The sequence below is a fragment of the Mannheimia indoligenes genome, assembly GCF_036880405.1.
GTDB lineage: Bacteria > Pseudomonadota > Gammaproteobacteria > Enterobacterales > Pasteurellaceae > Mannheimia > Mannheimia indoligenes.
Map to the genome: position 1 here is coordinate 1 of NZ_JBAJJM010000004.1, position 115,343 is coordinate 115,343.

Here is a 115,343-nt window from a genome sequence, read left to right on the forward strand (position 1 = left end):
GTAAAAAATAACCGCTTGTCGTTAAGAAGAGTTAATTATCCCATTTTGCCAATTCGGCATATTCCGTCAATTTTGGGAAGTGTTTTAGCCATTTATGCCACTGTACTTCGTTCACTTCAATTTGCACAATTCGCTCGCCGAAATCATTGAAATTTTCGGCTTTAATGCAATTTTCTGCTTTAAACTGGGCGTAAATTGCACCGGCAGTAACAGGGAGCAAGAGTGTTTCACGCACTAAATTGCTTCGTAGTCTTTCTTGTATGGCTTGGAATAAGAGCTCAATGCCTTGATTTTTTTGAGCTGAGAGATAAACCGCAATCGCTGTGCCATCATCATTACGTTCGATATGTGGCTCAATTCCCTCTAACTTATCTATTTTATTAAAGACTAACAGTGTTGGAATGTCCAATGCTTCAATTTCATCAAGCACTTGATTTACCGCATCAATATTTTCATTTTTGCGATCGTCTGAACCATCAATAACGTGTAGGAGCAATGTCGCTTCTGTGGTTTCTTGTAAGGTAGATTTGAACGCAGAGACTAAATCGTGTGGCAGAAAACGAATAAAACCCACCGTATCGGCGAGAATTGTTGTGCCAACATCTTGTACTTGAATGCGGCGTAAGGTCGGATCAAGTGTCGCAAACAGTTGATCGGCGGCATAAACACCCGCTTGGGTAATGGCATTAAATAGGGTAGATTTGCCTGCGTTGGTATAGCCAACAAGAGAGACAGTTGGAATATCCGCTTTTTGACGCGTTTTCCGATTTTGATTTCGTTGCTTGCTGACTTTTTCCAAACGGCTTAAAAGTTGCTGAATTCGCACTTTGATCAAACGGCGATCCGTTTCCAGCTGAGTTTCACCCGGACCTCGTAGCCCGACAGAACCACCTTTTTGTTGATCTTGATTGGTTACACGGCGAACCAGGCGAGTTGATAAATGGCGAAGCTGTGCTAGTTCTACCTGTAGTTTCCCCTCGTGCGATCTGGCTCGCTGGGCGAAAATATCGAGGATCAAACCTGTTCTATCTACCACTCGGCAGCCGCATAATGATTGTAAATTTCGGGTTTGTGCAGGGCTTAGCTGATGATTGACTAATACCACGGTTGCCTCTAATTGCTCTACGGCTTCAGCAATTTCTTCCGCTTTGCCTTGCCCGACATAATATTTGATATGTGGGCTTTGACGAGTTGTAGTTAGGGTCGCCAGCACTTCAACACCAGCAGACTCTGCCAATGTTTGAAACTCAAGTAGATTTTCGACATCTTTATGTTGTCCAAGATAGAGATGGACAAGAATTGCTTTGTCTCGGTTGTTTTCTATGGGGTCTTTAATTTCTGAAATTGGGTTTGCTTCAGATAAAGCAAAGCCAAACGCAGAATATTCTTCTGAGTTTGGCAATGATTCGTTTAACATTTTTTGATTGATAATGTGATTATTCCGTTTGTTCAGCCGCTTCTGTTGCAGCTTGAGTGTGCTGGTTTTGGTTGTTATTGTTGTTATGCGATAACGCACGAGCAGGCACAACCGTTGAAATGGCGTGCTTATACACCATTTGGCTTACTGTATTTTTAAGTAAAATCACGAATTGATCAAAAGACTCAATTTGACCTTGTAATTTAATGCCGTTAACTAAATAAATTGAAACAGGAATACGCTCACGACGAAGTGCATTCAAATATGGATCTTGTAAAGATTGACCTTTTGCCATTTTATCTTTCCTTTTTATTGTTGTGTGTTGATGTTAGGACAGCAAATTATGATATAAGTTCTAAGGTGTGTGCAGATACTTCAAATTGAGTGAAAACTTATTTAAGTTTAGGCACGCCACGAACTAAATATTATCACAATTATTTAAATAATGATCGATCTTTTCAACCATTTTTGTTTTGGAGCTGGTCGGATCTAGACTATCTAACCACGTTAGCTCACCTTGCCAGCCTCGAAGCCAAGTAATTTGTCGCTTCGCCAGTTGGCGTGTGGCACAAATGCCTTTGAAAATCGCTTCATCAAGAGAGATATCGCCTTGTAAATATTCCCACATTTGGCGATAGCCTACGCAACGAATTGACGGCAGATTAATATGCAAATCTTCACGTAAAAATAACCGCTTGACCTCCTCTTCAAAGCCCAAGTCAATCATTTTGTGGAAACGTTGCTCAATACGTTGGTGTAACACTGCCCGATCTTCAGGAGCAATTGCAAATTGCAGAATGTTATACGGCAACGCTTCGCCTTGTTGAGCGGTGAGTTCTGTCATTGTTTTACCGGTGATGTAAAACACCTCTAGGGCGCGGTTAATACGTTGGCTGTCATTTGGATTAATTCTTGCCCCCGCAATAGGGTCGATTTTTACTAATTCTTGGTGCAGAACCGCCCAGCCTTGTTGTTCTGCTCTCGCTTCAATTTCGGCACGAATAGTTGGATCAGCAGACGGCAACGGCGAAAGCCCTTCCAGCAACGCTTTGTAGTAAAGCATTGTGCCACCCACCAAGAGCGGAATTTTACCCTGTGCAGTAATATCTGCCATTTCACGTAATGCATCACTATGAAAATTCATTGCCGAATAACTTTCTGCAGGGTCTAAAATATCAATTAAACGATGTGGGGCAAGAGCCAGTTCTGCTTTGCTTGGTTTTGCCGTACCAATATCCATTCCTTTGTAAATCAAGGCAGAATCCACACTAATTACCTCAACAGGTAATTCCTGTCTGAGAGCGATGGCTAAATCTGTTTTGCCTGAGGCAGTCGGACCCATTAAAAAAAGGGAGAGGGGTTTTTGAGTCATTTTATTATTAAGCTGAATAGTTAATTCTTTTAAATCAGTATAGCACATTTAAGCCTAAGTTTAGGCTCAGCCACATAGTTATAAAATTAAACTATTCATTGAACTAATTTTTATAAATGCTATCATATTGTATATCATTTGATATACAAAAAGAGGTTTTCTATGGCAAATAGTGCATTAGTTAGTGTAAGAATTAGCCCTGAAATTAAAGAGCAGGCAAGCGAAGTTTTAGCCGGAATTGGTTTAACGGTTTCTGATGTTATGCGAATGACATTAGCAAAAATTGCGACGGAAAAACGTTTTCAGTTTGACTATCAACCTAACGTGGAAACAGCAGAAGTATTAAAAGCGGTTAGAAATGGAGATGAAAAATTAAATCCGGCTAAAAACATTGCTGATTTAATGGAGCAACTTAATGCGAGAGATTGAGTATAGTAACGCTTTTAAACGAGACTATAAAAAGTGTGCCGTTGATACGTTATCTTATTCGCTGATTGAAGCACTCTATTTTCTCATCAACGATAAGCCATTACCTGAGAAATATTGCGATCACGCATTAACAGGCGAATGGAAAGGTTTTCGGGATTGCCATATTCAGCCTGATTTAGTGCTGATTTATCGAAAGATTGATGATAAATTAGAATTGTTGAGAATAGGTAGTCATTCCAATTTATTTGGGTAAAGGGCGAGAGTTGCCCTTTAGTCTTTATAAATATTTAGAAAAATCCACCTCTTTCCTAATTGCTTCAATCTCTTTCTTTCCATTGGCGTAAAGCTCGATTTCAGAAAGTTGAGCAACCACATCACTCAGCGTGCAAGCGGTCGGAATTTCGCATTTTTTTGCAAAAAATTCGGCTAAATTGACCGCTTGTGTTTGGTTGAATAATGCAAAGAGTAGCTGTTGCAGATTTTGCTCTCTCACTGCTTGAGGTACGGAAAGAAGCGTTAGCCTTGTTTGCTCCTGCCAATGTTTTTCCGTAATCGAAAAACCAAGTTCTGATAATCCTTCCCTATATTGTTGCCAGCGTTCCGTTTGTGGTTCATCTAAAGTGAGGTTAAGAGGAATGAGCAAGGCTTGGGCTTGTCCTTTACCGAGTTGATAAGTAAATTTTAGCTCGGCAAGTTTTGCCAATGGAATGAGATAAAAATCTTCCCCTTCTTTCATTAATACCGCTTGGTTTTTCACAATAGCTAAGGCTTGAGAATGGTTGGTTGCAAGCGGTGTAATTTGCTCCATTTTTTGCAAAACAGGTTCGGGTTTTGTTTCCATTTTTGGTTCAAATGTTGGCATTTGAACAGCGGTTCTTTCTACTTTTTCCGCTCGAATATCTGAACCACTCAGGAGTTCGTTATACCATTTTTGAGCTGATTGAGAGCTACTACTTCGCTCAAATTTCGGCGTAAAAGGCGAGTGAGTAGAGCGATTTGCATTTTGTTGTGAAAATTCGCCCGCTTGTATTGGCTCTTTGGGCTGTGTAAATACATTTTGCCCTGCTGCTTGGCGGTTGGTGTCTTTCGCATAAGCCGGCATTGGTTCATTGAGTTCGTTCCGTAGTTCAAGTGTGGGCTGTGTTTGTTGTAGACTATTGCTGACACCTTGTAAAATAAAATCGTGTACCAGCCTTCCTTGATGGAAACGTACTTCGTGTTTAGCCGGGTGGACGTTTACATCCACCATTGTAGGATCTAAATCTAAGAAAATCACAAACGCAGGGTAGTTTCCTGTTGCAATGCTCTCTCCATAGGCTTGGCGGATTGCGTGATTGATGGTTTTGTCTCGCATCATTCGCCCGTTTACATAGCTATAGCAAAGATCGTTTTGTGGACGAGCAAGCATCGGTGAGCCAACCCAGCCGTGTAAGTGCAAATCGCCGTGTTGCCAGTCAATATAATTGGCGTTTTGGATAAATTCCTCGCCGCAAATCGCTGCCACCCGTTTTTGTTTTTGCTCTACTGATTGATCGGCAACTTTGCGATATTGGCGGACGATTTTGCCATTGTGGCTTAAGGTAAAACTCACGTTCGGTTTAGCCAGGGCGATGCGTCGGATAACTTCGTCAATATGGGCAAACTCGGTTTTATCGGTGCGTAAAAATTTACGGCGTGCCGGTGTGTTGAAAAACAGATTAGCGACTTCAATTGTTGTGCCGATAGGGTGCGAAGCCGGTTGAATTTCCACTGCCATTTCTCGCCCTTGTGCGTAAGCCTGCCACGCTTCACTTTGCTCTGCGGTGCGAGAGGTGAGAGTTAAACGTGAAACCGAGCTGATACTCGCCAATGCCTCACCCCTAAAGCCTAGACTTAAAATGGCTTCCAAATCTTCCAAACTGCTGATTTTGCTCGTGGCGTGGCGAGCGAGTGCGAGTGGCAGATCTTGCTTATTGATGCCGCAGCCGTTATCTCGAATGCGGATTAGCTGTGATCCACCTTTCTCAATATCAATTTGAATATTATTCGCTCCTGCATCAAGGCTGTTTTCAACCAGTTCTTTCACCACAGACGCAGGGCGTTCTACAACCTCGCCTGCAGCAATTTGGTTTGCCAGCTGTGGAGGCAGAATGTGGATTAGCTGTTTAGGGGGAGTGTTTGTCATTTTCGTGCCTAATCATTTGAAATTAGCCCATTTTATCTAATTTTCTTCACTTTTGCATATTTCTTCATACAAAAGAACGTGTTAGATTATGGCAATATTAACAAAATGAGAACAAATTTATGCAGATGATAGAACTTGCTCAACAAGCCAAGCAAGCCAGCGTTGAATTGGCACAATTTGGTAACCGTCAGAAAAATGAGGCTTTACTTACTATTGCAGACAGCCTTGAACAGCGTGCTACCGAAATTTTATATGCGAATGTAAAAGACATTGAATTTGCTCAATCACAAGGTATTTCATTGGCGATTATCGACCGCTTGTTACTCAATGAAGATCGCTTAAAAGGGATCGCAAATGATGTGCGAAACGTAGCGAAATTAGCCGATCCAGTCGGGCAGGTGATAGATGGCGGCGTGTTAGACAGTGGTTTAAAAATTGAACGCCAACGTGTGCCGCTGGGTGTGATTTTAACCATTTATGAAGCTCGCCCGAACGTAACTATTGATGTCGCTTCGCTCTGCTTGAAAACGGGCAATGCGGTGATTTTACGTGGCGGTAAAGAGACCAAATTTACCAATGCGGTATTAGTTGATGTAGTGCAAGATGCGTTAGGAAAAGCCGGCTTGCCGAAATTGGCAGTGCAAGCGGTAACTGATCCGGATCGTGGTTTATTGTTAGAGTTGCTGAAATTAGATCGCTACATTGATATGGTTATTCCTCGAGGTGGTGCAGGTTTACATCAATTCTGCAAAGAAAATTCAACCATTCCTGTGATTGTAGGCGGCATCGGGGTTTGTCATCTGTTTGTAGAGAAAACGGCAGATCAAGAAAAATCGTTAGAGGTTATCGCAAATGCGAAAACCCAACGCCCAAGTACGTGCAATACATTAGAAACCTTGTTGGTGGAGAAATCTATCGCTGTGGAATTTTTACCGAAATTAGTCGCTAAAATGCAGCAGCTCGGCGTAACCATTCATAGTAATGATTTGCAAAAAATTGATGGAATTGAACCGCTTGATCAAGCAAAACTCAGTCAAGAGTGGTTATCCCTTGATCTTAACGTGGTCGTGGTAAACGATTTACAACAAGCAGTGGAGCATATTCGCCATTATGGCTCACAACATTCGGAAAGTATTTTAACCTCTGATTACCAAATTGCTCGCCGGTTCGTACAACAAGTTGATGCAGCAGCAGTTTATATTAACGCCAGCACTCGTTTTACCGATGGTGGCGAGTTCGGCTTAGGGGCAGAAGTCGCTGTGAGTACGCAGAAATTACACGCACGAGGTCCAATGGGGCTTGAAGCATTAACCACTTATAAATGGGTGTGCGAAGGCGATTATTTAGTTAGAGGATAATATGTTGAAATGGATTTTAGAATTTCTTAAATTGCTCGCTAAGCGTTATACGGAAAATAACATTGCAATTTCAGCGGGCTATCTTACTTACAGTACAATGCTTGCCATTGTGCCATCAATCATTGTGTTGTTTTCGATTTTTACGTTTTTCCCTGTGTTTTATGAAGCCAGTGAAATGCTAAAAGCCTTTATTTATGACAATTTTGCCCCTAATGCGAGTGAGATGGTATCAGAGTACCTTGAATTATTTGTAGGTAATGCAAAAAAAATGGGGCTCGTCAGTATTATCGGTTTATTTGTGGTTGCTCTGATGCTGATTAAAAGCATTGATGAAGCCCTTAACACCATTTGGCATAATAATAAGAGCAGACCGATGTGGTTTTCTTTCTTGCTCTATTTCTTAATTTTAATATTTGGACCATTACTCGCCGGAGCAAGTATTGCTATTACGACCTACATCACATCTCTGGCAGTTTTTAATGGCTCAGGGGCATTGTCGTTAGGGCAACATTTATTAGAATTAATGCCGTTTTTATTGATTTGGTTGTTGTTTACATTGGTGTATAAATTTATCCCGGTTACTAAGGTGAAATTTAAGCACGCAGCAATTGGAGCATTGTTAGCGGCTTTTTTCTTTACTTTGGGTAAACAAGCCTTTATTTGGTATATCACGGCGTTCCCATCTTACCAAGCGATTTATGGAGCATTGGCGGTGTTACCTATTATGCTATTGTGGATTCAATTAAGCTGGCAAGTTGTATTATTAGGTGGGCAGTTCGCTGCAATATTAAAAGAGATGAAAGAAAACAGGGATATTTATGATCGGATTAATTCAGCGGGTTAAATGGGCAAAGGTTGAGGTTGAAGGGCAAACCGTTGGCGAAATTCAGCACGGTTTATTGGTTCTGCTTGGCGTTGAAAAAGATGACGATGAAGCCAAAGCCGATAAATTATTAGAAAAAGTGCTGAATTACCGAGTGTTTTCTGATGAGCAAGACAAGATGAATTTAAATGTTCAGCAAGCTGGCGGTAGCCTACTCGTGGTTTCGCAGTTCACCCTTGCGGCAGATACGAACAAAGGTTTACGTCCAAGTTTTTCAAAGGGAGCTGCTCCAATTGATGCTGAGCGTTTATATGACTATTTTCATCAACAAGCAGCAACTAAAATCCATACCCAGACAGGGCAGTTTGCTGCAGATATGCAAGTTAGCTTACAAAATGACGGACCTGTTACGTTTTGGTTGCAGGTGTAATTTTTACCCTTAGGCGATTTTTAGGGTATCAATTACCGCTCGTAGTGCAGGTGAAACATTACGATGCGGATAGTACAGATAAAGAGGTGGCAGGGTGATGCAACTTTGGTTAAAAATAGAAATTAATTGACCGCTTGCCAGCTCTGTTTCTATTAAATGTTCAGGCAAATATGCTAAGCCTAAATGCAAAAGAGCTGCATCTTTGGCAGACTGTGAACTGTTGAAAATCCAGCGGCAATTTGGGGTAAGCTTAATTTTTTCGCCATTATCCTCAAACTCCCAAGAAAAAAGTTCTCTATTGCTTAGGCGATATCCAATACATTGATATTGTGCTAACTCTTGAAGATCTTTTGGAAAGCCGTGCATTGTGAAATAGTTTGGGGTCGCAGCTAACGTCATTTTAATAGGCTCTGTGATTTTGACTGCGATCATCTCTTCAGCAACATAACTTCCTAATCGAACTCCTGCATCAAAGCCTTCTTGAATAATATCGATAAAATGATTTGCTCCGATTAATTCAATCTGAATTTCAGGATATTTTTCTTTAAAATGAGCCAATTTAGGCAGCAATAGCTGTTGAACTGTGTGTAAATCAGCATTAATTCTCACTAAACCGCTAGGTGCTTCACGGTAATGAGCCAGTGAATCTAATTCTTGGTCGAGCTTAGTAAAACTTTTTTCAGCGGTACGAAAAAGTTGTTGCCCGGCTTGGGTAAGTGTAACCTGCCTTGTTGTTCTAACAAATAGTTGCAAACCGAGCCGTTTTTCTAATAAACGAATTGTTTTGCTGAGTGCAGGAGATGAAACCCCCAATTTGCTTGCTGCTCTGCTAAAGTTTTTTTCATTGGCGACTAATAGAAACGCATAGAGATCATTATAATTTTCACGTTTTGGCATAGTTTTCCTTAATTAATAACTTAAGGTTAATAGTCTATCAACTTTTTTGTGTATTATCATTTTATTTTTAACCTCTATAATGCTCCACATCAACGACAAGATGTCGTTTGACTTAACAAATAGATAATATATAGAGGATTTTTTTAAATGAAATTAAATACATTAATCAGCACAATTTTACTTGGTACAGCTTTAACTACAACAGCAAATGCAGCAACTATTCAACGATATGTAGATATTGAAGGAAAAACATATAAATTAACTGAAGTAAAAAAAGATAATTATGATTATTATGCTGACCAACTAAAAAGTCGTTTAGCTGATTTACAAACAGAGCAAAATCTTGCAAATTTTAAAACGTTAGTGAATGAAGCAGCTGAATTCGCACAAAATGCAAAAAGAACAGTACAAGAGAGCTTTGTAGATCAATATGATGCTCAAGATAATGCTCGTGAAAGAGATATGGTGTCTGCTCGTTCAACCCAAATCAGTAAATTAATTACTTCGTTAGATACTGCGGCTCATCAAAATGAGTTAAGTGCAGCTAAACAAGCCGTATTATTTAACGTAGCAAGTTATCTTTAATCCTAAATAATTTTTTTCATAGTTCCTTAGTAGTAAGCGGTCATATTTGTAAGTTTTTTTGCAAATATGACCTTTTTTATATTAGCGATTAATCAAAATCACTTAGGCAATTTCTGACATTTCGGACAGAAGTAAGTGTTACGTTGCCCAATCACTTTGGTTTCAATGGGTTTTCCGCAATCATTACAGGCTTCCCCTTTTCGTCCGTATACTTGTAGCACTTGAGCAAAATAGCCGGGTTTGCCGTCAGGTTGGACAAAATCTTTGAGCGTTGTGCCACCTTGAATAATGGCTTTAGTTAGCACTTCTTTGATGGTTTTCACTAAACGCTCGCATTGCTTTTTAGTCAGATTTTGTGCTGCAAGCTCAGGGTGAATACCAGCCATAAATAAACTTTCGCACGCATAGATATTTCCAACGCCCACAACTACTTCATTTGTCATAATAAAGGTTTTACAAGCGGTCGTTTTTTTACGACTTTTTGCAAATAAATAATCGGGTGTGAAATCGTCTGAAAGCGGTTCAGGTCCAAGTTTACGTAGTAGTTCGTGATTTTCAGCCTTTTCTGCCCATAGCCAGCAGCCGAATTTGCGAGGATCGTTATAGCGTAAAACAGTGCCGTTTTGGGTAATAAGATCGACGTGGTCGTGCTTGCCAATTTCTTTTTGTTGGTTTTCTTGCAAAATGCCAAGTGAGCCGGACATTCCTAGATGAACTAAAATATCGCCTTTGTCGGTGCAGATAATAAGATATTTCGCTCGTCTTTCTACTGCTTCGATTTTTGCATTTTGCATTGCGGAAAGCTCATCGCTCACTGCCCAGCGTAGTTTAGGTTGGCGGACCATTATTTGCTTAATTGTTTGCCCTTTTAAATAAGGCTCGATGCCTCGTACGCTGGTTTCAACTTCGGGTAATTCAGGCATTTTTATTCCTTATAGTAAAAAGGTGCGTTTATAAACGCACCCTGGATGTTGTTAATTAGGCTTTTTTACCAAATAGATAACCAATTACTGTACCTGCAATCGCAAACGGAATCCACTCCATTGAAATAGATTTCAACGGCAGAGCGTTTATCACTTCCACACCGGCAACGGATAAAATGGACACAATAGTAACCAGTGCTAATGGCAAGCGTTGAGCCAGTAATGGCAGTCTAATAAAGATGTTAATAAACATTAGGAAGATAACCGTCATCGCAATCGGATATAGCACTAACAACACCGGCACTGATTTTGAGATAACAAAATCTAAGCCTTGATTAGCGATGCCAAAGCTAATAAGCGTAAAAATTAATACATACACTTTATAGGAAATTTTCGGGAATACTTCATTGAAATATTCGCTTGTGGTTACGATTAACCCAATTGAAGTGGTTAAACAGGCAAGCGTTACAATTACGCCCAGTAGCGTACGACCAAACTCACCGAAGGTATCAGTTGCGACACTATTAAGAATAAATGTACCGATGTTTTGACCTTTTGCATTCAGCTCTGCGAGAGTTTCTGCACTAATTGGATAGTGATTACCAATCCACGCAAGAGAAATGTAAATTGCTGCTAATGCAATAGCTGCAATTACCCCAGCCATTGAAGTCTGCTTGATTAAGTCCTTACCACCGATACCTTTCGCCTTAATTGCACTGATCACAATCACAGAGAAAGTAATCGAGGCTAGAGCATCCATTGTTAAATAACCTTCAACAATACCTGTAAAGAGAGGGGTTTCGGGATCCGCTTTGGTTGCCACCGCAGGTAATTCATTTCCGCCTAATAAGATAACCGCTTTAACTACTAATGCTAAAATTGCAACCAATAATACAGGGGTTAAGATTGCTCCAATTCTATCTACTACCGTTGATGGGTTTAAGCTGAACCATACCGCAATTAAGTAATAAGCGAGTGTAAATATCAATAAAGAAAGCGTGCTACTTTCACCAATAAACGGTACAACCGCCATTTGGTAAGCCGTTGCCCCTGTACGAGGAATTGCAAAGAATGGTCCGATAGTTAAATAAATTGCCATTAAAAATAGCAGAGAAAAATAAGGGTGAACATTTTTGCTCAACGCTTCTTTGTAACCACCTTGATAGTAACCGCTCACGGCAATTCCGAGCAGTGGCAAACCCACACCGGTAATCACAAAGCCAATAATAGAAGGCAGAAAATCAACGCCACTATCTAAACCGAGTTTTGGCGGAAAAATTAAGTTACCCGCCCCAAAGAAAATCGCAAAGAGCATAAAGCCCACGATGAAGGTATTTTTAGTCATAATAATTACTACTTAAAAATTAAAAGGAAAGACATTAAAAAAATAAGGGGAGAATTGTGCCATATTTGCCAACTTCTTGCAAAAAAAGACCGCTTGATATTATGGAAAAATGCGTTTTTAGAAAAGAAAAGTCGGCAAATTGCCGACTTTTAACAAAATAGAAAGGAAATATTAACCCATATATAACCCACCATTCACGTGAATGGTTTCTCCGTTGATATAACGTGCATCATCTGAGGCTAAGAATGCTACTGCTTTTGCAATATCTTGTGGAGAGCCAAGTTCGCCAGCCGGAATTTGACTTAAGATTGCATTGCGTTGATCTTCGTTTAGTTCATCGGTCATATCTGTTGCGATAAAGCCCGGTGCAACGACGTTTACCGTAATGCCACGGCTTGCGACTTCTTTCGCAAGTGATTTAGAGAAACCGACTAAGCCTGCTTTTGCCGCACAATAGTTAGTTTGCCCCGGATTACCCATTGAGCCAACTACAGAACCAATGCTGATGATACGACCGCCTTTTTTCATCATTGGGCGTAAAACAGCTTTAGACAAACGATAAACTGATGTAAGGTTAGTTTGAATGATGTCGAACCAATCATCATCTTTCATACGCATTAATAAACCATCACGGGTGATGCCTGCGTTATTCACTAATACATCCACATCACCAAAGGTTTCTTTAATCTGTTTTAACACAGAATCAATAGATTCTGCATCTGCCACGTTTAGCACTAAACCTTTACCATTTTCGCCTAAGTAAGCAGAAATAGACTCCGCACCTTTTTCAGAGGTTGCTGTACCAACGACGGTATAGCCTTTTGCGACTAATTCTTCGGCAATTGCTTTGCCGATACCACGAGTTGCACCTGTAACTAATGCGATTTTGCTCATACATTCTCCTATAAAAGACGATTAAAGCGTTAAAATATAAAAAATAAAAAGAATAATAAAGTAGTTTATCACAGTGGTTGAACCACCGAATAACGCATATTTAACTGCTGAACCTTGCTGTGGATAAATCCAACGTGGGCGAGCAAACGCCCATATTGTTGAGACTATCAATAATCCTAAACTACTTAATAAATAAATTTGAAATAAAACGACCGCACCTTTTGGATCACCTTTGCTTAACAGCACGCCATAAATAGCCCACGCTTGAATGGCGGCGGTAGTAAGTGCGGCTCCGCCAATAAACGCTCGGCGAATTTTCGGATTGATAGCCAAAAAGTAAGCTAAAAATGAGCAGGCAGCGGCAACCGAAAGCATACCAAATTGTTTAAATATGGAACTACTTCCAAGCGGATCGACATTACTAAACATATAGCTGGCAGGCACTATGACTAAGGCAATCAATACACTGAACAGCATAAATAAAGTTTCTTTGCTCATTTTATCGCTGATTGAAATTAGGCTTGAACTGCCTCAAGGCTGGCAACATCGTTTACCGCTTGTGCTGATAACTCTTTCACAATACGGCTTGTTAAACCGGTTAATACTTTGTTTGGACCGATTTCATAAAGCGTTGTGATGCCATCTTGTGCCATTTTTTCAACGGTTTCTGTCCAACGCACAGGGCTATAAAGCTGACGAACAAGTGCGTTGCGGATGGTATCTGCATCGCTTTCAACTGCCACATCCACGTTGTTAATAACAGGTACAAGCGGTTGATTTAGCGTGATATTTTGCAATGCTGCGGCTAATTTTTCCGCAGCCGGTTTCATTAACGCACAGTGTGAAGGCACGCTCACTGCTAATGGTAACGCACGTTTTGCCCCAGAAGCTTTGCATAATTCACCTGCTTTTTCTGCTGCCGCTTTTGTACCGGCAATTACTACTTGCCCCGGTGAGTTAAAGTTTACTGCTGAAACAATTTCACCTGTTTCAGTTGCTGCTTGTTCGCACGCCTTGATAATCGCTTCATTGTCTAAACCGATAATCGCATACATTGCTCCGCTACCTGCCGGCACGGCTTCTTGCATTGCGTTACCACGCAATTCAACTAATTTGATGGCATCTTGGAAGTTTAACACGCCGGCACAAACTAGGGCAGAGTACTCACCTAAACTATGACCTGCCATCACAGAGGGTTTTAATTCAGGGTATTTTTCTTGCCATACACGGAAAATCGCCACCGATGCGGCTAATAAAGCAGGTTGAGTGCGTTGAGTTTGCCCTAATTCTTCCGCTGTGCCATTTTGAACTAAATCCCATAAATCATAGCTAAGCACATCACTTGCTTGTTTGAAGGTTTCTTCTACGATTGGATATTGTGTAGCAAGGTCTGCAAGCATTCCGATAGCTTGTGAGCCTTGACCGGGAAAAACCATAGCGAATTTTGACATTTTTTATTCCTCTTTTAAATTGTAACCTGTAGGGGAAAATTGCAATTTGCCCCTACGATGTAACCTTGCAAATTTTTGGTGAAATCTGACCGCTTGTAGTAGATTAATCTGGCGAATAATACAGTTTACCGATCTCAATTCGCTCACGCCCAGTTTCCAATCGCCATTTGTTGCTATCACGCAGGGAATAAACGCAACCGCAATATTCCTGCTGATAGAAGCGTTCACGCTTACTGATTTCGATCATACGCTGAGAACCACCGCCTTTTCGCCAGTTGTAATCCCAGTAAACCACATCATCAAATTTAGCGGCGGCACGGTGTCCGCAGTCGTTGATTTGGTTCATATCTTTCCAGCGAGAAATACCTAAGCAACTGGTAAAGACCGGGAAGCCGTTGTTGTGGGCGTATTCCGCCGCTTTTTCAAAACGCATATCGAAACACATTGTGCAGCGAATGCCTCGTTCAGGTTCCCATTCCATACCTTTGGCTTTTTTGAACCACTCTTTGCGGTCGTTTTCGTAGTCGTCATCTAAATCGATAAACGGAATACCCCACTTTTCAGCAAAGCGGATATTCTCTTCCTTGCGAATGAGATACTCCTTGAGTGGGTGAATGTTCGGGTTATAGAAATAGATGGTAAATTCAATGCCGGAGGCGTGAATTGCTTCCATCACTTCGCCCGAACACGGAGCACAGCAAGAGTGCAACAGCAACTTATTGTGTCCGTTCGGAAGAGTTAATTTCTCACGCACAAACGGGGCGTTTGGGTCTTTTTTTTGATTTTGAGCTCTGCGTCTAGCACGCACGCTTTCAATATGTTCTTGAGGTTGTTGGTTTTGTTCTGTCATTGTTATGTAGGGGCAAATAACATTTGCCCAAAAGAATTATAGGTTATGGAGCAAATATCATTTGCCCCTACAAGCGGTTAAATTTATCTGATTTTTTGCAAATTAATAGGATCTATCCACCGACAAATATGCCAATGAAATCAATGCCTGTTTATATTCGCTCTCAGGCAATACCGCTAACGCATCGACCGCTTTTTGGGCTTCTTCACGGGCTTTTTGCATTGCGTAGTCGAGAGATTTGTGTTCCGTCATAATGGCTAAAACGTCTGGAATTTGCTCCAATTCACCACCGTTTTCAATTGCATTGCGGATCAGCTCCACTTGAGCGGTTTTGCTTGCTTTTTCCGCTGCGTGCATTGCGTGTAAGAGCGGAAGCGTTGGTTTGCCTTCTACAAAGTCATCACCTACATTTTTGCCTAAACTTTCACTTTGGGCGGAGTAGTCTAAAATATCATCAACAAGTTGGAATGCCGTGCCTAAATAACAACCGTAATCTTTTAAGCCGTTTTCGATTTCTTCGCTTGCTTGTGCGGCAATTGCCACACATTGAGTCGCAGCTTCAAACAAACGTGCGGTTTTGTTGTAAATCACACGCATATAGTTTGCTTCTGTGGTGTTTGGGTCGTTCACATTCATTAATTGCTGAACTTCACCTTCTGCCAACGCATTGGTTGCCGAAGACATTACTTTTAATACACGAAGCGAGTCTAAATCCGTCATCATTTGAAAAGAACGAGTGTAGATATAATCGCCCACTAACACGCTTGCTGCATTGCCAAACACCGCATTTGCAGTATCTCGCCCACGACGTTTGTCGGATTCGTCCACCACATCATCGTGTAAAAGTGTTGCCGTATGTACAAACTCAATAAAAGCCGCCGCTGTAATATGTTTTTTACCTTGATAACCTAACGCACGGGCTGCAAGCACTGAAATTAATGGGCGAATGCGTTTGCCTCCGCCTGCGATAATGTAATGCCCAAGCTGGTTAATCAATAAGACTTCCGAATTAAGTTGAGCCAAAATTTCTGCGTTTACCGCTTGCATATCTTCATTTGCAAGGGCTTGAATTTGTTCGAGAGTTAATTGCGTAGCCATTTGTTTCCATCTGATTAGGTAAAATTTGCTCTACATTCTACCCTAAATCAGCCGTCTTCAAAAAGAATAATTTCAGAAAGCATTTGCATATCGGGCTAAATTTTCTTAGACTTGAGCTAATTTTAGTCGGGGTGCTGTTTTCAGCTGAGATGATACCCGTGAACCTGATTCAGTTAATACTGCCGTAGGAAACTAATGATGCCAAACTCAATCCCTATCTCTATTCTTTCGTCTTTTTCACGCGTTTCTTGCCTTACTCTAAATCGTTGATTTGGAGGCATTATGCACATTGAAATCCGCAATCTTTGCTTAACATTTGGCGAGCAAGTGCTATTTCAACATTTCAATTTTCAACTTAAAAAAGGAAGTTGGACCAGTCTATTAGGAGCAAGTGGTGTCGGAAAGTCAACACTTTTACGTATTATTGCAGGATTAGAAAGCGAAGCGATACAATCGGGTGAAATTTCTTTTGATCCCAACACTTGCATTGCGTGGTTAGCTCAAACCGACTCGCTTTATCCGTGGTTATCAATAATTGACAACGTTCAGTTACAGGCTTATTTAAGTGGTCAAAAATCAGCAGAAAGTCAAGAAAAAGCGATAAGCCTACTTGAGCAAGTCGGGCTAGGTGAGCATTTGCATAAGCGTTGTTATCAACTTTCGGGCGGTCAGCGGCAACGAGTGGCGTTAGCTCGCACGTTAATGCAAGAGGCAAATCTCATTTTAATGGATGAGCCATTCTCCGCCCTTGATGCAGTAACTCGCCATCAATTACAAGCCCTTGCCGTTGAGCTGTTGCGAGATAAAACGGTGTTGTTGATTACGCACGATCCGCAAGAAGCAATTCGTGTAAGCGATGAAATTCGCATTTTACGTCATCAACCTGCTGAAATTGCTCTAACTATTGCCCTAGAAGGCGACAGACCACGAGAACTTAACAATCACCGGCAATGGGTATTACAGCAACAATTATTTAATGAATTAACCGGCGGAGGAGAGTAATGCGTTCCTTTTTGCAAAAAATGCCACTTTTTCGACCGCTTGTGATTGCATTTAGCTTGTTTTTATTGTGGCAAGGGGCGGTTAGTTTTGGTGGAATGCCTGCTTATATGTTGCCTTCACCGCTTACGGTTTGGCAAAAGTTAATTGAAAATGCTCCGCTTCTTGCCACTCACGCTCAAATCACGTTATTGGAAATTGCATTAGGGTTGTTGCTAGGCTTTTTATTTGGGCTAGGCTCTGCATTATTACTAATTCGCTATCGCAGGTTGTCTAAATTCTTGCTGCCTTTACTTGTTATTTCTCAAGCTATTCCTGTGTTTGCTATAGCCCCACTTCTCGTACTGTGGTTTGGCTATGGGCTTGCTTCCAAAATTGTGATGACGGTGCTGATTATTTACTTCCCTGTAACTGCTGCCTGTTTTGATGGGTTACGCAATACACCAAAAACTTGGTTGGATTTGGCAAAAACCTTAGAGATTTCACCTATTGCAATGTTATTTAAAGTTCAGCTCCCTGCTGCGTTGCCATCACTGGCTTCAGGTTTACGCATTGCAGTGTCCGTTGCCCCTATTGGAGCTATTGTGGGGGAATGGGTAGGTTCATCACAAGGTTTAGGCTACTTAATGCTCCACGCTAACGCTCGTATGCAGACAGACTTGATGTTTGCCGCTCTTTTTATTTTGATTGTGATTGCATTATTACTCTACTTTGTTACCGATAAATTACTTAAACGCCTTGTACCTTGGGCTACACATTTACATTAATAAGAAGGAGAATTTATGTCTATTATTCAACAACTTACCGAAAAAGCAGGGCAATATTGGCTTGATTATATCGATCACGATTTTGTGAAACAACTTGCTAATGGCACGTTACCCAAACAGTGTTTTCAACACTATTTAAAGCAAGATTATCGTTTTTTGTTTCAATATAGCCGAGCAATTTCACTCGGTATTTTCAAGGCTGAACGGTTTGAAGATATTCATTTCGCCCAAAAAATGAATGAAGGATTACTGAGCGAAATTCAATTACACATTGATTATTGCAAGCAATGGGGCATTAAAGAGGAAGAACTTTTTGCAACGGAAGAATCGCCCGCTTGTGTTGCCTACACTCGTTATGTTTTAGATTGCGGAATGAAAGGCGGATTAGCAGAGCTTTATACCGCTCTTGCTCCTTGTACGATTGGCTATGCTGAAATTGCTCGCCGCATTGCTCCTTATTCTGGGGCGAATAATCCTTATCAAAGTTGGATTGATACTTACGCATCAAGTGGGTTTCAGCAAGACAGCCAAGCCTTTGCTGATTATTTGGCTAAACTCTATGAACCTTTAAATGAAACACAAAAAGCTGAATTACAACAAATTTTCAATACTGCCAGTCGTATGGAAGCTGCATTTTGGCAAATGGGGCTGGATTTAAGCTAACTAAAAAGGAGACATTTATGAAACTTCATCATACTTTATTTGCTGTTGCTGCACTGCTTTCAGCAAATAGCCTAATGGCAAAAGAAAAAATCAGCGTAATGTTAGATTGGTTTGTAAACCCGGACCACGCTGCTATTATCGTGGCACAACAAAAAGGTTATTTTGCCGAACAAGGTTTGGAGGTTGAAATTATTGAACCGGCTGATCCTTCTGTGCCACCCAAATTAGTCGCCGCAGGTAAGGCAGATTTAGCGGTGGATTATCAGCCGCAACTTCAACAACAAGTGGCACAAGGTTTGCCTCTAAGCCGTATAGGCACATTGGTTGCCACTCCTCTGAATAGTCTTGTTGTGCTGGATAACGGCAAGATCAATACCATTGCCGATCTGAAAGGTAAGAAGATTGGCTATTCCGTTAGCGGATTTGAAGATGCGTTACTTAAAGCAATGCTCTCTTCTGTTGATTTGAAAGAAAATGATGTTGAGCTGATTGATGTGAACTGGTCGCTATCGCCCTCATTACTTTCAGGGCAAGTTGATGCGGTAATTGGGGCTTTTCGTAATTTCGAGCTAAATCAACTTGCATTAGAACATCAAAAAGGGAAAGCCTTCTTCCCTGAAGAACACGGTGTGCCGGCTTATGATGAATTGATTTTAGTTGCTCATAAAGACAAAGCACAAGATGCAAAAATTTCTGCTTTTTTGACCGCTTTAGAGAAAGCTACCATCTACACGCTCAATCATCCACAAACTGCGTGGGAAGAGTTTGTCAGTTATAAACCACAAGAACTAAATAATGAATTAAATCTCCGAGCGTGGGCTGATACTTTACCACGTCTTGCACATCGCCCTAGAGCATTAGATGCTCATCGTTACACTAGAATGGCAGAATTTTTAAAATCGCAAGGCTTAGTCAAAGAAATGCCAAAACTGGAAGAATATGCGGTTGAACTAAAATAACGGTCTTTGGGGTTGTGAAATCGGAAAAAAGATCAAAATAGCCAGTCTAAAAAGTAGGAACATAAATTTTTAAAGATTTTATTAAAATCCTGCTTGCTCTTTTTAATGTTTTTCCGTAGAATTGCAACCCTATTTTTATGAATTAATTTAGTGCCTAAACGCAAAAGCAGATGGCACATAGCGGAGTAAATATGTACGCAGTTTTCCAAAGTGGCGGCAAACAACACCGTGTAAGCGAAGGTCAAGTAGTTCGTTTAGAAAAACTTGAAATCGCAACTGGTGAGAAAGTTGAATTCGATTCAGTTTTAATGGTCGTTAATGGCGAAGATGTTAAAATCGGTGCACCGGTAGTTGCTGGTGCAAAAGTAGTGGCTGAAGTTGTAGCACAAGGTCGTGGCGAGAAAGTTAAAATCGTTAAGTTCCGTCGTCGTAAACACAGCCGTAAACAACAAGGTCATCGTCAGTGGTTCACAGAAGTGAAAATCACTGGGATTCAAGCATAATTTCAGAGGAGATCTAGAAGATGGCAACTAAAAAAGCTGGTGGTTCAACTCGCAACGGTCGTGATTCTGAAGCTAAACGCCTTGGTGTTAAACGTTTCGGTGGTGAATCTGTATTAGCAGGTAGCATCATTGTTCGTCAACGTGGTACTAAATTCCACGCGGGTTCAAATGTAGGTATGGGTAAAGACCACACTTTATTTGCAACTGCAGACGGTAAAGTTAAATTTGAAGTGAAAGGCGAGAAAAGCCGTAAATATGTAAGCATCATTGCTGACTAATCATTTCAAAATCAATAAGAGACCTCGCCAATGGCGGGGTTTTTTTATATCACCATATTTCCAGAATATAGAAAACATAGAATAGAAAAAGGAATTTCAACAATGAAACAACGACCTTTACTTGGTTTTTCTCTGGCATTAATTGCAGCGATGACGTGGGGAACCCTACCAATTGCTGCACAGCAAGTTCTGAAAGTTATGGATGCACAAACGTTAGTGTGGGTGAGATTTGTCGTTGCTTCAGCCGGATTATTACTGATTTTGGGATTTGCAAAACGTTTACCAAAATTGACCGCTTGTAGCAAAAAAGAATTCAGCTTAATATTGTTAGGCGTATGCGGTTTAGCGGCTAATTTCTTCCTATTTGCAGAAGCCTTGCACTACGTTTCGCCTGTTACTAACCAAGTCTTGTGGCAGTTAGCCCCATTTTCAATGATTCTATTAGGTGTCTTGCTATTTAAGGAAAAGTTCGGTTTTTTCCAAAAGCTTGGCTTTATGTTATTGATTGCCGGTCTTATTGCTTTTTTTAACGATAAATTTGCTGAAATTTTGCAATTTAATACCTATGCTCTCGGAGTATTGCTGAGTGCCGGAGCCAGCTTGATTTGGGTATTATATGGTGTGGCTCAAAAGTTATTATTAGCGAAATTCAACTCCCAGCAGGTGCTATTTATTATTTACATTGGTTGTTCATTACTGATGTTGCCTTTTGCTACACCGGCACAATTAGGCGAGCTTGAAGGTGGATTTTTATGGGGATGTTTTATCTATTGTTGCTTGAATACCTTGATTGGCTATGGTTCTTACGGTGAGGCGTTAAATCATTGGGATACCTCAAAAGTGAGTATTGTAACTACAATGCTCCCAATTTTTACGATGATATTTTCCAACATTAGCCATTATTTTTATCCTCATATTTTTGCCGAACTAGATATGAATTGGATAAGCTATCTTGGAGCATTCGTGGTAGTGGGAGGAGCAATTTTAGCAATTGCTGGTGATAAGTTATTTAAACGAGGGTGAGTATACAAGCGGTTGTAAATTGATAAAAATTTACAACCGCTTTTTGTTTAAATGACGTGTAGTGTTTCTAATGCGTATAAAATACCGTCTTCTTCAATCGGTTTTGTAATGAAATCTGCCACAGCCTTCAGCTCAGGTTCGCCATTGCCCATAGCCACACCGAAGCCGACAGTCGGTAACATTTCCATATCATTAAAGCCATCTCCAAATGCCATTGAGCTTTCAATATCAATCCCCAATTTTGCCAGCACATCTTGAATACCACGAGCTTTGGAGTTCTCTTTTCTTAGAATATCCACCGCATTGGGGTGCCAGCGAGCCTCTTTTAAATCATTTGCAAAAATTCCGCTATTTTCGACCGCTTGTTGTTGCTCTTTGGTATAAAACAGCAGCATTTGCACAATATGCTCTTTTTCGTGGTAGTGCGGATCAATCAAATAATTCGGCGTAATCGGTAAAACCGCTTCGTGAACGATAGGATTAGTTTCAGAAACCGCAATCGTCATCGGTGTTACGAAGGCATAAATAATGCCTAATTCATTAGCTTTGCGAATAATTCGCTCGATTTGCTCACGGCTGAGGGAATAATCGCTAATAAGCTGATCTTTATAGAAATTATATTGCCCATTAATCGTAACGAATAATTCAAAGCCTGTTTCGGGATTTAAATAGGGTTTCAAGGCTTCAGGGAAACAACCGTGATTTCTGCCTGTGGCGATAGCAGGAATAATCCCTTTTGCTTTTAGGCGAGGTAAAACTTGCTCGGTAACAGAAGTAGGAATGTAGGCTTTATGCTTTACATACAAGGTTTCATCAATATCGAAAAAAACAATTTTAATTGGTTTTTGAGGTGTGTTCATCTGCTTTTCCTTTATATTGCCAATAGTAAGATTTTACTCTTTTTTCGAGAAAGATCACAAAAATAGTCCGAAAAAAGCGACTTAAGTTTGATAATCTGCAAAGAAAAGGAGGAAAGATGAATGTATTCGGCTTTCGTTGTTTTCACTGTGATAAATCATTGGCAGTTGGTATTCACGGATTTTGCAGCATTTGCCAAAAGCAAATGAAAAAGCAACCTTACTGCACTCATTGTGGAATGAGTTCTTTAGCATACCGTGATTATTGCGGCTATTGTTTAAAAAATGAACCCAAGTGGCAAAAATTAGTGCGAGTGGGGGAGTATAAACCGCCGCTTTCTCATTGGATACATCGCTTTAAATTTCAGCAACAATATTGGCTTGATCAAGCCCTTGCTCGACAATTGCTTTTAGCTATAAAACAAGCTCAACGGGAGCAAGGTTTGAGATTGCCGGAAGTGATTATGCCCGTGCCGTTATTTTGGCAGCGATATTGGCAGAGAGGTTTCAATCAAAGCGAATTGTTAAGCCATTGGTTAGCTAAATGGCTAAATATTCCGTTGGATAATCAAAGTTTAATAAGGCAGCGGAAAACTATTTCTCAACGAGATCTTAGTGCAGCACAACGCCGTAAAAATTTAAAAAGAGCTTTTAGCTATCAACCTATCAGAGAGTATAAGCGAGTAGCGATTGTTGATGATGTACTTACAACAGGTTCAACGCTGAATGCAATTTGTACCGAGTTATTGAAATGGAATGTTGAAGAAATTCAAGTTTGGGTGTTAGCAAGGGCTTAATATTATTTCTTTATTTGAAATAATATATTTTAAAATTGATGGATTATCAAATAAATGTTTTCCTTTAAAATACGCCCTCAATTGTTTAGTTACTTTTATTTTTTAAGGAAAGCTTATGAACTCAACTTTAAACAACTTACAACCGCTTGCTCTTTTAATTACCCGTATCGTAGCAGGTTATATGTTCTTACTTCACGGCACAGCAAAATTCTTTGAATTCCCAATGTCGATGACCAACGGTAACGGCAGTGTACCACTCTTCTCAATTTACGGTGCGGCAGGCATTTTAGAAATTGTAGGCGGTATCTTCTTTATTTTAGGTTTATTTACACGCCAAACTGCATTTTTGCTTTCAGGTATGATGGCGTATGCGTTTTTCATCGTACACGGTGCACAAGGTAATGTATTATTACCATTATTAAATGGTGGCGAGTTAGCCGGTCTTTATTCAGTATTATTCTTAACCTTTATTTTCATCGGTGCAGGAAAATATTCACTCGATGCGAAATTATTTGGTAAAGCGTAATTCCCATTAGCTAATAATACAAGCGGGCAGATTTGGTAAAAAATTTACAAAATCTGCCCGCTTGTTTTTTGTTTTATGAGTATGTAATTAGATTAACACATTCGCTACTGTAATACCCACAATACAAGCAGTAATCACACCTACTAAACCTGGAGCCATAAAGCTGTGGTTGAAGTAGTATTTACCGATTTTAGTTGTGCCTGTTACGTCAAAGTTCACGGTTGCGATATCTGACGGATAGTTTGGGATAAAGAAGTAAGCATAGGTTGCCGGCATTAAACCCACTAATAACGGAGCCGGTAAGCCCATTGCAATCCCCACCGGTAATAACATTTTTGCAGTTACCGCTTGGCTGTTTACCACCACAGACACCGCAAACATTGCGAAAGCAAATGTCCAAGGTTGGGCTTGAACCATTTCCATTACGCCTGCTTTAAATGCCGGCATTGCGTGCGTAAAGTAGGTATCGCTCATCCACGCAATACCGAAAATTGCAATTGCGGCAACCATACCTGATTTAAATACCACACCATTTGGTACTTTTTTCGGATCGGTTTTAGTTAAGATTAAGATTAAACCACCAAAGGTAAGCATTACAATTTGGATAATTTGATCCATACCGGCTACTTTGCCTGTTGCAGCTACTGTTGGTTTAATGCTTGGAATCATTGCAATAACTACAATAGTCGCAATTGCAGCTAAGAATAGATAAACTGAGTTTTTCGCACTTGCCGGTAATTGTTCATCTAACGAAGTTGCACTGGTTTGTTCAATTTGTTTGCGTAATTCCGGGTCTTGCATACGACGTTGGAATTCAGGATCGTCCTCAAGCTCTTTACCGCGACGTAAGCTATATAAAGACATCGCAATGACACCGCAGAAAGTTGCGGTAATAGTTACTCCTACCACATTTAAAAGCGTAACACCTTCAAAGCCCGGTAATTTAGTAATTTCAGTTAAATAATAAGCAACCGCTGCAGATAACGGGCTACCGGTAATCCCTAATTGAGAGGCAACAGATGCTGCTGCCATTGGGCGTTCCGGTCTGATTTTATTTTTTAAGGCAATATCGCCGATAATCGGCATAATTGAGTAAACAGAATGCCCTGTACCTAACATCAACGTCATCACATAGGTAACAAGCGGACCTAAGAACGTAATACGTTTAGGGTTGTTACGTAAAATGCGTTCTGCAATCTGCAACATAAATTTTAAACCGCCAGCTGCTTCAAGGATAGAAGCACAGGTTACAACGGCTAAAATCACTAACATAACGCTGATTGGCGGAGCGGAAAGTGGCATTCCTAAGAAGAAAACTTCCACGAATAAACCAATACCTGACACAACCCCTAAACCGATACCACCATAACGGCTACCAGCGTATAAAAATGCTAATAAGAGCAAAAATTCTGCATAAAGCATAAGAACCTCAATTTAAAAATAATCACTGGAAATAAGTATACTCGAATTATTTTTTTAAACTTTGAAATAAATCAAAAATTACTAACTCTAAAGAGGTGGGTTGATGAAAATTTAATTTCTTTTTTAGAAAAATAGATTACTAAGCAATTAATAGATAACTCACTTGAAGGCAAACGGTTGCTCTGATAGAATTTGCGGAACAAAAATTTAACCAAAATGAATAATTATTCATTTTAAAAGGTGTTATGAAAAGCTACTTTTACTCATTAATTAATGTTTTCGCACAAAGCCATTTTGGTGGCAATCCAGTTGCGGTATTTTATGAAGCAGATGGATTAGATGACAGCCAAATGCAGCTTATCGCCCGTCAGTTTAATCTTTCCGAAGTCGTTTTTATTCAATCTCCTACCTATTTACAAGCGGTCAAAAAACTCAAAATTTTTACGCCTGATTATGAAATGCCTTTCGCAGGACACCCAACCGTTGGTGCAGCTTTCGTTTTACATTCGCAACTCAATCTGCCTGATGAATACCTTCTTGAAACCAATGCAGGTTTAGTAGAAATTCAACATCAAAATAATGAAGTTATCTTTGCATTAAAAAATGGAGCAAAGTTGGAAAGTACCCCTCTAAGCCGTGCCGAATGTGCCGATATTTTAGGACTTGAGATTAGCGATATCGCTTGTGAACCTTGCTATGTAAACACCGGCGTAGAGCAGTTGTTGATTGAGTTATCGTCCCCACAAGCGGTCGAAAATTGCAAAATAAATGCAAATTTATTTATAGGTAATAGAGCAATTAAAGATAGTCTCTATATTTGGCATAGAATGGGATATAAAGTAAAAGCCCGATTGTTTTTTACTGCACAAGGTGCGGTAGTGGAAGATCCGGGAACAGGCTCAGCTGCGGCAAATTTGGGCGGGTGGCATATTGCAAAAGGGCTAACACCATTGAATGTTACTATTTCTCAAGGTGATGAAATAGATAGACCGAACCGTTTGTCTTTAAGTGTTGATGAGAAGCACACTATCTTCGTTGGCGGTAAAGCAATTTTAGTGGGTAAAGGAGAATTTTATTTACCGTAAAATTTTGGTTGCTGTCAGCTGAATTATTATGCAATAATTTTGCATATTTTTATTTTAATGTTTACAGGGAGAAACAAAATGGCGTTTAACTTAAAAAACAGACATTTATTAAGTTTAGTAAATCACACCGAGCGTGAAATTCGCTTTTTATTAGATTTGGCTCGTGATTTAAAACGTGCGAAATATGCAGGCACAGAACAGCAAAAGTTAAAAGGCAAAAATATTGCGTTAATTTTTGAAAAAACCTCCACCCGTACCCGCTGTGCTTTCGAAGTGGCGGCTTACGATCAGGGGGCTCACGTTACTTATATTGACCCAACCTCTTCACAAATCGGGCATAAAGAATCAATGAAAGATACAGCCCGTGTGTTGGGTAGAATGTATGATGCAATTCAATATCGTGGCTTTAAACAATCGGTGGTGCAAGAGCTTGCCGACTATGCAGGCGTGCCGGTGTTTAATGGTTTAACCGATGAATTCCACCCAACCCAAATGCTTGCCGATGTTTTAACGATGATTGAAAATTGCGAAAAACCGTTAAGCCAAATCAGCTATGTTTATATTGGCGATGCCCGCAATAATATGGGCAATTCTCTATTATTAATCGGGGCGAAATTAGGAATGGACGTTCGTATTTGTGCTCCGAAAGCCTTATTGCCTGAAGAAGCTTTAGTTGAAATGTGCCAAAAATTTGCAGCGGAATCAGGGGCAAGAATTACCGTAACTGAAGACATTGAGAAAGCAGTTAAAGGTGTAGATTTCGTACATACCGATGTTTGGGTTTCAATGGGTGAGCCGTTAGACAGTTGGGGCGAACGTATTGATTTATTAATGCCTTACCGAGTAACGCCTGAATTAATGAAATTGACCGGCAATCCTAAAGTAAAATTTATGCACTGCTTGCCGGCATTCCATAACTGTGAAACCAAAGTTGGTAAAGAGATCGCTGAAAAATATCCTGCATTAGCAAACGGTATTGAAGTAACCGAAGAGGTGTTTGAATCACCCGCGAATGTAGCGTTTGAGCAGGCAGAAAACCGAATGCACACGATTAAAGCGGTGATGGTGGCAAGTTTGGCTTAGTTGAAATTAAAAGCGGATTATTAAAAAATAATCCGCTTTTTCGTTATTTAAACATCAAATATTTCATACTGAAATTATCTACCATATAGCCAATATTATCTTCAAACTGAAGTCGAATATCACTCAATGATAACACCACACTACCTAAATCAATGTTGAGTAGGTCGGATTTTATGTTTTCCAATACTTCATATTGATGCGTTTGCGTAATGTCTAACTTGTGTTTAGCAAAAATTTTTCGTACTTCATCGTCTATATTAAATTGAATTTCCGGCTCAATGCCTTTAAAGGCAATGATAAACTCCGTCGGGGCTTTTATTTCATCACAGGCTTGGGCGGTTTTGGTATAATTATCCGCATTAAATTCATTAGTGGTAAAATCATAACCTTGATAGATTAACGTTTGGCACTGATTTCTATCTTCTTCGGTTCTTCGAGTATAGATATGGGTTGGGCGATAAAACCTTCTCTCAAGAACAATAAACTCTTTTACATTTTCCATATCGGTTTTGGTTAAGCGAATAGGGCTGAGATCAGAGGTTTCAAAGATGCGTGGATTCTCATTATAATCTCTCTCGCTAATCAGTTCATAAGATGACTCAATACCATATTTTTCTTTAAATTTTTCAGAGTGAAATTCTCTTGCAACATAACTTACCATTGAATTAAAACGTTCAATTTCAGCACGGTTATCGTCTAGTGATTGTTTATGTTTAAATACGGCTTCTTTATCGATTTTATTATTCTTATCTAGCAAGTTATGTTCTTTCAAATAGCGATCTAAACGCTGGGTTTGGTCTTTAATCGCCATTTGTTGTGGGTCTAAAACAAATACTGAAATCAAAATGACTGCAATCGAAACCGCAGAGAATAAGCGGTATTGAGCGAAACGTTGTACTAGTAATAATCCATAACAGATGGATAAAGTAATAGCTCCAATCGCTAAATAAATACGGGCTTCAGTTAAGCCATAATTGCTTAGGCGAATGTAAATGGCATACCACACTAAAGCGAGTGGCAATAAGGCTAAATAAACATAGTAACGATAGAACCACTGCCATTTTGCATTTTGTAACAATAATTGCACCGCTTGTATTGCCAAACCAATAGTTAAATAGGGGAATGCAACGTTTGCCACCACGCCATTTGGCATTTCGCCTCTGATAATAATATAAACCACATAAGCATAAATAATGGTGGTATAGATAATTAACGCCGGTGATAAAATCCAGTTTAGTAACATTTCACCGACTCGATTTAAATAGGTGGAGTCATCCGCAGATCTTTGGTGTTCAAGTGTTAGAAATAGAACAGGGAAAGCCCAAACAATAGAAAATATCCAGAACCGCTCGAATAGAGAGTAGTCATAACTATTGAGGTTAAATAGCTTGGTAATGGCAAATGTAATCGCACTTAATGCTGCAAAAATAATCGTTGCTAATACAAAAGCAAAGCCAATATTTACTAATTTATTGACCGTTTCACGGACAAAATATGTATTATTTTTATGCCAATGTTGGCTGATTAAACATAAGAAAGTACAAAGCATTACAGCCCAATAACGGGAATCTTTAATAAGTTCAAGTTTGATTTCAGTAAAAAACAAGGCAATTGCAATCGGCAACAGAAGTAAAAGCCAATAAGCTTTGGTGCTGCGTGCTAAATAAAGCATCATAAAGCAAATTGGAGCAAGGGCAATTAAGTTTTGAAAAGTTTTTAATGAATTATATTCGCCCCCATAAGGCAGCAATATTGATGTTACATAGGTTACGAATAAAATTTCAATCGGGTGCTGAATAATGGCATTTTTTACCATAGTGCCGAAGTGTTTTAATTTATCAAACATAAATATTTCCTAACCAATTGTGAGAGAATAAGAAAGCCTATAGTTTATAAAACTATAGGCTTTCGTTTATAACCAACCTTTACGTTTAAAGTAAAGATACGGTGCTGAGGCGGCGATAATCATCAAACCAATCGCCATTGGGTAACCATATTTAAAGCCCAATTCAGGCATAAATTCAAAGTTCATTCCATAAGTGGAGGCTACTAAGGTTGCCGGCAGGAACATCACCGACACCACCGAGAAGAATTTCATAATGCGGTTCTGCTCAATATTGATATAACCCATTGCCGCTTGCATTAAGAAGTTTACTTTTTGGAATAATGACTCATTATGCGGTTGTAGGGATTCAATATCTCGCATAATATCTCGAGCTTGCTCAAGCTGGTTATTCGGTAAGCGTGTTTTACGCAATAGGAAACTTAAGGCTCGCTGGGTATCCATCAAACATAATCGCACTTTTGAGCTGGCATCTTCAAATTCAGTTAAGCGAGAAAGTGCATCGTTAAAGTTATCTTTTTCTTGTTTACCGTCTAAAATCACACGGCTTAATTTTTCCAAATTCGCATAGACCTCCTCAATTACGTCTGCCAGCTGTTCGATTTTGGTTTCAAATAAGTCGAGCAACAATTCATAAGCGTTACTGTCAATTAATTTTTCACGGCGTGAACGCATACGATACAGGCGAAATGCCGGTAAATCTCGATCACGAAACGTGAATAAACGCCCATCACGAATAGTAAAGGCAACGGTAGCAATATCCGCATAGCCACCATCATCTAAACAATAAAAGAATGAGTGCAAGTGTAAGCCGTCTTCATCTTCAAAAAAGCGGGCAGAAGCTTCTAAGTCTTCTAATTCGTGTTCTTCAGCAAGGGTTTGGTCTAAACGGTTTTCTAACACGCTTCTTTCAGCTTCAGAAGGGTCGATGAGGTCGATCCATATTGCATCATTGAGTAGGGTTGGGTTAGTTTCATCAACGCTGACTAAGCGTGCGTTATCCAGTCCAAAAGCACGGATCATATTAAGCTCCGAATGGTTAGGAGGCTAGGACAAAAAGGAACAAAGATACTAGGCGAGTATTACCGATCTTGTCGGTAATTTGAGGTTAGACAAGATAGGTTAAAGAGTTAAGTATCGACTATGGCTGTCCAAAATGTGTAATCCTCAAGAAAAAATAATGTACGAATGTTACAGAATTTAGGTTTTTTAGTCAAGTAAGCGGAGGTTTGCTTGGAAAATTGACAATGCTACAAGCGGTGATTTTTTTGATGAAATTTGCAAATTATTAAGGAAAAATGACCGCTTTTTTGCTATGGTTACACCTAAATTTTAATGAAAGAGAATGAGCTATGAATAACGTTCAGCAACCAGAACAAATTGAAAAATTAGACCAAGCTACAGAAACCACTCACTTCGGTTTTAAAACTGTTGCTAAAGAAGAAAAACAGCAGCTCGTGGCGAATGTGTTTCACTCGGTGGCAGGTAAATATGACTTAATGAATGATTTGCTCTCATTTGGTATCCATCGTGTGTGGAAGCGTTTTACCATTGATTGCAGTGGCGTTCGCAAAGGGCAAAAAGTGCTGGATTTAGCTGGCGGTACGGGGGATTTTACCGCAAAATTTTCCCGAATTGTGGGTGAAACAGGCGAAGTGATTTTAGCGGATATCAATAGCTCAATGCTTGAAGTCGGGCGGGAAAAACTACGTAATTTAGGTGTGGTCGGCAATGTGAGTTATGTACAGGCAAATGCGGAGTGTTTGCCGTTTGCCGATAACACCTTTGATTGCATTGTGATTAGTTTCGGTTTGCGAAATGTTACCGACAAAGACAAAGCCCTACGTTCAATGTTCCGCGTGCTAAAACCAGGCGGTCGCTTACTTGTATTGGAATTCTCAAAGCCGATTATTGATCCGATCAGCCAACTTTATAATTTCTATTCTTTCAATATTTTGCCGAAAGTGGGTGAAGTGGTGGTAAATGATGCGGAAAGTTACCGCTATTTGGCAGAGTCTATCCGTATGCACCCAAAACAAGATGAGCTGAAAGCAATGATGGAAAACGCCGGCTTTGATAGCGTAAATTACTATAATTTAAGTGCGGGCATTGTGGCGTTACACAGAGGTTATAAATTTTAGCGATGTTAAATGAACTTAAACAACAATTGATGTTTCCTCAATTTGCTTTTGGGTTGATTGAAACGGCATTTAATGCGTTACTTAAACGCTCACCACATATTGAACCTAACCTACGTAAATTAACAGGAAAAGTGCTTAAAATTGAACTAATTTCGCCCAAAATGGATTTTTTTATCCTGTTTGGTGAAAATCGAACAGATTGGCTAGGTAGCTATGAAGGCGAGCCAGATTGTTCTGTACAATTGGCGTTTGAAACACTCCCTAAACTGGCAGATAAACAAAAACTCACCGACTTAATCAATAATAAATCGCTCGTGCTAAATGGCGATATTCAGGTGTTGCAACATTTCACCACGTTACTTGAGCAGTTAGAAAAAGACCCTGCGGAGTTGCTTTCCCCTTTTATTGGTGATGTATTAGCACAAACTTCAACCGATTTTGCGAAAAAGATGGCAGGTAAAATTAAATCTCAGTTCGAGCTAAATAACCAACATTTGGTTGATAATTTAATGCAAGAACGCCCTGTGCTCGTTCATCGCCTGCAAGCAGTGAATTTTTACGACCAAGTTGAAGAACTTGCCCAACAAGCGGTTAAATTAGAGCAAAAATTCGCAAAATTACTAGATAGCTCTAATTCTTAATAGTGAACGCAGTGCGTTCACTATTTTTAATGGGACAAATGAGCTAGAATTGTAGTGAATTAACGACTTTTTCAAAAATCGGCTCAAATTTGCCTTTTTCAGGAGTGTGGTAGGAAAGAGTCAAAAGGACTTTTCTTTGATTCCGTTCATCATAAAAATTATAGATAAAAACAGACCAATTACCTGTTCGGTTGTAACTGATTAAGATCCCAGTTCTAGGCTCTCTGTTTAAAATTCTAACATAGACATTTGATACTGATAATGCAGATGGCATTGTGTTAATTAATACATTCTTGGTTTCGTTTTCAAGCTCTCTACGTTCTTGGGAAGAGAGAGTTTCTAATTTATGATTAATACCAGTATAGGTGTTTTTATCTTTTTTATAAGATAGACGTAAATTTGCTCCTAAGCCGTTATCACCACATCTCATTGATAACAAAACTGTGCTTGTAAAACTAGTATAAGGAATTTTTGGAAATGATGCTTTGGCTTCTTTTCTTACTGATTGTATTTCTTCCTCGCCCAAAATTCGGCAACCAGTTGGGGTTTTTAATGAAATACCTTTTTCTGAAAAAGTGGTAAATTCCGTTGCCCGAGAATACGTTGGAATTAGCAAGATGCACATAAGCATTACATTTTTAAACATAACTACCTCACTATATTTATGGTTAGTTCTAGTAAACTATAATTGAGATTATTTCTTTTTCCGATTATTAAAATAAAACACAATTGAAACAGCTAAAAATGTAATAAATAATATCTTCACTAAGTCCATCACTAATTTAAATGATTCCATCTTTAAGCCTCCTTAATTTCTTCAATTTTAACTAATTCAAATTCAGTTTGGTCACCAAAACGATAATGAAGTAAGTCAGTAATATATTCTTTGGCTTGTAAAATAGCTTTTTCTGTATTTTCAGCCTTCACAAAATGAAAAGAACGATCTGCATGTTGTTCGGTATAGGTATATTCAATTAAATAGACCATAAATTACACTTCCTAGATATAAATAGTTTAAGATAAGATTTACTAGAACTAGTGCTTTCTCTGTCAAGAGAAAGCACACGAAGTGTACACTTCGTGTGTCTTGTCACTGTAAAAATAAATACAAGCCTACGTCTTTAGCTGCTTTTTTGCTAAAATCTTACCAACTTCTATTAGATTAATATTTCAATGAACATCAAAAATCTTAACCGCTTTTACCATATTATCCGCACTTTTCTTCGTTATGGCATTGAGGAAGCTATTCCGAATTTACCGATTACCCGCAAAGTAAAGCTAGGGCGTAAGGCTTTGTTTTGGGTGAAGAATCAACATCCAGACAAACCTTACGGTGTACGTTTACGTTTGGCGTTGCAAGAGCTTGGACCGGTTTGGATCAAACTCGGACAAATGTTAGCCACCAGACGCGATCTGTTTTCCCCCGAGCTTGCCGATCAACTTGCGTTATTACAAGATAATGTTGAGCCTTTTGATGGCAAAATTGCTCGTCAAATTATGGAGCAAGCATTAGGTGGTTCTCTCGAAACGTGGTTTGAAAATTTTGATGAAACGGCGTTGGCATCTGCCTCGATTGCTCAGGTTCACACGGCAAAATTTAATCAAAATCAACCGCTTGCAGGCAAAGATGTGGTGTTGAAAGTGATTCGTCCGGGCATTGAACCTGTTATCAAAGCGGATTTGGAGTTAATGTATAAAATTGCTCAACTGATCCCAAAATTATCAAATGATGGCAAGCGTTTGCGTGCGGTCGAAGTAGTTAGAGAGTACGAAAAAACGATTTTAGACGAGCTGGATTTACGCAAAGAAATGCACAATGCTGTTCGGCTGAGAGCTAATTTTGAAAACAGTGAAATGCTCTATGTGCCGGAAATGTACCAAGATTTCTGCCATAAAAATCTGATTGTGATGGAGCGGATTTACGGTATTCCTGTATCCAATATTGCCGAGCTTGAAGCAAATGGAACAGATATGAAATTACTTGCCGAACGTGGTGTGCAAGTGTTTTTCACCCAAGTGTTTCGTGATAGCTTTTTCCACGCAGATATGCACGCCGGTAATATTTTTGTTAGCCGTGAACATCCGCACAATCCGCAATATATTGGCATTGATTGCGGTATTGTCGGCACGCTAAACCATAACGATAAACGCTATTTGGCGGAAAGTTTTGTGGCGTTTTTTAACCGTGATTACCGCCGTGTGGCGTTAATGCACGTGGAGTCGGGTTGGACGCCGCCGGATACCGATATTGATAAATTTGAACAAGCTTTCCGTGAAGTGTGCGAGCCGATTTTCGCCAAGCCGTTGTCTGAAATTTCATTTGGACACGTTTTGCTGAATCTGTTTAATGTGGCTCGAGAATTTAATATGGAAGTGCAGCCGCAGTTAGTGTTGTTACAAAAAACCTTACTTTATATTGAAGGCTTGGGTAGACAGGTTTATCCACAGCTTGATTTATGGCAAACGGCAAAACCGTTTTTACAAAATTGGCTGAATGAGCAGGTGGGCGTAAAAGCGATGATTCGGGATATTAAGCAGCGTTTGCCGCAATATCGTGAACATTTTGCCGAATTTCCTGAGGCGATGTTTAAAGCCTTGCAGCAACAGAAACAGATCAACTTTAGATTGGCGGAAATTAATGAGAGTTTAAAAGACCAAAATTCAAGCAAAAATAGCCGTTTTATTACGCTGTCGATTTCGCTAATTGTGATCCTCGGCACATTTTGGAAATTTGAATCTTTGCCTCTGTGGCTGAGTGTGTCATTATTAACCATATTTCCGCTGGCGTTGATTTTGAGCCAACGCAAATAAGCGGTCGTTTTTTATAAATTTTTTGCAAAATCCCTTTTTTATATGTCAAAGTAACATATAATGAATGGAGTTTTACTTTATTTATTCCCAATTAAATGAAAGGAGTTTTTATGGGTGGTATTAGTATTTGGCAACTTCTGATTGTGGTTGCAATCATCGTGTTACTTTTCGGTACAAAGAAATTACGTACTTTAGGTTCTGACTTAGGTGAATCAGTAAAAGGCTTCAAAAAAGCAATGTCTGATGAGAAAAAAGACGCAGGATTTGATAACGTTGAAAAAGTTGAAGTGAAAGAAAGAGTTTCAACAGAGCAACAACAAACCGTTGTAAAAGATAAAGAGCAGGTTTAATTCGTGTTTGATGTAGGTTTTTCTGAATTAGTACTGATTATGATTGTGGGCTTAGTGGTGCTAGGTCCAAAACGTATGCCGATTGCGATTAGAACCGTGATGGGCTGGGTGGGTACAATTCGAGGTTTAGCCGCAAACGTGCAAAATGAATTAGCTCAAGAACTTAAATTGCAGGAATTAAAAGACAGCATTAAAAAGGCGGAAGAGCTTAATTTGAGTTCCCTTTCGCCTGAATTGAGTAAAACCGTAGAAGATTTGAAAAACTCGGCGACTCAGTTGCAAGATTCGATTAATTCTGCAAAAAATGAGTTTGATAATAATGCTGCAACATCGGCAACAGTACCAAAACTGAGCGATGAGCAGGTGGCAGAAATTCAACAGAAAATTGAGCAGGAAAGCCAAGAGCTAGAAGCTCAAGAGTTGCAAAAAACAGTAGAAAATCAACCGCTTGCAGTTGATGATTTATCTGAGCAATTACCTGCTTCTAAAGCAGACAGCGAATTATCGCCGGATGAAATTGCAGAATTAGCTGAAATGGAAGAAGCACTGGTGGATATGTCGGCTTACTACCCACCAGATGACGATTTAGCAACTCCGGCTACAGCTACAACGGAAACAGCGAAGAAATCGGAGGCAGAGTATGGCAGAAGTTGATGAATCTCAACCGCTGATTTCGCATTTGATTGAACTCAGAAACCGATTATTACGTTGTTTTATTTGTATTTTAGTCGTTTTTTGTTGCTTAGTTTATTGGGCAAACGATATTTATACCCTATTGGCAACCCCTTTAACAGAGAACCTGCCTGAAGGTGCAACGATGATTGCAACCAATGTTGCAACGCCGTTTTTTACACCAATTAAATTGACTATTGTTGTGTCGGTGTTTTTGTCTGTGCCTTTTATTTTATACCAAGTTTGGGCTTTCGTTGCCCCTGCGTTGTATAAGCAGGAAAAACGCTTAGTTTACCCACTATTGGTTTCAAGCACCTTGTTGTTCTACTGCGGTGTGGCTTTTGCTTATTATGTGGTATTCCCATTAGTTTTCGGCTTCTTAACCTCAACTGCCCCTGAAGGGGTAACAATGGCAACCGATATCAGTAGCTATCTAGATTTCGTTTTAACCATCTTTATGGCATTTGGTATCTGTTTTGAAGTGCCTGTGGCAATCATTTTATTATGCTGGGCGGGTGTAACTACACCTGAAGATTTAAGAGAAAAACGCCCGTATATTATCGTGGCTGCTTTTGTAATTGGTATGTTTCTCACGCCACCCGATATTTTCTCTCAAACCTTATTAGCAATCCCAATGTGTTTGTTGTTTGAAGTCGGTGTGTTGTGTGCCAAATTCTATCGTCCGAAAGACGATGATGACGCATCAGAGCAGGTTGCACAGTAATAATTTTGTTAAAAAAGGCATAGCACCTGTGGCTGTGCCTTTATTCTTTTTAGGAAATTTAAAATGCAAGTAATTCAATCTCAATTCCCTCTACGCCGTATGCGTCGTTTACGCAGACACGATTTTAGCCGCCGTTTAGTGGCAGAAAACCAATTAACCGCAAATGATTTAATCTATCCTGTGTTTGTGATTGAAGGTGAAAATCAGCGTGTGCAAGTGCCTTCAATGCCGGGTGTAGAGCGTTTAACTATAGACCAACTTTTAGTTGAGGCAGCAGAGCTTGTGAAATATGGTGTACCTGCTGTGGCTCTTTTCCCTGTGGTGGGCGATGCGAAAAAATCGCTAATGGCAGAAGAGGCTTATAACCCTGAAGGCTTAGCTCAGCGTGCAGTACGTGCATTAAAAGCAAAATTTCCAGAGTTAGGTGTGATTACTGATGTCGCCTTAGATCCATTTACCACGCACGGGCAAGACGGTATCATTGATGAAACGGGTTATGTATTAAACGATATTACCACTGAAGTGCTGGTAAAACAGGCGTTATCACACGCAGAAGCAGGAGCAGATATTGTTGCTCCAAGTGATATGATGGACGGACGCATCGGCGAAATCCGTGAGGCGTTAGAGGCTAACGGTTTTATCAACACCCAAATTATGGCGTATTCCGCAAAATATGCCTCAAACTACTATGGTCCATTCCGTGATGCGGTAGGTTCTGCCGGCAATTTAAAAGGCGGCAATAAATACACTTATCAAGTTGATCCTGCGAATGGTAACGAGGGTTTACACGAAGTCGCAATGGATATTCAAGAAGGTGCGGATATGGTAATGGTAAAACCGGGTATGCCTTATTTGGATATGGTGTGGCGTGTAAAAGAAAACTTTGGTGTGCCAACCTTTGCCTACCAAGTTTCCGGTGAATATGCGATGCATATGGCAGCAATTCAAAATGGTTGGCTAAAAGAGCGTGAGTGCATTATGGAAGGCTTGCTCTGCTTCAAACGAGCAGGAGCAGACGGTATTTTAACCTATTTCGCGAAACGTGTGGCGAAGTGGTTATATGAAGATGCACAATCAAAATAATTGATGAACGACAAGCGGTTAGATTTGCAAAAAAATTTACAAATTTAACCGCTTGTATCTTATTTACACTCGTTATTTATACTAAGTCAAACAGTAAAAATTCTACGTCATCTTGAGCGTTAATTTCTAACAAATCTTCTTGGCGAATGCCTAAGGCATCGCTTGTGGTTAGCTCAACGCCATTTACAGTTAAATTTCCTCTTACTACTTGTAACCAATAGCTGCGGTTGCGGTTAAGCGTAACTTGCTCTGTTTTTGTTGTTGGGTATTGGTAACGCCACAATTTCATATCTTGATAAATTTTGAATGAGCCATCTTCTGCGTTTGGTGAAAGAATTAAGCTTGCCCCCTCTTTCGGTGCAAATTTGTCTTGGCTGTAGCGTGGTGTAACATCTTTTTGATTTGGGATAATCCAAATTTGGTAAAGGTGCAGAGTTTCTTCCGAAGATGGGTTTACTTCAGAATGGAAAATCCCTGTACCTGCCGACATAATCTGAAATTCTCCCGCTTTCACTTCAGTTTTATTGCCCATACTGTCTTCGTGAGCGACACGCCCACTTAATACATAAGTTAAGATTTCCATATTATCGTGTGGGTGCTTGCCAAAACCGTAATTTGGTGCGATGAAGTCCTCGTTAATCACGCGTAAATGGGAAAAATGGATATGTTTTGGGTCGTAATAATTGGCGAATGAAAAAGTGTGATAGCTCTCAAGCCAGTCGAAAGATCCATTGCCACGTTCGTTTGCTTTTCTAAGTTGTAACATAATATATTCCTTATTTGTGTGTTTTGTTGTGCACAGTTTACTCTGTTGTAAAAATAGATAAAGGGTTATTTTATGGATTAATTATTTTCTATTAGTAAATAATTTGCAAAAAAGAACCGCTTGCATTTTCCTTAAAAAACGTTATGATTACGCCCCCTTGAGTTCCCTTACCTCAAGTTGTTGTTTAACTAAAAAGGATACAATATGAATCTTAATACTTATTTTTCGGACGAAAGCAAATTTCGTTCGCTGATTTTACTTTCCCTTTTCCACATTTTTATTATTACCATCAGTAACTATTTAGTGCAGATTACGTTTGAAATAAAAGTGCCATTTACTGATTGGGTGATTCCGACTACTTGGGGAACTTTCACTTTCCCGTTTATTTTCTTAGCTACCGATTTAACTGTGCGAGTGTTTGGGGCTGAGCTGGCTCGAAAAATTATTTTTCTCGTAATGTTGCCTGCGTTGCTTATTAGTTACATCATTTCAGTGTTGTTCTTTGAAACCGAATTTCAAGGCTTTGCTGCTTTATCTGAATTTAATCTTTTTGTTTTCCGAATTGCATTAGCTAGTTTTAGTGGCTATGTGGTTGGACAATTTCTGGATATTTTTGTATTCAACCGTTTACGTCAAGGCAAAAGCTGGTGGCTTGCTCCAATGTGTTCGACCATTTTCGGCACATTAATCGACACTTTCGTCTTTTTCGCAGTGGCGTTCTATAAAAGTAGTGATGAATATATGGCGGAACATTGGTTTACCATCGGGTCGGTAGATTACGCGTTTAAACTTTTTGTGAGTTTATTACTGTTCTTGCCGCTTTATGGTGTTGTATTAAATTTCATTATGAAAAAATTAGATTTGAAATAGAAATTATTCTGTGAGGGTTTGGGGATTATGTCGAAAAAAGGTATAATCCCCATAATTTTTTATATTTAGAGAACAAAACAATGAGCAATATTCCATTAAGAAATGAAGAAGAAATCCAAAAATTACGTGAAGCCTGCAAATTAGCCTCAGATGTGCTGGTGATGATCACGCCGTATGTTAAAGAAGGCGTGAGTACAGGTGAATTAGATAAAATTTGCCACGACTATATTTTAGCGAATGGGGCAACTTCTGCGAGTCTTGGTTATCACGGTTTTCCAAAATCCGTATGTATCTCGCTAAATGAAGTGGTTTGCCACGGTATTCCGAGTGATGATAAAAAACTGAAAAAAGGCGATATTCTAAATATTGATGTAACGGTAATTAAAGATGGCTACTATGGCGACAATTCAATGATGTATGTGGTAGGCGAGCCAAGTGTGCGTGATAAACGCTTAATGGAAGTTACTCAAGAATCCCTTTACATCGGCATTCGTACGGTAAAAGCAGGTATCCGCTTAAAAGAGATCGGCACCGCAATTCAAAAGTATGTGGAAAAAGAGGGCTTCTCTGTTGTGCGTGAATATTGCGGACACGGTATCGGCACCGAGTTCCATTGCGAGCCGCAAGTCGTGCATTATGCAGCAGACGATGGCGGTGTTGTGTTAAAAGAGGGAATGGTTTTTACCATTGAGCCAATGGTCAATTCAGGGAAAAAAGAGATCCGTTTAATGGGCGATGGTTGGACAGTAAAAACCAAAGACCGCAGTCATTCTGCTCAATACGAACATCAAATTGTGGTAACTAAAGACGGTTGTGAAGTGCTAACAATTCGTGATGAAGAAATTCAAGCCGGGCGAATTAGTCGTGTGATGCAAAATGTGTAAAATTTTGAGAAATAATGACCGCTTGTAATAGCAAGAGGGATTAAGTTTTAACTTAATCCCTTTTATTATCAGCTAGTTATCGTTATTTTGCTTTCGCTTGTGCTCGTTTTACCCACACAGCTGAAATAGTGAATGCGACAACAAATGAAATCACCATACCTACAGAGTACATTGCAAGGCTGTCCGGTTTGATTGATGGAATACCTAAGAAACCTGCCGCACCTAAAGCAATGGCTTTTACATTAAAGAATGCGATAAATGCACTTGCTAAACCTGAGCCGATCATTGCCGCAATGAACGCTTGGCGATAACGCAGGTTCACCCCGAACATTGCAGGTTCGGTAATGCCTAATAATGCTGAAATACCGGACGGAACAGCTAAGCCACGCACTTTAGCATCTTTCATTGCGAACGCCACACCTAAACAAGCCGCACCTTGTGCAATGTTAGACATTGCTGCAATTGGGAAGATGAATGTACCACCGGTTTGTGCCACTTCAGCTAATAATTGCGTTTCTACCGCAATAAAGGTTTGGTGCATACCGGTAATTACGATCGGAGCATAGAATGTTCCGAAAATTGCTCCACCGATAAAGCCTAAGCTGTCATATAACCAAGTTAAACCTGCTGAGATTGCTGAACCTGCTTCACGTCCGAATGGACCAATTACCGTAAATGCTAAAATACCTGCGATGAATAATGACATCATTGGCGTAACAAGGTTATCTAAATAACTCGGCACAAATTTACGGAAGGTTTTTTCAAGGGTTGCTAATACCCACGCAGAAATAATCGTTGGAATAACAGTGCCTTGATAGCCGACTTTTTCGATTTCTAAACCAAATACATTCCAATATGTGATTTTTCCTTCCATTAAGGTTTTTGCATAGTTCCAACCGTCCGCAAGTGCCGGGTGAACTAATAACATACCAAGAGCAGCCCCTAAGAATGGGTTGCCACCGAATTTGCGAGTTGCGGAGAAACCAAGAAGTACAGGTAAGAATACGAATGGTGCATTGGCAACGGTGTTAATGAAATCCACTAAATCTGCGATAGCAGGATAGCGACTTACTACAGATTCACCTTCCCAGAAGAAGCCAACCGCAGTAAGCATTGAGTGAATACCCATTAACAAACCGCCCGCTACAATTGCCGGAATGATTGGCACGAAAATATCCGCTAAGCCTTTCACTAAGCGTTGTAACAACGGCTGATTTGCCGCTGCAGCAGCCGCAACATCAGAGGTACTCATATCTGAACCGCCCATCTGTTTTTGCATTTGAGCGTGTACTTCATTTACTGTGCCTGAACCAAAAATAATTTGGTATTGACCTGAAGTAGAGAATTGACCTTTTACGCCTTCGATATTTTCAATGCCTTCTTTATCAATTTTTGATTCATCAGAAATAGTTAAACGTAAACGGGTTGCACAGTGGGCAAGAGCTGTAATGTTTTCTTTTCCGCCTAATTTTGCAATCGTTTGCTCGGCAATTTTTGCATAATTCATAGTTAGTACCTTTTGTGTAATTGAACACCGATATTTTAACTAAAACGGTTTAGCTAAAAAAGGAAAGATTGAAAATTTTTCTAAATTTGTGATTAAGATCACATTTTTGCTAAATAGGGGAGAGATCAGAAATAATGTTCCCATTTGAAACTGTAATCACCCGATTAAACAAAAACAAACTTTCTTCTAATTGGTGAGTTACCATCAGCAAAGTTAAATTTCGGCTTTGGCAAATATCTAGTACGATTTGTTGTAATTCCTCTCTGCGTTTTGGATCGAGGGCAGAAAAAGGTTCATCCAACAATAAAATCGGTTTATCACGCAAGAGTGTGCGAGCAAGTGCAACACGTTGCTTTTGTCCGCCTGAAAGTTGATCAGCTTGTCGGTGTAAAAATTCCTCAAGCCCCATTTGACGGGCAATTTGTTTGACTTGCAATTTCTGCTCTTCATTAAGTGAGAGGCTTGGCACAAGGGCTAACCCAATATTTTGTTCCACTGTTAAATGCGGAAAAATATTGTTGTCTTGGAATAACATAGAAACAGGGCGTTGTGCTACTTCGGTGTGAGTATGATTTTCTTGATTTAAGAACAATTCGCCTTTTTCAACTTTTTCAAATCCGGCAATTAGGTTGAGCAATGTACTTTTGCCCGCACCGCTTTCACCAACTACCGCAATGCGTTCGCCTTTATGAGCGGAAAGTTGAAAGTGCATTTTCATCTGTTCATAAGTAAAGTGAAGATCAAGTTCTATCATATTTTGTCCTTTATACATAAAAACGGCAGCAAGGCGAATAACATTAGCATTAATGCAGTAACGGCGGCATCTTCGGTTCTGTAGTTTCCGAGTTGTTGATAGAGCAAGTAGGGTAGCGAACTAAAATCACGATTGCCAAAAAAGGCAATCACGGTGAAACTGCCTAAACTTGAAGAGAATGCTAATGCAAAGGCGGTTGCAAGCGGTCGAATTAGCTGTGTTTTTTCCACAATCCACCAGCGTTGAAAGCCTGTTAGCCCTAAGCTGTGAGCCAGTTTATCGTGGCTTGTTAAACTATTCCACATCGCAGAAAAGAGCATCGGGTAGATAAAAGGGAGCAACGTTAAGCCATTGCATATACCAACTAAAACCAGTAGTTCCGATGTGGAGAGGTTTTGGTTCATCAGTAAAATAAATAAACCAACGGATAACAAAAAGATTGGTAGCACTAACGGATAAATCGCTACACTGCCTAAAATACTGTGAGCGAGTTTGGCTTTTTTATAGAGCAGTTGGCGAGCTTCTAAGGCAATAAGATAACTTATTCCAATTACCACAAAAGAGGCAATCAGGCTTAAAACCAAAGAGAACTGTGCCGCTTTCCATAATGCCGGATTGAGCAATCGCTCACTGAATTTTGACACACTAATGCCAGCCCAAACCACGCTTACAAGCGGTAGAATTATTGCAAAACTTTGCAAAAAAATGACCGCTTGTAAAAGCAATTTTGCTACACCAGTGGGCTTTGGCTTCCAAATCTCTACTCGGTTAGGTTGTTGTTTCAGTTGCTTCAATGCTGAAGTAGAAATTCGGCTCATCACAAATTGTAAGCCGATACCTACAACAAATTGTACCGCGATTAAGATAATCGCTTTTGCAAAATCAAACTCAAAAGTAACCGCTTGATAAATAGCCACTTCAAGCGTGCTGTATTTCGGGCTGCCACCGAGCATTAATACTATCGGAAAGCTGGTAAAGCAAACGAGAAATACTGTCATAAAAATATAAGGAAACAGCGTTTTGATAACAGGTATTTCTACAATATTGATGAAATTCCAGCCCTTTACATTTAATTGAGAGGCAAGTTGAAAACGGCTACTTGGGATAAGGTTTAATCCGCTGATGTAATATTTCATCACAAAAGGAATGTTGAATAAGCTGTGAGCAATAATAATGCCGTGTAAACCATATAAATTAAATTGCCATTCCAAGCCTATAGAGTGAAAAAATTGTGCCAGCCAGCCTGAATTGCCAAATACACCAATGACCGCAAAGATAATGACGAGTGAAGGTAATGCCCAAACAAAAGAGATGGTTTTATAAAGTAATTGCTTGCCTTTAAAGTCTAAATAGAAAAAAGATCGTGCTAAAAGACCGCCTAAAATAAGTGAAATGACGGCAGAAAGGATAGCTTGAAGCGAACTATAAGCGAGAATTTGCAGTACATCAGTACCGGAAATCAAAGTGTTGTTTTGTTGATATCCGAACAATGCCCATAAGCTAAAGCCATAAAGTGCAATAATGCCAAAGTAGATAAACCACGCTGTTGTTTTGGTTAATTTGCCAAGCATATTGCTCCAATGTTGAAAATTAAGGAAAAGTCGTGTGGAAATTATTGTAACATTTCCATTTGGCAGTATGCTAGAATCTTGATATTTGACAAATGATTTTTAAATTAGCTCAAAAAAATAGCAATTTTTTAGGTTAACGCAACAAGTTTTTCATTTTTTTAGCGTGTGTTTAATTTGAATTTGTAGTAAAGTTGCGAGCGAAATCGATTTGATTAAAACATTTTTTTTTAACTTTCAATTTATAAGAGGAATACATTATGTACTCAAAAGATGTTGTTATCACAGCTCCGAATGGTTTACACACTCGTCCGGCAGCTGAATTTGTTAAAGCAGCTAAAGGCTTTGCATCTGATATTACCGTTGCTTCCGGCGGTAAAAGTGCAAGTGCAAAGAGCTTATTTAAATTACAAACATTGGGTTTAACTCAAGGTACTACAATCACTATTTCTGCTGAAGGCGAAGATGAGCAAAAAGCAGTTGATTTCTTAGTTGATTTGATTCCTACTTTAGAATAATTTTTTTACTCTCGGATTAAAATTTATACCACTTTATTGCAGCGAAACGCTGCAATAAAGTGTTTTGCTATGCAACACCAGACGATTTATCGTCTTACATAAGGACACGATTATGATTACAGGTATCGCAGCTTCCCCCGGTGCAGTATTTGGAAAAGCATTGGTTTTAAAAGAAGAGCCAATTGTATTAAATACTCGCAAAATTGATGAAAGCGAAGTTGAGACTGAAAAAGCGAAATTCTTTGAAGGACGTGAAAAAGCAGCAGCACAATTAACAGCGATTAAAGAGAAAGCCCGCCGAACGTTGGGTGAGGAAAAAGAAGCGATTTTTGAAGGTCATTTAATGATCTTAGAAGATGAAGAGCTTGAAGAAGAAATTCTGGGTTACCTGAGTGATAATCTTGTTACAGCTGATGTTGCAGCAAGTAAAGTGATTGAAATGCAAGCGGCAATGCTTGCGGAAATTGATGATGAATATTTAAAAGAGCGTGCGGGTGATATTCGTGATATCGGCAATCGTTTAGTGCGTAATATTTTAAATATGAATATTGTAGATTTAGGCGATATACAAGATGAAGTTATTTTAGTGGCTTACGATTTAACCCCTTCTGAAACGGCACAATTAAATTTAGATAAAGTATTAGGCTTTATTACGGATATTGGCGGTCGTACCTCTCATACTTCGATTATGGCTCGTTCATTAGAGCTTCCTGCCATTGTGGGTACGAATAATGTTACTTCTTTAGTCAAAACCGGTGATTTCTTAATTTTAGATGCGATTAACAACGAACTCCATTTAAACCCATCAGAAGAAAAAATTGCAGAATTTAAAGCCTTACAAGAGAAATTAAAGGCTGAAAAAGAAGAGTTAGCTAAATTAAAAGAATTACCGGCTCAAACATTAGACGGTCATAAAGTTGATGTGGCGGGTAACATCGGTACAATCCGTGATGTAGATGGTGTATTGCGTAACGGTGGCGAAGCGGTAGGTTTATACCGTACTGAATTTTTATTTATGGATCGTGCTCAACTGCCGGGTGAAGAAGAGCAATTCCAAGCTTACAAAGAAATTGTAGAAGCGATGGGCGATAAGATGGTGATTCTTCGTACTATGGATATTGGTGGCGATAAAGAATTACCGTACCTTGATTTACCAAAAGAAATGAACCCGTTCTTAGGCTGGCGTGCTGTGCGTATTGGTTTTACCCGTCGTGAAATTTTAGATACTCAATTACGTGCGGTATTGCGTGCCTCTGCCTTTGGTAATTTAGCGGTAATGTTCCCAATGATTATTTCGGTAGAGGAAATCCGCTTATTAAAATCAATCGTTGAAGAGTTAAAAGATCAATTACGTAATGAAGGTCATTCATTCGATGAAAATTTAAAACTCGGTATTATGGTGGAAACGCCATCAGCTGCGGTAAATGCTCGCCACCTGGCGAAAGAAGCTGATTTCTTTAGTATCGGTACAAACGATTTAACTCAATATACGCTTGCGGTAGATCGCGGTAATGAGATTATCGCTCACTTATATAATCCATTAAGCCCATCAGTATTAAACTTAATCAAGCAAGTGATTGATGCTTCACACGCAGAAGGTAAATGGACAGGTATGTGCGGCGAGCTGGCTGGCGATGTACGTGCAACGGCATTATTGCTTGGTATGGGCTTAGATGAGTTCAGTATGAGCGGTATTTCTGTGCCGCACGTTAAGAAACTCATTCGTTCAATTAATTTTGCCGATGCAAAAGCACTCGCTGATGAAGCCCTTGCTCAGCCAACGGCTGCGGATATTGAACGTTTAGTTGATGCGTTTTATCAAAAATTAAACTAATTTCAATTATTTAGCATACAAATACAAAATTCTCGTATAAAATATACGGGAATTCTGTAATATCTGAGGGAGATTTTAAGATGGGTTTATTTGATAAATTATTCGGTTCAAAACAAAAAGAGAGCCAAGAAATCAAAATTTATTCACCATTAACCGGTGAAATTGTCAATATCGAAGATGTACCGGATGTAGTTTTTTCTGAGAAAATCGTAGGCGACGGTGTGGCAATTCGTCCTGCTGGTGATACGATTGTTGCACCGGTAAATGGTACAATTGGTAAGATTTTTGAAACTAACCACGCATTTTCTATTGAATCAGAAGAAGGCGTTGAGTTATTCGTTCACTTTGGTATTGATACCGTTGAACTAAAAGGCGAAGGCTTCTCTCGTTTAGCTCAAGAAGGTCAAACTGTAAAAGTAGGCGACCCAATCATTAAATTTGATTTAGCCTTACTTGAAGGTAAAGCAAAATCTGTTTTAACACCGATCGTGATTTCAAATATGGATGAAATCAGCAACTTATCTAAATTAAACGGTCAAGTTGTTGCAGGCGAAAGCGTTGTTTTAACCTTAACAAAATAATGCTAAAATAATGAATAGAGCCACGATATTAAAAAATCGTGGCTTTTTTATTTGCTGAATATCAGATTTATGCAGATTATTTCTAGATAAAAAATAGGCTACAGGGTAAAATATGCCACAAATTTTGCGTAAAGGGTTTATTTTGAGTACAAAACAATAAATTACTTTACGCTTTTCTTTTCTAACTAATTGATATATCTATTATTTTTTAACTATGGCTAAATTACATATTACCACTTGGGGCTGCCAAATGAACGAGTACGACTCGTCTAAAATGGCGGATTTACTCAACTCTACACACGGTTTTGAGCTAACTGAAAATCCGGAAGATGCAGATGTTTTATTACTGAATACTTGTTCTATTCGTGAAAAAGCACAAGAAAAAGTATTCTCTCAGCTTGGTCGTTGGAAAAACTGGAAAAAAGACAAACCAAACCTAATCATTGGTGTGGGTGGTTGTGTTGCTTCGCAAGAAGGAGAGCATATTCGTGATCGTGCTCCTTATGTTGATATTGTATTCGGACCACAAACCCTACACCGTTTACCTGAAATGATTAACCAAATTCGTGGCGGTAAAAGCTCAATTGTGGATATTTCTTTCCCGGAAATTGAGAAATTTGACCGCTTGCCAGAGCCCAAAGCGGAAGGTCCAACTGCTTTCGTGTCAATTATGGAAGGTTGTAACAAATACTGCTCATTCTGCGTTGTGCCTTACACACGTGGTGAAGAGGTTTCACGTCCGGTAGATGATGTATTATTTGAAATTGCACAACTTGCTGCTCAAGGTGTGCGTGAAGTAAATTTACTCGGTCAAAACGTAAATGCTTATCGTGGTGAGACTTTCGATGGTGGTATTTGTACTTTTGCAGAATTGCTACGTTTAGTGGCGGCGATTGATGGTATTGACCGCTTGCGTTATACCACCAGCCACCCGATTGAATTTAGTGATGATATTATTGAGGTTTACCGTGATACGCCTGAATTAGTCAGTTTCTTACACTTACCGATTCAAAGTGGCTCAGACCGAGTGCTGACGATGATGAAACGTAATCACACTGCATTAGAGTATAAAGCGATTATTCGCAAATTGCGTGAAGTTCGTCCTGAAATCCAAATCAGCTCAGACTTTATTGTCGGCTTCCCGGGTGAAACGGCAGAAGATTTTGAGCAAACAATGAAAATCATTGAGCAAGTAAACTTTGATATGAGCTTTAGCTTTATCTATTCGGCTCGTCCGGGTACACCGGCGGCAGATCTGCCTGATAATGTCTCAGAAGAGGAGAAAAAAGAGCGTTTATCACGTCTACAACAACGTATTAACCATCAAGCAATGCAGTTTAGCCGTTCAATGCTTGGAACTGAGCAACGTATTTTGGTAGAAGGTCCATCGAAAAAAGATTTAATGGAACTCACAGGACGTACAGAAACCAACCGTGTGGTGAATTTTGTGGGTACGCCGGATATGATTGGCAAATTTGTAGATGTGAAAATCACCGATGTTTATACTAACTCCCTGCGTGGCGAGGTAATCCGCACGGAAGAGGAAATGGGATTACGCGTAGTGGAATCAGCTGAAAGCGTGATTGCTCGCACTCGTAAAGAAGACGAGTTAGGTGTTGGCAAATACGTTGTCAATCTGTAAAAAAATTACGTTTTATGACCGCTTGTAGCTATAATACAAGCGGTTATTTTTTTAGATTTTTTTGCAATTTAAGGCATCTTAAAATGCAAAAAGTAAGTGAAATTGAACCGCTTACAATTTATAATAATTCATAGCTAAATCGTTTTAGCTAAAAGTTGAATGATATAAAGAGAAAAAATTATGAGCAAGATTTGGGTAACAGGCGATGCCGTTGTAGATTTAATTCCAGATGGCGAAAATCACTATTTAAAATGTGCAGGTGGTGCACCGGCAAATGTGGCGGTAGGTGTTTCTCGTTTAGGCGTTGAAGCAGGTTTTATCGGGCGAGTGGGTAACGATCCGCTTGGTAAATTTATGCGTGAGGTGCTACAAGCTGAAAATGTTTCTGTCGAGAATATGATTTTAGATGACAATCACCGCACTTCAACGGTTGTAGTTGGCTTAGATAATGGCGAACGCAGTTTTACCTTTATGGTTAATCCAAGTGCAGACCAATTTTTAGAAATTGGCGATTTACCTGAATTTAGTCAAGGTGATTTCTTACATTGTTGCTCAATTGCCTTAATTAATGACCCATCACGCTCTACTACCATTGAAGCGATTTGCCGAGTAAAACAAGCAGGTGGTTATGTTTCATTTGATCCAAATTTGCGTGAATCCCTCTGGAAAAGCCTTGATGAAATGAAATCGGTAGTCAATTCAGTGGTTTCAATGGCAGATATTCTCAAATTTTCGGAAGAAGAACTGACATTACTCACCGATACCGATTCTTTAGAAGAGGCGACCAAAGCAATTACGGCACAATATCCTGAAAAATTAATTATCATCACCTTAGGCAAAGATGGGGCAATTTACCACTTCAGCGGTAAGAGCCAAATTGTGGCGGGTAAAGCATTAAAACCTGTTGATACCACAGGGGCTGGCGATGCTTTTGTCAGCGGATTATTAGCCGGTTTAGCCAACACGCCGGATTGGAAAGATGAAACCGCTCTAGTTGAGGTTATCCGCAAAGCAAATGCCTCCGGTGCGTTAGCCACCACCGCAAAAGGGGCGATGTCGGCTCTGCCGAATAAAGCAGAGTTGGACGCATTTTGGGCAGAATAGTTTTATTTTCCCCTCTCCCTGATTTTTCTTCTGAACGAAGAAAAATCGGTCCCTCTCCCACAAGGGGAGAGGGTAACTAAACAGGAAATCCCTATGCACATTTTCAATAACGGAAAATACAAAAGCCTACACGCTCAAAGCGAAGGCGAATTAAATACTCTTCGCCAAACCGTACTTTCTGATCTTAATTTCTACCCAACTTACCATCTTGCCCCTGAAACAGGCTTATTCAATGATCCAAACGGTTTACTTTTTGATGGCAAGAACTACCACATCTTTGCTCAATGGTTTCCTTACGGTGCATTGCACGGAATGAAGCATTGGCAACATTTTATGACCGAAGATTTTCAAACCTTTGAAAAAGGGGAGTTATTAATCCCCGATGAATTGTTTGAATCACACGGTTGCTATTCCGGTGGAGCGATTTTATGGCAAGGCAAAATCGTGGCTTTCTATACGGGTAACACCCGCCGCCCTTCTGATAACGCTCGAGTTCCACATCAAAATATTGCGATTTTTGATACTTCAGGCAAATTGCTTGAAAAACGTTGCATTATTGACCAAGCTCCTACAGGTTATACCGAACACGTGCGTGATCCGAAACCTTACATTACGGCGGAAGGAAAAATTCGTTTTGTACTTGGAGCTCAACGTGAGAATTTAACCGGTACGGCGTTAATTTATGAAATGAATGATCTAAATGACACACCTCGTTTAGTTGCCGAACTTGATGTGAATGGTTTTGATAATAGCAATGTGTTTATGTGGGAATGCCCGGATCTATTTAGGCTTAGTGGAAAAGATCTGTTTGTTTGGTCGCCACAGGGTAAATTGCGTGAAAGCCATCAATTTCAAAATAACTATCACGCCACTTATGCGGTGGGGCAGTTAAATGGTAATAGTTTTAATGCCGAGCATATTGAAGAATTAGATTACGGCTTCGATTTTTATGCACCACAAACGGTGGAAAATTCGGATCGCATTATGTTTGGCTGGGTAGGCTTACCGGATCTCACTTATCCAACCGACAAATACCAATGGCATTCAATGCTGACAATGCCTCGCAAACTTTCCTTACAAAACGGTAAAGTGGTGCAACAACCCATTGTGAATTTAGGCGAGCAACAAGCGGTCGAAATGTCAGAAAATGTTGCAATTGATGATTTAGATACTGCTTATTTGCAAATTTCGGTAGAAAATCAACCGCTTGTATTAGATTTTTTCAGCAATGAACAAGGGCAAAAGCTCACAATCCGTTTTGAAAACGGTGTATTTAGCTTAGATCGTAGCCAAAGTGAGCAAACAGAGTTAATGGAAAAGTTTGGTACGGTTCGTCATTGTAAAATCGAAAAATTAGATACGCTGGATATTTTCTTTGACCGCTCTGTAGTGGAAATTTTCCTCAATGGTGGCGAAAAAGTGCTGACCTCTCGTTTCTTTATCGCTAACCGTGAAAATAGCGTGAAAAGCTCTCGCCCTCTCCAAGCGAGAGTAGCAAAAGTAATACCAATTAGCGTAGAATAAAACAAAGTGGGCGGGAAAGCCCCAAAATGATAAAGAGGAGAAAGTGTGAAAAAACGCTTAACGCTAAGCGATATTGCAGAGCTAAGCGGTGTGTCTAAAACCACCGCGAGTATGATTTTAAACGGGCGGGGCAATGATTTTAGAATTAAACCTGAAACTTGCCAAAAAGTAAAAGAGATCGCCAAAAAACACGGCTATCGAGCCAATGTGTATGCAAAGTCCTTACAAGCTCAACGCACGAATGTTATTGGTTTGGTCATTCCTGATTTAACCAACTACGGCTTTGCTTTAACGTCCAAAACGCTGGAAAAATTATGCCGTGATAACGGGCTACAGCTTGTAATTGCTTGCTCTGACGACAGCTTTGAAGGTGAGAAAAAAGCGATAGAACGTTTGTTGGATAGGCAGGTAGATTTGCTCATTACCGCACCTACTCACCACGAGCCGAGCTACTATAAAAGTATTACTCAATATACCCCAATGTTACAGCTAGACCGTTATATTTCCGGGCTAGATGTGCCATCTATAACCAGTAATGATACCGAAACAATCAGTATGTTGGTGGAAAATATGGTCAGAGCTTATCAGCCAACTGAATTTTTCTATTTGGGCGGTCAGCTCTCGTTCTCACCGAGCCAAAATCGTTTGAAAGGCTTTCGTGAAGGATTGATGCAGTCGCATTTGGACTTTGATGAAAATTGGCTGCTGCACAAAGATTATCAGCCTGAATCGGGTTATCAGATGTTTTCGCAGATTGTAGAAAAGTTAGGACGACTGCCTGAAGCAGTATTTACCGCCTCTTTTACCTTGCTTGAGGGGGTGATGCGTTATTTAACCGAGCATCGACAAATGGATAAACTCTTAACCCAAGAACTCCATTTAGCTACTTTTGACGATCATCATTTATTGAATGCGTTGCCGTTTCATATTCACTCGATAAAGCAAGATCATCAGCAGATCGCTGAGCAAACATTTAACTTAATTCAGCAAAGATTAGCTCAAAAGAAAGTGGAAAGTGTGAAAGTGGATTGTGAAATTTTATGGCGGAAATCAATTTAAAAGGAAAGTTATGGCACATTTTTACGAATATTTAGAATTTAATAGCGATGAAGATCGTGAAAATCAGTTAGAAGTTTATATTGAGGTAAAACTAGAGCCGGAAACCGAAGAGAAGCTGAAATCCATTGGCGTGCAAGGCGATTGGCTTGTGATAGCAGAACCGCATTGCCCCGATTGTGTCGAAGTAGTCGCTTATTTTCAACGAATGGCAAAACTTAATCTCAACATCAAGGTTGAGTATATTGCTTGTAAAGAAGCCCAAGAAGCAAAACAATTTAAGCACGATGAACAGCTACAAGCGGTCATTTCTGAGCAAAAAATTCCCACGATTTTTGATGTGAGTAGCAGCAAGATTGAGATGGTATTATCGGAATTTCCTCAATTTTTAAAAGATAAAATTGAAGAGCAGCCAGAGCAATCCGATCAATTAATTGCTGATTTCCGAATGGGTAAATTAGGGAAAGAGGTTGAGAAAGAATTGTTGGCGGTTTTAACGAAAGTTAAATAATTCCCTAAATTCCCCTAACCATAATTGCAGAACCTACCTAATTTCTGTATAATCTGCAATCTTTTTATGAATAAAAATGAATATATCTTTGGAGTAAATTTATGGCTCGTGTAACCGTACAAGAAGCAGCGGAGAAAATTGGCAACCGTTTTGATTTAATCTTAATTGCTGCACGTCGTGCAAGACAATTACAACTTCACACGCGTGAGCCACTTGTGCCTGAAGAAAATGATAAACCAACCGTTATCGCATTGCGTGAAATTGAAGAAGGTTTAATTACCACTGATATTATGGATCAGTTAGAAAACCACGAGTCTATTAAACAAGAAGCGGCAGAGCAAGAAGCGATTTCGTTTTTAACTGAAATGAGCAACGAAGCGTAATTTTATTTTTCGTCAAGAGAGAATGGGCAATTGGGTCTGCAAGCGGTAGGATTTTCCTTAAAATTTGCAAATTCGTTGTCCATTTTTATTTCTGTTGAGGTATAACGTGTATCTTTTTGAACCTTTAGATCGAATTATTCAGGGCTATTTGCCGAGTGAGCAAATCGAACGTGTTAAACGTGCTTATGTGATTGCACGCGATGCTCACGAGGGGCAAACACGCTCAAGCGGAGAGCCTTACATCACCCACCCTGTTGCGGTGGCTTCTATCATTGCTGAGATGAAATTAGATCACGAAGCCGTGATTGCTGCCCTCCTACACGATGTGATTGAAGATACACCTTACACCGAAGAAGAACTTGCCGCTGAATTTGGGCAGAGCGTTGCCGATATTGTGCAGGGCGTTTCTAAGCTTGATAAGTTAAAATTCCGCACCCGTCAAGAAGCGGAAGTGGCAAATTTCCGCAAAATGATTTTGGCGATGACGAAAGATATTCGTGTTGTTTTGATAAAACTCGCCGACCGTACTCACAATATGCGAACCTTAGGTTCACTTCGCCCCGACAAACGCCGCCGTATTGCAAAAGAAACATTGGAAATTTATAGTCCGTTAGCCCATCGTTTAGGTATTGAGCATATTAAAAACGAGCTAGAAGATCTCGGCTTTGAGGCAATGCACCCGCAACGTTATCGTGTATTAAAAATGGCAATTGCGAGTGCCAGAGGTCATCGTAAAGAGCTTATTCAACGCATTGCAGATGATATTAAAGGGCGTTTAGAGGATGTAAAAATTGAAGCTCGAGTTTATGGGCGTGAAAAGCATCTCTATTCGATTTATCAAAAAATGCGTCAGAAAGATCAGCATTTTCATTCCATTTTAGATATTTACGCTTTCCGTGTGGTAGTAGGAAATGTGGATAATTGCTACCGCGTATTGGGGCAGATGCACGCATTGTATAAACCTCGCCCGAAGCGTGTGAAAGATTATATTGCAGTACCGAAGCCAAATGGTTATCAATCGTTACATACTTCAATGATTGGTCCGCACGGTGTACCGGTTGAGGTACAAATTCGTACCGAAGATATGGATAAAATGGCGGATATGGGGGTTACCGCTCACTGGCGTTATAAAGAGGGCGAAAGTCCGCACAATACTACTATGCAGTTGAAAGCACAGCAGTGGTTACAAAGTATTGTTGAATTGCAAAACAGTGCGGGCAACTCAGCAGAGTTTATTGATAGCGTGAAATCTGATCTTTTCTCGGATGATATTTTCGTCTTTACCCCGAAAGGGCGTATTGTGGAACTGCCTGCGAATGCAACAGCGATTGATTTTGCCTACGCCGTTCACTCAGGTATTGGTGATCGTTGTGTTGGTGCACTTGTAGATCGCAATCCATATCCACTTACTGAGCCTTTACGAACAGGACAGACGATTGAAATTATTACCGAGCAGGGCAAACGACCGAAAGCTTCTTGGCTGAACTTTGTCGTAACGGGTAAGGCTCGTGCAAAAATTCGACAGTTCCTTAAAAATCAAGAACACGATGAAGCCATTGAATTAGGTAAACGCCAGTTAATTCGTGTGATGAATTTGAATTCTATTGATGAACTCAAGCCAGAAATCATTCAGCCTGTATTAGATGAGTTGCGTTTAGCCACCTTTGATGATTTGTTGTCTGAAATCGGGCTAGGTAATCAGATGAGCAGCGTGATCGCCCAACGCTTATCGGGTGAAACATTACAAATTGATACTGATGGTAACCCGGAAAATAATCAACCAATAAAAATTGAAGGTATTGAAAATCATCTTATCAGTTTTGCGAAATGCTGTTTACCGATACCGGGTGATGACATTATCGCTTACGTTAGTTCAGGAAAAGGCTTGGTTATTCATAATACTTGTTGTGCAAATGTGAAAGATTACGCTATCGATCAAAGCCATTATCTTCCTGTAATGTGGGAAGTTGCGAAAGAGAAAGCCATCAAGTTTGAAACTGAAATCGTGTTAGATATTATGAATGAACCGGGTGTGTTGGCAGCCATTACTTCAACTTTTGCGAAGATGGACAGTAATATCGGCAGCATTCATAGTGAAGCAAGAGAGGGCAATGTCTATCAAGTGATATTCCAAATCTCCGTTATCGACAAAGCTCATTTTGAGGCGATTTTACGCAAACTTTCCAGCATTAATGGTGTGGTAAAAGTTGCTCGTAAATAGGTAATAAGTTAAGTAACAAGCGGTTAAATTTTCATAAAATTTAACCGCTTGTATTTTATTTCTTACATTTTTGCTTCAATCAATTTCACTAAAGCTCTAATGTGATCACCGTTTGCATTTAATGCAGGAATATAACGATAAGATTCTCCACCCGCGTGTTCAAAGTTCTCACGGTTTTCTTCTGCAATTTCTTCCAAGGTTTCTAAACAGTCCGCCGAAAAGCCAGGACAAACTACGGCGACTTTTTTCACCCCTTTTTTTGGAAAGCCTTCAAGCGTTTCATCGGTGTAAGGCTGTAACCATTCTTCATCGCCAAAACGTGATTGGAAAGATAAAAGCCATTTATGCTTTGGTAAACCTAATTTTTCTGCCACTAATTCAGCGGTTTCATAGCAATGTCTTGAGTAAAAATCACCTTCATCTTCATAACGTTTTGGAATACCGTGAAAGGAGAAAAGTAACAGCTCATCTTGTTTCACATCAATAGAGTTAGCCAATGCTTGAATATAAAGCGGATCGTTATGATAGCTATGAATAAAATCAAACGGCACAATCTTACGCTGGGCTTTTAAACCGTTTGCGAAAGCATCAAATACCGACGCAGTTGTCGTGCTGCTATATTGTGGATAAAGAGGAAGCACGATAATTCGCTCAACGCCTTGTTTGATTAGGTTGTCTGTCGCACTTTCGATGCTTGGATTACCGTAAGACATCCCCAATTCCACCACTACATTTTTACCTTTTGCATCAAAATAACGTTGAACGGAACGTTGTTGCTCACGAGAAATAACCAATAACGGCGAGCCTTCTTCACTCCAAACCGATTGGTATAATTTTGCAACTTTTGGCGAGCGTTTTGGTAACACTATAAAATTCAAAATCGCCTGCCATTTCACTTTAGGTAAGTCGATAACACGAGGGTCGCTTAAAAATTGCTTTAAATAACGCTTAACGGCAGGGGCTGTAGGCTCATCTGGCGTGCCTAAATTGGCTAACAAAATACCGATTTTTTGCTGGTTCATAGTATATTCCCAAAATTTATAACTAAATGAGTATGAAGCGATTATGCCATAAAGTAATATAAATTTCTGCGATTATTACAAGCGGTCGTATTTTTCAAAAACTTTGCAAACAATCTGATTTGTACTTAGATTGATTCTTGCTTTTTGTTTTGTTTGCCTGTAGAATTGCAACTCTTTTTTATGGTCCTTGTTTGGCAGAAACATTTTGTATGCCAACTTTTTAAATATTTAGGTAGATAAGCAATGAAACGTACATTTCAACCATCAGTATTAAAACGTGCTCGTACACACGGTTTCCGTGCTCGTATGGCTACTAAAAACGGTCGTCAAGTATTAGCACGTCGTCGTGCTAAAGGTCGTAAATCTTTATCTGCATAATTGCAGAACTCAGCCAAAACACCTTTCTAATTAAGTGTGAAGAAGCTAAATTTTTCTCGGGAGCTGCGTTTGTTAGCTCCCGTTCAATTTAAAGCGGTGTTTGAAGAACCTCTTCGAGCCAGTACCCCTCAAATGACCCTTCTTGCGAGAGAGAATACATTAGATAATCCTCGTCTAGGTTTAACTGTTGCTAAAAAACATCTAAAACGAGCTCACGATCGCAATCGTATTAAACGCATTGTAAGAGAAAGTTTTCGCTTAAAACAGCACGAATTACCCAATTTTGATTTTGTATTTGTGGCAAAAGGTGGAATTGGCAAATTAGACAACGCAACGCTTTTTGAGACACTGGAAAAACTATGGGCAAGGCACATCCGCCTGAGCAAAAAGCCTGCTCAGAGCAATCAATAAGCGAGCCAAAACGCATCAGTTTATTGGCAAGATTACTCTTGCTGCCTATCTATTTCTATCGCTATGCAATTAGCCCATTGATTGGACCTCGCTGCCGATTTTATCCGACTTGCTCAACTTATGCCGTTGAAGCAATTAAAATTCACGGAGCAATCAAAGGAGGGTATCTCGCTTTTAAACGGATTTTACGTTGTAACCCAATGAGTGAAGGAGGAGAAGATCCTGTTCCGCCTTGTTGTTGCCAATGTCAAAACAACAAAAAACAGCCTAAATAATTGCTATTTAGGCGGTTTTCGTTTGATACAAGCGGTCAAATTTAGCGGTTTTTTTACTAGATACTAAAAGAAGAGCCGCAACCACAAGTTGAACTCGCATTTGGATTAGTAACCACAAAGCGAGAACCATCTAACCCTTCGGTATAATCTACCGTACCACCGATTAGATATTGCAAGCTCATAGGATCAACCACCAAGCCTACATTCTGGTTTTCAATAGTGAGATCACCGTCATTTACCTGATCATCAAAGGTAAACCCATACTGAAACCCACTACAGCCCCCACCCGTAATATAAACACGCAAGCGAAGATTTGGGTTATCTTCGCCTTCAATTAAGGCTTTCACTTTACGAGCTGCTGCGTCAGTAAAGATTAAAGGAATTTGGATATCGCTCATTTTTTGTTTTAGATCAAGGTTTTGTATATTTAGGTATTATCTAACAATCAATGATTTATAGCAATAAGTAAAGTATGTTAAAAGTAAAGTGCTTTTTATTAAAATCTAGTATAATAACTTCATAGGAAAGATGATTATGAAAACTGTAGAAAGTACTTTAATTGGGAAGTTTGTGTATCTAGGTGGAATTCTGTATGAAATTACTTCTGGAAACATAGGAGTAGATACAATTTCCTTAAAGAATGTGATGACAGGGAATTATGCTCGCCATAGAAATGGTGATATTGAGAACCACTGTTTAAGTAATGATGAGATTTTTTTATTTGACTCTTCTTTTTATGTGGAAGATAGTGATGATTCTGTAATCTTATACTGTAGCAATGTGGGGTTAGAATCACATTGTATTGTAGATCTTGATGGTCGCTTGTCTATAATTGATAAATGTATTTGTCTCGAGCAGAGTTTATCACACTCTTTTAGAGTTTTAGATTCAGATAGCATTCCTGTCAAGCAGCACGCTTTTCCACAGGATGAAAAACTTAAAGTTGTTGTATTTGGTTCTTCATCTAGTGAGGTTTTTGATTATATTTTTGGCGATAATCCTGATTATTTTCCCTTTTGGGCATCCGGTTGGTCTACAAGAGGTCTAAAGAACACAGAGAAGCATATTAAGCCATATAGAGTATATTTAGAAAATATATCGTCTGATAGTATTATTTTATTGCATTTTGGTTCTGTAGATATAGATTTTAACTTAGCTTTTAAAGCTGAAACATCGGGATTTTATCATACGGATCTCTTTATAAAAGAGATGGTTGATGGAATACTTAAATTTAGAAAATATTTATACGATGAGTTTGGTATTAGTAACATTTATGCTGTTTTTTCTGCACCTACAATTGAGTTGACGCCAGAATATTATAAAGAATATTTTAGATTTAATCAGTTGCCAGTTAAAATGAGATCTAAAATGTTATGGGATTTTGCTATTACTTTGGCATCTCAGATGCCGGTAGTAAATTGTTTGCCTGATTTAGTAAAATCTATTGATGATCCTGTTTGCGATAATAAATATGTTAGAGAACGTCCAGATCATCATATTGATTTCGTTAAAATACAGGATGTCGTCTATAATAAAATTAAGAAGGTTCCTAATATGTTACCTAGAAGATATAGTAAACATATAAAACTTTACGAGCATCTTATTTACGATGTATATGATGCTGTTCATTTGAATAAACCTAGACCTAGAACTTGTAGATAATATGATTAGTAAATTTATAGATAAATTAAATCGATTTTTTGCATTTGATGAGTTGTTAAAACAACTTGTTATTAGAGATATTAAGCTGAAATATCGGAGAAGTTATTTGGGTTATCTCTGGAGTGTTTTAAATCCTTTAATAATGATGATAGTGTTGGTTACAATATTTTCTAATTTATTTAGTAGATTTGATATCCCAAATTACCCTTTATATATTATTTCTGGTCAGATTATATTTTCTTTAATGACAGAAGCTACTAATATGTCTGTAGGTGCAATAATTAGTAATGCTCACTTAATTAAGAAAACATATGTTCCTAAGTATATTTTTACTTTTTCTAAAGCAGGTAGTTCATTAGTAAATACCCTTTTTTCATTGGGAGCTCTACTTTTAGTGATGATGATTACTGGAAGTGGGTTTTCTTGGTATCTATTATTAATTCCTATCGTCCTGCTTCAAGTTTTTATTTTTAGCTTAGGGCTAAGTATGTTCTTATCAGCATTCTCTGTATTTTTTAGAGATGTTCAGTATTTATGGGGGGTTTTTGTATCAATGTGGTTTTATTTGACCCCAATATTTTATCCTATAAGTATTATTCCTGAGGAATATCAGATTTTATATAAATCTGCAAACCCAATGTATTGGTATTTAGAACAATTTAGGGATATTGTTGTATACGCGAAATTGCCTGATCCTTATTCTGTTTTTATGGGGTTGGCATTAGCTGTTCTAGTTCTTATTATTGGGACTTGGTATTTTAACAAAAAACAAGATGAGTTTATTTTATATATATGAGAAATTCAGAAAATATTATTGAAGTTACTAATGCTACAGTTCGGTTTAATAAGGCAACAGAGAATCATAATGGGCTAAAAGAATATGTTATTAAAATGCTAAAAGGTGAATTAATGTTTCAAGAGTTTTTAGCTTTAAAAGATATTAGCTTTGAGGTTAAGAGAGGGGACTCTTGGGCTTTAGTTGGGACTAATGGTTCGGGTAAATCGACACTATTAAAATTAATTTGTGGGATTTTAAAACCCTACAAAGGTAGTGTGGAAGTTGCTGGTAGTATTGCTCCCCTTATTGAACTAGGTGCTGGATTAGATGGGCAACTTACAGCAAGGGAAAATATTTTCTTAAATGGTGCATTATTAGGCTATAAAAAGTCTTTTATGCAAAAGCATTTTGATGAGATTATTGATTTTGCGGAGCTCTATGATTTTGTTGATGTGCCTGTAAAGAATTTTTCATCGGGAATGTCTGCAAGACTCGGATTTTCAATCGCTACTATTGTAAAACCTGATATTCTAATTGTAGATGAAGCATTATCTGTTGGTGATGCGGCTTTTCAAGAAAAGTCTCAAAAGAAGATGGAAAAAATGATTAATGAAGGTGCTACTCTATTATTTGTATCACATTCTATTAATCAGGTAAGAGAACTTTGCAAAAATGCAATATGGATTGATAAAGGTATTATCAGAGCTAGTGGTAAGACTGATGATGTCGTACCACTATATATGAACAAGTAAATTATTTTTGATGGATTATAGGTAAATTATGTCAAATATTATTCAAAATAGCGTGTTTCCAACATTTTCACTATGCTCACAAATTGATTTATATTTTCGCCATAATGAATTTGTAGATTTAGATATGGCGAATTCAAATTTAAAAATTAAGAGGAAAGGGCGAGTTACAACAGATACTTATTTTAACAGCTTGAGTATTGGAAAGTGGAAACGCCATACAAATATTTCTAGCTTACATTTCTCAATTACTTTCAAAGGTAGTATAAAATTAGTTTGGCGTTTACGCCGTTTGCATTTTAGTGATCGGATCTTAGATGAGCAATATCTAACAAATGAGCAATTAAGTACATCAAGTATCCCTTTGAAATTTTGGAGTACGCTTGAAGATGGAATGTTGTCATTTGATATTGAAGCAATTTCCAGCTCAGAAATTTCAAGCTTTAATTATTCAACAAATATTGACACATTGAATAGAGTAAAACTAGGTATTGTAATTACGCATTTCAATCGTCAGAATTTTGTGCTTCCTGCAGTAGAGCGTTTAAATAGCCAATTATTAGCCAAAGATGAATTTAAGGATAAAGTATCTCTTTATATTGTAGATAATAGCCAGAACCTACCTCATATTGAGAATGTAACTATTATTCCAAATGAAAACTTAGGTGGTGCGGGTGGATTTACTCGTGGATTGATGAATTTGAAAGAGCAAGGCTCTTATACTCATTGTTTATTTATGGATGATGATGCCTCTTGTGAAGTAGAAGGTATAAAGCGTACATTAGCTTTGCTGGAGTTTGCGAAAGATCGTAATACTGCAATTGCGGGAGCTATGCTACGGGAAGCGGAAATGTTTCGACAGTTTGAAAATGGAGCTCGTTTTGATGGAGTTTGTCGTCCTAATAAAGGTAACTTTGATCTGAGAGATATTAATCAATTATTAATTAATGAGCTAGAAGAGCAAATAGATTATGGTGGTTGGTGGTTTTTTGCCTTTCCGATAGAGAACATTAATCATTATGCTTTCCCATATTTTGTTCGTGGAGATGATTCTGGGTTTAGTTTATTACATAAATTCCATATTATTACCTTAAATGGTATTTCATCTTGGCAAGAAGACTTTACTTTAAAGAATGGACCATTACCACATTATTTAGACTCCCGTTATCATTTAATGCACCAATTTCATGGATTAGTAAGGGGGTCTAAATTTGATATCTTGAAAACGACAGCAAGAATGGCATTAAAAAATCTATTCGCTTACCAGTATGAAACAGCAGAGGCTGCTATCCAAGCTATGGAGGATGTAAGTAAAGGTCCGGAATTTTGGGAGAATAATGTAAATATGTTACAAAAACGCCCAGAGATTCAGAAATTGGTTTCTAATGAAAAAGTAATTGATATCCCGCTTAATGTGGCATCACAAGCAGTTCAAGGTGATGCGAGAGAAGGTAAGGTGGGGAGATTTTTCCGCCTATTAACACTAAATGGACATTTAATTCCAAATGCTTTCTTCAAATCTGGTACTGTATGGCAAAATAAAGGATTTGGAGGGAATTTAATTGAAACATTCCGATATAAGAGAGTGCTGTATATTCATTGGCCAACTTATAAAGGATATATTGTAGAGGAAAACAAGTCAGAGTTTTTTAGATTATTTAAGCGATATTTAAAAGCGACTTATACATTATATAAAAACTATGATTCACTAAAAAATGAATATACAAACTCTTACGATAAATTAACAAGTGCTTCATTTTGGAAAAAACAATTTAAACAAGATCAATAAATAAGGAAAATTTATGAAAAAATTTCTTTTAGTCGGTGCAGGTTTCTCAAATGCTGTGATTGCCCGTGAACTAGCCGAGCAAGGCTATCAAGTAACAGTTATCGATCAACGTAATCACTTGGCAGGTAACTGCCACTCTGAGCGTGATGCAGAAACAAACGTAATGGTACATATTTATGGACCACATATTTTCCATACAGATAATGAGCGAGTCTGGAATTATGTAAACCAATTTGGGGAATGGATGCCATTCGTGAATCGTGTGAAAACAATTAGCCAAGGGGCTGTTTATTCACTACCAATTAACTTACATACTATTAACCAGTTCTTTGGCAAAACCTGTTCGCCAAGTGAAGCGAAAGCATTAATTGAAAGTCAGGCAGATTTATCAATTACCGAACCACAAACTTTTGAAGAACAGGCTATGCGTTTTGTTGGTCGTGATTTATATAAAGCTTTTTTCTATGGCTATACTAAAAAGCAATGGGGTGTAGAACCAAAAGAGCTACCTGCAAGTATTTTAAAACGCCTACCAGTACGTTTTAATTATGACGACAACTACTTTGCTCATAAATTCCAAGGTATGCCCAAAGATGGTTATACGGTCATTGTGGAAAATATCTTAAATCATCAAAATATTGAAATTCGTTTGAATACACCATTCAATGAGTCAATGAAAGCAGAATTTGATCATATTTTCTGGTCTGGTCCGCTAGATGCTTACTTTGGTTTTGAATTAGGTCGTTTAGGTTATCGTACTTTGGACTTTGAAGCTTTCCGTTCAGAGGGAGATTATCAAGGCAATGCGGTTATAAATTATGGTGATGAAGAAGTACCTTATACTCGTATTTCCGAGCATAAGCATTTTGCCCCTTGGGAGCAGCACGAAAAAACAATTTGTTATCGTGAATATAGCCGCTTATGCGAAGAAAAAGATATTCCATACTATCCAATTCGTTTAGTAAAAGATAAAGCTCTGTTACGCCAATATGTTGAAAAAGCAAATAAGGAAGCACAAGTTACCTTCGTTGGTCGTCTAGGCACTTATCGTTATCTTGATATGGATGTAACAATTAAAGAAGCATTAGAAACAGCCGATGAAATCAAAGTTGCATTGAAGAGTAATAAAGATTTCAAGCCATTCTATGTAAATATGGACGTATAATTGTAAGTTTTTATGAAAAATAAACCGCTTGTATATTTGATATATGAGGGGTTTATTTTGATAAAGTGAGTGTATGATAAAACAATTTTCTAAATATTTTTCAATAGGTATTCTAAATACTTTAATTCATTGGGCTGCTTTTTTAATCTGTTATTCTATATTAGGTTTTTCTCAATCTATCAGTAATCTTATCGGTTTTTTTATAGCTGTTGTTTTTTCATTTTTTATGAATGCGAAGTTTACTTTTAATCAAAGTGGTTCAGTCGGTAAGTTGTTGAGCTATACCTCTTTTATGGGACTATTAAGTTATATTGTAGGATATGCAGCAGATCGATTATCGCTACCGGCACTAGCCACATTGATCATATTCTCTGGTATAAGTTTAATTTGTGGTTTTTTATATTCTAAATATATTGTTTTTAAAAGGTAAAATATGAAAGTATCATTAGTTGTACCGGTATTTAATGAAGAAGATACTATTCCTATCTTTGTAGAAAAAGTTAAAAATTTTAAGTATTTTGAACCATTTGATATGGAAATTCTGTTTATTAATGATGGTTCCTCAGATAGTACCGAATCAATTCTAAATAAATTAGAAAAGGATGATAGTTCGATTTCTGTATTACATTTTTCACGTAATTTTGGTAAAGAACCTGCTCTTTTTGCTGGTTTAGAACATTCTACTGGTGATGTTGTTATTCCCATTGATGTTGATTTACAGGATCCTATTGAAGTAATTCCTCAATTGATAGAAAAATATAATGAGGGGTATGAAGTTGTTCTTGCTAAACGAGCTGATAGAACTTCAGATACAGTGCTGAAAAGAAAGACAGCAGTTTGGTTTTATAAATTCCATAATAAAATATCTAAAACTAAAATTGAAGAAAATGTAGGTGATTTCCGGTTGATGTCTCGTAATGTTGTTGAAGCAATTAAGCGTTTACCGGAAAAGAACTTATTTATGAAAGGTGTTCTAAGCTGGGTTGGTTTTGATACTGCAATTGTTGAGTATACAAGAGAAGAAAGAGTTGCCGGAAAAACAAAATTTAATGGTTGGAAGCTTTGGAATTTAGCCTTAGAGGGAATAACCTCTTTTAGCTCTGCACCTTTAAAACTTTGGACTTACCTTGGTGGCGGAGTTGCAATAATTAGTTTTATATATGCTTCAATTTTGATTATTGGGAAGCTTTTCTTTGGAAACCCTATACCTGGATATCCTTCTCTAATGGTTGCCATTCTATTTTTGGGTGGTGTTCAACTAGTTGGAATAGGTGTTTTAGGTGAATATATTGGTCGCATTTATATAGAGAGTAAAAATAGACCAAAATATATATTAAAAAATAAAAGGTGAATAATTTAAATGAAAAATTATCTGGTTGATTTTTTTTATTCTATTCTAATTGCTTGTGGTATTATCGCTATTGGTGTGAAAATTGAGCCTTCATTCTTTTTTGTTGATGATGCTCAGAACGAATTTTTGCCTTTTATGCGAGAGATTGGGAGAATATGGCTCAATGGTGAGATCCCATTCATTCTTGAAAATACATTTTTTGGCTCTAATACATTGATCGATATTCATCGAGCTATTTTTTTGCCTCAGAATATTTTGCTTGCAATATTATCTGTAAAAATACACTCACTAACTCTAGTGGCAAATATTTCTGCGGCAATAAATTTAATTATTATGTCATTTTCAGCAATGAAAATTGCAGAAGCATTAAGATTAAATAAATCTCAAGGATTAATTATTGCTTTACTGTTCTGCATCAGTCCTATTTTTCTCTACTTTTATTTAGAATCATGGTGGAATGGTGCTATAGGGCAGGCTTGGTTTGTTGCTGCATTAGCTAGTATACTTCATCTTAGAAATAATTTTTCTATATTTAATGTGGTAATGAACATTATTTCTGTTTATTGTATTCTTGCGTCAGGGTGGCCTCATTCTGCAATTGCCTATGCTATTATAGCAATTATTTTTTGTTTAGAGCTTTTATGGGACAAAAAATATAAGACTTTATTATATTTTATAGTTTTATCTATTAGTATAATTGCTATTGTATTTCCACTTTATTCTGAATATCTGTCATCATCAGATTTAATTACTAGAGCATCAAGTACAAATAACAATGGTAATTTTCTATCAACAACATTAAATCAGATAGTTTTTACATTTAATCCTGTTTATTATCATTTTATGCATAGATTCCAAGGATATATGATAACTCATATTCCTATGGGGTATTCTTCGATTTATATTTTGTTTGCTCTATGCTTTTCTAATTTATCTACCATCTTTAGGGATAGAAATGTTATTATCATTTCATTGATGACATTATTATTCTTTATCTTAAATCAGACTCCTACACATATGGGGCCATTGCGTTGGTCGTTTAGATTTACCCCTTATTTTGCAGAGCTATTAATTTTATTTTCGCTTCTTGTATTGTCTAAAGGCTTTACTATTAGTAAAAAAAGAGTCTTATTGTTTATAGGGATAGTATTACTATCTTCAATATTAAGTCTTTTTGCTCAAGAAAGTAATTTTATGTTTATATTTATAGTCCAAATTGCTTTTATATTTTCAACTTTATTTTATTTAAAAGTAGTTCTGACTCAGAAAAATATTAAATTACTACCTGCTTCTATTTATACCATTTTTTGTTTTAGCCTAATGCTTGCGGTGAAACCAAATATTTTAGGTTATGTTGCAATGCCTTGGTTAAAAGATGAATTGAATTTAGAAAATAATTACGCAAAAGGTTATTTGCTTTCTCTGACAAATGGTAGACAGCCTAAGGATCATGTTGAGGATTTAAATGGGGCTCAATTTTTATTATTTGGTTTAAAGGCTATTAATGGTGCATCTCCTGTCGGTAATAAACTAATTTCTAATGTTTTAGATACGCATTCATCTCAAGCATATTTTAATCCAGAAAAGACAGTTGATAATTTGGCAGAAAGATTTAATGATGTATGCAAATTTTCTTTGTTTAATATTGATACATTAGTTATTAATAAAGACCAGATGAATGAAAATATTCGCTCTAATTTATTATCCTGTGGTTTCGAAAATAAACCTGTTCTAAACCAGAATGTAGAATATTACATTAATAATTCGTTTTATCCTAGAGCAAGTATTTCTTATATATCTCAGGGTATAAGTAACATTGATATACTTGAGGATGGATATAATATAGAAAAATATAGAATATCAACAGATAGAGAGTCTTTTATCATTTTAAGTAGAGTATTCTGGAATGGCTATGTTGCAACATTAGATGGTATAAATCTAGATATTGTACCTCAAGATGGAGTAGTAAAAATATTTTTACCACCGAATATAAATGATGGAATCCTTAAAATATCATACTTCCCAAGCAGTTGGAAATATACATTGTGGATATCAATGCTAGGCTTTTTAACTATATTAGGATTAATGCTGTTTTTGAAACGAAGAGATTCTTAATTTTAAGTAGAGAGTTTGCACCTTAGATTATATTAAGGTGCAAGCTATTATTTAGGGAGTTATTATGATAGAATCACAAATCACAAATCACAAATCACAAATCACAAATCACAAATCACAAATCACAAATCACAAATCACAAATCACAAATCACAAATCACAAATCACAAATCACAAATCACAATCTATTTAATTTTATCTTTAATTGTGGCCTTAATACATACCTATAGCATTCTCATCAAGAGTAGAGGGTATTTATTGGCAAGATGATCTGTCATTCTATCTTTCTAGCTTGGAATCTTGCCTTATTGGCTAGAGATAAATTTAGATTCCGTTTTGTAATATTATGTTTGAGTTTCATATTGTCTATTAGCTCAACTTATAATTATATAAATAATGTGAAATTACATAATTCTCCTGTCATTACAAATACAGATTATATAGATTTTTATAGAGAATCTAGGGCTGGAAAAGAATATTTACCTCTAAGTATTAATTATGAGGAAATAAAGCCTTTTAGTGATCTAGCTTATGATTGTAGGAGTTTTGGGGTGTGATAGCGAACGGTTTAGCAGACCCAAATAGTATTAAAAAATATCATCATTTGTATCAAAACTTGATTTAGGTATGCTTTATTTATCTACTATCCATATTTAGCGTTCTTGATTCCTCTCTAATCCCATAAATTCCTATATAGCCACTTAATTGGGCTATTGCTATATTACTTTTTAATATATAATGTGGAGAAATTAAACATAGCCATAAAAGAAATGAATTCAAATCCAAAAGTTTGTGCAGTTGTTGTTACCTACAATCGTAAAGAGCTATTATTAAACTGCTTGCAATTTCTAATAAAGCAAACCTATCCAATTGCTCATATAGTAGTAGTTAATAATGCTAGTACAGATGATACAATCAATTTTCTGGAGGAAAATGGTTGGATAAACAGCGAACAATTTACTTTATTAACCTTATCCTGCAACAAAGGAGGAGCTGGGGGCTTTTATGAAGGTCTTAAGTATGCCTACGAGAATAATTTTGAGTATATTTGGCTAATGGATGATGATGGTTATCCTTCTGAAAATTGTTTAGAAAATTTAGTTAATTATATTTCTGAAGATTGCTATATTGGACCTATGGTTTTAGAGCCGATCAGCCAAGATAAATTAAGTTTTGCACTAAGAATCCCGAATTCATTGCAAATTATTGATTCATATTCTTCTATTTCTGATAAGTTTAAGCAGAAAAATTTTATCAGAGACATAGTACTTCCTTTTAATGGAACACTAATTTCTAGGCAGTTAGTTAAAAATATTGGATTAATTAAGGAAAAATATTTTATTTGGGGGGATGATAAAGAGTATACAATTAGAGCTTCGAAATCAGGTGCAAATATTTTAACTGTTATAGATGCAATATTCTATCATCCAGCAGATAGCTCATCCTCAACTAAAATGTTTTTTGGTAAATTAAGATTTAATTATTCATCTTCTAATCTGAAACTATATTGTTTTTGTCGTAATGCTATTGATATATTTAAGCTTCACGGTACAATCTGGCATATTATAGGATTTTGGCTTAAAACTACCTGGTTTTTTATGTTTACCAAGCCAAGTGTAAAGGAGCTTATATTTACCTGGAGAGCTATGTGGCATGGTTTAAGAGATGATTTTTCACATCATATAAAATATTTATGAAAAGATTAACAGTTCTTGTCGCGACACATAAAAAATATAAATTTCCTAGAGTGGAGTACTATATTCCAATTCAAGTAGGATGTGTTAATACTAATTTAGAATTAGGTATTCTGAGAGATGATTTGGGTGAAAATATCTCAGGCAAAAACCCTACTTTTTGTGAGCTCACAGCTCTCTATTGGGCTTGGAAAAATGGCATTTTTGAGAAAAATGATTATGTCGGCTTAGTTCATTATCGTCGTTATTTTAAAGGTGAATATCCTTTTCTAAAAAATATGTATATATTGAGTGAGAAAAATATTCAGGAAGATTTAAGTCAGGTAGATTGTCTTGTTCCTAAAAAAAGGAAATATTATATTGAAACGGTCTATTCTCACTATAAAAATGCTCACTATATTAATGATTTAGATTTAGCCGTTTCAATTATAATTGAAAAAAATCCTGAATATTTAACCGCTTGTAATAAAGTGTTAGATAGTAGTTCTTTGCATTTATTTAATATGTTTATAATGCGTTCAGAATTATGTGGAGAATATTGTGAGTGGCTATTTTCTATTTTGTTTGAATTAGAGAAAAGAATTGATATCTCTAGCTATTCTATTTATCAAAAGAGAGTTTTTGGGTTTATTGCTGAAAGATTATTTAATATATGGATTGAGCATAATCATATTAAAATAAAAATGATTGATGTGGTTAATATAGAAAATGAAAATTTTTTATTAAAAGCAATGAATTTACTAAAGCGGAAGTTTTTAAATAATGAAGAAAAATAAACTAGATAGTAAATATATTTTAGTGTCGGTTGATCTATTAAGTTTTATATTATCCTCTATTTTGGGACTGTCTATTTTATATTTTTTTGTAACCGATATTAGCCAGTATTTGCCATTAAATGAGTTACAAGAGCGAATTACTATTCATATTTTACTAAGTATGATTGGTATAGGCTGGTTTTGGATAAGATTACGTCATTATACATATCGTAAACCCTTTTGGTTTGAGTTAAAAGAAATTTTACGCACCTTAGCTATTTTAGCAATCTTTGAACTTTCTATTATTGCTTTTTCTAAACTTTATTTATCCCGTTATTTATGGCTAACTACTTGGGCTTGTGCATTTATTATTATTCCAATTGGGCGAATCTTGCTCAAAAAAGGGTTAATTAAAGCTAAAATCTACACTAAAAAAACAATAATTATTGGTGGTGGAGAAAATGCCATTGACGCTTATTATGCCTTAAAAAGTGAGCCTTATTTAGGGTTGGAGATTAGGTATTTTTTATCTAGTCATCCATCTGATAAGTTAAGTGAATTAGGGATTCCAATTTTAAAGGATGTTTCAGAAGGAGGGATTTGGGAATTAGTTTCTAATCCTTACGATCAATTTATTATTGCTCTAGAAGATCACGAAAATACGGAGCGAGATTATTGGCTTCGTTATTTATCAAAACATCGTTATCGTTCGGTATCAGTTATTCCAAGTTTAAGAGGATTGCCATTATATAGCACGGATATGTCATTTCTATTTAGTTATGATGTAATGTTGTTAAGAATAAATAATAATTTAGCAAAAAGAACATCTCGATTTATTAAACGAACAGCAGATATTGTTTTATCTATTTTAGGTTTAGTATTTCTTAGCCCATTATTTTTATATCTTTCTTGGAAAATTAGGAAAGACGGTGGTCAAGCAATTTATGGTCATCAGAGAATAGGGCGGAATGGTAAACCTTTTTCCTGTTTGAAATTTCGCACAATGGTTATAAATTCAGACGAAATTTTGCAAAATTTATTCAAAAATGAACCGCTTGCAAAAGCAGAGTGGGAGAAAGATTTCAAACTCAAAGATGATCCAAGAATTACTCCTTTAGGAAATTTTCTCCGTCGTAGTAGTTTAGATGAGCTACCTCAACTCTGGAATGTTTTAAAAGGAGAAATGAGTTTAGTCGGTCCTCGTCCTATTGTTGCGGAAGAACTATCTCGGTATGATGAAGATGTGGATTACTATTTTATGGCAAAACCTGGAATGACAGGTTTATGGCAGGTAAGCGGTAGAAATGATGTAGATTACCAAAAAAGAGTCTATCTTGATGCTTGGTATGTTAAAAATTGGTCTCTTTGGAATGATTTAGTTATTCTTTGCAAAACCATCAGTGTGGTAATTAAGCGAAGTGGAGCTTATTGATTATGAATATTCTCGTTACAGGTGGAGCCGGTTTTATCGGTTCTGCACTGGTTCGCTACCTGATTGAAGAAACCGATCACACGGTTATTAATATTGATAAATTAACTTATGCGAGCAATTTAGCTTCAGTATCTCGTGTTTCATCTGATGAGCGTTACCATTTTGAGCAGGTAGATATCTGTGCAAGCGGTCAAATTTCGGAAATATTTTGCAAATATCAACCCGATGCTGTTATGCATTTAGCTGCGGAAAGCCATGTAGATCGTTCTATTTCTGGAGCAGTTGATTTTATTCAAACTAATATTGTTGGTACTTATTCTTTGCTTGAAGTTGCAAGAGAATACTGGCTAGATTTACCTGAGCCCCAAAAATCAACTTTTCGCTTTCATCATATTTCAACCGATGAAGTATATGGAGATCTTGCATTAACGGATAGTCTATCTACAGAGAATTCCCCTTATGCTCCAAGTAGTCCCTACTCCGCCTCAAAAGCTTCTGCCGATCATTTAGTTCGTGCTTGGCATAGAACTTATGGATTACCAACTCTTATTACAACGTGTTCAAATAATTTCGGACCTTATCAATATCCTGAAAAATTAATTCCATTGATGATTTTAAATGCCTTGCAAGGTAAAAAATTACCTATCTATGGAAATGGCTTGCAAATTCGTGATTGGATTTTCGTAGAAGATCACGTTAGGGCTTTATATCAAGTTTTAACTAAAGGTAAAGTAGGGGAAACTTATAATATTGGTGCTCGTCAAGAAAAAACAAATATTGAGATAGTAAGGGCAATTTGTAGTTTATTAGAGGAGCTCGCACCTAATAAACCTAATAATATAAAATATTATACTGATTTGATTACTTATGTTGAAGATAGACCAGGACACGATATCCGTTATGCACTTAATACCTCAAAAATTAAACAAGAGTTAGGTTGGCAACCAATAGAAACTTTTGACACTGGTATGCGTAAAACAGTTAAATGGTATTTAGAAAATAATGATTCAATTAAAAAGGCAGATGTTTGATCTGCCTTTTTATTTTATATGTTATTTTCTTTTTGTTTCAATAGATGATATAACAAAATCAATACAAAGAAATAAAATATTGAGCCTGAATTATGAGCCAAGAATGACTGGCTCAAAAAAAAGAATGAATGAGCAATAATATGTATTATTCCTAGAACAGCTATACATTTTAACGCAGCATCATTGGTATTTAATCGTCTAACAAAAATACTCAGTGGAATAAATAATACGCCAATTAATGCAGCGAATCCTAAAATACCTCTTTTTACGAAAGACTCTAAATATTGATTATGTAGACTATTGAATTTTAATGTGGTTTTAGCCATTTGTTGAGTTTCTACTTGCTTCTCCTTAAATTTTTCATAACCTGAACTACCGTGTCCTAATATAGGTTTTTCAGAAATGGCGATTACGGCATTTTCCCACATATCAAAACGAGCACCTAAAGAGGTTGTTTTGTCCTTTTGCTCAATATAGCGGGTAATATCCGTTTCTGCTTCATTCAATCTTTGCTGAATACCAAATTCAGGTTTATAAATAAATGATGCTAAAGGAAGGGTTAGCATTAGTATGATTACATAAATAATTTGTTTACGAATATATTTAAAGTTAAAAAATAGAATAAGTAAAATACAGATAGGAAATGCGACCCACCCACCCCTTGCACCTGTTAGAATACTAGCAAGCAGAGCAAAAGCAGAACAGGCAAAATAGAGGATACAAGTTTTAGTTTGCTTTTGTGCAAACCAGTAAAATGCAATTGCGATGCTAAATAGTGCTAATAAGATTGAGATATTACCTGCCTGAATATGCATTGTGTCAGGAAATGGCTTCGGCAAATTAAGTATAAATTTTTGATATATCGCTAAAATTCCAACTACTAACGCTCCAATAGGAATGAAATGAAATAGAATCTCTTTCTTAATCGGGTAAAGCTTAAAGAAAAAAATTAGCGGAATTAATAACAATATTTTACTTGGATTATCAATTTCACGGAAACCATCTCCATTAAAAACTGCTGACATTACAAATGTAAGGAAATAGGCAATAAGTGAGAAAACAAAAAATTTATCTTCTTTGTCAAGCAACCACTTTTGTTTTAATTTAAAGTGATAAAATAAGAAGCTAAGTGTAGCTATAACGCCTAAGGTCATTGGCACATAACTATAGCCTTTTTTAAAGGCTAAAACAGTAACAAAAAATGTAGCGACTAGAGCATTGCAGAAAAGGGCAATGTGTGAGTTGTCTATTTTTTTGAAGCTAAGCTGCATTAAACTATCCTAAAAAACGGAAAAAATTGTTGTTATTTTATACTAAGGGCATTACGGCATCTATCTATTTTTGCGTAAAACTAAAAATTTCCCCTATTCGATTTAGTATGTACAAACTGGATTTAGGGGAGAAAATCTGCTCTTTACTTTGCTTTTTTGTTGAGGTAGAATGCACTACCTTTTTTATTCTATGCCGCCAAAATTGTGTGCGGTTAATAATTTAATCTATTTTTCTGAGGTGATGGCATATGCCAGTAATTAAAGTTCGTGAAAATGAATCATTTGACGTTGCATTACGTCGTTTCAAACGCTCTTGCGAGAAAGCAGGTATCTTAGCAGAAGTTCGTGCTCGTGAATTCTACGAAAAACCAACTACAATTCGTAAACGTGAAAAAGCATCACTTGCTAAACGCCACGCTAAACGTAATTTCCGTGAGAACGCACGCAACACACGTTTATACTAATTAGTTCGCTAATTAGCAAAAATATATCGAAACCGTGATTCCTTTTAGGCTCACGGTTTTGGTGTTTTTAACGTTTCTATTTCAAGCGGTCATTTTTTGGTAAAATTTTACGATAAATTATCCGCTTGTATCATTCAAAGAGCAGGAGGCAATCAATGAAAGGCACAATTCCACGTTCGTTTATTGATGATCTCATCGCTCGTACCGATATTGTTGAGGTCATCAACAGTCGGGTCAAGCTCAAAAAAGCAGGACGAGATTATCAAGCCTGTTGTCCTTTTCATCACGAGAAAACCCCTTCATTTTCGGTAAGCCAATCGAAACAGTTTTATCACTGCTTTGGTTGTGGCGTTCACGGTAATGTCATCACTTTTTTGATGGATTACGACAAATTAGAATTTCCGGAGGCAATTGAAGAGCTTGCGGCTATGCACGGGCTAGAAGTGCCGAGAGAAAATATCATTAGTCGTGATGGTAAACCGCAAGCGAATTTTAAAACCAAGCGTAATCTCTATGAGTTGATGGAGGCGGTAGCGAAGTTTTATCAGCAAAATCTTACCCATCAAATTGAGCCACAAAGTTATTTGCAACAGCGTGGTTTATCGGCGGAGATTATTGAACGTTTTGAAATTGGTTTTGCTCCTAATGCCTTTGATGCGGCATTACGCACTTTTGGGCAATCGCCTGAAGAAACACAAAAATTGCTTGATACGGGGATCTTAACTAAAAATGATAGCGGTCGAATTTACGATAAATTTCGCAATCGGGTAATGTTCCCTATTCGGGATAAGCGTGGACGAGTGATCGCCTTTGGGGGGCGAGTGTTGCCAAATGATGAGCAAGGTGCGAAGTATATGAACTCGCCTGAAACGGTAATTTACCATAAAGGTAGTGAGCTGTACGGTTTATATCAAGCACTCAAAGTGGATGAAAACCCCGATTATCTCTTTGTAGTGGAAGGCTATATGGACGTAGTGGCTCTGGCTCAATTTGGAGTAGATAATGCTGTGGCTTCGTTAGGTACAGCCACTACAGGTGAGCAAATTCAGCAAATGTTCCGCTGCACTGAGCAGATTATCTGTTGCTATGATGGTGATAGAGCCGGACGAGATGCAGCGTGGCGAGCATTAGAAAATGCTCTACCATACTTGCAAGACGGTCGTCAGCTCAAATTTATTTTCTTGCCTGATGGCGAAGATCCGGATACTTTCATTCGCTCGCAAGGTAAAGCCGGCTTTGAGCAATATTTGGCAGAGAATGCCAAATCTCTGAGTGATTTCTTGTTTGATAGTTTACTTGCTGATGTGGACCTTTCCTCAAAAGAAGGAAAATCCAAACTGGCAGCTTTAGCCGTACCGCTGATTAACCGCATTCCGGGTGAAATGTTGCGTGTTTATTTACGTAATATTTTAGGGCAGAAGTTAGGCATTCTTGATCCAACACAGATAGAAACATTATTACCGAATAAAAAAGCAGAAGAGAGAGCGGCTCATCAAGCCGTTAAAATCAAGCGAACGCCAATGCGATTGCTGATAGCGTTATTATTGCAAAACCCACATTTAGTGAAATTTGTGCCGGATGTGAGTTCTCTAAAAGCCTTAAAAGAGCCGGGTTTTGAATTATTAACGGATATTGTAGCGATTTGTCAGCAAAATGCCGGCATTAGTATGGGGGGGGTACTTGAACATTATCGAGAACATCCCCAATATAAAATCGTTGAAACACTCGCAAGTTGGGAACATTTAGTGTTGCCGGAAAATGTTGAAACCACCTTTATTGAAACGCTCGATTTTCTTTATGCTAAATTAGTGGAATTACGAAAAGAAGAGTTAATTGCCAAAGACCGAACGGTGGGTTTAACTGACGATGAGAAAAAAGAGTACGTTTTATTAATGTTTCAATAGTAGGAATACACTGAGTGAGCCCACAACAAGCGGTCAAAAAAAGCATTGCTTTTTAAACGTTGGCTTTGCCAACGGCAGCGAAGCTGCGAACAATCCTTACAAGGATTGTGAGTAAAATTCATAAATTTTTTGCAAATTTACCAAGCCAAGCTGAATTTAGTGGTATAATCCATTACTATTTTTTGCTCGCAAAATAAACGGATAAACTATGGAAAATCAAGCAGATCAACAATTAGAACAGCAATCCCAGTTAGAACTTTTGATTACACAAGGGCGTGAACAAGGTTATTTAACGCTTTCTGAAGTGCACGATCATTTACCTGAAGAGTTAGTAGATGCAGAGCAGATCGAAGATATTATTCAGATGATCAACGATATGGGGATCCAAGTCTTAGAGGTTGCCCCTGATGCGGATGATTTACTCCTTGCTGAAAATATCGCTGATGAAGATGTGGTAGAAGAAGCTACGAAAGTGCTTTCAACCGTAGAATCAGAGCTAGGCAGAACTACTGATCCGGTGCGTATGTATATGCGTGAAATGGGTACAGTGGAGCTTTTAACTCGTGAAGGCGAGATCGATATTGCAAAACGCATTGAAGACGGTATCAATGAAGTGCAATGTGCGATTGCAGAGTACCCGGAAGCTTTAGTCGGACTTTTAGAATGTTACACCCAAGTAGAATCGGGCGAAATGCGTATTTCTGATTTAGTTACAGCCTTTGTTGATCCGAATGCATCAGAGCAAGTTACGGAAGAATTAGAGGTAGATCTTGATGATGACGAAGAATCGGATACGGTAGCCGATGTTGAAGATGACGAAAATGAAGACGAAGAAAGTGATAGCAGCTCAGACAGCAGCGATGACAGCTCAATCGATCCTGAATTAGCACGAGAAAAATTTGAAGCATTACGCAGCCAACACGAGAAAGTGTTGTTATGTATTCAAAAACACGGTCGTACTAACAAAAAATCAAGAGAACAGATCGAAATTTTATCGAATATTTTCCGTGAGTTCCGTTTAGTACCGAAACAGTTTGATTTATTAGTTGCCACTATGCAAAAACTAATGAAGCAAGTGCGTGCGGAAGAACGCCAAATTCAGCGTTATGCGGTTGAATATTCCGGTATGAAAAAGACCGATTTCTTAAAAGCATTCCAAGGGCACGAATTAAGTGAAGCGTGGATTGAAAAAGCGATTAATGCAAAGAAAAATGCTGCACCAAAACTTGCAAATTATGTAGATAACATTCGTGTTAATATCGCAAATTTACAAAATTTAGAACAAACGTCAGGTTTAACCATTGCTCAAATCCGTGAGATTGGCGGTCGTATTTCTAATGGTGAGCTAAAAGCTCGCCGTGCGAAAAAAGAGATGGTGGAAGCCAACTTGCGTTTGGTTATCTCAATTGCAAAAAAATACACTAATCGTGGTTTACAGTTCTTGGATTTAATCCAAGAAGGGAATATCGGTTTGATGAAAGCAGTGGATAAATTTGAATACCGTCGTGGTTATAAGTTCTCAACCTATGCAACCTGGTGGATTCGTCAGGCAATTACCCGTTCGATTGCCGATCAGGCTCGTACCATCCGTATTCCGGTGCATATGATTGAAACCATCAACAAACTTAACCGTATTTCTCGTCAATGCTTACAGGAAATGGGGCGTGAAGCCACACCGGAAGAGTTGGCAGAACGTATGGGAATGCCGGAAGATAAAATCCGCAAAGTATTGAAAATTGCCAAAGAGCCGATTTCAATGGAAACCCCAATCGGCGATGATGACGATTCACATTTAGGCGATTTCATTCAAGACGAAAGCCTTGAATTACCATTGGATTCTGCAACCGCTGAGAGCTTGCGTATGGCAACCAACGAAGTGTTAGAAGGTTTAACACCTCGTGAAGCGAAAGTATTGCGTATGCGTTTCGGTATTGATATGAACACCGACCATACGCTTGAAGAAGTGGGCAAACAATTTGATGTAACCCGTGAGCGTATTCGTCAGATTGAGGCAAAAGCGTTGCGTAAATTACGCCACCCGAGCCGTTCAGAAACCTTACGTAGTTTCCTAGATGATTAATGATTTCCCCTGTGCCTTGTGGTACAGGGGTTTTTGTTTTAAGATGAATGACAAGCGGTTGTTTTTCTTAAATTTTTTACAAGAAGGATAGATATGAAAAAATCACTATTAGCACTTTTAATTAGCTCAGTATTTGTAATTGCGGGTTGTGAAGACGGCAAAATGACACAAACGGTACTGGAAGCCGAAAAACAGATTGTTCACTTAGGCACAGAATTAAAAAATGCTCAGTCAGACTTGGCAAAAAAAGAAGCAGAAGTTGCTAAGCTTTCAGGTGTGAAAGCGGAGAATGAAAAATTAAAAGCAGAACTAGAGAAAGCCCAACAAAACACCGCATTAAACGTTGAGATTGTGAAAATCTTCGATAAAAAAGATGTGATTAAACATAAAGTTGATCCAAAAGAAGAATTTGCAATAGAAGAAAGTACGGTGAGTTCGATTGTTACGCTTCCAAAAACAAATTTTGATTGGCTCAATCAACTGTTGATTAATCAGGCTTATGACTACAATGAAGAAGAGAGTAGAAAGCTGAAAAATCCAACCGAAGAAGAGTTCAAAAAGCACCGTGAAGAGGTTTATCAAGGTTTACTGGAAAGTACGAAAACAGAGCCTACAATTGGCTATGATGAGCATATTCATAGTACTTTTATGGGGCAACGCAATAATATCGCTACTTTTTTGATGACACATTATAGCTACACAGGTGGTGCTCACGGAATGCACCATACGCAATACATCAATGTCGATTTAGCTAAAAAAGCAGTCATTGGCTTAAATGATTTAATCAGCCCAAAAAATCAATCCCAACTGAAAGAGCTCCTTTGGGAAAATTACAGCCGTGAGCGAGTGGATGAAAATGGTAAATATAATGGATTTGGAGATAAAAAAGAGTTCCGTATTTCTGACCAATTCTATTTCACCCCCGAAGGGATTGCCTTTGTTTATCCTCCATACGAATTGGGTGCTTACGCAGAAGGCGATATAGAGGTTGAAGCGGATTGGTATAGTATCAATAAGTTACTTAATTCAGATTATCAACGTGGCGAAAAAGATGGGTTCTTTGCAGAAGAACTGGAGAACTAATTGTAAATTTAAGTTAAAAAACAACCGCTTGTAATCCTTTATTACAAGCGGTTTATTTTTGTGGATATTTTGCAACTTACCCCAACAAAATCCCCAAGCTAAACAACAAATTAGTGATTAATGCCAACCCTGCCATTTGCCCTAGAATTGGGTAGAGTTCTTTAGGATCCTGGTGTAGATAAACAAAACGTGCGTGTTTTGCAAGCAGCGGTACAGCAAGCAAGAAGATGAAGCTGTACCAATGTTCAAATTCCGAAATTGCAAAAATCAGATAAGAAATAACCGCTAGTACCAACAACGCAACGTGGTATTTTCGCCCGTTTTGGCTGCCAATTCGTACAATAAGTGTATTTTTGCCGGCTTGTCTGTCTTGGTTAATATCACGCAAATTATTGATATTTAATACCGCAACCGAGAGTAATCCACAGCCGAAAGCAGGTAGTAAAATTATTGATGGTACACTATGAGCTTGCAGGTAAAACACGCCGATAACCGCTACAAAGCCAAAGAAAATCAGCACAAACAGATCGCCTAATCCTAAATAACCGTAAGCCTTTTTGCCGACGGTGTAAGTGATTGCAGCAACAATGGACACCACACCCAGCCCAATAAAAAAGAACAAGTCTCGAATGCTCTCAAAGGCATAAGCACTTAATGCTACGCCTGAAATAAAAGAGAGCAGACTTAAAATAATCACCGCTTTTTTTAGTTGCTCGCCACTAATTGCTCCTTGCTGAATGGCTCGAAGCGGTCCGATTCGTTCTTTGGTGTCGGAACCTTTCACGTGGTCGCCGTAATCGTTAGCGAAGTTAGAGAGAATTTGTAGCAAGATAGTCGTAATAAAAGCCAATAATGTCGTAATAAAATCAAATTTTCCAGCCCAATGAGCCAGTGCCGAGCCAACAATAATTGATGCCAACGCCAGTGGCAAAGTTTTGGGGCGAGCGGTGCTAAACCAAATCGAAAAAAGGGAATTTTTGTTCATAAATAATATTTCGTTTAAAATAATGAGTAATCTCCGTCATTTTATCAGAAAAAATCCCGATGACTTCTACCCCAAAACAATTAAATCCGATCCAGATCAATCCAATCGGTATTATGCAAAGCCCTTACGATGAAAAATTTTCCGTGCCTCGCCAGCCCAATTTGGTGGCGGAAGGAAAAGGCATTTTGCATCTCCTTCAGCCTTACAACACGCCCGATGCGGTGCGAGGATTGGAACAATTTAGCCATATTTGGCTGATTTTTCAGTTTCATCATATTCCTGAGCGAGATTGGCACGCTACGGTTAGACCACCTCGTTTAGGTGGGAATGAGCGTATCGGTGTGTTTGCCAGCCGTGCGACTCATCGCCCTAATCCATTAGGCTTGTCGAAAGTGAGACTAGAAGAAGTGGTGGTTGAGAACGGCGACGTTTATCTGAAATTAGGCAGTGTGGATTTAGTAAACGGCACGCCGATTTTGGATATTAAGCCTTACATCGCCTATGCGGATAGCGAACCTGAGGCAGTTTCGGGCTTTGCACAAGAAAAACCGGAGCAGAAGCTATCTGTTGTATTTAGTGAAGAAGCCCAACAAGCGGTGGAATTTTGCCAAAACTTTGCAAAATTTGGCATTGAGCAGCCACTTACTTTTATTCGTGATGTGATTGCACAAGATCCTCGTCCTGCTTATCAACAAGGGAAAGTATCGGATAGAATTTATGGTATGAACCTTGCGGGCTATAATATTCGCTGGAAAATAGAACAAGGTGAGCAAGTGCTCGTCCTTTCGATTGAGTAAATGAACTTTCTGAAGGTAGGAATATCTAATAAGTGAATTTTATACCTTTAAGGACTGATTATGAAATTGAAAAATTTTCTCACAATTCTACCGCTTGCACTAACAACGGTAACGGCTTTTGCTGAAACGGCTACCACAGAGGCAGCACCTGCCGGTACGGTTGTTTCGGTAGAGAAAAAACAAGCCTCAAACTTTAGTTTTTCAACCAAAGTAACTCGTAGCGTTGAACAAGATTTAATGCAGGCAACGGTTTATAGCCAAAAATCAGGGAAGTCATTATCTGAACTGAAAAAAAATGTTTCGCAAAATTTGAATCAAGTACTGGAACTGGCAAAAAAACACCCTGCTATTGAGGTACAAGCGGAAGGCATTAGCAATAACGCCAATTACAATAACAAAGGGAACATTGACGGTTGGCAAGCTTATGGTAGTGTGAGCTTGAAAAGTAAAGATTTCAACGCTATGGCTGAGGTGTTAGAAAATTTAGGTAAAGACGTGGCAATTCAATCTATTTACTTTGGTGTATCGCCTGAGAAAGTTGCATCATTGGAAGAAGAGATGCTACTTGAAGTCATTAAAAAATTCCAAGATAAAGCGGAAGTTATTCAAAAAGCTTTAGGAGCGAAAAAATATCGACTAAGTATGGTTAATCTGCAAACACCAAGTGATGGCGGTTATGAGTATGGCTCTCCTCGTATGGCAAGTGCGATGTATGCAGCAGAACAAGCAGCAATGGGGAAATCAGCAGATATGCCGTTAGAAGCAGGTAAAACGACAATTTCGGCTGTTGCTTCGGGCAGCGTTGATTTTGAATAGAATTGTATAGATTTGTATAGACTTGTATTTTTACTTTAAATTTAAGAATAAATCTGTCTATACTATTAAGCATTGATATGAGTATTTATGGTTTATCATAATACTCATATTTTTATTTAGTTATTTATTGGCATTTTTGGAAAGCAAAACGCTTATGTGTTGTTCACCCTAATGGGTAAGGATTAAAAATGAAAAAATATTTTGCTGAATTTTTCGGTACATTTTGGTTAGTGTTTGGTGGTTGTGGTAGTGCGGTATTAGCGGCGGGGATCCCTGAGCTAGGTATTGGCTACACAGGGGTGTCATTAGCCTTCGGTTTAACAGTATTAACAATGGCGTATGCAGTAGGGCATATTTCTGGCGGTCATTTCAACCCGGCGGTGTCAATTGGCTTATTAGTGGGTGGTCGTTTTAATGCGAAAGATCTAGTGCCTTATATTGTTGCTCAAGTTATTGGTGCAATTGCAGCCGGTGCGGTGCTATATACTATCGCTTCAGGTATCCCAACTTTTGATGCTACCGCTGGTTTTGCAAGCAATGGCTATGGTGAGCATTCTCCGCACGGCTATAGCTTAATGGCAGCGTTACTAATTGAAGTAGTATTAACGGCATTCTTCTTAATGATTATTATGGGGGCAACAGACAGACGTGCTCCGGCAGGTTTTGCCCCGATTGCAATCGGTTTAGGTTTAACCTTAATCCACTTAATCAGTATCCCGGTAACTAACACTTCTGTAAACCCTGCACGTTCAACAGGTGTGGCGTTATTTCAAGGAAGCTGGGCGATTGAACAATTATGGTTGTTCTGGGTTGCTCCGATCGTAGGTGCAATTATCGGTGCATTAGCTTACCGTTTCATCGCTGATGAAAAATAATTTTAGCTAAAGTTCTATGCAGTCCTAGCCATTATTGGTTAGGGCTGCTTTTTATTTATATGAAGGATTAAGAATGAAAATGTTAATTAAATTAGGTAGTGTGATTTTTGCAGCAGTACTGTTAAGTGGTTGCTTAGTTACTTCGGTTGTGGGTGGCGTAGTCGGTACGGCGGTAGATGTTGTTGATGCTGTAACCCCTGATATTGTCGATTAATAACTATTACAAGCGGTTAAAATTCGCTGATAGATTGCAAATATAAAATAAAGCGTTACAATGGCTTGTTATTTTTAACTAAACGTGGATAAAGGATTCAATATGAAAATCACAAAAGATTTAGTACCAAGCATTGCTTACCAAGTGCGTACCCAAGACGGCGTATTGGTTGATGAAGCTCCGGTAAATCAACCCTTAGAGTATTTGCACGGTCATAGCAACTTAGTGGAAGGTTTAGAAAAAGCCCTTGAAGGTAAAGTGGTTGGCGATGTATTTGAAGTACGTGTAAAACCGGAAGAAGGTTATGGCGAATATAATGATAATATGGTTCAACGTGTGCCAAAAGACGTATTTATGGGCGTAGATGAGCTAGAAGTAGGTATGCGTTTTATTGCAGATACAGACTTAGGTCCATTACCTGTTGTGATTACTGAAGTGGACGGCGATGAAGTTGTGGTTGATGGCAACCATATGTTAGCCGGTCAAGAGTTATTATTCTCTGTAGAAGTAGTTGGCGTGCGTGAAGCAACCGCAGAAGAAATTGCACACGGACACGTTCACGGTGGACACGAGCACGGTTGTGGTTGTGGCGGACACGATCATCATCACGATCACGAAGGCTGCTGTGGCGGACACGATCACGACCATCACCATAATCACGGTGGTTGTGGTTGCGGCGGTCATCACTAATTCTTATTTCTCCCTCCTTTCTGGAGGGAGATCTATTTTAAAATACCGATTAAAGCTAATGGTAAGCGGTCCAATTTCTTAGAAAATTTACCAATGTCTTTATAAAAATATAACCTTTCAAATGATGAGTGAAACCAAACAAAACGAATCTGTAGATTATTTGCGTTCGATTTTAAGCTCGAACATTTATGATCTCGCCCAAGTTACCCCTCTGCAAAAAATGGAAAAACTGTCTGAACGTTTAGGCAATAATGTGTTTATTAAACGTGAAGATCGCCAGCCTGTGCATAGTTTTAAATTGCGTGGTGCTTTTGCAATGATTTCTAATCTATCTAAAGCACAAAAAGAAGCCGGTGTGATTGCCGCTTCCGCAGGTAATCACGCTCAAGGTGTGGCACTTTCAGCAAAACATTTAGGTTTAAGAGCCTTAATTGTAATGCCACAAAATACCCCGGCAATTAAAGTAGATGCGGTGCGTGGTTACGGTGGTGAAGTGTTGCTTTATGGTGCAAATTTTGATGAAGCCAAAGCAAAAGCGATTGAGCTTTCAACTGAATTGGGTATGACCTTTATTCACCCGTTTGACAGCCAGGCAGTAATTGCAGGGCAAGGCACTATCGGTTTGGAATTAGTGCAGCAAAAGCCGGATTTAGACTATATTTTCATTCCTGTTGGTGGTGGTGGATTAATTGCAGGCATCGCAGTATTCATTAAGCAAGTTTTACCGAATATTAAAGTGATTGGGGTAGAGTCAAAAGATTCAGCCTGTTTATATCACGCCTTGAAAAACGGTCAGCCAACCGATTTAGAGCGTGTGGGCTTATTTGCCGATGGTATTGCGGTTCGTCGTATTGGCGATGAAACCTTCCGCTTGTGCCAGCAATATGTTGATGATGTTGTATTGGTGGATAATGATGAAATCTGTGCTTCAATGAAGTTGATTTTTGAAAACGTGCGGGCAATTTCAGAGCCATCGGGGGCAACTTCACTGGCTGGTTTGAAGAAATATGTGAAACAGCACCAATTACAAGAAAAGAATTTAGCTTGTATCCTTTCCGGGGCGAATGTTAATTTCCACACGTTGCGTTTTGTGTCTGAGCGTTGTGAAATCGGCGAAAAACGTGAAGCCTTGTTGGCGGTAACGATTCCTGAACAGAAAGGCAGTTTCCTAACTTTCTGTGAGATTTTAGGCAATCGTGCGGTAACTGAGTTTAACTATCGTCATTCCGATGATCAAAATGCGTGCATATTTGTTGGCGTAAGAATTTCCGGTTCGGCAGAGAAGTTAGAAATCATTAAAGAGCTACAGCAAAATGGCTATGATGTAACAGATCTGTCTGATGATGATATTGCTAAAACCCATATTCGTTATATGGTTGGTGGTAGAGCTGCTTCTATCAAAAATGAACAGCTATATAGTTTTGAATTCCCGGAACAGAAAGGGGCGTTACTGAAATTCTTGCAAATGCTCACAAATTGGGATATTTCTTTGTTCCATTACCGTGCTCACGGGGCAGATTATGGTGATATTCTCGCTGCATTTGCACTAAATCAAGGCGATGAAGTAGAATTAAATCAACATTTAGAACAGCTTGGCTATCGTTTCCAAAATGTTAGCAATAGCCCTGCATATCAATATTTTTTGAAGTAAAAGTTAGGAATTAAAATGGCTCGTAAATATTTCGGTACAGACGGTGTGCGTGGAGAAGTAGGTAAATTCCCAATTACCCCTGAATTTGCCTTAAAGCTCGGTTGGGCAGCCGGTAAAGTGCTGGCAACACAAGGCACGAAAAAGGTGTTAATTGGTAAAGATACCCGTATTTCAGGTTATATGTTGGAATCGGCACTTGAAGCGGGTTTAACTGCAGCTGGTTTATCGGCAGTATTTGTTGGTCCGATGCCAACCCCTGCGATAGCCTATTTAACCCGTACTTTCCGTGCTGAAGCAGGTATTGTGATTTCAGCCTCTCACAACCCATATTATGATAATGGGATTAAATTCTTCTCATCAGTAGGTGAAAAATTGCCTGATGAAATCGAAGAAGCGATTGAAGCAATGCTTGATCAGCCGATGGATTGTGTAGATTCGGCAAATTTAGGACGTGCAAGCCGTATTAATGATGCAGCTGGGCGTTATATTGAGTTTTGTAAAGGAACTTTCCCATCTGAATTAAGCCTCGAAGGTTATAAGATAGTGGTGGATTGTGCCAATGGTGCAACTTATCACATTGCCCCAAGTGTAATGCGTGAGCTAGGGGCAGAAGTGCTGGAAATTGGTACGAAACCGGACGGTTTGAACATCAACGAAAAATGTGGTGCGACGGATATTAAAGCACTACAAAAAGTAGTGGTAGAAGCCGGTGCTGATGTTGGCTTGGCTTATGATGGTGATGGCGACCGTTTAATTATGGTTGATCACTTAGGTAACAAAGTAGATGGTGACCAAATCCTGTTTATTTTAGCCCGTGAAGCCTTGCGTTCAGGCAAATTACAAGGCGGCGTAGTTGGTACATTAATGAGTAATATGAGCTTGGAATTAGCGTTAAAAGAGCTTGCGATTCCGTTCTCTCGTGCTAACGTGGGCGACCGCTATGTGCTGGAACAGCTTAAAGAAAAAGGCTGGAAACTCGGTGGCGAAAACTCAGGGCATATCATCGTGTTAGATAAAAATACAACAGGTGATGGCGTAATTGCCTCTCTGCAAGTATTAGCTGCAATGGTAAGCCATAAATTAAGTCTCAATGATTTAGCGAAAGCTGTACCGTTATTCCCTCAAGTTCTACTGAATGTTCGTTTTGAGAAAGGTGCGGCAAATCCACTTGAAAGTGATGAAGTGAAAGCCGTTGCTGCTGAAGTAGAAAAACGTTTGGCAGGTAAAGGGCGTATTTTATTGCGTAAATCAGGCACTGAGCCATTAATTCGTGTAATGGTTGAATGCGAAGATGGACAACTCGCACAAAGCTGTGCAGAAGAAATTGTTGAAGCAGTAAAACGTAATTAATCGCAAGCGGTTATATTTTGTAAAAAATTTGCAAAATATGACCGCTTGTTGTTTAAAAGGAGCAAAAAATGGATCAACAAGAAATGAAAAAAATTGCAGCTCAAGCTGCATTAAAATTTGTAAAACCGAATACGATTGTAGGCGTGGGCAGTGGCTCAACAGTAAACTGTTTTATTGATGCCCTCGCTTCAATAAAAGAAGAAATTAAAGGGGCAGTTGCTGCATCAAAAGCCTCAGAAGAACGCCTGCGTGATATCGGCATTGAAGTCTTTAGTGCCAATGAAGTTAGCGAGCTTGATGTTTATATTGATGGGGCTGATGAAATCACGCCTCAAGGAGCAATGATTAAAGGCGGTGGTGCAGCATTAACTCGTGAGAAAATTGTCAGTTCTTTGGCTAAAAAATTTATCTGTATTGTTGATAGCTCAAAACAAGTGGACGTTTTAGGTTCAACTTTCCCATTACCGGTAGAAGTTATTCCAATGGCTCGCTCTTATGTAGCTCGTCAATTAGTGGCACTTGGCGGTTCGCCGGAATATCGTGAAGGTGTAGTAACCGATAATGGCAACGTGATTTTAGATGTACATAATTTTAAAATTATCGAACCGTTGAAAATGGAGCATACAATCAATAATATTGCAGGTGTCGTTACAAATGGCATTTTCGCACAGCGTTATGCTAATGTTACCATTGTTGGCACACCTGAAGGTGCAGTTATATTAGAATAATTTATTATCGCAAACACATAATACTAGGAGCAAAAAATGGCTAAAATTTCTTTGGATAAATCAAAGATTAAATTTCTTCTACTTGAAGGCGTGCATCAAAATGCAATTGATGTACTCTTAGCGGCGGGTTATACCAATATTGAAGTACATAAGAAGGCACTTGATGGTCAAGAGTTAATTGATGCAATTAAAGATGCACACTTTGTTGGTATTCGCTCACGTACCTTTTTAACAGAAGAGGTGCTAGCTCAAGCTCCGAAATTAATTGCGATTGGTTGTTTCTGTATCGGGACAAACCAAGTTGATTTAAGTGCGGCGAAAAGACGAGGTATTCCGGTATTCAATGCACCGTTCTCAAATACTCGCTCTGTGGCAGAATTAGTGCTTGCAGAAATGATTTTATTAATGCGTAAAGTACCGTCTGCCAATGCTGAAGTGCATCGTGGGGTGTGGAATAAATCTGCTGCCGGTGCAAATGAAGTGCGTGGCAAAAAACTAGGTATTGTAGGTTATGGACATATCGGTTCGCAGTTAAGTGTGCTTGCTGAAGCAATCGGTATGCAAGTTTATTTCTACGATGTTGAAAATAAACTACCGCTTGGTAATGCACAGCAAGTTCCGACGTTGGAGCATCTACTTTCAACTTGCGATATGATTTCATTACACGTTCCGGAGATCGATTCTACCAAAAACCTAATGAGTGCAGAACGTATTGCTCAATTAAAAGAAGGTTCGGTATTAATTAATGCGGCTCGCGGTACGGTAGTTGATATTGATGCGTTAGTAGCCCGTTTGGAAGCAGGCACATTGCGTGGTGCGGCAATTGACGTATTCCCAGAAGAGCCAGCGTCAATTAACGATCCGTTTGTATCACCATTATGTAAGTTTGATAACGTTATCTTAACGCCACACATCGGAGGATCAACTTCTGAAGCACAAGCGAATATTGGTACGGAAGTAGCGAATAAATTTGTGAAATATTCAGATAATGGCTCAACTGTAACTGCTGTAAACTTCCCGGAAGTTTCATTACCGATTCATAATCAAGCTAAACGCTTATTACATATTCACGAAAATCGTCCGGGTATCTTAAATCAGATCAACCAAATCTTTGTGGATCTAAATGTAAATATTGCAGCACAATACTTACAAACCGACCCAACTATTGGTTATGTCGTGATCGATGTGGAATGTGATAATGTTGATGATGCATTACAACGCTTAAAAGTCATTGAAGGCACAATTCGAGCACGTGTACTTTACTAATTAAGCAAAGAGCCTGAATAATATTCAGGCTCTTTTGTTACAAGCGGTCATATTTTTAAAAAATTTTACAACCGATTAATTTATGCTTAGAAACGATAAGTGGCATTTGCTGTGAAAGAGTTGCCTTTTAATTTTGTACCACTGCGTTTTAAGTTATCACGAGTATATTCTGCAGTAAGTTCTACATCGCTTGATACAGCATATTTTGCCCCTGCACCAAAGCCGAAGCCACGATAAGTTTCGTTACCGACTTTAGTTGAGCTTGCATCAACTTTTACATAAGGAAGTAAGTCTGAGCCAACACGATAACCTTGTTGATAAGCAACGGTATATTTATTTTTTTGTTTTACATCACTAAATACTTTAGTGCTGCCTACTTTTGCTTTACCTTGCACCACACCTACAAAGTTATTGCCTTGATCGATACCGTAATCAACAACTAAGACCGGACCTGTTGAGTCTTTACCTTTTACGCCATCTACGTTGTACTTGGTCGTTGTTACGTCAACACCTACGCCAACACCGGTAAATGTATTACCAACCGGGGCTGCAAATAAATTTGCGGAGAATAAGCAAGCAAGTGTTGCAATAGTTAATTTCTTCATATATGACTCCTCTTTGACTAAGATTCAATATTACCGCAGAAGCGATAACCTTCTCCGTGAATAGTTACGATCATTTCCGGTGTATTTGGGTGATCTTCAAAATGTTTACGAATACGGCGGATTGTTACATCAACGGTTCTATCGTGAGGTTTTAATTCACGTCCTGCCATTTTCTTCAGTAAATCTTCACGAGTTTGGATTTTACCCGGATTTTCACAGAAATGTAATAACGCTCTAAATTCACTACGTGGCAATTTCGTTGCTTCACCTTCAGGATTAATAAGGCTGTGGCTGTGAATATCTAATGTCCAGCCGTTAAAGCGATAACGTTCCACATCGGATTGCTCTTTTGTTTCATTTTTTTCGCCCATTGTACGCTGAAGTAAATTTCTAGCACGAATAGTTAATTCGCGTGGGTTAAACGGTTTAGTAATGTAATCATCAGCACCAATTTCTAACCCTAAAATTTTATCAATTTCGTTATCACGACCGGTTAAAAACATTAAAGGTAATTTACGGTTCTCTCGAATTTCACGAGCTAAAATTAAGCCGTTTTTACCCGGTAAGTTGATATCCATTAACACAAGATTGATTTCTTGAGCATTCAATACTGTGTGCATTTCTTCGCCGTTAGATGCTTGAAATACTTGATAACCTTCACCCTCAAAAATGCTTTTGAGCATATTCCTTGTGACTAATTCATCCTCAACAATTAAGATTTGTGGGATTTTCATTTTTTAACCTCTGATCTAATTTATAAATTCTGTTTATAACCTTTATGTTACAAATTATTTAAATTCTACTTATAAATTTCTAAATGGAAAGCATAAAAATGACAATTTGTTTAATTCAATCAAATTTTTAGCTATTTCTCTCTATTTTTCTCTATCATCAACACCTAAAATTAAGTAATTACCGTCAATATCGGCAAGACTACGAAAACCGATGTTATAAATATGACAACCATATTTAGAATTTTTATTGTCGTAATGAAAATTATCGTGATGATGTCCGTGAAAAATCTTAGTTGCCCCTAGCTTTTTAGCCAGTTGGTTAATTACTGCAAAACCTTGTGGGTGTGGCTTAGGTGCTTCGTGCGTAATTAAAATATCAGCTGTTTCGTTTTCTAATGCTTCAAAATCTGAAGGAAAAATAGAAGAACGGTGTCTTAGTGGCACCCCTCCTCGCCAAATTTTCTCTTGTGGAGTATATTGGCAAAAATGAATAGGGTCAAAAAACATAGGTCGATTCGGTGGCATCCAGATATGCCCTCGAAACACACCGCCAATCCCCGCAATTTTTACCCCTTGAATTTCCACTACTTTGCCGTGAATATTGCGTTCTTTCCAATGGCTATTCCAAACAGAATCAAAGGCAGCAACAGTTTTACTGTCGTGATTACCGTGAATAAACCAAATATCGCAATGTTGGGAAAGTTTATCTAATTCATCGGGAGTCGTGAGTTGGAGATCACCTAGAATAACTAGAGACACTTCCTCTGTTTGTTGTTGTAAAACAGGGTAAAGATGCTCGTAGCTACCGTGCGGATCACCTGCAAAAAGTATCATCTTGTATTCCGTTACTCTGAATCGTTAAGGTTATATTGTTTAAATTGTAGTGGGATTGGCTCTTCATTTAAGATTGCTTCAACAACCTCTTTTGCCTGATTATATCTATCTAAATAACTTGGCGATTCAATTTCAATATAAGGAATACGGTATTTTTCCAGTAATTTTTTCAATAATTGTTGGAATTGTTGGCGTTGCTTTTTAGAACCCAAACTACGCAAACCGTCTGCAACCCATTTGGTATTATTTGACAGTAAAATCGTTACATCAAACGGATATTCACGAATCATTGAATCTAAGAACGGATGGGCTTTTCCTTCATATTGAATACAAAATGCCTGTGTTGTAATGTAATCGGTATCAATAATTGCCACTTTGTGAGCGTGTTTCATCGCATAATCAACATAACGCTGATGCCCTAGCACCATCTGAGGATAGTCAGAATATTGCATTGCTTGCTCATTGCCACCTAGTTGCTCAAACACAAATTCACGCCCATATTCCCAAGCGGAAGTTGTATTAAACACGTTCGCTAATTTGCTGACCAATACTGATTTACCACTGCTTTCACCACCTAAAATCGCAATGGTTTTAACAAAGAACGGACGAACTTCTTTCGGAATAAAACGCCAATAGTGGAACGGATTATTACGAATTTGAGTCGCAGAAACATTAAACGATTCACGAGCAGGATCAACCAACTGAACCTCTAAACCCAAATATTTTTCGTATGGCTCTTTGTCTTGAACTTCGCTACTAAACACAATGGTTGGATTGATGTTTTTCTCAGCAAACAGTTCTTTCACACGAGCTGACCAGCCTTCCCACCCGTTCGGGTAGCTTGGAATGCCATCCTCGACTAAATGGTGGATAAATATTTGCTTTTGCTGATATTTAAAGATCTGCTGTACCCAACGCAAACGGTCTTCGTTGGTTGGCATACGTTTCATTTTACTTTGCTGGAAAAGGCGTAAATCACGTTCGGAATCGGTACAAACGATAACGTGTAATACATCCACTTTACTGAATGCTTCATAGATCATATTAATATGACCTGTATGAATAGGGTAAAATTTACCAAAAATGACACCGGCACGCTGGTTGCTATCTTCGACAATTTCTAAAACCGAATGCAATGCTTTTAGTTTATTTGCACTCGGATTTTTAATTTTACCGCTCACCAGCTGATTAAAATAGGCTCGCGTTACACCGGCTTGTTCACAAATATCATTGACTTTAAGTTTAAGTTGTTTACGTTTTTGTTGAAGATAAGCAAAATTTGCCATAGTTATTCCCCCGATTTTTGGTTGCCATCATATAGCAAAATGTAGCATTTGAATATCTTTTTATACGAAAAAAGCTATGTTGATGTGATATTCGTGCATTAATTGATAACACATAGGATTTTTTTTCCTTTTTTGTTGATTTCTCGCTATAATCACAGCAATTTTTACTCATAAAACGGTTTATATTTTTATGCAGCTCATTCGAGGTTTTCACAATTTAGATAAATATAGTGCTTTAAACAAAGGCTGTGTTCTTTCTATTGGAAATTTCGATGGCGTACATATCGGACACCAAAACATTTTAAGTCGTTTGTGTGATAAAGCCTTAGACTTAGATTTACCTTCGGTGGTAATGCTATTTGAACCTCAGCCTCGCGAATTTTTTGCAAAAAAAAGTGGAAATTTGACCGCTTGCACACCGCCTGCAAGGTTAATGCGATTGCGTGATAAGCTGAAATATTTAGCCGAAGCCGGAGTGGATTTCGTGTTGTGCGTTCGTTTTAGTGAAAAGTTCGCTCAAATTTCCGCAGACGATTTTATTAGCGATTTATTAGCAAAACGGCTCAAAGTTCGTTATTTAAGCGTAGGGGACGATTTCCGTTTCGGTGCACAACGTGCTGGCAATTTTGACACCTTACGCAATGCAGGGCTGAAATACCGTTTCGCGGTGGAAGAAAGCCATACTCACAGCCTAAATGAAGAGCGAATTAGTAGCTCATTAGTGAGAGAGGCTTTGCAAAATAACGATTTAGCCTTAGCCGAAACATTATTAGGTAAGCCTTACTCAATTCACGGGCGTGTTGCTCACGGCAATAAGCTCGGTAGAACCATTGGTTTCCCAACCGCCAATATTATGCTCAACCGTTTAGTTACACCTATTCAAGGTGTATTTGCGGTGAAAGTAAACACGAAACAAGGCAGCTACAACGGCATAGCAAATGTGGGGAACCGCCCAACCATTAACGGTACAAAGCCGTTATTAGAAGTGCATATTTTTGATTTTAATGCCTCCATTTACGGCGAAGCAATTGAGGTCGTCTTTCTGCAAAAAATTCGTAATGAAACAAAGTTTGAGAATTTTGAAGCGTTAAAATTACAGATTGAAAAAGATCGCCTACAAGCGGTTGAATTTTTTGAGAAATTTGCAAAGTAATTATGCAATTTAGCTTATTTCATTTGGAAGAGATATCGTAGGGGCAAATTGCAATTTGCCCCTACAACCCCGAGATTTTATTAAAATTGGAAAACAAAATGACAGTTGATTACAAAAACACCCTTAACCTGCCTGAAACAGGCTTTCCGATGCGTGGTGATTTAGCCAAGCGTGAACCAGATATGTTGAAAAATTGGTATGACAAAAACTTATACCAAAAAGTGCGTGAAGCAAGAAAAGGTAGTAAAACCTTTATTCTGCACGATGGTCCTCCGTATGCGAACGGCAATCTTCACTTAGGTCACGCAGTAAATAAAATCTTAAAAGATATTATTATGAAGTCTAAGACTTCATTAGGTTACGACACTCCTTATGTGCCGGGTTGGGACTGCCACGGTTTGCCGATTGAGTTAAAAGTAGAAGGCATTGTCGGTAAGCCGAATGAGAAAATTTCTGCCGCTGAGTTCCGCCAAGCGTGCCGTGATTATGCGAAAGAGCAAGTAGAAGGACAGAAAGCCGATTTTATCCGTATGGGAATTTTAGGCGATTGGGATAACCCATACCTGACAATGAATTTCCATACTGAGGCAAGCATTATCCGCACTTTAGGTAAAGTGATTGCCAACGGTCATTTATATAAAGGTTCAAAACCGGTTCACTGGTGTTTAGATTGTGGCTCTTCTCTAGCAGAAGCAGAAGTAGAATATGAAGATAAAGTTTCGCCATCAATCTATGTGCGTTTTAATGCGGTAGATGAGGCGGAAGTGGCGGCTAAATTTAACGCACAAGGGCAAGGTAAATTATCAGCGGTAATTTGGACTACAACCCCTTGGACTATTCCATCTAACCGTGCGATTGCGATTAACCCTGAACTTGAATATGCCTTAGTGCAATTAGCGGATGAGCGTGTGGTACTAGCGGTCGATTTAGTTGAAGATGTTGCAAAAGCCGCTGGCGTTGAATCATTTGAAGTTTTAGGCAAAACCAAAGGCGAAAACCTAGAATTATTATGCTTTAATCACCCATTCTATGATTATAGCGTGCCGTTTATTTTTGGCGACCACGTTACCACAGACGGTGGTACTGGCTTGGTTCACACCGCTCCTGACCACGGTGCGGACGACTTTGTGGTGGCTCGCAAATATAAAATTGAAATGGCAGGCTTAATTTCCAATGACGGTAAATTCAAAGCGGATACCCCATTCTTTGGTGGCTTAGGTGTGTTTGAGTCGAATGAAAAAGTCGTGGAAAAACTGCAAGAAGTCGGTGCATTGCTGAAATTATCCCGCATCAAACACAGCTACCCACACTGCTGGCGACACAAAACCCCGATTATTTTCCGTGCTACTCCACAATGGTTTATCGGAATGGAAACCCAAGGTTTACGCAAGCAAGCATTAGGCGAAATCAAATCTGTACGTTGGATTCCATCTTGGGGTGAGGCACGAATTGATACGATGGTCGCAAACCGCCCTGACTGGTGTATCTCACGTCAGCGTACTTGGGGTGTGCCAATGGCAATGTTCGTGCACAATGAAACCGAAGAATTACACCCACGCACTTTAGAATTGATTGAAGAAGTGGCTAAACGTGTTGAAGAAAAAGGCATTCAAGCGTGGTGGGATTTAGACCCAGCAGAACTGCTTGGCGAAGAAGCGAAAGATTACCGCAAAGTGCCGGATACCTTAGATGTGTGGTTCGACTCAGGATCAACCTATGCCTCAGTAGTGGAGCAACGCCCTGAATTTAACGGCAATTCAGCGGATATGTATTTGGAAGGTTCAGATCAACACCGTGGTTGGTTTATGTCTTCATTAATGCTTTCTACGGCAACTAACGGCAAAGCCCCTTATAAACAGGTTTTAACCCACGGCTTTACCGTTGATGAAAAAGGCAGAAAAATGTCTAAATCACTCGGTAACGTGATTGTACCAAGCGAAGTTTGGAACAAAAACGGGGCAGATATTCTGCGTTTATGGGTGGCAAGCACTGACTACACCGGTGAAATTGCGGTATCGCACAACATCTTAAACAGTGCGGGCGAATCTTATCGCCGTATCCGTAACACCGCACGTTTCCTATTGGCAAACTTAAACGGTTTTGATCCAAAACGTGATCTAGTTAAACCGGAAGAGATGATCGCACTTGATCGCTGGGCAGTGAGCTGTGCCTTAGATGCCCAAAACGAGATCAAAGAGGCGTACGACAACTACCAATTCCACACGGTGGTACAACGCTTAATGCGTTTCTGCTCAATTGAAATGGGCTCATTCTACCTCGACATCATCAAAGACCGCCAATATACCACCAAAGCGGACAGCCTTGCCCGCCGTAGTTGCCAAACAGCGTTATGGCACATTGCAGAAGCTCTTGTGCGTTGGATTGCACCAATTTTATCTTTCACAGCAGATGAAATTTGGGGCTATTTACCACAAGTTGAAGGCAGAAGTGAATTTGTGTTCACTGAAGAGTTTTATGGCAGCTTGTTTGCCCTAACTGAGCAAGATAAATTAGATGATGCTTACTGGCAACAAATTTTAAAAGTGCGTGCTGAAGTAAACCGTGTGTTAGAGCAAGCTCGTAAAGACAAAATTATTGGTGCAGGTTTAGAAGCGAAAGTTACGGTGTACGCGAATGATGATATTCTTCCATTATTAGAGCAACTTGGTAATGAATTACGTTTTGTATTAATTACTTCACAAGCAATTGTAAAACCACTCGCTGAAGCTGATATTGCCGAAGGCGAGTTAGCCGGTTTGGCGGTGAAAGTGGAAAATGCAGATGGCGAAAAATGCCCTCGTTGCTGGCACTATGCAACCGACATCGGCACGCACGCAGACCACAAAGAAGTATGTGGACGCTGTGTGGAAAATGTTGCAGGCAGTGGTGAAAAACGTTTGTTTGCGTAATCATTCAATGTATTTTAAGGCAGGGGAAACCCTGCTTTAGTTTTTTCACTAATAGATAGACACCTATCTTAAAATTTGCAAAACTTTCCTAGAAAACAACCGCTTGTATTGCTACAAAAAATGCAAAAATCATTCTTTTCCTCTCTTTTATCTCAATGTTTGCTCAAACAGCAATCGCCTTTTCTCCAGAGTGATGCTAACAGCTCAAATTTTCCTATATTTACCAAACCGAAATTGACAAAACCAAATATCTCAAGAGCAAATAGTCCTGAAAGTTACGAGTGCCGTTAATGTAAAATCGCTTTATTAATCATTTCGGTGTAAAATAGTCGGCAGTCATTAAAAAAATCGGGAATCATTAATGTTAATTTTGAATAAACAACGCAAAGCTGAAAAGCTGATAGAAAGTTTACCTTTCTTGCCACAGCAGGCGGAACAGGTGATTTTTCTTAGTTCAAGCCAAGCGTTTAAACAGCAAATTTTACAGCTGATTCAAACGGCAAAAAAAAGAATCTATTTGACAGCACTTTATTTTGAAAAGGACGACGCAGGGCAAGAAATTTTGGCTGCCCTTTATAATGCGAAACGAAGCAATCCGGCTTTAGAGATTAAAATCTTGGTCGATTGGCATAGAGCCCAACGTGGACGTATTGGTGAAGCGGAAAGTCTCTCGAATGCTGATTGGTACACGAAAGTTAAAGCTGAACAAAATCTTCCTGAAGGACAAGAAATTGAGTTCTACGGCGTGCCGATTAATGGGCGAGAAGTGTTTGGCGTATTGCACCTAAAAGGTTTTGTGTTTGACAATACGATTTTGTATAGCGGAGCAAGTATCAACAACGTTTATTTGCATCAGTTAGACCGCTATCGCTACGACCGCTATCACGTTATTGAAAATAAAGCCTTAGCAGATAGTTGGGTAGAATTTATTCAACAACATATTTTATCGAACAGGGTGGTAAGCCGTTTAGATACGACGAATCGTCCGAAAACTATTGAAATCCGTTCACAGATTAAAGCATTCCGTAAGCAGTTAGGGCGAGAGCAGTATCAATTCAACGGTATTGCGAAAAGCGACGATTTGCTGGTTTCGCCATTATTTGGTTTAGGACGTCGTAGAAATCAGCTCAACAAAGTTATTGAGGCGTTGTTCTACCAAACAGAACAAAAATTAACGATTTGCACGCCTTATTTTAATTTTCCGCTTTCGTTAAGAACTCGTATTGAATGGTTGCTGGCAAACGGCAAATCAGTGGAAATTATTGTGGGCGATAAAACCGCTAATGATTTCTATACTAAGCCTGATGAAAAATTTACGATGGCATCAGCTCTGCCTTATTTGTATGAAAAGAATTTGCGAGCTTTCGCAAAACGGTTAGATTTTTATATTCAAAATCAACAGCTTATTATTCGTTTGTGGAAAGATGGCGAAAATAGCTACCACCTTAAAGGGGTTTGGGTAGATAACCGCTATATTTTGCTCACAGGGAATAATTTAAATCCGCGTGCGTGGCGTTTAGATGCTGAAAATGCGATTTTAATTTCTGACCCGAAAGCAGAGCTAAGTGAAAAAGCGGAAATGGAGTTGAGCCAAATTCGCCAACATACGCAGGTTTTAAGCCATTATAGCGATTTAGAAGTGCTGACAGATTACCCTGAAAATGTGCGTAAATTGCTGAAAAAATTTGGTAGAGTGAAACTCGATAAAATTGTGAAGATGTTATTGTAGAACATTTAATGTAGGGGCGAACCGATGTGTTCGCCCAATTATTAAGGAAAAATATGAGTGAACAAATTTATGGCATTCACGCAGTGAAAGCCTTTTTAGATAATGCTCCGGAGCGTTTAATTGAAGTATTGGTGCTTAAAGGACGTGAAGATAAAAGATTACTGCCGTTGCTAAACGAGCTACAACGCTTGGGTGTTTCGATTCAGCAAGTAAACCGCCAAACTCTAGATAATAAATCGCAAGGCGAAGTACATCAAGGCATTATTGCCCGCGTTGTGCCACAAAAAGAGTTAAATGAGCACGATTTAGAGGCAATTTTAAGCCAAAAGCAAAATCCACTCTTGCTTATTTTAGACGGTGTAACTGATCCACATAATCTTGGTGCGTGCTTACGTACTGCGGATGCAGCCGGTGTAGATGCAGTTATTGTACCGAAGGATAAATCTGCTCAATTGACCTCAATCGCCCGTAAAGTGGCGTGTGGAGCAGCAGAAGTGATGCCGTTAATTCGAGTTACCAACCTTGCCCGTACAATGCGTGATTTGCAAGAACGCCACAACGTCTGGATTGTTGGCACAGCAGGTGAAGCCACATCGGGCATTTATGAAGCGAAATTAACCGGCTCAATTGCCTTAGTGATGGGGGCAGAAGGAGACGGAATGCGTCGCCTAACCCGTGAACATTGTGATCAACTCATCAGCATTCCAATGGCTGGTTCGGTGTCATCTCTGAACGTATCGGTTGCAACAGGAGTTTGCTTGTTTGAAATTGTTCGCCAAAAGCTAGCAGCAAAATAGTGAAAAAATAGGGGCATATCACATTATTTGCCCCTATTTTGATTACTTATCTAAATAATCTTCCAAATTAATCACTGTATCACACGATTTCTCAATTAAATAAGGATCGTGGCTCACCAAAATCAAGCTACAATTTCTGGCTCGACATTGGTTTATCAGCAATTCAATCGTTTCTTGCTGCGTGATAGGGTCAAGTCGAGAAGTTACCTCATCAGCAAACAGCAGCACAGGGTCGAGCAATAACGCTCTTAAAATCGCCACACGTTGTAGCTCGCCACCCGACACATTTTCGGCACTGCGTTGTAAAATTTCCGGGTTAAGCGAGAGTTGCTCTAATAAACTTGGAATCGGTAGGCGATCGAGCTTGTGTTTGTTAATTATATCGTCCAATAGCGTTTGCAAGCTCACATTCGGTGCAAATGCCTCGGGCGGATCTTGGTAGAGCTTTAATACCTGGTGCTTTTTGTGGCTTTGGCTGTGCCATTTTACCTCGCCCGATTTTGGTTTTAGCAAACCACATAACACATCGGCAAGGGAGCTTTTTCCAATACCACTATGCCCCACAATGCCTAGCACTTCGCCTTTGTGTAAATCAAAAGAGAGATTGCTAAACAAGGTTTTCTTGCCTCGAGCAATACTCAGATTTTTAACCGAGACAAGCGGTTGTTTTTGGCTCAAATTTTGCAATGGCTGCCAATGTTTTGGATCAGCGGCAATTAAGGCTTGGGTATAAGGGTGTTGTGGATTGCTTAATAGTGCTTCCGCCTCGCCTTGTTCCAACAGCTCGCCTTTTTTCATTACCAGTATGTAGCCACCGAGTTGTTCGGCAACTTCAATATCGTGGGTAATGGTCAATAAACCACCACCATTTTGGTAAGCGGATTTTAACAGTTCAATCACTTTACCTTTACTAATTGGATCAAGCCCTTTGGTCGGTTCATCTGCCAGTAAAATTTTTCCACCCGCAGCAGTTGCAATTGCGAAAGATGCACGTTGAGCCATTCCGCCCGAAAGTTGGTGAGGGTAGTTTTCAACCGATTCACCTAAACCGAGTTTGGTCAAATAGGCTTGGCTCTCCGTTTTCGCTTGGGGCGAAGATTTTCCAGCCACATAGTGAAAGCTTTCCCACAACTGCTTGCCGATTTCCATAATAGGGTTTAGCGAGCGGCGAGGTTCTTGTGGCAGCATTACTAAGGTTTTGCCCCACATTTTTTCAATCTCAGATTGTTGGTTAAAATCAATTTTGCAAGCTTCAACAAAAAATTGACCGCTTGCAATAAGCTCTTCAGGTAAAGCACCCATAATGGCTTGAATTAACAGGCTTTTGCCCGACCCCGTTTCGCCTAAAATAGTAATATTTTTGCCTTGTTGCAGTGAAAGTGAAATAGGTTGAACCAGCGTTATACCTTCTTTGGTCTGTACGTTTACATTTTGAATTTCCAGTAACATTATTTCACTCTCCCTGATAATAATTGTAGGCTAAGCACCATCAAAAATACGGCAACTACCGGCTGTAAAAAGATCAATGGAGCTTCGTAGTAATAAGGGAAGAGCTCTGTCATCATTAAGCCGAGCTCCGCTGTAGGTGGGCGTAACCCCACGCTTACAAAGCCAAGTGTAGCGAGAGCCAAAATCGCGTTGCCGAGTGAAAATGCAGATAATGTGGCGATCATTGGCAGTAAACGAGGTAATAAATGGCGTTTGAAGCTATAAAGCCAGCCCATTCCCATTAAGCGTGAGGCTTGAATTTCCGAACTGTTTGCCATTGTTGAGCTAATGGAACGGATCACACGGAAAAATTCCACCCACATTACCAATGAAATCCCTAAGTAGAGCGTCCAGAACGAACCCGGAGAGAGTGCGGCAAAGAGTAATACCAGTAATAAGCCCGGTAGTGCCATCACTAAATCACACATAAAACTGAAAATGCGGTCGATCCAGCCACCGAAAAAGCCAGCCATAATGCCTGTAATCAAACCTGCCACTAAGGCACAAAATACGCTAAACAGCGATAAGCCGAAAGAGAGGCGAATAGCAGAGGAAAGTCGGGCAAGCATATCTCTGCCGAGATGGTCTGTGCCGAACCACGCTAATTCATTTGGGCTGGAAAGCGTATTGGCTAAATCTTGAAAGCCGATATCCATCGGGTAAAAATAAGGCTGTAAAAAGGCGAACCCGAGCATAATAAGTAGGATCGTGCCGCCCAAATATTGTGAAGTTGAGATTTTCATTTTGATATCCTATCGCTTAATTCGTGGGTCAATCCAAGCACTGAGCAGATCGGCAAGAGTGTTTAATACAACAAATAATCCACCCATTACTAAGGTTGTACCTTGAATCATCGGTACATCACGGGCAATAATGGCGTGAACCAATGCGTGTCCACTGCCGGGCCAGGCAAATAAACTTTCTACCACCACAACACCTTCAATTAAATAGACGAGCTGTACTGCGTGATAGGCAATAACCGGGACGGCAATGTTTGGTAAACCGTGTCGCATAAAAGTTTTCCAGCGGTTTAGCCCTTTTAATTGCGAGAATTGGTAAAACTCTGCATTTTTCACTTGTACCATCGCAGAGCGGGTTACTCGCACCGAAACCGCACTCAAGCCAATCGCAAGGGTTAAGGCAGGTAAGATAAAATGCTGCCAGCTACCATATCCGCCAGCAGGCAACCATTTTAGTTGAGCTGAAAATAACGTAATTAAGCCGATAGCGATAATAAAGGCTGGCACAGAGCGGAACAGCGTGCTGAAAATGAGTGTCAAGCGGTCAAAAAAACCGTTTGGTTTGCGAGCAGCGAGTAATCCAAGTGGGGGACCAATAAGGATTGCTAAGATAAGTGCCACAATTGCAAGGCTTAAGGTATGTCCGAACTGATGTTGAATTTCAGCCCAGACAGGATCGCCTGTTACCAGCGATTTGCCTAAATTAAACTGCAATAAATCGCCTAACCAACTGAAATAGCTCTGCCACCAAGGCTGATCTAACGCTAACTCGGCTCGCACCGCTTCAGCAGCCATACTGTCGGCTTGGTCGTAACCATAACGGCTGGCGGCAATACGGTATGCCATATCGCCCGACAGTTGGCGGGTAATAATGAAAGTTAATGTGCCGACTGACCAGACGACTAATAACAACTGAGTAAGGCGGCGGAGTAGGATTTTTAGCATAGGATAATTTTCTATTTATACTCTTTTCTTCGTTAATTTCTACTGCCAAATCTCCCCCTCCCCTCTTTGCTAAAGAGGGGGACTATCGGATATAAATTTATACTTTATCTCTATTTTAATTATCCTAATGAAGGACTTGAATTTAAAATTCACTGGAGATCTATCACCCCTCTTTAGCAAAGAGGGGAGGGGGAGATTTGGCAGTATATATTGGCGAAGTACGAGCGGTTATTTACTTAGTTTTTCCAAATAAAAACGTCTTTCAAACGGATCAAGCGTCAAGCCATTAATACCTTGGTGTCCGACTACGGTTTGTTGATCGTACACAATCGGAATAATAGGTAATTCATCGTGAATAATTTGGCTCACTTGCTGCTTTAATTGCTTCGATTTTTCAGGATCGATTTCTGTTTCAAGTTGTTTTAGAGCGTGATCTAGGCTGTCATTACGCCAGTTCATTGTGCCCCAATCGCTTCCACCGTTAGCAAAGTCTTGCACTAACAAGGCGAATGGATCGAGTGTTTTCGCATAGTTGAATGCATAAAGTGCCATCTCTAAAGTGCCATTTTGATGTCCTAGTGGAATTTCACTGAAGTTACCGACAGATACATTGATATCAACCCCGATTTTCTTCCATTCAGCTTGTAAAATGGTTGCAATAATCGGTAATTCAGGACGATCTGAATAAGTTCTTAAGGTGAAAGTAAACGGCTTGCCCTCTTTGGTTAATTTGCCTTCTGCGTTATATTCATAACCGGAAGCGGTCAAATTTTCCTTAATTTTTGCAATAGTTTCATCGTGGCTTAAGCTTGATTCTGCTGTTGCAACACGCCAGTCGGCAAAGGCTTTAGGTAAAATTTGATCTGCCATACCGTCTTGGATTTTCAATACTTGCTCAGCAATCGCTTTGCGGTTAATTGCTTGAGATAAGGCTTGGCGAATTGCTAAATCGTTAAAGAACGGTTTCGCAACATCCATTTTAAGTTGAGTCGTGCGTGCAATAGAGGTATTGATAAGCTGCAAATTTGGATCAGCTTTTAAACGAGCCACGCTTGCTTTATCTAAATTAAACACTAACGACGTTTGATCGCTCTGTGCCATTAAGGTACGGGTTTCACTACGGCTACTGGCTAAATAATTCGCTTGCTGAAGTTGTGGTTTGTTGCCCCAATATTCATCAAAACGAACGCTTTCTAATTTTTGTGGAGCTTCAATTTTAGTGGCTTTGAATGCACCTGTACCAATTACTTGTACCACATCGCCTTTTTCATCAAAGCTCTCTTCCGCTAAAATTAAGGTAGTGTAGTGCGTTAAGAAAGAAGGAAATGGTACAAAAGATTTCGTTAATTCAAATTGGATTTGGTTGTTATCTAAGGCTTTAATCTCTTTGATAAAGGCTTTTTGCAACACACCAGGCTTTGAAAGTGCAATTTTTAATGATTTTTCGACCGCTTGTGCGGTTAAAGGCTTGCCGTTGTGGAATTTGGCATCACGTAGGGTAAAAGTCCAAATAGTTGCATCACTATTGCTCTCCCATTTCGTTGCCAAACCTTCTACTAATTGACCTTCAAGATTAGCTTCAACTAAGGTTTCAGCAATATTCATACGTTGGAAAATCACGCCCGATTGGTTTAAATCTAAACTGTTTAATTCCCAAGGAGCAACAACCGTTACAAGCGGTAAAGTTTCCGGATTTTTTTGCGATTGTTCAGGCTGTGCCACCGGTTTCTCTACATTGGCTTGTGTATTTTTATCATCACAAGCTGCAACACAAAATGCTGCCATCGTTAATGGAATTAACCATTTTTTCATTTTATTTTTCTCCATAAAAAAATAAGGGGCTATATAACCGCGAACTTTAGCATATTTCCATAAAAAAAGTAGAGTTTTTTAAGTTGAGTGTTTTAATTGGTTATTTAATAGTCGGTATGTAAAATGAGCTCTATTTTTGCACCGGAATTATTTTTACTCCAAAATGGTTGGCAACTTTTCGTTCCTCATTTTGCAAAATCGGCAAGGAATTGACCCGCTTGTTACCAATTATCATTGTGGAGCTACCGCCGCCGTCAAGGTTGATGGCTTTAGTGAGTTCAAGTTTGCCGGCAAGTTCAGCCAGTTCATCTAAGGTAACGCCACCAAAGGTTAATTGACGTCCCTCCACCACAACCAAATAGAGCCAGTTTTTCTGCTCGTTCAAGCCAAGCAAGGTGCGAGGGTGTTTATCGTGAAAAATACTTTGCGAACAGCCGACTTTATCATTTTCCGCACACTCAAATTTCCCGCTTTGGGCGTTATACCAATGCCAACCACTAATTGCCACCTGCCATTTCGGATTTTGCTTGGAGAGCGTATTTTTTCCCTCGATATTACATTTATTTGCCTTATTGCAGGCGAAAACAACCCGATTACGCACATCGCCATATTTTGACCAACGCTTGCCTTCGCTCACTACCAAGCCAATCGGCGTATAATCTTTCCAATAAAAGTTGGCGTTGATGGCAACATCTGTTTCATATTTCTGAGCGAATTGAGAAACAGTTGATTCATTATCACTTTTCTGTGAACCAATCAGACGAATATTTTTGCAATTCAGATCAATGCGAGTAATGTGAAACGGTGATTGATTTGAATAATCAATACATTGATGTTCAGCATAGGAGAAACTAGAGGAGAGTAGTGATAAGAGGATTAAGAGGCGTTTCATAGGAAAAATAAACGTTTATGGATAAAATAAGCGGTCGGTTTGCAAAATTTTCTGCAAAATCGACCGCTTGTATTAAAGGATTAATGCTCTCTTGTTTTAAAGAAGGTTACATCTGGATAACGTTCTTGTGCCAAGTTCAAGTTCACCATCGTTGGGGCGATATAAGTGAGGTTATCGCCGCCGTCTAGGGCTAAGTTTTGCTCATTTTTGCGTTTAAATTCTTCAAATTTTTTCGCATCACCACATTCAACCCAACGGGCAGTTGCCACGTTTACCGTTTCGTAAATCGCTTCAACGTTGTATTCCGATTTTAAGCGGGAAACCACCACGTCAAACTGTAGTACACCGACCGCACCGACAATTAAATCGTTGTTGATGAGTGGGCGGAAAACTTGCACTGCACCTTCTTCCGAAAGTTGCACTAAGCCTTTAAGCAGTTGTTTTTGTTTGAGCGGATCTTTTAAACGGATACGGCGGAACAGTTCCGGTGCAAAGTTTGGAATACCGGTAAATTTCAGGTTTTCGCCTTGCGTGAACGTATCGCCAATTTGGATTGTGCCGTGATTGTGCAAGCCGATAATATCACCTGCATAGGCTTCTTCAGCGTGTGAGCGGTCGCCAGCCATAAAGGTGAGGGCGTCTGAAATCACCACATCTTTGCCGATGCGGACGTGTTTTAACTTCATTCCTTTTTCATATTTGCCGGAAACCACACGCATAAAGGCAACTCGGTCGCGGTGTTTTGGATCCATATTTGCTTGGATTTTAAACACGAAACCGCTGAATTTTTCTTCGCTTGCCTCAACGGTACGGCTGTCAGATTCACGAGCCTGTGGAGCGGGAGCCCATTCGGTTAAACCGTCTAAGAAGTGGTTTACCCCGAAGTTGCCTAACGCTGTTCCGAAGAATACAGGGGTTAATTCGCCGTTGATGAAAGCCTCGTGTTCAAATTCGTGTGAAGCACCTTGTACCAATTCCAACTCATCACGCAGTTGTTGGGCTAAATCATCGCCAACCGCTTGATCTAACTCTGGATTATCTAATCCTTTAATAATACGGACTTCTTGAATGGTATGCCCTTGACCTGTTTGGTAAAGGTAAGTTTCATCTTTATAAATGTGGTAAACCCCTTTGAACAACTTACCGCAACCGATTGGCCAAGTGATAGGTGCACAGTTGATTTTCAATACGCTTTCTACTTCGTCCAATAATTCCATTGGATCACGAATATCACGGTCAAGCTTATTCATAAAGGTCAAGATCGGCGTATCACGCAAGCGGGTAACTTCCATTAATTTAATGGTACGTTCCTCAACCCCTTTTGCTGAGTCGATTACCATCAAGCAGCTATCTACAGCGGTTAAAGTGCGGTAAGTATCTTCCGAGAAGTCTTCGTGCCCTGGGGTGTCGAGCAAGTTCACCAAGCAATCATTGTAAGGGAATTGCATAACAGATGTGGTAATGGAAATCCCACGTTGCTTTTCCATCTCCATCCAGTCGGATTTGGCGTGTTGTGCCGAGCCTTTGCCTTTTACCGAGCCTGCGGTTTGAATCGCATTTCCGTATAAAAGCACTTTTTCGGTGATGGTGGTTTTACCCGCATCGGGGTGGGAAATAATCGCAAAGGTGCGGCGTTTATTAACTTCTTGTGGATATGACATTTTTTTCTCAATAAATTAAAAATAAAAGGGCGGAAAGACCGCCGAAAATTCGCTGATATTTTCGCTGATTTGAGGCAAGAGGGCAAGCGGTTAAATTTTTCCGAAAAATTGCAAAAAAGCAGAGGAAAACGACCGCTTGCTTTTTGAACTTTGGCACAATACAAGGTAGAATAGCGAACTTTTACTCTCGGATTACATTGATAATGAAAAAATTACTTCCAGTATTGATTGCGGCGATGGTGCTAAGTGCTTGCTCATCTCAACCGGCAAAGAAACCAAGCCCTCGTATTAAAGCGAAAGCGGCTTATATTCCCACTGAAAATTCAGCTTATGTTGTGTTTGATTTAAAACAGAAAAAATTTTTAGAGGGGAAGAACTTTAACTTAGTTCGCCCGATTGCTTCTGTAACTAAATTGATGACAGCAGTCGTTTTCTTGGAAGAAAACCGCTACGGCTCAAGTTGTCAAACGCAAATTTTGCCTTCAGATGCGGATTTCATTAAAGGCACAACCAGCCCGTTACCAAAGAATACTAACATTGCCTGTGGTGAATTATTAAAAGCGATGTTAGTGCGTTCAGATAATTATGCGGCACACGCCCTTGCTCATGCTACTCATTTAAATAAAGCTCAATTTTTGGCTCGAATGAACAGCAAAGCCCGTGAAATCGGAATGACTCAAACCTACTTTGGCGATAGTTCCGGCTTGTCTGCGGATAATGTTTCAACTGTGGTTGATTTAGCAAAATTGGCGGGTTATGCCGCAAGTAAGCCTGAAATTCAGCAGCTTTCTAATTCACCATTAGTGAGTGTTTATGCAGGCGGTCGCTATTTCTCAATGAAAAATACTAACAGTATGGTGCGTTCTCAATCTTATCAAGCGTTAGTAAGCAAAACCGGCTACACTCGTGAGGCGGGTTATAATTTAGCCTTTATTGCCAAAGGCGATTGCAGAGGCAAGCGAATTGGTGTGGTAAGTTTAAACAATGATAACGCTGCTTCACGCACCGATTTCACTGAATCGATGTTGGCGAAATATCAATGTGTGCCAAATCCGTACAGACAATATGATTAATGGTTACCTTGAGAAAATAGTGGTTTTTCTCTACAATATTGCCTTTTAATTTAGAGAATTGAGACAACATTGTGTCAGAAATTAAGTTGATTGTCGGGCTTGCCAACCCCGGAGCAAAATATGAAGAGACTCGTCATAATGCAGGCGAGTGGCTGATTAACGAACTTGCTCGAATGTATAATGTGAGCCTAAAAGAAGAGGCTAAATATTTCGGTAAAGTGGCTAAAATTAATACTGCTCAAGGCGAAGTGCGTTTGTTAGTGCCGACCACTTTTATGAATTTAAGTGGCAAAGCAGTGGGAGCGTTAGCAAATTTTTATCGCATCAAACCAGAAGAAATTTTGGTGGCTCACGATGAGCTAGATCTTCCGCCCGGTTCAGTTAAGTTGAAAAAAGGTGGCGGACACGGCGGACACAACGGCTTAAAAGATATTATTGCCGCCCTTGGCAATAATAAAGAGTTCTACCGTGTGCGAATCGGGATTGGACATCCGGGGCATAAAGATATGGTGGCTGCTTATGTTTTAGGTAAGCCTTCACCGAGCGATCAGACATTACTGAATAGTGCGGTGGATGAAGCCGCACGTTGCGTAGAGATTTTATTTAAAGACGGAATGGTTAAGGCAACTAACCGTTTAAATGGTTTTAAAGCATAAAATGTAGGGGCGAATTGCAATTCGCCCTGTTCTCACCCTTGATAGGGCAAATTGCAATTTGCTCCTACAAGCGGTCAAATTTTCACAAAATTTTGTAATTTAAAGGAACAAAAAATGGGATTTAAATGTGGCATCGTCGGTTTACCAAATGTAGGTAAATCCACCCTTTTCAACGCATTAACTAAAGCAGGTATCGAGGCGGCGAACTATCCGTTCTGTACGATTGAGCCAAACACAGGGGTTGTGCCAATGCCAGATCCTCGCTTAGATGCGTTGGCAGAAATCGTGAAACCTGAGCGTGTTTTACCAACCACAATGGAATTTGTGGACATCGCAGGTTTAGTTGCCGGTGCAAGCAAAGGCGAAGGTTTGGGTAACAAATTCTTGGCAAATATTCGTGAAACCGATGCAATCGGGCACGTTGTGCGTTGTTTTGAAAATGATGACATCGTTCACGTGGCAGGCAAAATTGACCCGGCAGACGATATCGAAATTATCAACACCGAATTAGCCCTCGCAGATTTAGACAGCTGCGAACGTGCGATTCAGCGTTTACAAAAACGTGCAAAAGGTGGCGATAAAGACGCTAAATTTGAATTATCCATTATGGAAAAAATTCTGCCGGTGCTTGAAAACGCCGGAATGATCCGCTCTGTTGATTTAGATAAAGATGAATTGCACGCCATTAAAGGTTACAACTTCTTAACCTTAAAACCGACAATGTACATCGCTAACGTAAACGAAGATGGTTTTGAAAACAACCCATATCTTGATCGTGTGCGTGAAATTGCCGAAAAAGAAGGGGCGGTGGTAGTGCCGGTGTGTGCGGCGATTGAATCGGAAATTGCAGAACTTGATGACGAAGAAAAAGTGGAATTTCTGCAGGATTTAGGCATTGAAGAGCCGGGCTTGAATCGCGTAATTCGTGCCGGTTATGCGTTGTTAAATCTTCAAACTTACTTCACCGCAGGCGTGAAAGAAGTGCGTGCTTGGACAGTTTCAGTAGGGGCAACTGCACCAAAAGCGGCGGCGGTAATCCATACGGACTTTGAGAAAGGTTTTATTCGTGCAGAAGTGATTGCTTACCAAGATTTCATTGATAACAAAGGCGAAGCCGGTGCGAAAGAAGCTGGTAAATGGCGTTTGGAAGGAAAAGAGTATATCGTTCAAGACGGCGATGTAATGCACTTCCGTTTCAATGTGTAATTTGTAAAATTTAGTTGAAAAAAGACCGCTTGCAAGCGGTCTTTTTTGCTTAATTAATTGCGTATTGAATGGTTACCACCAAGCGAACTTTTTTGTCGATGGTTGAAGTATCGTAACTACCGCCGTAGCTATCATCACTATCTTCGGTGTTTGGGCGGCTTGATTTAATATCAAATGAACCTTGTGAGGCAGAGCGTAATAAGCCAACTTTCACATTACTGGTTTTGGCAAATTCTTCTGCTCGCACGTAGGCATCTTGGGTTGCTTTAGCAATTAAATCACGTTTGATTTCTTCCAAATTCTCTAAATAATAATCGGGCTGGCTAAAATCAATTGCTTCGTTTTCAGCCCGTAAGAATTGGATTTTTGATAATCCGTTTTGTAATTTGGCTAGGTCTTTGGTTGAAAGCACAATAGAACGTGTTGCGTTATAACCATTTTGACGAGAACGATCTTTACCAAACTCATCTACATAGTACTCTGTTCTCTCATTCACGGAAAGCTCGGTAATTTCACGTTCTTCATCCACAAAATCTTGTTCTTTCAGAAACTTAACTGCGTGGTTCAGATTTTGCTGATTAGCTTTCATTGCATCGTTATAAGTTAATCCCCAACCGAAAATAGATACCCGCCAAGTACCTAGTGTCGCTTTATGTTCAGCTTCTGCAAGCCCTTTTACGGTAATCACACCTGTTTGTTGTAAATTTTTAAATTGATGTCCAAGAATAAAGGCGGCAGCCATCAAACCTACGGCTAAAATAACACCAAAAATGGCAAGATAACGGTTATTAGAAGTTAAAGACATAATGTTTCCTTGAAAAGTAAAGTAATTACGAAAGATTATACTTTATTGAATTGTGAAAATAGGTAACAAGCGGTTAAATTTTATAAAAATTTTGCAAAATAAGCTCCAAATGAATAACTCTTGAGGGTTATTTATAAAAAATTAGGCTTTTTTTTAATCATACGCACCCTAAAAATTTGAATTAGATCACAAATTTACAACAAGTTAGTTACATCGCTTTTTTTAATCTGTAGAATGCGTAACCTGTCCGACCACTCAGGTCATTTTATAATCATAAATGAGGTGTTCTATGGCTCTTTTTCTGAGCATTTTCCCAATTGTTTTACTGATTTATTTAATGGTAAAACGCAATGCGTTGCCGTCTTATGTGGCTCTTCCACTGACAGCTTTACTTATTTTTATTCTTCAACTTACCTATTTTGGTAACGATGTTACATTAGTCTTTGCAAATATTATTGCAGGTTTAGGTGATGTATTAACGCCGATTACTGTAGTATTCGGTGCAATTTTATTTAACCGTTTCTCTGAAGTATCCGGTGCAACTAACACAATGCGTAAATGGTTGGGAGCAATCAATCCAAACCCGGTTGCACAGTTAATGATTATCGGTTGGGCATTTGCATTTATGATTGAAGGTGCATCCGGTTTCGGTACGCCTGCTGCTATTGCGGCTCCAATCTTAGTTGGTTTAGGTTTTAAACCATTACAAGTAGCTATGTTAGCGTTAGTGATGAACTCTGTACCGGTTTCATTTGGTGCAGTAGGTACGCCAACGTGGTTCGGTATGGGACCATTATTAAAAGATGGTTTATTAAGTGATGCACAAGTGCTTGAAATCGGCTCTATAACCGCTCTAATTCACTCAATTGCGGCATTCATTATTCCAATTATGGCATTGCGTTTAATTGTAAGCTGGAAAGAAATTCGTCAGAATATTGTGTTTATCTACATTAGTATTCTAGCTTGTGTTGTGCCTTACTTTATTATTGCTCAATTTAACTATGAATTCCCTTCATTAGTGGCAGGTGCAATTGGTTTATTGGTTTCTGTATTTGTAGCAAATGCAGGTATTGGTTTAGCGAAAACTGAGAATAATCTTGCAGGCGAAAAAGCAACTTTTGGTGAAGTAGCAAAAGCATTATTACCAACAGGTTTGTTAATCTTCATCTTAGTGATTACCCGTATTCAACAACTTCCACTTAAAGCGTGGTTGAATGATGCGACGACTTGGATTGCAAGTTCACTAGGTTTTGCTAACTTTGAAATCAGCCAAGGTTTGATTTTCGCACTGAAAAATATTTTAGGCACGAACGTTGCAACCAGCTATAAGTTACTTTATGTACCGGCATTAATTCCGTTTGTGATTACAGTATTAATCTGCTTACCGATTTTCTCGGTATCCGCTAGAAATACCAAAGATATTTTCGGTACATCGTTAAGCCAAGTTAAAAAACCATTTTTAGCCCTTTTAGGTGCAATTATTATGGTAAAATTAATGTTGATTGGTGGCTCAGAGTCAATGGTGCAAGTTATCGGCAGAAGTTTTGCAGAGTTCACAGGCCAATCTTGGACATTATTTGCGTCATTCTTAGGTGCAATCGGTGCGTTCTTCTCAGGTTCTAACACGGTATCTAACTTAACCTTCGGTACAGTACAATACGCAACAGCACAACAAGTTGGTTTATCAGTAACCCTAATCTTAGCATTACAATCTGTAGGTGGTGCAATGGGTAATATGGTGTGTATCAATAACATTGTTGCGGTATGTTCAGTAACAGGTATCGAAAAACAAGAGGGTACTATCATTAAGAAAACGGTTGTTCCGATGGTTGTATATGGTGTAATTGCCGCAGTTGCTGCACTATTAATAGTACCAATCTTCTATAATGTGTAACCGGATAGTTAATATCTAATGAAGATAAAAAGGAAGCGGTCAGATTTTGCTGATGTTTTGCAAATCGCCCTTCCTTTCTCTGTCTTAAAAAGAACAGTCTGAGTTTAATTTTTATTTTTATTGTGGGGTTCTTTATGAACGTTAATTTCTATGTAACCTGCATTGCAGATGTGATGAAAGCAGGGGTTGCGAAAAACTCCGTACTTTTATTGGAAAAATTAGGTTGTAAAATCACCTTTTTAGAAAAGCAGGGGTGCTGTGGGCAACCTGCAATTAATAGTGGATATACAAAGCAAGCTTTATCGGGTATGAAAAACTTGGTAGAAACCTTTGAAGCAAATGATTACCCGATTGTTGCTCCTGCGGGTTCTTGTGTTTATGCGATTAAAACCTACCCTGAGCATTTTGAACGTTTCGGTGAAGCTGAATGGGCGGTGCGTGCGAAGAAGGTAGCTGATCGTTTTCACGATTTAACCGATTTTATTGTGAATAAATTAGGTGTTACTGATGTGGGTGCTTACCTACCGGGTAAAGCGGTTTATCACCCGTCTTGTAGTTTATTCCGCAAATTAGGTATTAAGGAAGAGCCGATTACCTTATTAAAAAATGTAAAAGGCTTAGAGTTATTACCAATTAAAAACCAAGAAACTTGCTGTGGTTTTGGTGGTACATTCTCAGTCAAAATGGCGGAAATTTCCGGTGAAATGGTAAAAGAGAAAGTGGCAAATGTGGATACCGATGAGCCGGATTATTTGATCGGGGCAGATGTAAGCTGCTTGATGAACATCGGTGGTCGCTTAAGTCGTGAAGGCAAAGAGATCAAAGTGATGCACATTGCAGAAGTGTTAATGCAGGGAGGAAAATAATATGTCTTATTTACAAACCAATACCCTGCCTTTTAAGCAACGTGTTGAACAACAGGTTAATAATGAAGTTGTTCGTAAAGCCTTAGTAAAAGCTCAAGAAACTATCGGTGCAAACCGTCAGCGTATGGTGGACGAGTTAGGCAACTGGGAAGAGTGGCGTGATGATGCGAAAGCAATTCGTAATCACGTTTTAGCCAACCTTGATGCTTACCTTTACCAATTAAGTGAAAAAGTAACTCAAAACGGCGGGCACGTTTTCTTCGCAGAAACAGCAGAAGAAGCAACAAATTACATCAAAAATGTGGCGAAAGCGAAAAACGCGAAAAAGATTGTAAAATCTAAATCAATGGTAACCGAAGAGATCGGAATGAACCACGTTTTAGAGGCAGAAGGCATTAAGGTGGTGGAAACCGACTTAGGTGAATATCTGCTGCAAATTGTGGGCGATAAACCTTCTCATATTGTTGTACCTGCAATCCACAAAGACCGTTATAGAATCCGTCAAGAAATGCACGATGTGCTAGGCTATGAAGGTTCAGAAACGCCAGAAGAGATGACGGCATTTGTTCGCCAAAAAATCCGTGAAGATTTCTTAGAAGCGGATATCGGCATTTCAGGCTGTAACTTTGCTGTGCCGGAAACCGGTTCTGTTTGCTTAGTAACAAATGAAGGTAACTTGCGTATGGCAACGACTGTGCCAAAAACGCATATTGCGGTAATGGGTATGGAGCGTATTGCACCCACTTTCAAAGAAGTGGATGTGTTAATTACAATGCTTGCTCGTAGTGCGGTAGGGGCAAAATTAACCGCTTATAACACTTGGCTAACAGGTCCTCGTCTTGAAGGCGAAACCGATGGTCCGGAAGAGTTCCATTTAGTGATTGTGGATAACGGTCGTTCTAAAATTTTAGAAAGCGAGTTCCAAGAAGTTTTACGCTGTATCCGCTGTGGTGCTTGTTTGAATACTTGCCCGGCTTATCGTCAAATTGGTGGACACGGTTACGGCTCAATCTATCCGGGTCCGATCGGTTCGGTAATTTCGCCATTATTAGGTGGCTATGAAGAGTTTAAAGAGTTACCGTATGCCTGTTCACTCTGTACGGCGTGTAATAGTGTTTGCCCGGTAAAAATTCCACTGGCTCAGCTCATCTTAAAACACCGTGAGAAAATTGCGGACGCCGGCTTAACACCAATGACAGAGCGTTTATCGATTTTCGGCTTTAACTTTGCTAACTCCCACCCAACACTTTGGAAAGTGGGTATGAATGTCGGGGCAAAAGTCGCAAGCAAATTCATTAAAAACGGTAAAGCCCCTGTGAATTTTGGTGCATTAGGCGAATGGACAAAAGCTCGTGATTTACCTCAACCAGAGGGTGAGAGCTTCCGTGATTGGTTCAACAACAGAGGTTAAGAGGAAAATTAAGATGGATTTACAAAATCGTGAAAATTTCTTAAATAAATTGGCACAGCGTATGGGCAGACCACGCCAAAATGTGCCTGAGCCAATGCCTGTGTTGGAAAACAACCACGCGATCACCCGTTTAACTGACCGTGCTCAACCACAGCTTTGCCAAGAATTTATTGACTTTGCTCGTGTAATGATGGCAGATGTAGTGGAAGCTAAGGAAGCGGATCTACCGCAAACCATCATTGAGATCTGCGAAAAATATGGTGGTGCAAGTGTGATCATCAATAACGATCAACGCTTAAAAGATCTTGGTATCACCTCAGCAATCCAAGCAAAATACGAAGACAGCTATGTTTGGGATTATAACCAATCAGAAACCAACTTTGAAAAAGCCCAAAATGCGAATATCGGCGTAGTATATGGCGAATATGGCTTGGCGGAGTCTGGTGGTATTGTGTTATTTTCCGATAAAGAGTTCGGGCGTTCAGTGAGTTTATTACCTGAAAAATCGGTGGTAGTATTACGCAAAAGCACGGTATTACCTCGTGTGGCACAGCTTGCTCAAATCCTGCACGAAAAAGCACAACGCGGCGAAAGAATGCCATCTTGTGTGAATATTATTTCAGGTCCATCAGCCACGGCAGACATTGAGTTGATTAAAGTTGTTGGCGTACACGGACCGGTAAATAAAATTTACCTAGTAATCGATGACCTATAATTGGTAAAAAAACACAGAAAAATAACCGCTTGTAGCGTGATTTTACAAGCGGTTATTTTTTGTTTTAAAACTACTAAATTTAAAGGAATAGGTAATTAAGGCATAAAATTAGTTACCTATATTCCTTTGATAAATTTGTTTTGCCAGTCGTTTTACTACACGTTTTCTCAAGTTCTCATCACTCATTACTTGGTTACTAATCTCTTCATTTCCTTCCATTCGTTGGAACAATAAATCGAGTAATTTATCAGCAAAATAAGCAGTAAAATTTTCTAGGCTATTATTTTGTGCAGCCCCAATAATATCTTTATTGGTTAAAGCATCTTCAATAATTTGTTCGAAGAAAAGCTGGTCAGCAATAGTAAATTGAGTACCATAAATGCCATTAATTTCCTCCACCATTCGGCTAAGTTCATCCGTTGCATTTACTTGACCTGTTCCTACATCAGTAGCACCTTTTAGTGGCTTAGCTTCGCCTTCATTTAAATGAATTTGCCCCTCACTTTGTTTTTGTAGCTTGTAGAATTGTAGTACCACATCTTTGCTTAAATCGACTTTATTATGATCGCCGTTATTAGGGAGCTTACTTTGTAATGCTCGTAAATATACATAGCGTTGTTCGTGTAAATCGTCGCTATAATCCATAATTTGAGACACGAACTGATATAAATTTAAGTAACTCTTTAATTGGCTTTTAAAGAGATTTTGTTGCTCAATTTTAAGCTCAGATAAGTCTTCAACACCTTGTTGAATTTCGCTATTAATGGCTAAAAATCGTGCTACTGCCTTATCTAAAATCGCATTCAGCTTTCTGTGTTCTGAACCTGTTGGTTGCTGTTTAGCACTAAACCAAATTTCAGCAAATTGCTGAATTTCTTGTTGGAAATAAATCTTCCATTGGTCTATTGTTATGGCAAGCTCATCTAATTTCTCAGTATCAGGAATTTCACCCACTTCTGTAACTTCATAAAATGGCTTAAATGCTTGATAAATATCTTCAGGTTTATTCACAAAATCCAGTACGAAAGTGTCTGATTTTCCTTTTGTATAGCGGTTTAAACGAGAAAGTGTCTGCACCGCTTGAATGCCACTTAATTTTTTATCCACAAACATTGTATGTAGTAATGGTTGGTCAAACCCTGTTTGATATTTTTCCGCCACAAGTAACACTTGATAATGATCGGTATCGAACTGTTCGGGTAAATCCGCTTCTCGAATACCATTCATCATTACTTCGGTATATTCTTGTTCGGGAGCTTCTTTTAATGAAATACCACCGGAAAAAGCAACCAGCGATTTAATGCCTGAATAGCCTTTCTCTTTAATATAATCATCAAAGGCTAATTTGTAACGCACCGCAGCCTC

113 protein-coding genes and 1 riboswitch (1 of these 114 running past the window's edge) are annotated in these 115,343 nt (G+C 38.9%); of the genes, 75 read left to right on the plus strand and 38 right to left on the minus strand.

The genetic code is table 11. The annotated features are described in order from the left end of the window. Positions 1 to 31 precede the first annotated feature (31 nt). From hflX to miaA, 3 genes are all read right to left on the minus strand, one after another. Complete coding sequence (hflX, locus tag V6W77_RS02605) at positions 32 to 1,417, minus strand: ribosome rescue GTPase HflX (protein ID WP_334253704.1); 1,386 nt, start codon at positions 1,415 to 1,417, stop codon at positions 32 to 34. Positions 1,418 to 1,436: 19 nt separating this feature from the next. Next, positions 1,437 to 1,712, minus strand: coding sequence for an RNA chaperone Hfq (gene hfq, locus V6W77_RS02610; protein ID WP_025236803.1), 276 nt, complete (start codon positions 1,710 to 1,712; stop codon positions 1,437 to 1,439). A gap of 123 nt (positions 1,713 to 1,835) precedes the next feature. Continuing rightward, positions 1,836 to 2,789, minus strand: a complete 954-nt coding sequence (miaA, locus tag V6W77_RS02615; RefSeq protein WP_334253768.1) for a tRNA (adenosine(37)-N6)-dimethylallyltransferase MiaA — start codon at positions 2,787 to 2,789, stop codon at positions 1,836 to 1,838. Positions 2,790 to 2,951: 162 nt separating this feature from the next. On the opposite strand from miaA, the gene V6W77_RS02620 reads away from it, so the two are divergent. After that, positions 2,952 to 3,218 (plus strand): type II toxin-antitoxin system RelB/DinJ family antitoxin, encoded by a 267-nt coding sequence (locus tag V6W77_RS02620; protein ID WP_159628595.1) that lies wholly within the window; start codon positions 2,952 to 2,954, stop codon positions 3,216 to 3,218. Next, on the plus strand, positions 3,205 to 3,471 hold the full coding sequence (locus V6W77_RS02625; protein WP_334253705.1) for a type II toxin-antitoxin system RelE/ParE family toxin: 267 nt from the start codon (positions 3,205 to 3,207) through the stop codon (positions 3,469 to 3,471). Before V6W77_RS02620 ends, V6W77_RS02625 begins: the two co-directional genes overlap by 14 nt. 24 nt (positions 3,472 to 3,495) lie before the next feature. Here V6W77_RS02625 and mutL read toward each other — a convergent pair whose 3' ends face one another. Further along, positions 3,496 to 5,382, minus strand: a complete 1,887-nt coding sequence (mutL, locus tag V6W77_RS02630) for a DNA mismatch repair endonuclease MutL (protein ID WP_334253706.1) — start codon at positions 5,380 to 5,382, stop codon at positions 3,496 to 3,498. 119 nt (positions 5,383 to 5,501) lie between these two features. Between mutL and proA the strand changes: the two genes are divergently transcribed. Genes proA through dtd form a run of 3 tightly spaced genes read left to right on the plus strand, consistent with a single transcriptional unit; the run spans position 5,502 to position 7,993 of the window. Next, positions 5,502 to 6,740: a glutamate-5-semialdehyde dehydrogenase gene (gene proA / locus V6W77_RS02635; RefSeq protein ID WP_334253707.1), complete on the plus strand. Its 1,239-nt coding sequence runs from the start codon at positions 5,502 to 5,504 to the stop codon at positions 6,738 to 6,740. Between the two features lies 1 nt (position 6,741). Next, positions 6,742 to 7,584 carry a virulence factor BrkB family protein gene (locus tag V6W77_RS02640; protein ID WP_334253708.1) on the plus strand — a complete coding sequence of 281 codons (843 nt, stop codon included), beginning with the start codon at positions 6,742 to 6,744 and terminating at the stop codon, positions 7,582 to 7,584. Then, positions 7,559 to 7,993: a D-aminoacyl-tRNA deacylase gene (dtd, locus tag V6W77_RS02645; protein ID WP_025248275.1), complete on the plus strand. Its 435-nt coding sequence runs from the start codon at positions 7,559 to 7,561 to the stop codon at positions 7,991 to 7,993. Before V6W77_RS02640 ends, dtd begins: the two co-directional genes overlap by 26 nt. A gap of 9 nt (positions 7,994 to 8,002) precedes the next feature. Here the strand turns inward: dtd and V6W77_RS02650 are convergent, their stop codons facing one another. Beyond that, positions 8,003 to 8,890 carry a LysR family transcriptional regulator gene (locus V6W77_RS02650; protein ID WP_025236796.1) on the minus strand — a complete coding sequence of 296 codons (888 nt, stop codon included), beginning with the start codon at positions 8,888 to 8,890 and terminating at the stop codon, positions 8,003 to 8,005. A 147-nt stretch (positions 8,891 to 9,037) separates the two neighbouring features. Between V6W77_RS02650 and V6W77_RS02655 the strand changes: the two genes are divergently transcribed. Next, a complete protein-coding gene (locus V6W77_RS02655) occupies positions 9,038 to 9,475 on the plus strand; it encodes a hypothetical protein (RefSeq protein WP_283386792.1) in 438 nt (145 codons plus the stop codon). Between the two features lie 98 nt (positions 9,476 to 9,573). Here the strand turns inward: V6W77_RS02655 and mutM are convergent, their stop codons facing one another. From mutM to ispB, 7 genes are all read right to left on the minus strand, one after another. Continuing rightward, positions 9,574 to 10,398: a bifunctional DNA-formamidopyrimidine glycosylase/DNA-(apurinic or apyrimidinic site) lyase gene (mutM, locus tag V6W77_RS02660; protein ID WP_334253709.1), complete on the minus strand. Its 825-nt coding sequence runs from the start codon at positions 10,396 to 10,398 to the stop codon at positions 9,574 to 9,576. A 55-nt stretch (positions 10,399 to 10,453) separates the two neighbouring features. Then, positions 10,454 to 11,743 carry a branched-chain amino acid transport system II carrier protein gene (gene brnQ / locus V6W77_RS02665; protein WP_334253710.1) on the minus strand — a complete coding sequence of 430 codons (1,290 nt, stop codon included), beginning with the start codon at positions 11,741 to 11,743 and terminating at the stop codon, positions 10,454 to 10,456. Positions 11,744 to 11,914: 171 nt separating this feature from the next. After that, positions 11,915 to 12,637, minus strand: coding sequence for a 3-oxoacyl-ACP reductase FabG (gene fabG, locus V6W77_RS02670; RefSeq protein ID WP_334253711.1), 723 nt, complete (start codon positions 12,635 to 12,637; stop codon positions 11,915 to 11,917). A 21-nt stretch (positions 12,638 to 12,658) separates the two neighbouring features. Further along, positions 12,659 to 13,135 carry a hypothetical protein gene (locus V6W77_RS02675; RefSeq protein WP_334253712.1) on the minus strand — a complete coding sequence of 159 codons (477 nt, stop codon included), beginning with the start codon at positions 13,133 to 13,135 and terminating at the stop codon, positions 12,659 to 12,661. Between the two features lie 17 nt (positions 13,136 to 13,152). Continuing rightward, positions 13,153 to 14,088, minus strand: a complete 936-nt coding sequence (fabD, locus tag V6W77_RS02680) for an ACP S-malonyltransferase (protein WP_334253713.1) — start codon at positions 14,086 to 14,088, stop codon at positions 13,153 to 13,155. Between the two features lie 103 nt (positions 14,089 to 14,191). After that, positions 14,192 to 14,938, minus strand: a complete 747-nt coding sequence (locus V6W77_RS02685; RefSeq protein WP_025342138.1) for an epoxyqueuosine reductase QueH — start codon at positions 14,936 to 14,938, stop codon at positions 14,192 to 14,194. A 102-nt stretch (positions 14,939 to 15,040) separates the two neighbouring features. Then, complete coding sequence (gene ispB / locus V6W77_RS02690; protein WP_283386799.1) at positions 15,041 to 16,036, minus strand: octaprenyl diphosphate synthase; 996 nt, start codon at positions 16,034 to 16,036, stop codon at positions 15,041 to 15,043. A 117-nt stretch (positions 16,037 to 16,153) separates the two neighbouring features. Then, a riboswitch (TPP riboswitch) is annotated at positions 16,154 to 16,244 on the plus strand. 74 nt (positions 16,245 to 16,318) lie between these two features. On the opposite strand from ispB, the gene V6W77_RS02695 reads away from it, so the two are divergent. The 7 genes from V6W77_RS02695 to V6W77_RS02725 all read left to right on the plus strand — a co-directional run bounded on the left by V6W77_RS02695 (position 16,319) and on the right by V6W77_RS02725 (position 21,228). Further along, positions 16,319 to 17,038 (plus strand): ABC transporter ATP-binding protein, encoded by a 720-nt coding sequence (locus tag V6W77_RS02695; protein ID WP_334253714.1) that lies wholly within the window; start codon positions 16,319 to 16,321, stop codon positions 17,036 to 17,038. Further along, the gene (locus tag V6W77_RS02700; RefSeq protein ID WP_428981767.1) at positions 17,038 to 17,802 is read left to right on the plus strand and encodes an ABC transporter permease; all 765 of its coding nucleotides are present in this window, start codon (positions 17,038 to 17,040) and stop codon (positions 17,800 to 17,802) included. Before V6W77_RS02695 ends, V6W77_RS02700 begins: the two co-directional genes overlap by 1 nt. A 15-nt stretch (positions 17,803 to 17,817) precedes the next feature. Next, positions 17,818 to 18,465 (plus strand): thiaminase II, encoded by a 648-nt coding sequence (gene tenA, locus V6W77_RS02705; protein WP_334253715.1) that lies wholly within the window; start codon positions 17,818 to 17,820, stop codon positions 18,463 to 18,465. A 17-nt stretch (positions 18,466 to 18,482) separates the two neighbouring features. Then, entirely contained in the window at positions 18,483 to 19,424 is a 942-nt protein-coding gene (locus V6W77_RS02710; RefSeq protein WP_334253716.1) for an ABC transporter substrate-binding protein, read from the plus strand. A gap of 191 nt (positions 19,425 to 19,615) precedes the next feature. Continuing rightward, positions 19,616 to 19,927: a 50S ribosomal protein L21 gene (rplU, locus tag V6W77_RS02715; RefSeq protein ID WP_025218095.1), complete on the plus strand. Its 312-nt coding sequence runs from the start codon at positions 19,616 to 19,618 to the stop codon at positions 19,925 to 19,927. A 20-nt stretch (positions 19,928 to 19,947) separates the two neighbouring features. Then, complete coding sequence (rpmA, locus tag V6W77_RS02720) at positions 19,948 to 20,205, plus strand: 50S ribosomal protein L27 (RefSeq protein WP_006249511.1); 258 nt, start codon at positions 19,948 to 19,950, stop codon at positions 20,203 to 20,205. 102 nt (positions 20,206 to 20,307) lie between these two features. Further along, the gene (locus V6W77_RS02725) at positions 20,308 to 21,228 is read left to right on the plus strand and encodes a DMT family transporter (RefSeq protein WP_334253717.1); all 921 of its coding nucleotides are present in this window, start codon (positions 20,308 to 20,310) and stop codon (positions 21,226 to 21,228) included. Positions 21,229 to 21,275: 47 nt separating this feature from the next. Here V6W77_RS02725 and V6W77_RS02730 read toward each other — a convergent pair whose 3' ends face one another. Continuing rightward, complete coding sequence (locus V6W77_RS02730; protein WP_334235137.1) at positions 21,276 to 22,088, minus strand: Cof-type HAD-IIB family hydrolase; 813 nt, start codon at positions 22,086 to 22,088, stop codon at positions 21,276 to 21,278. Between the two features lie 116 nt (positions 22,089 to 22,204). Between V6W77_RS02730 and V6W77_RS02735 the strand changes: the two genes are divergently transcribed. Together V6W77_RS02735 and V6W77_RS02740 are read left to right on the plus strand one after the other, a co-directional pair. Beyond that, on the plus strand, positions 22,205 to 22,882 hold the full coding sequence (locus V6W77_RS02735) for a phosphoribosyltransferase family protein (RefSeq protein WP_334253718.1): 678 nt from the start codon (positions 22,205 to 22,207) through the stop codon (positions 22,880 to 22,882). Between the two features lie 115 nt (positions 22,883 to 22,997). Then, complete coding sequence (locus V6W77_RS02740; RefSeq protein WP_334229613.1) at positions 22,998 to 23,408, plus strand: DoxX family protein; 411 nt, start codon at positions 22,998 to 23,000, stop codon at positions 23,406 to 23,408. Between the two features lie 87 nt (positions 23,409 to 23,495). Here V6W77_RS02740 and V6W77_RS02745 read toward each other — a convergent pair whose 3' ends face one another. Next, positions 23,496 to 24,830, minus strand: coding sequence for an anaerobic C4-dicarboxylate transporter (locus tag V6W77_RS02745; protein WP_025236732.1), 1,335 nt, complete (start codon positions 24,828 to 24,830; stop codon positions 23,496 to 23,498). 245 nt (positions 24,831 to 25,075) lie between these two features. Here V6W77_RS02745 and V6W77_RS02750 point away from each other — a divergent pair, with 245 nt between their 5' ends. After that, the gene (locus tag V6W77_RS02750; RefSeq protein WP_334253719.1) at positions 25,076 to 25,915 is read left to right on the plus strand and encodes a PhzF family phenazine biosynthesis protein; all 840 of its coding nucleotides are present in this window, start codon (positions 25,076 to 25,078) and stop codon (positions 25,913 to 25,915) included. Between the two features lie 78 nt (positions 25,916 to 25,993). Beyond that, positions 25,994 to 26,998, plus strand: a complete 1,005-nt coding sequence (locus tag V6W77_RS02755) for an ornithine carbamoyltransferase (RefSeq protein WP_283386808.1) — start codon at positions 25,994 to 25,996, stop codon at positions 26,996 to 26,998. Positions 26,999 to 27,041: 43 nt separating this feature from the next. Here the strand turns inward: V6W77_RS02755 and V6W77_RS02760 are convergent, their stop codons facing one another. Together V6W77_RS02760 and corA are read right to left on the minus strand one after the other, a co-directional pair. Continuing rightward, positions 27,042 to 28,844: a DUF4153 domain-containing protein gene (locus V6W77_RS02760; protein ID WP_334253720.1), complete on the minus strand. Its 1,803-nt coding sequence runs from the start codon at positions 28,842 to 28,844 to the stop codon at positions 27,042 to 27,044. Between the two features lie 66 nt (positions 28,845 to 28,910). Continuing rightward, the gene (gene corA, locus V6W77_RS02765) at positions 28,911 to 29,864 is read right to left on the minus strand and encodes a magnesium/cobalt transporter CorA (protein WP_025236728.1); all 954 of its coding nucleotides are present in this window, start codon (positions 29,862 to 29,864) and stop codon (positions 28,911 to 28,913) included. A 329-nt stretch (positions 29,865 to 30,193) separates the two neighbouring features. Between corA and ubiE the strand changes: the two genes are divergently transcribed. Both ubiE and V6W77_RS02775 read left to right on the plus strand, forming a co-directional pair. After that, a complete protein-coding gene (gene ubiE, locus V6W77_RS02770; protein WP_283386810.1) occupies positions 30,194 to 30,982 on the plus strand; it encodes a bifunctional demethylmenaquinone methyltransferase/2-methoxy-6-polyprenyl-1,4-benzoquinol methylase UbiE in 789 nt (262 codons plus the stop codon). 2 nt (positions 30,983 to 30,984) lie between these two features. Continuing rightward, entirely contained in the window at positions 30,985 to 31,623 is a 639-nt protein-coding gene (locus V6W77_RS02775) for a ubiquinone biosynthesis accessory factor UbiJ (RefSeq protein WP_334253721.1), read from the plus strand. A gap of 43 nt (positions 31,624 to 31,666) precedes the next feature. Here the strand turns inward: V6W77_RS02775 and V6W77_RS02780 are convergent, their stop codons facing one another. After that, positions 31,667 to 32,269 (minus strand): hypothetical protein, encoded by a 603-nt coding sequence (locus tag V6W77_RS02780; protein WP_334253722.1) that lies wholly within the window; start codon positions 32,267 to 32,269, stop codon positions 31,667 to 31,669. 152 nt (positions 32,270 to 32,421) lie between these two features. Further along, positions 32,422 to 32,610 (minus strand): hypothetical protein, encoded by a 189-nt coding sequence (locus tag V6W77_RS02785; protein WP_334253723.1) that lies wholly within the window; start codon positions 32,608 to 32,610, stop codon positions 32,422 to 32,424. A gap of 186 nt (positions 32,611 to 32,796) precedes the next feature. On the opposite strand from V6W77_RS02785, the gene ubiB reads away from it, so the two are divergent. From ubiB to hemB, 5 genes are all read left to right on the plus strand, one after another. Beyond that, positions 32,797 to 34,434, plus strand: a complete 1,638-nt coding sequence (gene ubiB, locus V6W77_RS02790; protein WP_334253724.1) for a ubiquinone biosynthesis regulatory protein kinase UbiB — start codon at positions 32,797 to 32,799, stop codon at positions 34,432 to 34,434. Between the two features lie 110 nt (positions 34,435 to 34,544). Next, positions 34,545 to 34,784: a Sec-independent protein translocase subunit TatA gene (gene tatA, locus V6W77_RS02795; protein WP_025342164.1), complete on the plus strand. Its 240-nt coding sequence runs from the start codon at positions 34,545 to 34,547 to the stop codon at positions 34,782 to 34,784. A 3-nt stretch (positions 34,785 to 34,787) separates the two neighbouring features. After that, positions 34,788 to 35,438, plus strand: coding sequence for a Sec-independent protein translocase protein TatB (gene tatB / locus V6W77_RS02800; protein ID WP_334253725.1), 651 nt, complete (start codon positions 34,788 to 34,790; stop codon positions 35,436 to 35,438). Further along, complete coding sequence (gene tatC / locus V6W77_RS02805; protein ID WP_025236722.1) at positions 35,425 to 36,180, plus strand: twin-arginine translocase subunit TatC; 756 nt, start codon at positions 35,425 to 35,427, stop codon at positions 36,178 to 36,180. The genes tatB and tatC overlap by 14 nt, the downstream gene beginning before the upstream one ends. 63 nt (positions 36,181 to 36,243) lie before the next feature. Continuing rightward, positions 36,244 to 37,263: a porphobilinogen synthase gene (hemB, locus tag V6W77_RS02810; RefSeq protein ID WP_025236721.1), complete on the plus strand. Its 1,020-nt coding sequence runs from the start codon at positions 36,244 to 36,246 to the stop codon at positions 37,261 to 37,263. 76 nt (positions 37,264 to 37,339) lie between these two features. On the opposite strand, the gene V6W77_RS02815 is transcribed toward hemB, so the two are convergent. Next, entirely contained in the window at positions 37,340 to 38,029 is a 690-nt protein-coding gene (locus tag V6W77_RS02815) for a pirin family protein (protein WP_334253726.1), read from the minus strand. Between the two features lie 204 nt (positions 38,030 to 38,233). On the opposite strand from V6W77_RS02815, the gene V6W77_RS02820 reads away from it, so the two are divergent. After that, positions 38,234 to 38,899, plus strand: a complete 666-nt coding sequence (locus V6W77_RS02820; protein ID WP_025236719.1) for a 7-cyano-7-deazaguanine/7-aminomethyl-7-deazaguanine transporter — start codon at positions 38,234 to 38,236, stop codon at positions 38,897 to 38,899. An 80-nt stretch (positions 38,900 to 38,979) separates the two neighbouring features. Continuing rightward, positions 38,980 to 39,783 (plus strand): type I methionyl aminopeptidase, encoded by an 804-nt coding sequence (map, locus tag V6W77_RS02825; protein WP_283386816.1) that lies wholly within the window; start codon positions 38,980 to 38,982, stop codon positions 39,781 to 39,783. Between the two features lie 82 nt (positions 39,784 to 39,865). On the opposite strand, the gene V6W77_RS02830 is transcribed toward map, so the two are convergent. The 3 genes from V6W77_RS02830 to thiP all read right to left on the minus strand — a co-directional run bounded on the left by V6W77_RS02830 (position 39,866) and on the right by thiP (position 43,615). Next, positions 39,866 to 41,290 carry a sucrose-specific PTS transporter subunit IIBC gene (locus V6W77_RS02830; protein ID WP_334235236.1) on the minus strand — a complete coding sequence of 475 codons (1,425 nt, stop codon included), beginning with the start codon at positions 41,288 to 41,290 and terminating at the stop codon, positions 39,866 to 39,868. 109 nt (positions 41,291 to 41,399) lie between these two features. After that, positions 41,400 to 42,044, minus strand: coding sequence for a thiamine ABC transporter ATP-binding protein (thiQ, locus tag V6W77_RS02835; protein WP_334235235.1), 645 nt, complete (start codon positions 42,042 to 42,044; stop codon positions 41,400 to 41,402). Beyond that, on the minus strand, positions 42,041 to 43,615 hold the full coding sequence (thiP, locus tag V6W77_RS02840) for a thiamine/thiamine pyrophosphate ABC transporter permease ThiP (RefSeq protein ID WP_334235234.1): 1,575 nt from the start codon (positions 43,613 to 43,615) through the stop codon (positions 42,041 to 42,043). The genes thiQ and thiP overlap by 4 nt, the downstream gene beginning before the upstream one ends. Positions 43,616 to 43,872: 257 nt before the next feature. On the opposite strand from thiP, the gene ptsH reads away from it, so the two are divergent. The 10 genes from ptsH (at position 43,873) to spoT (ending at position 54,986) form a co-directional block, all read left to right on the plus strand. Beyond that, on the plus strand, positions 43,873 to 44,130 hold the full coding sequence (gene ptsH / locus V6W77_RS02845) for a phosphocarrier protein Hpr (protein WP_025216575.1): 258 nt from the start codon (positions 43,873 to 43,875) through the stop codon (positions 44,128 to 44,130). 112 nt (positions 44,131 to 44,242) lie between these two features. Beyond that, entirely contained in the window at positions 44,243 to 45,964 is a 1,722-nt protein-coding gene (gene ptsI, locus V6W77_RS02850) for a phosphoenolpyruvate-protein phosphotransferase PtsI (protein ID WP_334235233.1), read from the plus strand. Positions 45,965 to 46,044: 80 nt separating this feature from the next. Beyond that, entirely contained in the window at positions 46,045 to 46,545 is a 501-nt protein-coding gene (crr, locus tag V6W77_RS02855) for a PTS glucose transporter subunit IIA (RefSeq protein ID WP_283386821.1), read from the plus strand. Positions 46,546 to 46,759: 214 nt separating this feature from the next. Further along, the gene (miaB, locus tag V6W77_RS02860) at positions 46,760 to 48,187 is read left to right on the plus strand and encodes a tRNA (N6-isopentenyl adenosine(37)-C2)-methylthiotransferase MiaB (RefSeq protein ID WP_025236712.1); all 1,428 of its coding nucleotides are present in this window, start codon (positions 46,760 to 46,762) and stop codon (positions 48,185 to 48,187) included. A gap of 180 nt (positions 48,188 to 48,367) precedes the next feature. Then, entirely contained in the window at positions 48,368 to 49,291 is a 924-nt protein-coding gene (locus tag V6W77_RS02865; RefSeq protein ID WP_334253727.1) for an aminoimidazole riboside kinase, read from the plus strand. Positions 49,292 to 49,384: 93 nt separating this feature from the next. Next, positions 49,385 to 50,815: a glycoside hydrolase family 32 protein gene (locus V6W77_RS02870; RefSeq protein ID WP_334253728.1), complete on the plus strand. Its 1,431-nt coding sequence runs from the start codon at positions 49,385 to 49,387 to the stop codon at positions 50,813 to 50,815. A 45-nt stretch (positions 50,816 to 50,860) separates the two neighbouring features. Continuing rightward, positions 50,861 to 51,874, plus strand: coding sequence for a LacI family DNA-binding transcriptional regulator (locus V6W77_RS02875; RefSeq protein ID WP_334253729.1), 1,014 nt, complete (start codon positions 50,861 to 50,863; stop codon positions 51,872 to 51,874). Positions 51,875 to 51,884: 10 nt separating this feature from the next. Further along, entirely contained in the window at positions 51,885 to 52,382 is a 498-nt protein-coding gene (locus tag V6W77_RS02880; protein ID WP_334229627.1) for a thioredoxin family protein, read from the plus strand. A 101-nt stretch (positions 52,383 to 52,483) separates the two neighbouring features. Further along, positions 52,484 to 52,765 (plus strand): DNA-directed RNA polymerase subunit omega, encoded by a 282-nt coding sequence (gene rpoZ, locus V6W77_RS02885; RefSeq protein WP_025216583.1) that lies wholly within the window; start codon positions 52,484 to 52,486, stop codon positions 52,763 to 52,765. Positions 52,766 to 52,871: 106 nt separating this feature from the next. Continuing rightward, entirely contained in the window at positions 52,872 to 54,986 is a 2,115-nt protein-coding gene (gene spoT / locus V6W77_RS02890; RefSeq protein ID WP_038644029.1) for a bifunctional GTP diphosphokinase/guanosine-3',5'-bis pyrophosphate 3'-pyrophosphohydrolase, read from the plus strand. 62 nt (positions 54,987 to 55,048) lie between these two features. On the opposite strand, the gene hemH is transcribed toward spoT, so the two are convergent. Next, positions 55,049 to 56,008 (minus strand): ferrochelatase, encoded by a 960-nt coding sequence (gene hemH, locus V6W77_RS02895; RefSeq protein WP_283386827.1) that lies wholly within the window; start codon positions 56,006 to 56,008, stop codon positions 55,049 to 55,051. A gap of 243 nt (positions 56,009 to 56,251) precedes the next feature. Between hemH and rpmH the strand changes: the two genes are divergently transcribed. The 3 genes from rpmH (at position 56,252) to yidD (ending at position 57,072) form a co-directional block, all read left to right on the plus strand. After that, the gene (gene rpmH / locus V6W77_RS02900; protein WP_005599701.1) at positions 56,252 to 56,386 is read left to right on the plus strand and encodes a 50S ribosomal protein L34; all 135 of its coding nucleotides are present in this window, start codon (positions 56,252 to 56,254) and stop codon (positions 56,384 to 56,386) included. 69 nt (positions 56,387 to 56,455) lie between these two features. Further along, on the plus strand, positions 56,456 to 56,797 hold the full coding sequence (rnpA, locus tag V6W77_RS02905; protein WP_283386828.1) for a ribonuclease P protein component: 342 nt from the start codon (positions 56,456 to 56,458) through the stop codon (positions 56,795 to 56,797). Further along, positions 56,746 to 57,072, plus strand: a complete 327-nt coding sequence (gene yidD, locus V6W77_RS02910) for a membrane protein insertion efficiency factor YidD (protein WP_334238005.1) — start codon at positions 56,746 to 56,748, stop codon at positions 57,070 to 57,072. Before rnpA ends, yidD begins: the two co-directional genes overlap by 52 nt. A 56-nt stretch (positions 57,073 to 57,128) precedes the next feature. Here yidD and erpA read toward each other — a convergent pair whose 3' ends face one another. Continuing rightward, complete coding sequence (gene erpA, locus V6W77_RS02915) at positions 57,129 to 57,470, minus strand: iron-sulfur cluster insertion protein ErpA (protein ID WP_334235225.1); 342 nt, start codon at positions 57,468 to 57,470, stop codon at positions 57,129 to 57,131. Positions 57,471 to 57,606: 136 nt separating this feature from the next. On the opposite strand from erpA, the gene V6W77_RS02920 reads away from it, so the two are divergent. From V6W77_RS02920 to rfbB, 12 genes are all read left to right on the plus strand, one after another. After that, positions 57,607 to 58,734, plus strand: coding sequence for a hypothetical protein (locus V6W77_RS02920; RefSeq protein ID WP_334253730.1), 1,128 nt, complete (start codon positions 57,607 to 57,609; stop codon positions 58,732 to 58,734). Position 58,735: 1 nt separating this feature from the next. Beyond that, complete coding sequence (locus V6W77_RS02925) at positions 58,736 to 59,530, plus strand: ABC transporter permease (protein ID WP_334253731.1); 795 nt, start codon at positions 58,736 to 58,738, stop codon at positions 59,528 to 59,530. After that, positions 59,527 to 60,264 (plus strand): ABC transporter ATP-binding protein, encoded by a 738-nt coding sequence (locus tag V6W77_RS02930; protein ID WP_283386833.1) that lies wholly within the window; start codon positions 59,527 to 59,529, stop codon positions 60,262 to 60,264. Before V6W77_RS02925 ends, V6W77_RS02930 begins: the two co-directional genes overlap by 4 nt. A 28-nt stretch (positions 60,265 to 60,292) precedes the next feature. Then, entirely contained in the window at positions 60,293 to 62,050 is a 1,758-nt protein-coding gene (locus V6W77_RS02935; protein WP_283386834.1) for a glycosyltransferase, read from the plus strand. Positions 62,051 to 62,063: 13 nt separating this feature from the next. Next, complete coding sequence (glf, locus tag V6W77_RS02940; RefSeq protein ID WP_334253732.1) at positions 62,064 to 63,215, plus strand: UDP-galactopyranose mutase; 1,152 nt, start codon at positions 62,064 to 62,066, stop codon at positions 63,213 to 63,215. Positions 63,216 to 63,288: 73 nt separating this feature from the next. Further along, on the plus strand, positions 63,289 to 63,645 hold the full coding sequence (locus V6W77_RS02945) for a GtrA family protein (protein ID WP_283386836.1): 357 nt from the start codon (positions 63,289 to 63,291) through the stop codon (positions 63,643 to 63,645). Positions 63,646 to 63,648: 3 nt separating this feature from the next. After that, positions 63,649 to 64,566 (plus strand): glycosyltransferase family 2 protein, encoded by a 918-nt coding sequence (locus tag V6W77_RS02950; RefSeq protein ID WP_283386837.1) that lies wholly within the window; start codon positions 63,649 to 63,651, stop codon positions 64,564 to 64,566. 9 nt (positions 64,567 to 64,575) lie between these two features. Then, positions 64,576 to 66,681 (plus strand): hypothetical protein, encoded by a 2,106-nt coding sequence (locus tag V6W77_RS02955; protein WP_334253733.1) that lies wholly within the window; start codon positions 64,576 to 64,578, stop codon positions 66,679 to 66,681. 770 nt (positions 66,682 to 67,451) lie between these two features. After that, entirely contained in the window at positions 67,452 to 68,378 is a 927-nt protein-coding gene (locus tag V6W77_RS02960; RefSeq protein ID WP_334253734.1) for a glycosyltransferase family 2 protein, read from the plus strand. Further along, positions 68,375 to 69,151 (plus strand): DUF4422 domain-containing protein, encoded by a 777-nt coding sequence (locus V6W77_RS02965; protein ID WP_334253735.1) that lies wholly within the window; start codon positions 68,375 to 68,377, stop codon positions 69,149 to 69,151. The genes V6W77_RS02960 and V6W77_RS02965 overlap by 4 nt, the downstream gene beginning before the upstream one ends. After that, positions 69,138 to 70,562 carry an undecaprenyl-phosphate galactose phosphotransferase WbaP gene (wbaP, locus tag V6W77_RS02970; protein ID WP_334253736.1) on the plus strand — a complete coding sequence of 475 codons (1,425 nt, stop codon included), beginning with the start codon at positions 69,138 to 69,140 and terminating at the stop codon, positions 70,560 to 70,562. The genes V6W77_RS02965 and wbaP overlap by 14 nt, the downstream gene beginning before the upstream one ends. 2 nt (positions 70,563 to 70,564) lie before the next feature. Next, the gene (gene rfbB, locus V6W77_RS02975) at positions 70,565 to 71,593 is read left to right on the plus strand and encodes a dTDP-glucose 4,6-dehydratase (protein ID WP_334253737.1); all 1,029 of its coding nucleotides are present in this window, start codon (positions 70,565 to 70,567) and stop codon (positions 71,591 to 71,593) included. Positions 71,594 to 71,607: 14 nt separating this feature from the next. Here the strand turns inward: rfbB and V6W77_RS02980 are convergent, their stop codons facing one another. Beyond that, on the minus strand, positions 71,608 to 72,864 hold the full coding sequence (locus tag V6W77_RS02980; protein WP_334253738.1) for an O-antigen ligase family protein: 1,257 nt from the start codon (positions 72,862 to 72,864) through the stop codon (positions 71,608 to 71,610). 248 nt (positions 72,865 to 73,112) lie between these two features. Here V6W77_RS02980 and rpsU point away from each other — a divergent pair, with 248 nt between their 5' ends. The 4 genes from rpsU (at position 73,113) to V6W77_RS03000 (ending at position 78,395) form a co-directional block, all read left to right on the plus strand. Then, positions 73,113 to 73,328, plus strand: a complete 216-nt coding sequence (gene rpsU, locus V6W77_RS02985; RefSeq protein ID WP_006252283.1) for a 30S ribosomal protein S21 — start codon at positions 73,113 to 73,115, stop codon at positions 73,326 to 73,328. A 155-nt stretch (positions 73,329 to 73,483) separates the two neighbouring features. Beyond that, positions 73,484 to 75,232, plus strand: coding sequence for a DNA primase (gene dnaG, locus V6W77_RS02990; protein ID WP_334233706.1), 1,749 nt, complete (start codon positions 73,484 to 73,486; stop codon positions 75,230 to 75,232). 208 nt (positions 75,233 to 75,440) lie between these two features. Continuing rightward, the gene (gene rpoD, locus V6W77_RS02995; RefSeq protein WP_025236691.1) at positions 75,441 to 77,312 is read left to right on the plus strand and encodes an RNA polymerase sigma factor RpoD; all 1,872 of its coding nucleotides are present in this window, start codon (positions 75,441 to 75,443) and stop codon (positions 77,310 to 77,312) included. A gap of 93 nt (positions 77,313 to 77,405) precedes the next feature. Then, positions 77,406 to 78,395 carry a DUF3298 domain-containing protein gene (locus V6W77_RS03000; protein WP_334253739.1) on the plus strand — a complete coding sequence of 330 codons (990 nt, stop codon included), beginning with the start codon at positions 77,406 to 77,408 and terminating at the stop codon, positions 78,393 to 78,395. Between the two features lie 76 nt (positions 78,396 to 78,471). On the opposite strand, the gene V6W77_RS03005 is transcribed toward V6W77_RS03000, so the two are convergent. Next, complete coding sequence (locus tag V6W77_RS03005) at positions 78,472 to 79,380, minus strand: 1,4-dihydroxy-2-naphthoate polyprenyltransferase (RefSeq protein WP_334253740.1); 909 nt, start codon at positions 79,378 to 79,380, stop codon at positions 78,472 to 78,474. Positions 79,381 to 79,439: 59 nt separating this feature from the next. Here V6W77_RS03005 and tsaA point away from each other — a divergent pair, with 59 nt between their 5' ends. From tsaA to serA, 9 genes are all read left to right on the plus strand, one after another. Further along, on the plus strand, positions 79,440 to 80,177 hold the full coding sequence (tsaA, locus tag V6W77_RS03010; RefSeq protein ID WP_334253741.1) for a tRNA (N6-threonylcarbamoyladenosine(37)-N6)-methyltransferase TrmO: 738 nt from the start codon (positions 79,440 to 79,442) through the stop codon (positions 80,175 to 80,177). 60 nt (positions 80,178 to 80,237) lie between these two features. Beyond that, on the plus strand, positions 80,238 to 80,993 hold the full coding sequence (locus V6W77_RS03015) for an SIMPL domain-containing protein (protein WP_334253742.1): 756 nt from the start codon (positions 80,238 to 80,240) through the stop codon (positions 80,991 to 80,993). Positions 80,994 to 81,181: 188 nt separating this feature from the next. Further along, the gene (gene aqpZ, locus V6W77_RS03020) at positions 81,182 to 81,868 is read left to right on the plus strand and encodes an aquaporin Z (protein WP_334233716.1); all 687 of its coding nucleotides are present in this window, start codon (positions 81,182 to 81,184) and stop codon (positions 81,866 to 81,868) included. 73 nt (positions 81,869 to 81,941) lie between these two features. Further along, positions 81,942 to 82,082, plus strand: a complete 141-nt coding sequence (locus tag V6W77_RS03025) for a hypothetical protein (RefSeq protein ID WP_200865312.1) — start codon at positions 81,942 to 81,944, stop codon at positions 82,080 to 82,082. Between the two features lie 102 nt (positions 82,083 to 82,184). Beyond that, a complete protein-coding gene (gene slyD / locus V6W77_RS03030) occupies positions 82,185 to 82,772 on the plus strand; it encodes a peptidylprolyl isomerase (RefSeq protein WP_283386850.1) in 588 nt (195 codons plus the stop codon). A gap of 124 nt (positions 82,773 to 82,896) precedes the next feature. Continuing rightward, positions 82,897 to 84,423 (plus strand): threonine ammonia-lyase, biosynthetic, encoded by a 1,527-nt coding sequence (ilvA, locus tag V6W77_RS03035; RefSeq protein WP_428981769.1) that lies wholly within the window; start codon positions 82,897 to 82,899, stop codon positions 84,421 to 84,423. Positions 84,424 to 84,438: 15 nt separating this feature from the next. Continuing rightward, positions 84,439 to 85,773 (plus strand): phosphoglucosamine mutase, encoded by a 1,335-nt coding sequence (glmM, locus tag V6W77_RS03040; protein WP_188156955.1) that lies wholly within the window; start codon positions 84,439 to 84,441, stop codon positions 85,771 to 85,773. Between the two features lie 68 nt (positions 85,774 to 85,841). Continuing rightward, positions 85,842 to 86,501 (plus strand): ribose-5-phosphate isomerase RpiA, encoded by a 660-nt coding sequence (gene rpiA, locus V6W77_RS03045; protein WP_334253744.1) that lies wholly within the window; start codon positions 85,842 to 85,844, stop codon positions 86,499 to 86,501. A gap of 36 nt (positions 86,502 to 86,537) precedes the next feature. Then, entirely contained in the window at positions 86,538 to 87,767 is a 1,230-nt protein-coding gene (gene serA / locus V6W77_RS03050; protein WP_283386851.1) for a phosphoglycerate dehydrogenase, read from the plus strand. An 86-nt stretch (positions 87,768 to 87,853) separates the two neighbouring features. On the opposite strand, the gene V6W77_RS03055 is transcribed toward serA, so the two are convergent. The 4 genes from V6W77_RS03055 to nadR form a co-directional block, all read right to left on the minus strand. Beyond that, positions 87,854 to 88,372 (minus strand): porin family protein, encoded by a 519-nt coding sequence (locus tag V6W77_RS03055; protein WP_334253745.1) that lies wholly within the window; start codon positions 88,370 to 88,372, stop codon positions 87,854 to 87,856. Positions 88,373 to 88,389: 17 nt separating this feature from the next. Further along, positions 88,390 to 89,106, minus strand: coding sequence for a two-component system response regulator ArcA (arcA, locus tag V6W77_RS03060; RefSeq protein ID WP_334253746.1), 717 nt, complete (start codon positions 89,104 to 89,106; stop codon positions 88,390 to 88,392). A 141-nt stretch (positions 89,107 to 89,247) separates the two neighbouring features. Further along, the gene (locus V6W77_RS03065; RefSeq protein WP_334233726.1) at positions 89,248 to 89,940 is read right to left on the minus strand and encodes a metallophosphoesterase family protein; all 693 of its coding nucleotides are present in this window, start codon (positions 89,938 to 89,940) and stop codon (positions 89,248 to 89,250) included. Between the two features lie 11 nt (positions 89,941 to 89,951). Continuing rightward, positions 89,952 to 91,226, minus strand: a complete 1,275-nt coding sequence (gene nadR / locus V6W77_RS03070; protein ID WP_283386854.1) for a multifunctional transcriptional regulator/nicotinamide-nucleotide adenylyltransferase/ribosylnicotinamide kinase NadR — start codon at positions 91,224 to 91,226, stop codon at positions 89,952 to 89,954. A gap of 190 nt (positions 91,227 to 91,416) precedes the next feature. Here nadR and ribF point away from each other — a divergent pair, with 190 nt between their 5' ends. The 4 genes from ribF to rlmB all read left to right on the plus strand — a co-directional run bounded on the left by ribF (position 91,417) and on the right by rlmB (position 97,814). Then, entirely contained in the window at positions 91,417 to 92,379 is a 963-nt protein-coding gene (gene ribF, locus V6W77_RS03075) for a bifunctional riboflavin kinase/FAD synthetase (RefSeq protein ID WP_334253747.1), read from the plus strand. A gap of 98 nt (positions 92,380 to 92,477) precedes the next feature. Further along, the gene (gene ileS, locus V6W77_RS03080; RefSeq protein ID WP_334253748.1) at positions 92,478 to 95,288 is read left to right on the plus strand and encodes an isoleucine--tRNA ligase; all 2,811 of its coding nucleotides are present in this window, start codon (positions 92,478 to 92,480) and stop codon (positions 95,286 to 95,288) included. A gap of 361 nt (positions 95,289 to 95,649) precedes the next feature. Further along, a complete protein-coding gene (gene pssA / locus V6W77_RS03085) occupies positions 95,650 to 97,017 on the plus strand; it encodes a CDP-diacylglycerol--serine O-phosphatidyltransferase (protein ID WP_334253749.1) in 1,368 nt (455 codons plus the stop codon). A gap of 53 nt (positions 97,018 to 97,070) precedes the next feature. After that, a complete protein-coding gene (gene rlmB / locus V6W77_RS03090; protein WP_025236673.1) occupies positions 97,071 to 97,814 on the plus strand; it encodes a 23S rRNA (guanosine(2251)-2'-O)-methyltransferase RlmB in 744 nt (247 codons plus the stop codon). Positions 97,815 to 97,856: 42 nt separating this feature from the next. On the opposite strand, the gene V6W77_RS03095 is transcribed toward rlmB, so the two are convergent. The 6 genes from V6W77_RS03095 to prfC form a co-directional block, all read right to left on the minus strand. Then, on the minus strand, positions 97,857 to 99,266 hold the full coding sequence (locus V6W77_RS03095; protein ID WP_334253770.1) for an ABC transporter ATP-binding protein: 1,410 nt from the start codon (positions 99,264 to 99,266) through the stop codon (positions 97,857 to 97,859). After that, on the minus strand, positions 99,263 to 100,045 hold the full coding sequence (locus tag V6W77_RS03100) for an ABC transporter permease (protein WP_025236671.1): 783 nt from the start codon (positions 100,043 to 100,045) through the stop codon (positions 99,263 to 99,265). Before V6W77_RS03100 ends, V6W77_RS03095 begins: the two co-directional genes overlap by 4 nt. 9 nt (positions 100,046 to 100,054) lie before the next feature. Further along, entirely contained in the window at positions 100,055 to 100,987 is a 933-nt protein-coding gene (locus V6W77_RS03105) for an ABC transporter permease (protein ID WP_334235202.1), read from the minus strand. Between the two features lie 228 nt (positions 100,988 to 101,215). After that, entirely contained in the window at positions 101,216 to 102,799 is a 1,584-nt protein-coding gene (locus V6W77_RS03110; RefSeq protein ID WP_334253750.1) for an ABC transporter substrate-binding protein, read from the minus strand. Positions 102,800 to 102,929: 130 nt separating this feature from the next. Then, positions 102,930 to 103,691, minus strand: coding sequence for a phosphodiester glycosidase family protein (locus tag V6W77_RS03115; protein ID WP_334253751.1), 762 nt, complete (start codon positions 103,689 to 103,691; stop codon positions 102,930 to 102,932). 80 nt (positions 103,692 to 103,771) lie between these two features. Further along, complete coding sequence (gene prfC / locus V6W77_RS03120; RefSeq protein WP_334253752.1) at positions 103,772 to 105,352, minus strand: peptide chain release factor 3; 1,581 nt, start codon at positions 105,350 to 105,352, stop codon at positions 103,772 to 103,774. Between the two features lie 203 nt (positions 105,353 to 105,555). Here prfC and V6W77_RS03125 point away from each other — a divergent pair, with 203 nt between their 5' ends. From V6W77_RS03125 to ychF, 3 genes are all read left to right on the plus strand, one after another. After that, on the plus strand, positions 105,556 to 106,425 hold the full coding sequence (locus V6W77_RS03125; RefSeq protein WP_235068745.1) for a D-alanyl-D-alanine carboxypeptidase family protein: 870 nt from the start codon (positions 105,556 to 105,558) through the stop codon (positions 106,423 to 106,425). A 71-nt stretch (positions 106,426 to 106,496) separates the two neighbouring features. Next, the gene (gene pth, locus V6W77_RS03130; RefSeq protein WP_334233745.1) at positions 106,497 to 107,081 is read left to right on the plus strand and encodes an aminoacyl-tRNA hydrolase; all 585 of its coding nucleotides are present in this window, start codon (positions 106,497 to 106,499) and stop codon (positions 107,079 to 107,081) included. A gap of 114 nt (positions 107,082 to 107,195) precedes the next feature. Beyond that, a complete protein-coding gene (ychF, locus tag V6W77_RS03135) occupies positions 107,196 to 108,287 on the plus strand; it encodes a redox-regulated ATPase YchF (protein WP_334229659.1) in 1,092 nt (363 codons plus the stop codon). 49 nt (positions 108,288 to 108,336) lie between these two features. Here ychF and V6W77_RS03140 read toward each other — a convergent pair whose 3' ends face one another. Next, the gene (locus V6W77_RS03140) at positions 108,337 to 109,092 is read right to left on the minus strand and encodes an SIMPL domain-containing protein (RefSeq protein WP_334253753.1); all 756 of its coding nucleotides are present in this window, start codon (positions 109,090 to 109,092) and stop codon (positions 108,337 to 108,339) included. Between the two features lie 289 nt (positions 109,093 to 109,381). On the opposite strand from V6W77_RS03140, the gene V6W77_RS03145 reads away from it, so the two are divergent. The 4 genes from V6W77_RS03145 (at position 109,382) to V6W77_RS03160 (ending at position 113,978) form a co-directional block, all read left to right on the plus strand. Continuing rightward, positions 109,382 to 110,986: an L-lactate permease gene (locus V6W77_RS03145; protein ID WP_025236662.1), complete on the plus strand. Its 1,605-nt coding sequence runs from the start codon at positions 109,382 to 109,384 to the stop codon at positions 110,984 to 110,986. A gap of 134 nt (positions 110,987 to 111,120) precedes the next feature. After that, positions 111,121 to 111,852: a (Fe-S)-binding protein gene (locus V6W77_RS03150; RefSeq protein ID WP_188157402.1), complete on the plus strand. Its 732-nt coding sequence runs from the start codon at positions 111,121 to 111,123 to the stop codon at positions 111,850 to 111,852. A gap of 1 nt (position 111,853) precedes the next feature. Then, positions 111,854 to 113,263, plus strand: coding sequence for a LutB/LldF family L-lactate oxidation iron-sulfur protein (locus tag V6W77_RS03155; RefSeq protein ID WP_112110511.1), 1,410 nt, complete (start codon positions 111,854 to 111,856; stop codon positions 113,261 to 113,263). Positions 113,264 to 113,276: 13 nt separating this feature from the next. Further along, on the plus strand, positions 113,277 to 113,978 hold the full coding sequence (locus tag V6W77_RS03160) for a LutC/YkgG family protein (protein ID WP_025236659.1): 702 nt from the start codon (positions 113,277 to 113,279) through the stop codon (positions 113,976 to 113,978). 108 nt (positions 113,979 to 114,086) lie between these two features. Here the strand turns inward: V6W77_RS03160 and V6W77_RS03165 are convergent, their stop codons facing one another. After that, positions 114,087 to 115,343 carry the end of a type I restriction endonuclease subunit R gene (locus V6W77_RS03165; protein WP_334253754.1) on the minus strand. Its footprint extends 1,815 nt past the window's final position, so only the last 1,257 of its 3,072 coding nucleotides appear in the window; the start codon falls outside the window, past its right edge; its stop codon occupies positions 114,087 to 114,089.

Excerpts from the sequence above, each read along its gene's own strand:
- V6W77_RS03150 (WP_188157402.1), top strand. The coding sequence starts at position 111,121 with ATGAACGTTAATTTCTATGTAACCTGCATTGCAGATGTGATGAAAGCA.
- V6W77_RS02685 (WP_025342138.1), bottom strand. The coding sequence starts at position 14,938 with ATGACAGAACAAAACCAACAACCTCAAGAACATATTGAAAGCGTGCGT.
- rpmA (WP_006249511.1), top strand. The coding sequence starts at position 19,948 with ATGGCAACTAAAAAAGCTGGTGGTTCAACTCGCAACGGTCGTGATTCT.
- V6W77_RS02675 (WP_334253712.1), bottom strand. The coding sequence starts at position 13,135 with ATGAGCAAAGAAACTTTATTTATGCTGTTCAGTGTATTGATTGCCTTA.
- V6W77_RS02815 (WP_334253726.1), bottom strand. The coding sequence starts at position 38,029 with ATGTTACAACTTAGAAAAGCAAACGAACGTGGCAATGGATCTTTCGAC.
- V6W77_RS02740 (WP_334229613.1), top strand. The coding sequence starts at position 22,998 with ATGAACTCAACTTTAAACAACTTACAACCGCTTGCTCTTTTAATTACC.
- V6W77_RS02880 (WP_334229627.1), top strand. The coding sequence starts at position 51,885 with ATGGCACATTTTTACGAATATTTAGAATTTAATAGCGATGAAGATCGT.
- tatA (WP_025342164.1), top strand. The coding sequence starts at position 34,545 with ATGGGTGGTATTAGTATTTGGCAACTTCTGATTGTGGTTGCAATCATC.
- V6W77_RS02710 (WP_334253716.1), top strand. The coding sequence starts at position 18,483 with ATGAAACTTCATCATACTTTATTTGCTGTTGCTGCACTGCTTTCAGCA.
- V6W77_RS02695 (WP_334253714.1), top strand. The coding sequence starts at position 16,319 with ATGCACATTGAAATCCGCAATCTTTGCTTAACATTTGGCGAGCAAGTG.
- V6W77_RS02745 (WP_025236732.1), bottom strand. The coding sequence starts at position 24,830 with ATGCTTTATGCAGAATTTTTGCTCTTATTAGCATTTTTATACGCTGGT.
- V6W77_RS02625 (WP_334253705.1), top strand. The coding sequence starts at position 3,205 with ATGCGAGAGATTGAGTATAGTAACGCTTTTAAACGAGACTATAAAAAG.
- glmM (WP_188156955.1), top strand. The coding sequence starts at position 84,439 with ATGGCTCGTAAATATTTCGGTACAGACGGTGTGCGTGGAGAAGTAGGT.
- ileS (WP_334253748.1), top strand. The coding sequence starts at position 92,478 with ATGACAGTTGATTACAAAAACACCCTTAACCTGCCTGAAACAGGCTTT.
- fabG (WP_334253711.1), bottom strand. The coding sequence starts at position 12,637 with ATGAGCAAAATCGCATTAGTTACAGGTGCAACTCGTGGTATCGGCAAA.
- V6W77_RS03125 (WP_235068745.1), top strand. The coding sequence starts at position 105,556 with ATGAAAAAATTACTTCCAGTATTGATTGCGGCGATGGTGCTAAGTGCT.
- wbaP (WP_334253736.1), top strand. The coding sequence starts at position 69,138 with ATGAAGAAAAATAAACTAGATAGTAAATATATTTTAGTGTCGGTTGAT.
- hemH (WP_283386827.1), bottom strand. The coding sequence starts at position 56,008 with ATGAACCAGCAAAAAATCGGTATTTTGTTAGCCAATTTAGGCACGCCA.
- V6W77_RS02865 (WP_334253727.1), top strand. The coding sequence starts at position 48,368 with ATGAGCAAGATTTGGGTAACAGGCGATGCCGTTGTAGATTTAATTCCA.
- rpoZ (WP_025216583.1), top strand. The coding sequence starts at position 52,484 with ATGGCTCGTGTAACCGTACAAGAAGCAGCGGAGAAAATTGGCAACCGT.
- fabD (WP_334253713.1), bottom strand. The coding sequence starts at position 14,088 with ATGTCAAAATTCGCTATGGTTTTTCCCGGTCAAGGCTCACAAGCTATC.
- aqpZ (WP_334233716.1), top strand. The coding sequence starts at position 81,182 with ATGAAAAAATATTTTGCTGAATTTTTCGGTACATTTTGGTTAGTGTTT.
- V6W77_RS02725 (WP_334253717.1), top strand. The coding sequence starts at position 20,308 with ATGAAACAACGACCTTTACTTGGTTTTTCTCTGGCATTAATTGCAGCG.
- V6W77_RS03000 (WP_334253739.1), top strand. The coding sequence starts at position 77,406 with ATGAAAAAATCACTATTAGCACTTTTAATTAGCTCAGTATTTGTAATT.
- ilvA (WP_428981769.1), top strand. The coding sequence starts at position 82,897 with ATGAGTGAAACCAAACAAAACGAATCTGTAGATTATTTGCGTTCGATT.
- rplU (WP_025218095.1), top strand. The coding sequence starts at position 19,616 with ATGTACGCAGTTTTCCAAAGTGGCGGCAAACAACACCGTGTAAGCGAA.
- serA (WP_283386851.1), top strand. The coding sequence starts at position 86,538 with ATGGCTAAAATTTCTTTGGATAAATCAAAGATTAAATTTCTTCTACTT.
- tenA (WP_334253715.1), top strand. The coding sequence starts at position 17,818 with ATGTCTATTATTCAACAACTTACCGAAAAAGCAGGGCAATATTGGCTT.
- pssA (WP_334253749.1), top strand. The coding sequence starts at position 95,650 with ATGTTAATTTTGAATAAACAACGCAAAGCTGAAAAGCTGATAGAAAGT.
- erpA (WP_334235225.1), bottom strand. The coding sequence starts at position 57,470 with ATGAGCGATATCCAAATTCCTTTAATCTTTACTGACGCAGCAGCTCGT.
- V6W77_RS02620 (WP_159628595.1), top strand. The coding sequence starts at position 2,952 with ATGGCAAATAGTGCATTAGTTAGTGTAAGAATTAGCCCTGAAATTAAA.
- rpsU (WP_006252283.1), top strand. The coding sequence starts at position 73,113 with ATGCCAGTAATTAAAGTTCGTGAAAATGAATCATTTGACGTTGCATTA.
- V6W77_RS02920 (WP_334253730.1), top strand. The coding sequence starts at position 57,607 with ATGAAAACTGTAGAAAGTACTTTAATTGGGAAGTTTGTGTATCTAGGT.
- V6W77_RS02735 (WP_334253718.1), top strand. The coding sequence starts at position 22,205 with ATGAATGTATTCGGCTTTCGTTGTTTTCACTGTGATAAATCATTGGCA.
- rpiA (WP_334253744.1), top strand. The coding sequence starts at position 85,842 with ATGGATCAACAAGAAATGAAAAAAATTGCAGCTCAAGCTGCATTAAAA.
- V6W77_RS02775 (WP_334253721.1), top strand. The coding sequence starts at position 30,985 with ATGTTAAATGAACTTAAACAACAATTGATGTTTCCTCAATTTGCTTTT.
- ubiE (WP_283386810.1), top strand. The coding sequence starts at position 30,194 with ATGAATAACGTTCAGCAACCAGAACAAATTGAAAAATTAGACCAAGCT.
- glf (WP_334253732.1), top strand. The coding sequence starts at position 62,064 with ATGAAAAAATTTCTTTTAGTCGGTGCAGGTTTCTCAAATGCTGTGATT.
- slyD (WP_283386850.1), top strand. The coding sequence starts at position 82,185 with ATGAAAATCACAAAAGATTTAGTACCAAGCATTGCTTACCAAGTGCGT.
- hflX (WP_334253704.1), bottom strand. The coding sequence starts at position 1,417 with ATGTTAAACGAATCATTGCCAAACTCAGAAGAATATTCTGCGTTTGGC.
- V6W77_RS03005 (WP_334253740.1), bottom strand. The coding sequence starts at position 79,380 with ATGAACAAAAATTCCCTTTTTTCGATTTGGTTTAGCACCGCTCGCCCC.
- miaB (WP_025236712.1), top strand. The coding sequence starts at position 46,760 with ATGGCTAAATTACATATTACCACTTGGGGCTGCCAAATGAACGAGTAC.
- V6W77_RS03115 (WP_334253751.1), bottom strand. The coding sequence starts at position 103,691 with ATGAAACGCCTCTTAATCCTCTTATCACTACTCTCCTCTAGTTTCTCC.
- hemB (WP_025236721.1), top strand. The coding sequence starts at position 36,244 with ATGCAAGTAATTCAATCTCAATTCCCTCTACGCCGTATGCGTCGTTTA.
- ptsH (WP_025216575.1), top strand. The coding sequence starts at position 43,873 with ATGTACTCAAAAGATGTTGTTATCACAGCTCCGAATGGTTTACACACT.
- V6W77_RS02965 (WP_334253735.1), top strand. The coding sequence starts at position 68,375 with ATGAAAAGATTAACAGTTCTTGTCGCGACACATAAAAAATATAAATTT.
- V6W77_RS02925 (WP_334253731.1), top strand. The coding sequence starts at position 58,736 with ATGATTAGTAAATTTATAGATAAATTAAATCGATTTTTTGCATTTGAT.
- V6W77_RS03155 (WP_112110511.1), top strand. The coding sequence starts at position 111,854 with ATGTCTTATTTACAAACCAATACCCTGCCTTTTAAGCAACGTGTTGAA.
- ptsI (WP_334235233.1), top strand. The coding sequence starts at position 44,243 with ATGATTACAGGTATCGCAGCTTCCCCCGGTGCAGTATTTGGAAAAGCA.
- V6W77_RS02650 (WP_025236796.1), bottom strand. The coding sequence starts at position 8,890 with ATGCCAAAACGTGAAAATTATAATGATCTCTATGCGTTTCTATTAGTC.
- V6W77_RS03105 (WP_334235202.1), bottom strand. The coding sequence starts at position 100,987 with ATGCTAAAAATCCTACTCCGCCGCCTTACTCAGTTGTTATTAGTCGTC.
- V6W77_RS03110 (WP_334253750.1), bottom strand. The coding sequence starts at position 102,799 with ATGAAAAAATGGTTAATTCCATTAACGATGGCAGCATTTTGTGTTGCA.
- thiP (WP_334235234.1), bottom strand. The coding sequence starts at position 43,615 with ATGCTTGGCAAATTAACCAAAACAACAGCGTGGTTTATCTACTTTGGC.
- V6W77_RS02980 (WP_334253738.1), bottom strand. The coding sequence starts at position 72,864 with ATGCAGCTTAGCTTCAAAAAAATAGACAACTCACACATTGCCCTTTTC.
- V6W77_RS03025 (WP_200865312.1), top strand. The coding sequence starts at position 81,942 with ATGAAAATGTTAATTAAATTAGGTAGTGTGATTTTTGCAGCAGTACTG.
- map (WP_283386816.1), top strand. The coding sequence starts at position 38,980 with ATGAGCAATATTCCATTAAGAAATGAAGAAGAAATCCAAAAATTACGT.
- V6W77_RS02655 (WP_283386792.1), top strand. The coding sequence starts at position 9,038 with ATGAAATTAAATACATTAATCAGCACAATTTTACTTGGTACAGCTTTA.
- mutM (WP_334253709.1), bottom strand. The coding sequence starts at position 10,398 with ATGCCTGAATTACCCGAAGTTGAAACCAGCGTACGAGGCATCGAGCCT.
- V6W77_RS02945 (WP_283386836.1), top strand. The coding sequence starts at position 63,289 with ATGATAAAACAATTTTCTAAATATTTTTCAATAGGTATTCTAAATACT.
- V6W77_RS02935 (WP_283386834.1), top strand. The coding sequence starts at position 60,293 with ATGTCAAATATTATTCAAAATAGCGTGTTTCCAACATTTTCACTATGC.
- V6W77_RS03145 (WP_025236662.1), top strand. The coding sequence starts at position 109,382 with ATGGCTCTTTTTCTGAGCATTTTCCCAATTGTTTTACTGATTTATTTA.
- brnQ (WP_334253710.1), bottom strand. The coding sequence starts at position 11,743 with ATGACTAAAAATACCTTCATCGTGGGCTTTATGCTCTTTGCGATTTTC.
- rpoD (WP_025236691.1), top strand. The coding sequence starts at position 75,441 with ATGGAAAATCAAGCAGATCAACAATTAGAACAGCAATCCCAGTTAGAA.
- V6W77_RS02960 (WP_334253734.1), top strand. The coding sequence starts at position 67,452 with ATGAATTCAAATCCAAAAGTTTGTGCAGTTGTTGTTACCTACAATCGT.
- crr (WP_283386821.1), top strand. The coding sequence starts at position 46,045 with ATGGGTTTATTTGATAAATTATTCGGTTCAAAACAAAAAGAGAGCCAA.
- tsaA (WP_334253741.1), top strand. The coding sequence starts at position 79,440 with ATGACTTCTACCCCAAAACAATTAAATCCGATCCAGATCAATCCAATC.
- V6W77_RS02820 (WP_025236719.1), top strand. The coding sequence starts at position 38,234 with ATGAATCTTAATACTTATTTTTCGGACGAAAGCAAATTTCGTTCGCTG.
- V6W77_RS02955 (WP_334253733.1), top strand. The coding sequence starts at position 64,576 with ATGAAAAATTATCTGGTTGATTTTTTTTATTCTATTCTAATTGCTTGT.
- V6W77_RS02760 (WP_334253720.1), bottom strand. The coding sequence starts at position 28,844 with ATGTTTGATAAATTAAAACACTTCGGCACTATGGTAAAAAATGCCATT.
- rpmH (WP_005599701.1), top strand. The coding sequence starts at position 56,252 with ATGAAACGTACATTTCAACCATCAGTATTAAAACGTGCTCGTACACAC.
- yidD (WP_334238005.1), top strand. The coding sequence starts at position 56,746 with ATGGGCAAGGCACATCCGCCTGAGCAAAAAGCCTGCTCAGAGCAATCA.
- miaA (WP_334253768.1), bottom strand. The coding sequence starts at position 2,789 with ATGACTCAAAAACCCCTCTCCCTTTTTTTAATGGGTCCGACTGCCTCA.
- V6W77_RS02780 (WP_334253722.1), bottom strand. The coding sequence starts at position 32,269 with ATGTTTAAAAATGTAATGCTTATGTGCATCTTGCTAATTCCAACGTAT.
- V6W77_RS03100 (WP_025236671.1), bottom strand. The coding sequence starts at position 100,045 with ATGAAAATCTCAACTTCACAATATTTGGGCGGCACGATCCTACTTATT.
- proA (WP_334253707.1), top strand. The coding sequence starts at position 5,502 with ATGCAGATGATAGAACTTGCTCAACAAGCCAAGCAAGCCAGCGTTGAA.
- V6W77_RS02700 (WP_428981767.1), top strand. The coding sequence starts at position 17,038 with ATGCGTTCCTTTTTGCAAAAAATGCCACTTTTTCGACCGCTTGTGATT.
- ychF (WP_334229659.1), top strand. The coding sequence starts at position 107,196 with ATGGGATTTAAATGTGGCATCGTCGGTTTACCAAATGTAGGTAAATCC.
- ispB (WP_283386799.1), bottom strand. The coding sequence starts at position 16,036 with ATGGCTACGCAATTAACTCTCGAACAAATTCAAGCCCTTGCAAATGAA.
- tatC (WP_025236722.1), top strand. The coding sequence starts at position 35,425 with ATGGCAGAAGTTGATGAATCTCAACCGCTGATTTCGCATTTGATTGAA.
- thiQ (WP_334235235.1), bottom strand. The coding sequence starts at position 42,044 with ATGATAGAACTTGATCTTCACTTTACTTATGAACAGATGAAAATGCAC.
- V6W77_RS03055 (WP_334253745.1), bottom strand. The coding sequence starts at position 88,372 with ATGAAGAAATTAACTATTGCAACACTTGCTTGCTTATTCTCCGCAAAT.
- V6W77_RS02750 (WP_334253719.1), top strand. The coding sequence starts at position 25,076 with ATGAAAAGCTACTTTTACTCATTAATTAATGTTTTCGCACAAAGCCAT.
- dtd (WP_025248275.1), top strand. The coding sequence starts at position 7,559 with ATGATCGGATTAATTCAGCGGGTTAAATGGGCAAAGGTTGAGGTTGAA.
- nadR (WP_283386854.1), bottom strand. The coding sequence starts at position 91,226 with ATGGCAAATTTTGCTTATCTTCAACAAAAACGTAAACAACTTAAACTT.
- mutL (WP_334253706.1), bottom strand. The coding sequence starts at position 5,382 with ATGACAAACACTCCCCCTAAACAGCTAATCCACATTCTGCCTCCACAG.
- V6W77_RS02870 (WP_334253728.1), top strand. The coding sequence starts at position 49,385 with ATGCACATTTTCAATAACGGAAAATACAAAAGCCTACACGCTCAAAGC.
- rlmB (WP_025236673.1), top strand. The coding sequence starts at position 97,071 with ATGAGTGAACAAATTTATGGCATTCACGCAGTGAAAGCCTTTTTAGAT.
- V6W77_RS03140 (WP_334253753.1), bottom strand. The coding sequence starts at position 109,092 with ATGTCTTTAACTTCTAATAACCGTTATCTTGCCATTTTTGGTGTTATT.
- V6W77_RS02930 (WP_283386833.1), top strand. The coding sequence starts at position 59,527 with ATGAGAAATTCAGAAAATATTATTGAAGTTACTAATGCTACAGTTCGG.
- V6W77_RS03015 (WP_334253742.1), top strand. The coding sequence starts at position 80,238 with ATGAAATTGAAAAATTTTCTCACAATTCTACCGCTTGCACTAACAACG.
- ubiB (WP_334253724.1), top strand. The coding sequence starts at position 32,797 with ATGAACATCAAAAATCTTAACCGCTTTTACCATATTATCCGCACTTTT.
- ribF (WP_334253747.1), top strand. The coding sequence starts at position 91,417 with ATGCAGCTCATTCGAGGTTTTCACAATTTAGATAAATATAGTGCTTTA.
- arcA (WP_334253746.1), bottom strand. The coding sequence starts at position 89,106 with ATGAAAATCCCACAAATCTTAATTGTTGAGGATGAATTAGTCACAAGG.
- V6W77_RS02730 (WP_334235137.1), bottom strand. The coding sequence starts at position 22,088 with ATGAACACACCTCAAAAACCAATTAAAATTGTTTTTTTCGATATTGAT.
- hfq (WP_025236803.1), bottom strand. The coding sequence starts at position 1,712 with ATGGCAAAAGGTCAATCTTTACAAGATCCATATTTGAATGCACTTCGT.
- dnaG (WP_334233706.1), top strand. The coding sequence starts at position 73,484 with ATGAAAGGCACAATTCCACGTTCGTTTATTGATGATCTCATCGCTCGT.
- V6W77_RS02640 (WP_334253708.1), top strand. The coding sequence starts at position 6,742 with ATGTTGAAATGGATTTTAGAATTTCTTAAATTGCTCGCTAAGCGTTAT.
- V6W77_RS02785 (WP_334253723.1), bottom strand. The coding sequence starts at position 32,610 with ATGGTCTATTTAATTGAATATACCTATACCGAACAACATGCAGATCGT.
- V6W77_RS02830 (WP_334235236.1), bottom strand. The coding sequence starts at position 41,290 with ATGAATTATGCAAAAATTGCCGAGCAAACGATTGCAAAATTAGGCGGA.
- prfC (WP_334253752.1), bottom strand. The coding sequence starts at position 105,352 with ATGTCATATCCACAAGAAGTTAATAAACGCCGCACCTTTGCGATTATT.
- corA (WP_025236728.1), bottom strand. The coding sequence starts at position 29,864 with ATGATCCGTGCTTTTGGACTGGATAACGCACGCTTAGTCAGCGTTGAT.
- V6W77_RS03065 (WP_334233726.1), bottom strand. The coding sequence starts at position 89,940 with ATGATACTTTTTGCAGGTGATCCGCACGGTAGCTACGAGCATCTTTAC.
- rfbB (WP_334253737.1), top strand. The coding sequence starts at position 70,565 with ATGAATATTCTCGTTACAGGTGGAGCCGGTTTTATCGGTTCTGCACTG.
- V6W77_RS03160 (WP_025236659.1), top strand. The coding sequence starts at position 113,277 with ATGGATTTACAAAATCGTGAAAATTTCTTAAATAAATTGGCACAGCGT.
- V6W77_RS02950 (WP_283386837.1), top strand. The coding sequence starts at position 63,649 with ATGAAAGTATCATTAGTTGTACCGGTATTTAATGAAGAAGATACTATT.
- V6W77_RS02755 (WP_283386808.1), top strand. The coding sequence starts at position 25,994 with ATGGCGTTTAACTTAAAAAACAGACATTTATTAAGTTTAGTAAATCAC.